This is a genomic window from Streptomyces sp. VNUA24 (genome assembly GCF_029167005.1).
GTDB lineage: Bacteria > Actinomycetota > Actinomycetes > Streptomycetales > Streptomycetaceae > Streptomyces > Streptomyces scabiei.
The window spans coordinates 346,029-461,371 of the sequence record NZ_CP119143.1 but is presented as its reverse complement, the minus strand read 5'-3'; the positions used below and the strand labels follow the sequence as shown (position 1 = coordinate 461,371).

The following is a 115,343-nucleotide window of genomic DNA, read 5'->3' as shown; positions in this document are numbered from 1 at the left end:
AACGTCCGCTGGAGCCAGCGGTCACGGCCGTCGTAGCGCGGAGTGAACGCCGAACGGCCGTGCAGGGTGGTCCGGTTGTCGACGAGGGCGAGGTCGCCGGGGCGCAGCAGCACCCCGGTGTACGTGCGGTGCGCCACCTCGGCCAGTTCGGCGAGGGCGGCCCGGCCCTCGGGGGTCACCGCTTTGGTGGCGGCCTCGTCGAAGCACCAGTCGGGGTCGTCCGGGTCGCCGGTGAGCACGGCGTGCGCGGTGCCCTCACCGGCCGGCCCGAACGAGGGCGGGGCCTCGGTGACGTACTCGGGCCTGCCGAGCGCCTCCCGGGAGCGGGGCGTCAGCAGCGGCAGGACACGCCGGGCACAGCTGGTGCGCAGTTCGGCCGTGCCCTCGTGGTCCAGGCGCAGGCACAGCAGCATGACGTGGTCGGGGCGGTGGGGGTGGAAGGCGTTCTCGGTGTGGAAGGTGAGTTCGACCGAGCCGACGTTGCCCTGGACCGTCTCCTGACCCGGCACCGGCACGACGTCCTGGACGAGGGCGCCGGACTTCTCCGCCGCGAACGCGGCCGGGTCGCCGAGCCCGGCCGCGAACAGCAGCAGGGTCGCCGCGGGCAGGGAGGGGGCGTGCTGCACCGACCCCCTCACCATCGGGGTCCGCGGCAGGTGCGCGGCACCGATGGGGAGCCTCCGCAGGACCAGGGCGCCGTCGGGGCCCGAGTGCCTGCGGAACTCCCGCACGGTGCGCCGTATCTCGGCGGGGACGTCCTCCCAGGCGTGCCGGGCGAGGGCCACCCAGGCCGGGTCGTCGACCCGGTCGCCCGCCCGGTCCAGCAGTTCCGCCGCCACATGCCCGAGCCGGGCCAGGGTGCGGCCGCCGTACCGCACCGTGCCGTCGGCGCTCGCCGGAGCGTACGGTGCCTGCGTCACGTCGACGCTGCTCACGTGCGTGTTCCCTTTCGTCCGTCGTGTCCGCGTCACTCGCCCATGGCCCGGACGAGGCTCTGGGGGCGCAGGTCGGTCCACTCGCGTTCGACGTACTCCAGGCAGGCGGTGCGGCTGTCCGGGCCGAAGACGGTGTTCCAGCCCTCGGGCACGGCGGTGAAGTCGGGCCACAGCGAGTGCTGGCCCTCGTCGTTGGTCAGAACCCGGTAGATGCCGTCGGGGTTCTCGAAGGGGTTGGTCATGACGGTAGATGTTCCTTCGGTCGATGAGTCGATGGGTCGGCGGGGAAGGGGTGCTGTGGAGGAGCCAGGGGGAGGGAGGGTGGGCGGGGCGGATGCCCTGGCCCGGGGGCGCTGTCCGTCCCTCCGTGCCTCCGCCGCTCCGTGCTTCCGTGCTTCCGTGCCGACAGGCCGTCACCGGCCGGTCGGCACGGTGCGTCTCACTTCGCGACGAACTCCCAGTAGCGGGAGATCGCGGTCTCGTCGATGTCCGGGATCGCGACCGCCAGGTCGCGCAGCCGTTGCAGCGTCCTGCCGTTCTCGAACCGCAGGGCGGGCTGCCGCGGGTCCGGAGCCGTCCTGACGTGCTCTTCGAGAGAGGCCTGGTAGGGCAGGATCGGCAGGTCCTGTCCCCGTTCGCTCGCGCTGCGCAGGCACCGCAGCCACACGGCGAGCGGGACCTCTTCGGACGTCGTCCCGTGCATCCGGTCGTACACCCTCATGAAGGCACCGGCTCCGACCCTGCGCGGGTGGTGGAGGTGGTGGACTCGCGCGATTCCGTTCCCGTTCCCGTTCCCGGTTTCGGTCGCGGCCCCGGCCAGGACCAGCTCCACGACGGCGTGGGCCAGGACATCGACCGGGAGGAGCGCTTCCTCCGCCTCGGGGCCTCCCGGATGGCAGCCGAGCGCGGCGCTGCTGGTGAGCAGGCGGGAGAACATGTCGTCCTGGCTGACGGCACCGGTGGAGGTGTGCGCCCAGATACGGCCGAGCCGGTGGACGGCTCCGGTGGCCCCCCGCTCGAAGGCCCGCTCCACCAGCCGGTCCGCGACCCATTTGCTCGCCGCGTACCCGCTCCCGAACGAATGTTTCTCACCCTCGGTCGGTGAGGTCTCGGTGACCAGCCGGGATTCCCGGCCCGGCCCGAAGACACCGAGGGTGGACAGGTGGTGGAACGCCTTCGGCCGTCCCTCGGCCGCCAGACGCAGCAGGGTGCGGGTGCCCTCCACGTTGGCCGACTTCAGCCGCGTGTACGGCGACAGATGATGCACGTGCGCACCGCTGTGCACGATCGTGTCGACCCGCTCGCCCAGCTCCGCCCACCGCCCGGGGGCGAGGCCGAGGTCCACGTCCGCCAGATCCCCCCGGACGACGTTCAGCCGAGGGTCGTCCGGCGTGAGCCCGAGGGCGATGCCGTAGCGCCGCACGGCCCTGGTCAGCCGCTCGGCCGCCTCGGCGTCGGTCCGCCCACGGACCAGGCAGTGCACCCGCGCGGATGTCCGGTGCAGCAACTCGGCCAGGAGGAAGGCTCCGACGAACCCCGTGGCCCCGGTCAGCAGGATCTCTTGGGGACCACCGGCATACGGCCCGGTGTGCGGGGCGCCGGACGGGCCGGCGGTGGAGGGGGCGCGGGTGAAGCGCAGGGCGGGGCTCAGCTCGGCCTCCGCGTCCGGCACCCACGACGCGGCCTGCGGACCGCTCTCCGCGAGGCGACGGGCCAGCCCCGCCGGGGTCGGTGCTTCGAGAAGCGTCGACAGGGTGAAGCGGACACCCAGCGCCTCACCGATCCGGCCGGCCAGACGGACGGCGAGCAGGGAGTGACCGCCCAGCGCGAAGAAGTCGTCGTCGGCGGAGACCTCGGGCACGTCCAGCACCTCGGCGAACAGCGCGCACAGCCGGACCTCGACGGGAGTGCGGGGTGTCCTGCCGGTGCCGGCGACGGCATCCGGCGGGGCGGGAAGCGACCTGCGGTCGAGCTTGCCGTTGGTGTTCAGCGGGATCTCGTCGACCTCGACGAGGGCGGACGGTACGAGATGGGCGGGCAGTGTGGCGGCGAGCCGGGTCCGCAGTGCGTCGAGGTCGAGAGCGACGGGCCCCGCCGGACGGGCGGTTCCCGCGGCGTGGGGGAGCGGGGGACGATCGCCCCGCCCGGACTCTGCCCCGTGTCGCCGGCGAGGCACGACGTAGGCGACCAACCGTCGGTCTCCCGGGCGGTCCTCGCGGGCGATCACCGCCGCTCGGGCGACATCGTCGAGCGCCGTCAGCGCGGCCTCGATCTCGCCGGGCTCGATCCGGTAGCCGCGGATCTTGACCTGTTCGTCGACGCGTCCGGCGTACTCCAGCACCCCGGCCCTGTTCCAGCGGGCCCGGTCGCCGACCCGGTACATCCGGGTGCCCGGCGGGCCGTACGGGTCGGCGACGAACCGCCCGGCGCTCTGTCCGGGCCGCCCGGAGTACCCGCGGGCCAGTCCGGCGCCCGCGAGATACAGCTCGCCCCACACCCCGTCGGGGACGGGCTGGAGATGCTCGTCGAGCACGTACACCCGTGCGTTGCCGAGGGGGCGGCCGATGGGCACCGGGCCCGCGTCGAGGGTGTCGCCCGGTTCGAGCCGGTGGACGACACAGCCGACGGTCGCCTCGGTCGGTCCGTACTCGTTGATCACCACGGCCTCGGGGTGCCTCTCGCGCCAGGCCCGCAACGCCGTGCCGTCGAGTGCCTCCCCGCCGATGACCAGGTTCCGGGCGTCGCTGACCTGGTCGGGCAGCGACTCCAGGAGCCGCAGATGGCTCGGGGTGACCTTGAGCAGGTCGGGGGTCGGGGTGTTCTCGTCCAGTTCGGCGAACCGCACCCGCCCGCCTGTCACCAGCGGGGTGAACAGGGTGGTCACCGGCATGTCGAAGGCGAGGGAGGTGTGCACCAGGGACTCGCCCGACGCGGCCGGGTACATCGCCACGGCCTCGCTCAAGTAGGCGGCCAGCGAACCGTGCTCGACGACCACTCCCTTCGGACGGCCCGTCGATCCGGAGGTGTAGATCAGGTAGGCGGCCTGGTGGGGGTGGACCGGCAGGCCCAGGTCTCTGTCGGGGAGATGGTCGGGGACGGCCGGGAGGCTCTCCTGGTCCAGCACGATCCGGGCGCCCGCGTCGGCGACCAGTGCGTCGATGCGCGCCCGGGGGTTGGCCGGGTCGATCGGCAGATAGGCCGCCCCGGACTTAAGGACCGCGAGCAGCGCCACGAGCACGTCCGGGCGGCGCGGGAGCACCACGGCGACGACGGTCTCCGGTCCGGCGCCGAGTGTGACCAGGTGCCGGGCGAGCCGGTTGGCGCGCCGGTTCACCTCGTCGTACGTCAGCCGCGTAGGGCCCCCGATGACGGCCACCGCGTCCGGGGTGCGCGCCACCTGGGCCTCGAACATCTCCGGCAGCGACATCCTCGGCAGCGGCCGCCCGGTGTCGTTGCGCCGGACCAGGACGTCCGTGTGCTCGGCGGGGGTGAGCAGGGGCAGGGCGTGCACGGGACGCGCCGGGTCGGCGGTGACCGCTTCCAGCAGCCGCAGCCAGCGGGTGGCGACGCTCTCGGCGGTGGCCCGGTCGAACAGGTCCGAGGCGTACTCGACCGATCCGGACCAGCCGCCCTCGCCGTTCTCCACCAGCGTCAGCGACAGGTCGAACTTGGCGTGGTCGCCGGGCGCGTCCCCGACGGTCACCGCGAGCCCGGGGAGCGTGGGTGGGGCGGGTTGCTGATTGACCGTCAGCATCACCTGGAACAGGGGGTGCCGGGAGCGTGAGCGCTCCGGGTTGAGGACCTCGACCAGCTGCTCGAACGGCACGTCGGTGTGGTCGTAGGCGGCCACGTCCACCGCGCGCACCCGGTCGAGCAGTTCCTCGAACGTGGGGTCGCCGGAGGTGTCGGCGCGCAGCACCAGGGTGTTGGCGAACAGCCCGACGAGGTCTTCGAGTGCGGTGTCCGGGCGGCCCTCGACCGGGGTGCCGATCACGATGTCGTCGCCGGCGCCCAGTCGGTGCAGCAGGGTGACGAGCGTGGCGTGCAGCACCATGAAGGCGCTGGCGCCCCGGTTCCGGCCGAGCGCGTCGACCCGCTCGCGCAGCGCGGCCGGCACCGCGAAGGGCACCGTGCCACCGCGGTGGGACGCGACGGCGGGCCGGGCCCGGTCGGTGGGTAGCTCGATCTGGTCGGGGATCCCGGCCAGCTCCTTCGTCCAGAAGTCGAGCCGCCGGGCGGGAAGTTCCCGCTCCCACAGGGCGTAGTCGGCGTACTGGAGAGGCAGCGGGGCCCAGTCGGGGGCCCGGCCGCTGAGGCGGGCGGCGTAGGCCGTGGAGAGGTCGCCGGCGAGCGTCCGCATGGACGAACCGTCGCCGGCGATGTGGTGCAGGAGCAGCAGCAGGACGTGCTCCCGCTCCCCGTCGGTGAACAGCGTCGCACGGACGGGGAGTTGGTGTTCCAGGGAGAACGGCGTCCGCGCGGCCTCCGCCACTCCCGCGTCGAACTCGGCCCGGTCGCAGGACCGGACGGCGAACTGCGGCGCCGTGCCGACGACGACCTGGTGCGGGCCCTCCGGACCCTCCGCGATCACCGTGCGCAGCACCTCGTGCCGCCGCACCAAGTCGCCGAAGGCGTCCCGCAGCGCGTCCTGGTCGAGCGGGCCGGTCATCCGCAGGACGACCGGGATGGTGTACGTCTGCGAGGGGCCGTCGAGCCGGTCGAGGAACCACATCCGCCGCTGCGCCGCCGACAGCGGAACCCGCTCGGGGCGTTCGCGCCGCACCGGCCCGGGCCGGGCGGACCCGGCACCCGAGGCCGTGACCAGCGCGGTGATCCCGGCGACCGTGGAGTGCTCGAAGACGTCCCGGAGGGACAGCTCCGCGCCGAACAGGGTCCGGATCCGGTTGACGAGGCGGGCGACCAGCAGGGAGTGGCCGCCGAGGCGGAAGAAGTCGTCGTCCGCCCCGGCCTCGGGGACGCCCAGGACCTCGGCGAAGACCTCCGCGATCTGCCGCTCGACGCCCTCGGCCGCGGGCGTGCGCGGCACACCGGCGGTGAGGTCGGGTGCGGGCAGCGCCTTGCGGGCGATCTTGCCGTTGGCGGTCAGCGGCAGGGTCTCCAGCACGACGAACGCGGCGGGGACCATGTAGTCGGGCAGGGCCCGCGCGGCCGCGGCGCGCAGGGCGGGCGGGTCCGCCGGGCGGTCCGGCTCCGGCACCACGTACGCGACGAGGCGCCTGTCGCCGGGGGTGTCCTCGCGGACGACCACGGCGGTGGCGTCGATGCCCGGCTGGGCCGTGAGGACGGCCTCCAGCTCGCCCAGTTCGATACGGAAGCCGCGGATCTTCACCTGGTCGTCCACGCGGCTGACGAACTCCAGCCGTCCGGACGCCGTCCAGCGGGCCAGGTCGCCGGTCCGGTACATCCGGGAGCCGGGCGGGCCGAAGGGGCTGGCGACGAAGCGTCCCGCGGTCAGGCCGGGGCGGCCGTGGTAGCCGCGGGTGACGAGGTCGCCCGCGACGTACAGCTCCCCGGCGGTGCCGACGGGCGCCGGGCGCAGGAGCGCGTCCAGCACGTACATCCGGGTGTTCCAGGCGGGGGTGCCGATGGTGACGACGCCGGGCGGCACGGGATCGCCGGGTTCGATACGGAACAGACTGCAGCCGACGGTGGTCTCGGTCGGGCCGTACTCGTTGAGGACGGTCACCCCGGGGTGGCGGGCGCGCCAGGCGTCCAGTACGTCGCCGAGCAGCGACTCGCCGCCGAGGACGAGCTGTCCGCCCGGCGAGTACTCCTCGGGCACCACGCCCAGCAGGTGCAGATGGCTGGGGGTGGCCTTGACGAAGTCGGGCCGGGTGACGGCCGCGTCCGGGTCCGGGCCGCTCGCGCTCCAGCGGACCAGTTCCACGGTGCCGCCGGAGACGAGCGGGCCGAACATGCCGGTGGCGGTGAGGTCGAAGGAGACCGGCGAGTGCACCAGGACGCGTCGGCGCAGACTCTCGTACACGTCGGTCGCCCAGGCCAGGTAGGCGACGAGTGAGCGGTGTTCGACGACGACCGCCTTGGGCCGCCCGGTGGACCCGGAGGTGAAGATGACGAACGCGGCGTGTTCGGGACGTCGGACCACACCTGTCAGCGGGCCGGAGGGCCGTTCCGCGATCCCGGGGTCGTCCGTCGGTACGACCGGGATGTCCGTCAACGAGACGACGACGTCGGTGAGTTCGGCCGTGGTCACCACGGCGGCCGGCGCGATGTCCGCCAGCATGAACGCGAGCCGGTCGGCCGGGTGGGCCGGGTCGAGCGGCAGATAGCCGGCGCCGGTCTTCAGGGCCGCCAGCAGGACCACCGGGATGTCCTCGGAGACCGGCATCAGGACGGCGACGTAACGCTCCGGACCGGCCCCCAGGTCGATCAGCCGGCGGGCCAACCGGTTCGCGCGGGCGTCGAGTTCGGCGTACGACAGGGTCGTCGCGCCGAACACGACCGCGGGTGCGTCCGGGGTGCGGGCCGCCTGGGCCTCGATCAGGTCGGTGAGCGTCCGCTCGGGCACCTCGTGGGCGGTGCTGTTCCACTCGGTGAGCAGCAGCCGCCGCTCGTCCGCGTCCACGACGTCGAACTCCCGCACCGGGCGCCCGGGTTCGGCGGTCATGGCGGTGAGCAGGCGGGTGAACCGCTCGGCGATACGGGCGGCCGAGTCGCGGTCGAACAGGTCGGTGGCGAACTCCAGCAGTCCGTCCACCCCGCCCTCGGGCCGCTCGGCCAGGAAGAACGACAGGTCGAACTTGGCCGCGGGAGACGCGACCGGCAGCACGCGTGCCGTGAGGCCGGGCAGGTCGACGGCGAGGTCGAGGGCCGCCTGCTGGTCGGCGTTGGCGAAGTTCAGGCCGGTCTGGAACAACGGGTGCCGTGCGGTGGAGCGCGCCGGATTGACCGCCTCCACGACCCGCTCGAACGGCACGTCCTGGTGGGCGTAGGCGGCCAGGTCGGCGGCCCTCACCCGGCGCAGCACCTCGGTGAAGGCGGGATCGCCGGTCAGGTCGATGCGCAGCACGAGGTTGTTGGCGAAGAAGCCGACCAGGGGAGTGAGGGCCTCGTCGGTGCGGTTCACGACCGGAGAACCGATCACGATGTCGTCGCCCGCGCCGAGCCGGTGCAGCAGGGTGACCAGGGCGGCGTGCACGACCATGAAGACGGTCGTGTGGTGCTCGCGGGCGAGCCCGGCCAGCGCCTCGTGGACCGCGGGTTCGACCGTGAAGGGCACGGTGTCGCCGCGATGGGTGGGGACGGCGGGCCGGGGCCGGTCGAAGGGCAGCTCCATCTGCTCGGGCAGCCCGGCGAGCGTGGTGCGCCAGTGGTCGAGCTGACGGGAGAGGACGCTGTCCGGGTCGTCGGCCGTCCCCAGCGCCTGCCGCTGCCATGCCGCGAAGTCGGCGTACTGCACGGGCAGTCGGCTCCACTCGGGCTCCTCGTCCCGGGTGCGTGCCGCGTAGGCGGTGGCGAGGTCGCGGGCGAGCGGGGCCATCGAGGCGCCGTCGCCCGCGATGTGGTGCAGGACGAGGAGGAGCACGTGCTCACCCGCGCCGAGAGTGAACAGGGTCGCGCGCAGCGGGGGTTCGGCGGTGAGGTCGAACGGGGTGCGGACGGCGTCGGCGATACGCGCGTCGAGCTCCTCCTCGGTGGCGCGGACGACGGCCGGCGACGGCCCGGACGACAGGACGACCTGGTGAGGTCCCTCCCCGTCCTCGGCGAAGACCGTACGCAGGGGCTCGTGCCGCTGAGCCAGATCGCCCAGGGCGGTGGTGAGGGCGGCCACGTCCAGATCGCCGCTCAGCCGCAGCGCGACCGGCAGGTTGTAGGTCGGTGACGGCCCCTCGAAATGGTGCAGGAACCACAGCCTTTCCTGCGCGTACGACAGCGGCAGGCGCCCCTCGCGCGGCTGGGCCGTGACACCGGAGCGGCGCGCGCCGCCCCCGGTGAGCCGGGACGCGAGCCTGGCCACCGTGGTCGCCTCGAACAGGACCGACAGGTCGAGGTCGGTGTCGAGGGCGGCGCGGATGCGGCTCGCCAGCCGGGTCACCAGCAGGGAGTGGCCGCCGAGCGCGAAGAAGTCGTCGTCGATCGAGACCTCGGGGACGCGGAGCACCTCGGCGTACAGCCCGCACAGGATCTCCTCCTGCGGGGTGCGCGGGCCGCGCCGGGCCGCGTGCGCGAGGTCGGGTGCGGGCAGCGCCCTGCGGTCGAGCTTGCCGTTCGGGGTGAGCGGCAGCACGTCCAGGACGACGATCCGGGCCGGGACCATGTACTCGGGCAGCCGGGCGGCGAGCCGGTCGCGCAGGTCCTCCACGTCGACCGGGGCCGCGGGGACCACGTAGCCGACGAGCCACTGCCCGTGCACGGCGGCGGCCGCCCGGGCGACGGCCGGATGATCGGCCATGGCGTCCTCGATCTCGCCGAGCTCGACACGGAACCCGCGCAGCTTGACCTGGTCGTCGGCGCGCCCGAGGTACTCCAGTGCGCCGTCCGCCGTCCAGCGCGCCACGTCCCCGGTGCGGTACATCCGGGACCCGGGCGGGCCGTAGGGGCTCGCGACGAACCGCCCGGCGGTCAGGCCGGGCCGGTCGAGGTAGCCGCGGGCCAGCTGCACACCCTCGACGTACAGCTCGCCGGGCGCGCCGGGGGCGACCGGGGCCAGCGCGGCGTCGAGGACGTACGCGCGGGTGTTGGCGACGGGCGGGCCGATCAGCACGGTCTCGGTGTCCGCCGGCGCGGCCCAGGCGGTGACGTCGACGGCGGCCTCGGTCGGCCCGTAGGCGTTCAGCAGCACGGCGCCGGAATCCTCGTGGAAGCGGCGGACCAGCTCGGCCGGCAGGGCCTCGTCGCCCGAGACCACCAGACGGACCGAGTTCGGCAGCCGGGTCTCGGCCAGATAGGCGCCGAGCATGGAGGCGCTGAGGTGGACGACCGCGACGGACTCCTCACGCATCAGCCGCTCCAGGTAGAGCGGGTCGCGGTGGCCGTCGGGCCGGGCCACGACCAGCGTGCCGCCGTACATGAGGGTCCAGAAGACCTCCCACACCGACACGTCGAAGCTGACCGGGGTGGACTGCAGCACCCGCTCGCCCGGGACGAGTCGGTGGTCGCGCTGCATCCACCACAGCCGGTTCGCCATGCCCGCGTACGTGTTGACCGTGCCCTTGGGACGGCCGGTGGAGCCCGAGGTGTAGATGACGTACGCCGCGTTGTCGCCGTGGGCCGCAACCCCCGGGTTCTCCTCGGGCCCCTCGACATCGGGGGCGATCCGCTCGAAGCCGTCCGCGTCCCGGTCGGAGACCAGCAGGCGGGCGCCGGAGTCGGCGAGGATGTACGCGATCCGGTCGGCCGGGTAGCCGGTGTCGATCGGCACGTACGCGGCGCCCGACTTGAGCACCGCCCACAGGGCCACCATCAGGTCGACCGAGCGCGGCAGCATCACGGCGACCCGTGACTCCGGTCCGACACCCCGCGCGCGCAGGGCATGGGCGAGCCGGTTCACCCGGGCGTTGAACTCCCCGTACGTGACGCTCTCGCCCTCGCACCGGACGGCCTCGGCGGCCGGGGTGCGCAGGGCGTGCGCCTCCAGCAGCGCGACCGCCGCGCCCTCGCCGTCGAACCGGACGGCGGTGTCGTTCCAGCCGTGCAGCACCAGGGCACGGTCCTCGGCGCCGAGGACGTCCACCTCGGACAGCCGCTGCGCCGGATCGGCGGTGACGTGCTCCAGGACGCGCACGAACCGGGTCGCGAAACTCTCGGCGGTACGGCGGTCGAACAGGTCGGTGGCGTACTCCAGACGGCACAACAGGCCGCCGCCCTCGTGCACATGGCAGTCGAAGTGCACGTCGAACTTGGCGGTGCCGCTGGTGACCGGCCCGGGGTCGGCGATGACGCCGGGCAGGTCGAACCGGGCCTCGGTGAGGTCCAGCCAGGCCAGCATGACCTGGAAGAAGGCATGGCGGGAGCGGGAGCGCTCCGGGTTCAGCTCCTCCACCAGGCGTTCGAAGGGGACGCCCTGGTGGGCGTAGGCGGCCAGTCCCGTCTCGCGGACGCGGACCAGCAGCTCCTCGAAGCTCGGGTCGCCGGAGGTGTCCATGCGGTAGACGAGGGTGTTGATGAACACGCCGACCACGTCGTCGAGGACCGAGTCGGGCCGGTCGGCGATCACACCGCCGAGCGGGATGTCCTCGCCCGCGCCGAGCCGGGTCAGCAGCAGCGACACGGCCGCCTGGAGGACCATGAACGGGGTCGTGCGGGTGCGGCCGGCCAGCTCCAGCATCCGCCGGTACAGCTCCGGCGCGACGGGGAACTCGACGTGGTCGCCGCGGTGGGTGGCCACCGCCGGGCGGGGCCGGTCCCGGGGGAAGGTGACCTCGGGCGGGAGCCCGTCCAGGTGCTGCTTCCAGTACGCGATCTGGCGGGGCAGGTCGGCGGCGAGCGTCTCGCGCTGCCAGATCGCGAAGTCCGGGTACTGGACGGTCAGTTCGGGGAACCCGGCTGCCGTGTCGCCGGTCCGGGCGCGGTAGCCGGCGGTGATGTCCTCGGCGAGGGGGCGCAGCGAGGCACCGTCCGCCGCGATGTGGTGCACGACCAGCAGCAGGACGTGCGCGTCGGGCCCGGTCTCGTACAGCGTCGTCCGCAGCGGCACGTCGCTCGTCAGGTCGAAGGGGCGGGCCGCGTCGGCGGCGAGGTCGGGTGCCGAGTCCTGGACGAACGCGGTGGCGTAGGGCGTCTCGGCCGGCAGGACGACCTGGTGGGGGCCGTCGGCGTCCTCCGGGTAGACCGTGCGCAGCGCCTCGTGCCGGGCTACGAGACCGGCCAGCGCGCCGGTGAGCGCGTCCCTGTCGAGGGCACCGGTCAGCCGGATCGCGAGGGGGATGTTGTACGTACCGGAGGAGCCCTGGAGGCGCTGCAGGAACCACATGCGTTCCTGCGCGAACGACAGCGGTACACGGCCGGGCCGCTCCTCGGCGGTGATGCGCTTGGCCTGCGGGGCGAGGCCGGTCAGCCGTGCGGCGACACCGGCGACGGTCGGGGCGGCGAACAGGTCGCGCAGCGACAGGTCGACACCGAACTCGTCGCGGACCCGGTGGGCCATCCGGATCATCAGGATGGAGGTGCCGCCGAGTGCGAAGAACTCGTCGTCGACGCCGACCCGTTCGACACCGAGGACCTCGGCGACGATGGCGCAGAGGGACGCCTCCTCGGGCGAGCGGGGTTCTCCGCCGCCACCTGCCGATGCCACTGACGTGGCGCCCGTGTCCGTTGGTGCGGCGCCCATGACGAGCAGCCGGTCCGCCTCGCCCACCTCGATCAACTCACCTGCCGGGGCGTCGAGTTCGGTGGCCGCGATGTCGATCAGGTCGGTGAGGAGGTCGGCGAGGCGGGGGACGGCCGTCGGGGCGAAGGCTCCGGTGAGGAAGGAGAACCGCAGCCGCAGCCGGTCGCCGGGGAAGACGGACAGGGTGACCGGGTAGTGGGTGCGCTCGACGAGGTGGGCGTGGGCGAGGCGCAGGCCGCCGGCCTCGATGCCGTCGTCCATAGGGTAGTTCTCGAAGGCGACCACCGTGTCGAACAGTGTGTCGAAGCCGGAGGCGCGGATCAGCTCCGCCAGGGAGGCGTGCTGGTGGGCGTGGAGGGACCGCTGCTCCTGCTGGAGCCGGGCCAGCAGTGCGGCGAGCGTCTCGTCCCGGTCGATCCGGACCCGGACCGGCAGGGTGTTGACGAACAGCCCGAGCATCGACTCGGCGCCGGGCAGCTCGGGCGGGCGCCCGGAGACGGTCGTACCGAACACGACGTCGTCCCGGCCGGTGAAGGCGCTCAGCAGCAGCCCCCACAGGCCCTGGACGACGGTGCTGAGGGTGAGCCGGTGTGCGCGGGCCGTCGAGGTCAGGGCGTCGGTGAGCGCCTCGGACAGCACCAGCTCGTGGACGTCGTGGCCCTCGGCGGTGCGATCGGCGCGGGCGAGCAGGGTGGGTGCCGTCAGGCCGGCGAGCCGCTCGCGCCACACCGCGGCCGAGGACGCGTGGTCCTGCCGGTCGAGCCAGGCAAGGTGGTCGCGGTAGGGGGCGGCCGGGGGCAGGTCGGTGCCACCGTACAGGGTGAACAGTTCACGCACGAGCAGTGGAAGGGACCAGCCGTCCAGCAGCAGGTGGTGGTGGGTCAGGACCAGCCGGCGGTCGCCGAGGGCGGTGAACCGCAACAGGGGCGGCCGCACGACGCTGAAACCGCGGGCGCGGTCACGGGCGAGGAACCCCTCCAGGTCGTCCTCGTCGCGCTCCTCCCAGGGGACCTTCACGTCTGCGGGGACGACCTGCACGGGGGCGCCCTGCGAGCGGCTGCGGAACGCGGACCGCAGCGTGGGGTGGCGGTGCAGCAGGGCGGTGGCGGCGGCCCGCATCCGAGCGGGGTCGAAGGCGGTGTCCGTCTCCAGGACGAGCTGGCCGACGTAGGGGTCGTCGGGTTCGTACAGGGCGAGGAAGAGCAGGCCCTCCTGGAGCGGGGAGAGCGGCAGGACGTCCGTGGCGCCGCGGAACCTGTCGAGTTCCTCCTGGGTGATGCGGACCAGGGGCACGTCGGAGACGGTCAGCCCGCCCCGGGTGTGTGGGGCGAGTTCGGCCAGGGCCCTCGTCCATGCCTCGGCGAGGGCGTGGACCTCGGTCTCGGTGAGGACGCCCGAGGGGTAGGTCCACTCGGCGGTCAGCTCGCCGTCGCGGACGTACGCGTCGATCTGGAGGGCGTGGGTGAGCGCGAGGTCGTCGTCTGCCAGCAGTTCCACGGCGGCCCCGCCGTCGGCGAGACGCCAGCCGCCGAGGTCGGTCGCGTCCAGCCGGCCCAGGTAGTTGAAGGAGATCTGCGGCGCCGGCAGTCCGGTGAGCCGGTCGCGCAGCAGGTCGTGGCCCCGCCCGCCGTGCGGGATCGCGCGCAGTTCCTCCTTGGTGCGTTTGATCAGACGGGCGTCTGCCTCGGTGCCGGGGCCCAGGCGCACCGGGTGGATACGGGTGAACCAGCCGACGGTGGTGGACAGGTCCGTCCCGTCGGGGAGGTGGTCGCGACCGTGACCTTCGAGGTCGACCAGGACCGGTCCCTCGCCCCGGTGGCGTTGTACGGCCGCCGAGAGCGCGGCGAGCAGGATGTCGTCCGGGGTGGCGCGATAGGCGGCGGGCAGGGCGCCCAGCACGGTGGCGGTGAGATCCGCCGGGACGGTGACGGTGACCGAGCCGGCGGTGCCGTGGACGTCCTGTGCGGGGTCGAGGGGGCGGGCGCCGAGCAAGGGTTCCCGGGCCGACAACAGGTCGGTCCACAGCGGGAGTTCGTCGACGGGAGCGGCGAGGTGTGCGGCCCAGCGGCGCAGGGAGGTGCCGGGCACGGACAGCTCGGCGCCGGCGAGCGCCTCGGCGAGATCGGTCAGCAGGATGCGCCAGGACACGCCGTCGACGACCAGGTGATGGAGGACGAGCAGCAGCCGGCCGGACGCGAACCACACCGCCCGGACCATCACACCGTCCTCCGGCGACAGCGCGCGCCGGGCGGCCTCCCGCCGGGCGGCCACGTCCTCGTCCCCGGCCCTGCTCAGGCAGTCCTCGGCCCGTACGGCACCCACCGGCAGGACGTGCCGGCCGTGGGTGCGCAGGGCGTCGTGACGGTCGAGCACCCGCTGCAGGGCCGCCGTCAGCCGGTCGTAGGACAGGCCGGGTTCGGTGGCCAGCAGGAGGGACTGGGCGTAGCCGCGTGTGGAGCCGCCGCGTCCGGCGAGGCGGCGGGCCATGGGGGTCTCGGGAAGCTCGCCGACCGGGTCGTCCTCGGCGAGCGGGGCCGAGAGGGCCGTCGACGCCGTCTCGGCGACGGTGGCCAGGCGTGCGACGGTCGGGTGGTCGAAGACGTCCTGCGGGGTCAGACGGAGGCCCTGGCGGCGAGCGCGGCCGACCAGCTGGATGGCGTGGATACTGTCCGCGCCGAGCGCGAACAGGTCGTCGTCCACGCCCAGTTCGGGCCGGCGGAGCAGTGCGGCGGCAAGGGTGTGCAGGGTGCGCTCGGCAGGTGTCGAGGGGGCGCGTCCGCTGGACGGGCGGGCTGGGGCGGGCAGGGCACGGCGGTCGACCTTGCCGTGCGGAGTGACCGGGATCGACGGCAGCACGAAGACGCTCACCGGCACTATGGGGGCCGGCAGTCGGCGTGCGAGATGGCTGCGGGGGTCGCCCTCCGGGGCGCCCGTGACGTAGCCGACGAGCTGCCGGGCGCCCGCCGTGGAGTCGTGGACGAGGACGACCGCCTGGGTCACGCCGGGCACCGACGCGAGAACGGCCTCCACCTCGGCGGGCTCCACCCGCTGCCCGTTGATCTTGACCTGGTCGTCGGCGCGCCCGGCGAACTCCAGAGCGCCGTCGGCCCGGCGTCGCACGAGGTCGCCGGTGCGGTACATACGGCCGCCGGCCTCGGGGCCGTAGGGGTCGGCGACGAACCGTTCGGCGGTGGCACCGGGCCGGTCGAGGTAGCCGCGCGCGAGCTGGACGCCCGCGAGGTACAGCTCGCCCGTGACACCGTCCGGTACCGGCCGCAGGGCCGGATCGAGCACATACGCACGGGAGTTGTGGGTGGGTACGCCGATGGTGACGGGCTCGCCGGGCGTGCAGGCGTGGGAGGTCGCGGTCACCGAGAACTCGGTGGGGCCGTAGGAGTTGTGCAACCGGGCGCCGCACTCGCGGTGGAAGCGGTCGGCGAGCCCGGCCGGCAGCGCCTCGCCGCCGCAGCTGACCATGCGCAGGGAGGGCGTGGGCACGTACTCGTCGAGGAAGGGGCCGAGCATGGCCGGGACGAAGTGGATGACCGTGACCTGCTCCTCGCGGACCAGCCGGGCCAGATAGGCCGGATCGCGGTGCCCGTCGGGGCGGGCGACCACGAGGGTCGCGCCACGCGTGAGGGTCCAGAACACCTCCCACACCGACACGTCGAACCCGACCGGAGTCTTGTGCACGACCCGGTCCGCCGGGGTGAGCCGGTACTCGTCCTGCATCCACGCGAGCATGTTGGCGATGCCGGCATGGGTGACCACGGTGCCCTTGGGGCGGCCGGTGGTGCCCGAGGTGTGGATGACGTACGCGGCGCCGTCCCCCCGCGGGACGACGCCGGGGTCGGTGTCGTTCTCGCTCTCGATCTCGCTCTCGCCGAGGGAGCGCATGCTGTCCTCGTCGAGCACGAGCGCGGCGCGGGAGTCGGCGATCAGGTACGCGATCCGGTCGTCCGGGTAGCCGGTGTCGACGGGTACGTAAGCGGCGCCGGTCTTCAGCACCGCCCACAGCGCGACGATCAGGTCGAGCGAGCGCGGCAGCTTCACCGCGACCCGCGACTCCGGTCCCACGCCCTTGGCGCGCAGCGCGTGGGCCAGGCGGTTCACGCGGGCGTCGAGTTCGCCGTACGTGAGCCGCTCCCCCTCGAAGACGACGGCCTCGGCGGCCGGGTCCTGGGCCTCGAAGAGTTCCACCAGGGAACGCGGGTCCGTCGTACGGGAGGTGTCGTTGCGGGCGTGGAAGCGCTCCCGCTCCGCGTCGTCGAGCAGGTCGAGGGCGCCGAGGGGCAGGTCGGGGTGCTCGGTGGCGGCGGCGAGGAGGCGGGTGTAGCGGTCGCGGTGGGCGGCGGCGGTCCCGGGGGTGAAGCGGCCGGGGTGGGCGTTGACGGTCAGCTCGATGCCGTCGTCGGCGCCCGGGTCGCCGAACGCGTGCAGGGCGAGGTCCCGGACGGGGCCGGAGGCGAGCTGGTGGGCCGTCGCCTCGGTGGGGCCGCAGGGCAGGTGGGCGGAGGCGAAGGAGAGGACGTTCACCGACGGGCCGCTCAGCGTGCCCGGGTGGGCCGTCGCCGCGAGGTCGCGGCGGAGTTCGTCGTGCGGGTAGCGCTGGTGGCGGGTGGCCTCGGCGAGGCGGGTGGCGACGCGTTCCAGGAGTGCGGTGAAGGTGGTGGAGCCGTCGAGGTGGATCCGCAGAGGGACGTCGTTGACGAGCATGGCGGGCGTGGCCAGCGCCCGCGGACTGAGCCGGGCGGCCATGAACACCCGGACGACCACGTCGTGGGCGCCGGTGACGCGGTGGGTGTGGGCGACCATGGCGGCGATCACCGGCAGGGACCAGCGGGACCTGCCCAGCTCGCGCACCCGTGCGGCGGTGGCCTCGTCCACATGGCCGGTCGCGGAGGGCAGGCTGGGCGCGAGTCCGGTGGCGCCGGAGGCGAGCGCGGGGGCAGTCTCGTCGGAGCCGGAGCCGGAGCCGGAGCCGGAGCCGGAGCCGGAGCCGGAGCCGGAGCCGGAGCCGGAGCCGGAGCCGGAGCCGGAGCCGGAGCCGGAGCCGGAGCCGGAACCCGACCCGTCGGAGCCGGAGTCCGACCCGTCGGAGTGGGAGCCGGAGCCGGTGACCGTGGCGCCGAGCTCGGTGGATACCGGCAGGTCGGCGAACTCCCGTTGCCAGTAGGCCCCGTCGCGTTCCCTGCGGGCGGATCCGAGGTAGGCGTCCTCCTCGTCCAGCACCTCGCGCAGGGTGCCGAAGCCGCTCGGCGACGGCTGTTCGCCCGCCGCCAGTGCCGTGTAGACCTCCAGCAGCCGACGGCAGTGCAGGACCTGTCCGTAGCCGTCGAGGAGGATGTGGTGGTAGCGGAAGTGCAGCCAGTACCGGTCGGGGCCGAGTCGCAGCAGGGTGTGCCGGAACAGCCGTTCGCCGGTGACCGGCACCGGCGTGGCGAGGTCGGTGCCGGTCCAGGCGCGGGCGGCGGCCTCCGGGTCGGCCGCGCCCCCGAAGTCGAGGTACGCCAACTCTCCCTGGACGGACGGGTCCACGGTCTGGCGGACCGTCTCCCCGTCCTCGTGGAAGCGGACCCTCAACGCCTCGGTCTCGTCCACGGTCCGCGCCACGGCCCGGGCCAGCAGGGCGCGATCCACGGGACCGGGCACGTCGTAGTAGACACCGCAGGTGTACAGGGGGCTGTCGGGGGCCAGACGCTGGGCGACCCACACCCCGTGCTGGGCCGCCGTCAGGGGCAGGGAAGAGGTCATCGTCAGACCTGCTTCTCGCTCGTGCCCGCCGACGCCGCCGGCTGCCCGCCCACCAGCTCGGACAGGGCCGCGCTGAGCGCGTCGACGGTGGGGTGGTCCCAGGTCAGCGCGTCGTCGACGGTGACCTCGAACTCGTCCTCGATGTCGGCCGTGATGGCCAGCGCCGTGAGGGAGTCCAGGCCGTACTCGGCCAGCGGCAGGGACGTGTCGATGTCCTGCGGCGAACGACGCAGGTACGTCGCCACACGCGCGGTCAGCCAGGTGTGCACGTCACGGTTGCCAGCGGTCATGAGAGGGATCTCTTTCTGGGCAGGTGGGTGGGGGAGAAGGGAGGGCGCAGCGCACGACGGGGTGCGCGCCCTGGGCGGGCGCGGCCTCCGCGGTCCACGGCACCCCGGCCGGACCGGGGTGCGAGAGGGGCCGGCCGTCGTCAGAGGGCGAGCGGCCTTCCGGTCAGACCGAAGGAGCGGCCGGTGTCCCGGCGGTCCAGGAGCTCCGCGAGGAGCGCTCCCTCGACCGGGGCGGGCAGCGGGCCGGGCCCGTACGGGCCGGACGTGGACCGGTGCAGGGCGGCGCGCAGCCAGGCCGGGTCGGCCAGGAAGCCGCCCGAGGGAGCGTGCCGCCAGACCTGGACGCAGACGGCCCGGGTCAGCAGGCGCACGTACCGGGTGACGAGGTCGTAGTGCTCGGGGCGGGCGTCGACGCCGAGTTCGACCGGCGACAGCCCCTCGCACACGGCGGCCAGGTCGGCCAGGTCGGTGCGGTCGTCACCGACCGCCGCGCGTAGATCCGCGTGCCCGGCCTCCCAGGACGTGTCGGCCAGGGCGTGCAGGGAGCCGGCGACGGGGTCCCGGCCCGCGGCGTGCAGGGCCAGCAGGTCGTAGCGCAGGGGCGGCAGGGCCTCCGCGAGGGCGAACAGGTCGTCGGGCGGTTCGGAGCCGGGGCCCGCCCAGGTGCGGCGGGCCAGCAGCGGGAGCTGGGGCAGCAGGCTCATCTGGCAGGCGGCGCGGGCGATGTGCCCGAAGCCGACGGGGGCGAGGTCGCGCAGCAGCTTCTGGAACAGCGCGGTCGGTCCCTCACGCAGGTAGAAGTGGGCGCCGAGGAGGTCCGCGAGCCGGTCCATGGCCCCCAGGAGCAGCCGGGACACCTCGAACTTGACCGCCGAGGCGTACACGCTCGCCGCACGGGGCACCAGGTGCAGCGCACGGGCACCGACCGCGCCCAGCGCCTCGGCCCGCAGCAGGTCGGCGAAGACACCGGCCAGCTCCGAGCGGACGTGCGGGATGTCGGTCGCGGCACCGCCGTACAGCCGGCGCCCCGTCAGATGGTCGACGGCGATGCGCAGTCCGGTGTCGAGGATGCCGGTGGCCATCGTGGGCAGGACCGTGCGGGTGATCTGCAGGGCCTTGAGCGCGGTCTCCAGGCCGGAACCGGCCGGGCCGAGGACCGCCGTGGCGGGCACGGGCAGGGCGTCGAAGCTCAGGCCGCCGAGCTGGACTCCCCGCATCCCCACGGTGCCGAAGCGCGGCAGGTCGGTCAGGCGCGCCCGGTCGGCGCCCGCCCGGTCGACGAGCACCAGGGAATGGCTGCGCGGACCCGGCCGGGGATCGGTGCGGGCGAGCACGACCATGGCCTCGGCGCGCCGGATGTTGGTGACGACCTCCTTGCGGCCGCTGAGCCGCAGCGAGCCGTCGGCCTCGGTGGTCGCGGCGAACTCCGTGCCCGCCATGTCGTTGCCGTGCGCCAGTTCGTGGAAGGCGACGGCGATCCGCCGGCCGTTCAGCAGCAGCCGGGCGGCGTGCTCACGCTGCCGTGCGTCGCCGGCCGTCCATACGGTGACCCCGGCGATGAGCGAGCCGGCGCCGTAACCGAGGCCGAGCGCGGGGTCGCGGCGGTAGAGCGCGCGCATGACCTCGGCCAGGTGGTCGGCCCGTTCCAGGCGGCCGCCCAGCTCGGGTGGGACGAACTCGGCGTTGAGGCCGTAGGAGTGCAGCAGGGACTCCCCGGCGGTGAGCGTCTCGGCGCGTTCGTCGGCGGCGAGGACGGCACGCGCACCGGTGGGATTGGCCGGGTCGGCGAGCGGGCCGAGCAGGTCCTCCAGTTCGTCGGCGCGCTTGGGGGCGAGGCCCGTCGTGGTGGTCATGCGGAACCTCCCAGCAGGCTGAACTCCGCTGCGGGGATGCGGAGGAGGACGTCGGCGAGGGTGTCGAAGACGTTCCCGCCGGACTCCGCGCCGTCCTGCCCGAGCAGGGCGGTCAGGCAGGACCGCAGCCACAGGTCGGCCGTGCCGAGCAGCCCTGTGCGCAGACATGGGTTCTCCAGCCACAGCAGCAGGCAGGCGGCCGCGGCGTAGGCGCGTTCGTATGCCTCGGCGAGACGGAACGCCGTGCTGGGGAGGCCGCCCGTCACCGGTACGAAGTCGGCCGACTCCGCTTCCAGCAGTGCCAGTTCCACCAGCACCCGGTCGATGAGCGGGCCGGTCCCCGGTGCCGCGTGTGCCCGTGCGCGGGCCGCCAGGTCCGGCAGGGCCTGCACGGCGCTGCACCCCGTCACGGACAGCAGGGTCAGCCGGGACGGGTCGAACGCGGGCAGGGGCGCGGTGAGGTCCGCGGCGGCGCTCAGCCCGTCGCCGTCGGTCCTGCGGCGGCTCAACTGGCGGGCCAGACGCGGCATCTGGTTGAGGAGGGCGGCGCGGTTGACGGCCGTACTGCCGTCGAAGATGCCGCAGATGCGGTGGTCGCGCTCCACCTTCGCGAAGCCGCCGCCCGGGGGAGAGGTGAGGAAGCCGCGTACGCCCAGCAGTTCGCCGAGCGAGCCGAGGGTCTCCTGGGTGACGGTCGGTACGTACGCCTTGGTGATCGCGGAGACCGCGCTCAGCTCCCCGGGCAGGGTGTGCACCGAGCGGGCGGAGAGCAGGCTCACCGCCTCGGCGGTCAGCGCGCGGGCGGCGGCCCGGCCGAGGATCCGGCGCACGTGCGGGACGTCGGCGAGACGGCGGCCGTACAGCTCGCGTCCGGCCGCGAAGTCCCGGGCCAGGCGCAGGGCGTGGTCGGCGGCGCCGAGTGAGAGCGCCGTGCAGGCGATGCGGGTGAGCTGGAGCGTCTTGAGGACCACGGGGATCGCGTCGCCCTCCTCTCCGACGAGCGCGTCGGCCGGGACGGGGGCGCCGTCCAGGGCGAAGCCGCTGATGTCCGCGCCCCGGATGCCATGGGTGGCGACCTTCGGCAGGTTCCGCCAGGCCCCTTCCGGGAGCCGTCCTCTGTCCACCAGGAAGAGGCTGAAGGCGCGTGGGCCGCCCGCCGGGTCGGTGCGCGCCAGGACGCAGGCCAGGCCGGCGCGGGTGGCGTTGTTGATGAGCCACTTCTCCCCGGTGAGCAGCCAGCCGCGGGGGGCACGGACTTCGGCACTGCCAGGTGTGCCGGCGACGCGATCGGGCCGGGTGCGACCGGCTGTGGCTGTGGCTGTGGCAGTGGCTGTGCTCGCGATGCCATCGGTTACGGCGAAGGCAGCGGCCTGCGCCGGCTCGTCCGCTGTCGCCGTGAGTTCGCCCGCCAGGAGGTCCGCGCCGTGGTCGCGTTCGGTCAGGCCCCAGCAGACCGGTTCGCCGGCGCGGACGCGTTCGGCGAGCCTGGCGGCCTGCTCCGGGCGGCCCGCCACCCATGTCGGTGCCGCCCCCAGGAGCGTCTTGCCGTGCGCGATGGCGACGGTCAGGTCCCGGCGGGCGACCGCACGCAGCAGCCCCACGGTCTCGGCGAGGTCGCCGCCCTCGTGCAGGACGTAGTGGGCACTCAGGCCGGCGGCGTCGAGGACACGGACGGCGCCCTCGGGGAACTCCTCCCGCTCGTCGAGCCCGGCGAGTGTCTCCGGGGAGAACGGGCCGTCCTCGTGGGCGGTGAGCAGGCACTCCAGATCGGCCGTGGTGGTCATCGCCCGCTCACCCGCCGCCGCTGTCCGGCCAGTGCGTCGGTGAGCAGCGGGTCCTCGCGGAGGTGGAGGGTGTCCAGCTCCCCGGCGAGGTGCAGCGCGCGCATCGCCCCGCGCTGCACCTTGCCGCTGGTGGTGCGCCGTACGCCGCCGGGCCGGACCAGGGCGACCGCCGCGACGGGGACGCCGAACTCCCGGACCACGGTCTGCTTCATGTCGACGGCGATCCTCCCCAGCCGCTCGGCTCCCCAGTGCGCGCGGATCTCGTGGACGACGACGACCGCCGGGGTGACGTCCGCCTCCCCGTCGTCCCCGACCATGAAGACGGCGCCGTGCAGGCCCTCCAACTCCTCGTGCTGGGAGCGGAGTTCGTATTCGATGTCCGAGGGGTGCAGATTGCGTCCGTGCAGGACCAGGACGTCCTTGCTGCGGCCGGTGATGTAGAGATCGTCGTCGAGCAGGGCTCCGAGGTCGCCGGTGCGCAGGAACGGCCCGCGTCCGTCGTCGGTGTGTGCCCGGAACGTGGCGTCGGTGGCGGGCTCGTTCTTCCAGTAGCCCGCGGTGACGCAGGGGCCGCTGAGCCATATCTCGCCGACGCGGCCCTCGGGCAGGGCTCGGCCGGTGCCGGGGTCGACGATCAGCACGTCGGACCCGGTCGGTGACCCGCAGCCGACGAGGGTCCGGGACGGCCGCGTGCCGGTGGCCGGCCTGAACTCCCGGTTCTCGAGCGCCGCCGCGTCGACCGTGGTCCGCAGCGGGGGCCGTCCGCCGGTGCCCGACACCATCAGGGTCGCCTCGGCGAGGCCGTACGCGGGCACGAGCGCTTCGGGCCGCAGTCCCGCCGCGGAGAACCGCTCGGTGAAGGCGGTGACCACGTCGTGGCGGACCGGTTCCGACCCGTCGGAGAACGTGACCCGGGACAGGTCGAGTGCGGCGAGCTGTTCGTCGGTGACGCGGCGGACGCACATCTCGTAGCCGAAGTCGGGCGCGGCGGTGAACCCGATGCCGCAGACGTCCAGCATCCGCAGCCAGTGGTACGGCCGGCGCAGGAACGACATGGGGTCCATCTGCACATAGCCGTTGCCGCTGAGGAGGCCGGGCAGCATCAGACCGATCAGGCCCATGTCGTGGTAGAGCGGGATCCAGCCGCCGTACGTGGTGTCGCCGTCGTTGCGGAACATGGCCGCCATCCGCTCGACGTTGGTGACGAGGTTCCCGTGGGTGACCATGACGCCCTTCGGGTCGCCGGTCGATCCGGAGGTGTACTGCAGCAGTGCCAGGGTGTCGGGCGACACCTCGGGGGCGACCCAGGCGTCCGGGTCCCCTTCACCGGTGTCGGTGGTGTGGCAGACCGCGCCGAGGATGCCCTCCTCGGCCACCCACTTCTCGACGTCCGGCAGATCGCCGCGCTGCGTCAGGACGACACGTACGCCGGCGTCCCGGGCGATGGCGGCGAGGCGGCGGCGTTCATGCCGGTAGCGGCCCGGCAAGGGGGCTGGCACGGCGACGACCCCGGCGTACACGCAGGCGGAGAAAGCCGTGGTGAATTCGATGCCCGGAGAGTAGAGGAGAAGGGCCCGATCTCCTGGCGAGAATCTCTCTCGGAGCCAGGAGGCGATGCGCCGGGAATGCAGATCGAGTTCGGAGCGATTGCGTACCGTGCTTGCGAAGTCGGTGAAGTCGGAAACGTATGTCACGGCGGGCCGCTGCGGATTACGCGCTGCCTGTTCCGTCAGCTCGGTAAGTAATTCTCGCACGACAGGAACCGTACGTGATCATGCTTCTCGAACCCGTAGTGAAATCTTCAAGTGCACCTAAAGCATGGCCATCGAACGGGCAAGAAACCTTGACGCTTCCCTGGTCGACTGGGTCCGGAGGGGGGCGTAGAACGGTTCCGTGCATGTGTCAGCCATGTCGGCCGTCGTCATCGACGATCTTCACAAGAAATATCGGACAAACCGCGCGTTATGCGGTGTTGAACTGGAGGTGCGGACGGGTGAGATAAGGGGCCTGCTGGGGCCGAACGGGGCCGGTAAAACCACGCTGGTGAAGATCCTCACGACACTCCTCGAACCGGATCACGGATTCGTCCTGGTGAATGGATGGAATGTGGCGGAGGAGCCGGAAAAGGTACGTGCGACCATCGGTCTCGCCGGGCAGTATGCGACGGTGGACGGGCTGCTCACCGGATTCGAGAATCTGTACCTCCTCGCGAAACTGCGTGGAGTGGGCCGGCGCACGGCCCGCCGCGTGGCCGACGATCTGCTGTCCCGGTTCCGGCTCGCCGACGTGGCGGGACGCCCGGCCGGCACCTACTCCGGCGGGATGCGGCGCCGCCTCGATCTGGCCGCCGCCCTGGTCGGCTCGCCACCCCTGGTCGTCCTGGACGAGCCCACCACCGGCCTCGACCCCGAGAGCAGGCTGGACACCTGGGAGGCGGTCGCCGAACTCGCGGCGGACGGCACCACCATCCTGCTGACGACCCAGTACCTGGAGGAGGCGGACCGGCTCGCCGACCGGATCACCGTCATCGACCGGGGACAGGTCGTCGCCGAGGGCACCAGCGACGCACTCAAGGCGTCCGCCGGCCACCGGCTCGTCATGTGCGTCGCCGAGGACCACCAACTCGACGCCGCGACCCGCGCCGCCGCCCGGGCGACCGGTACGACACCGACGGTGGACCGCCGCGCCCGGCGGGTGGAGGCGGCCGCCGCCGACGGCCGGGCCGCCCTCGCCCGCGCCCTCACCGCACTGGAGGGCGAGGACGTCGAGGTGCTGGAGATCGGCCTTGGCCGCTGCACCCTCGACGACGTGTTCCTCGGCCTGACCGGACACGCCCGCCGGACGGCCGCCCGATGAACGCCCCCGCCCGCGTACCGCACACCCCCCTGCCCCCGCACCGGACCGGCCGCGCCCCGGACCCGGCCGCCCCCGGCGCCGTCCCGGCCGCCGCCCGCAGGAGCCCGGTGCTCCGTGTCGTCGCCGAGAGCACCGACCTCGCCCTGCGCAACCTCCTCCATCTGCGGCGCAGTCCCGGCCTGCTCATCTCCTGCCTCGTCGAACCGGTCGTATACGCCCTGCTCATCGGCTACGTCTTCGGCAACAGCCTCGGCGGCCCGGCGTACCGCTCGTACATGATGGGCGGGCTGATCGCCCAGACGGTGGCCTTCACCACCACCTTCACCACCGTCGGACTCTCCAGGGACCTGGAGAGTGGGACGGTCGACCGCTTCCGCACGCTGCCGATCTCCCGGGTGGCCCTGCTGCTGGGCCGGACCGCCTCCGACCTCGCCACCTGTCTGGCGAGCCTCGCCGTCACCACCGGCTGCGGCCTGCTGATGGGCTGGCGCGCGCACACCGGGCCCGTCGAGGTCGCGGCCGGGGTGCTGCTGGTGCTGCTGTTCTCCTTCGCGATGTCGTGGATCGGCGTGTTCGTCGCCCTCATCGCCCCGAACGTCCAGGTCGCCGGCAGCATCGGGCTGATCTGGCTGTTCCCCGCCACGTTCATCTCGTCCGGATTCGTCTCCGGCTCGACCCTGCCGGGGCCGCTGTCCACGGTCGCCGCCTGGAACCCGATCACCTCGCTCGCCAACGCCCTGCGCCGACTGTTCGGCAACACGCCCCCGCCGGGCTTCCGCGTGCCGCACGACTGGCCCGCCCAGCACCCCGCGCTCTACACCGCGGGCTGCTCACTGCTGCTCATCGCCCTCTTCGTCGCCCTGTCGACCTGGCGCTACCGCACCCGCACGGACCACTGACCCGCGGCCCACGACTCGCCGACCGCGGCCGCACACACCCGCGGACCAGCATCCCTGCGACGCGGACCACACCCCGCCCTCGCCCCCCGACCGCGGCCGGGACCACGCCACGACCCCGCGGTTCGTCAGCCCCCACAGGAGCCCCCATGCCCGTCCCCGCCCTGCGCCTCGGCCTCAACCTCGGCTACTGGGTCGGCGGCAACGACGCCTCCAACCTCTCCCTCGCCTCCCTCGCCGAGGATCTCGGCTACTCGGCGGTATGGGTCTCGGAGGCCTACGGCTCCGACGCCGTCACCGTCATGTCCTGGATCGCCGCCCGCACCACCCGCATCGACGTCGGCAGCGCGGTCCTGCAGATCCCCGCCCGCTCACCCGCGATGACGGCCATGACCGCCGCCACCCTCGACACCCTCTCCGGCGGACGGCTCAGGCTCGGGCTCGGAGTGTCCGGCCCGCAGGTCTCCGAGGGCTGGCACGGCGTCAGGTTCGCCTCACCACTGGGCCGCACCCGCGAATACGTCTCCCTCGTGCGCCGGGCGCTGCGCCGGGAGCCGCTCGCCCACGCGGGCCGGCACTTCACCCTGCCGCTGCCGGACGGCCCCGGCAAGGCGCTCGCCCTGACCATCCGGCCACCGCGCGACCAGATACCGGTCTACCTCGCAGCCCTGGGCCCCAAGAACCTGGAGCTCACCGGGGAGATCGCCGACGGCTGGCTCCCGGTGTTCTTCTCCCCGGCCCACGCCGCCCGGCAACTGGTGCCCCTGAAGGCCGGCCTGGCCAAGGCGGGACGCACCCTCGAAGGCTTCGACATCGCGCCCGGCGTCCCCCTGGTCACCGGCCCCGACTGGCGGACCTGCGCCCGCCGGGTACGGGGGTACGCCGCGCTCTACCTCGGTGGCATGGGCGGACGGGAGGACAACCACTACACCCGGCTGGCCGAGCGCATGGGCTTCGGGGACGGGGCCCGTGCCGTCCAGGAACGGTTCCTGGCCGGCGACTACCCCGGCGCCATGGCCGCCGTGCCCCTCGCCTTCCTCGACGCCACCTCGCTGCTCGGACCCCGGGAGCGCATCGCCGAGCGGATGACGGCGTTCGCCGAGGCCGGAGCCACCACGCTCAACCTGATGCCCGTGGGCCCGGGGCTGCCCGGACCGGACCGCGCCGCCGGAGCGCTGCGCGTCGCCGTGGAGGCCGCGGAACTCGCCGGCCTGCTCACGACCCCCTGGACCCCCGACGGCCCCGGCTCACCGCGCCGCCCGTCCGCCGCACCCGACGCACAGATTTCCCGAGGAGAGACCCGTACCCATGACCACGCATGACACGATCAAGCTGATCTGCCTGCCGTACGCCGGGGCGGGCGCCTCGTTCTACCGGCCCTGGACGGCCCTCGCCGGGGACGCGCTGGAGATCGTGCCCCTGCAACTGCCGGGCCGTGAGCGGCTGATCGACGAGGAGCCGTACCGGGACGTCCACCGAGCCGTCGACGGGCTCCTGGGCCGGCTGAGGGAGGGGTTCGGCGACGACGGCGGACAGCGGGTCGCCGTCTTCGGACACAGCCTCGGTGCCGTCCTCGCCTACGAACTAGCCCACCGGCTGGTCGACGAGCCGGGCGTCGAGCTGCTGCACGCCTTCGTCAGCGGATCGCCGGAGCCGAACCAGGGGCGCGAGCTGCGGGCCACCGGTCTGTCCGACGAGGAATTCCTCGCCCGGGTGGGCGAGTTCGCCGGCTACCACCACCCCGCCCTGGACGACCCGGAGATGCGGGAGATGATCCTCCCCGCGCTGCGCGCGGACGTCGAGATGCACGAGAACTACACGCCCTCCACCGGCCTTCCGCTGCAAGCGCCCCTGACGGTCGTCCGGGGCGAGGACGACGACCTGGTCGGCTACGACGACGCCGAGTCCTGGAGCAAGGTGGCCGGCCGCGACTTCGAGCACGTCGAGGTGCCCGGGGGCCACATGTACCTCACCGACGCCGCGCCCGCACTCGTCCGGCTGATCGTCTCGACCGTGCTGTAGCGCTCCGCCCGCCCCCGCCAACCAGCCTGATTCTGCAAGGAGTTACCGATGCGTCTGCACGGCAAGTCCGTCCTCGTCACCGGCGCCGCCCGCGGACTCGGCAGGGCCGCCGCCCTCGCCTGTGCCACCGAGGGCGCCGACCTCGTCCTGCTGGACATCTGCGCCGACCTGCCCGGTGTGCCCTATCCCCTGGGCACACCGGGGCAGTTGGAGCACACGGCCGCCCTGTGCCGTCGCGCGGGCGCGGCCGTCCTCACCACCGAGGCCGACATCCGCGACCTGCGGGCCGTGCGGGAGGCGGTGACCCGCGCCGAGGACCGCTTCGGCCGTATCGACGTCGTCGTCAACAACGCGGGCATCGCCGCCCCCTCGGGCAAGCCGGTCCACGAGATCGGCGAGGAGGAGTGGTCGTTGATGATCGACGTGGACCTCTCCGGGGCCTGGCGGGTGATCCGCGAGGCCGGCAAGGCGATGAGCGCCCGCCGCGCCGGCAGCATCGTCAACGTCGCCTCCACCGCGGGCCTCGTCGGCTACCGGCACTTCGCCGGGTACGTCGCCGCCAAGCACGCCGTCGTCGGACTGACCAAGGCGGCCGCGCTCGACTACGCGCCCACGAAGGTGCGCGTGAACGCGGTGTGCCCGGGATCGGTGCGCGACGACGCGCAGGCCGAGGGCCGGATGCTCGCAGAGATCGCCAGGGCGCTCGACGTGCCGGTGCACGAACACGAGAAGACCTTCGTCGAGGCGCAGCCGATGAACGCGCTGATCGAGCCCGAGGACGTCGCCGCCGCGGTGGTCTTCCTCGCCTCGGACGAGTCCCGCCAGATCACCGGCTCGGTCCTGACCGTGGACGGCGGCTTCAGCATCCGCTGAGCCCCACGCCCCGCATCCGTCCTTCGAGGAGATCTCCCGGGCACCTTCGGCGTCCCGGCCCCTCAACTCCCCGCGTCAACAAGGAGTACGACCGTGTCAGGCACCTTCCCCCTCGCGGCCCGCTGTCACGCGGTCCGTGTCCGCTTCGACCGCTCGCCGTTTCCGTCGGCCCCTCCGGGACTGTGGACCGAGGACGTGCCCGTGCCGGCGGCCGACCCGCTCGCCGAGCGCCGCCGGGCCGCCGAACTCGCCCGCCCGACCACGGGACTGCGCCGGGTGCTGCTGCGGTACGCCGACGGCGCCTGCGATCTGGTGGTGGTGGCCGCGCGGGACCAGTGGGACCGCGCCGCTCTCGGGCTGCTGGCCGCCGGTGAGCCCGCGGAACGGCAGGCGGGCGGGCCCTCCGGGACTGTCGGGCCCTGGAGGGCTGGCGGGTCCCGGGAATCCGGCGGGTCCCGGGGGCCTGATGGCTCCGTCGGCGAGGAAGGGGGCCGTTCCGCCGCCCCGGCACGCTCATCCGCCCCGGTGCCCGCACTCACCACGGCACCCCCGCCCGCCTGGGGCCTGGCTGACGAGGGCCCCGCCCTCCCGCACCTCGTCGCCCTCGACGACGGCGGTGACGAGGCAAGCTGGCTCGCCGCCCTGGCGCTGACCCTGCGCCGGCACGACCCGGAGACGACCCCGGTCATCGGCACCGACCACGGCACGTTCACGGTGCCGGAGGCCGCCACGCTCGGTGAGTTGAAACCCGTGCCCGCGGACGGACCCGTCCTCGCCGGGCTGCTCTTCGACGCCGCCGAACTCCCCGGCACGTACGTGCCCTGCCTCGCCCCGCCGTTCCCGCTCACGATGTCGGTCTTCAGGGACGCCGACGGCTGGCGGCTGCGCTGCGACCCCACCGGTGGTCATGTGTCCGGCGAGATCGCCGCGCAGTTCGCCCGGTACCTGGCCCGGGTGCACCGCATGATCCTCACCGACCCGGGGACCGCGGTCGGCGACGTCGACCTGCTCGACGAGGCCGAACGCGTCCGTGTGGCGGCACTCGGCCGCCCGACTCGCACGCTGGTCACCACGCCGGTCACCGTGCCCGAGGCGTTCGCGCGGATCGCGGGGGCGACACCCGAGCGCATCGCCGTGACCGAAGGAGCGGTCGGTCTCACCTACGGCGACCTGGACGAGCGGGCGACCCGGCTGGCCGACGGCCTGCACGAGCGCGGCGTCACGGCCGGCGACCGCGTGGGCGTCTGCCTGGAACGCACCGCCGAACTCGTCGTCACCCTGCTCGCCGTACTGAAGGCGGGCGCGACCTACGTTCCCGTCGACCCGGCCTACCCGGCGGACCGCATCGCCCATACGGCACGGGACGCGGGGCTGCGGGTGGTGGTCACCCGGCTACCGGAATTCCCGGACGTCGAGGGCTGCGATCCGGTCACTCCGGACGAACTGCTCGACACGGCCCGGCAGTTCACCGCCGCCCCGGCCCCGCCGACGGATGCCGGGCCCGATGCCGCCGCCTATGTCATCTACACCTCCGGCTCCACCGGCCGCCCCAAGGGTGTCGAGGTGCCGCACCGCAACGTGATCGCCCTGATCGACGCGACCCGCGAGGAGTACGGCTTCGGCGCCGACGACGTCTGGACCTGGTTCCACTCCAGCGCCTTCGACTTCTCGGTGTGGGAGATCTGGGGGTGCCTGCTGACCGGCGGGCGGCTGGTCGTGGTGCCGTACTTCGTCTCCCGCGAACCCGACCGCTTCCGCGATCTGCTCGTGGCCGAGAACGTCACGGTGCTCAGCCAGACCCCGTCCGCCTTCGCCCAGCTGCTGGACGTCGACCACACCCGGGTCCCGGTCCGCCTGGTCGTCTTCGGCGGCGAGCCGCTGGACACGCGCATGATGCTGCCCTGGCTCGACCGGCACCCCGAATCGGTCTGCCGGACGGTGAACATGTTCGGCATCACGGAGACGACGGTCCACGTCACCGAGCAGACCCTCACCCGGCGACTGGCACTCGCCGCCACCCGCTCCGTGGGCCGGGCACTGCCCGGCTGGCACCTGTACGTGACCGACCCGGCCGGACGGCTCCAGCCGCCCGGCGTGGCGGGGGAGATCCGCGTCGGCGGCGCCGGGGTCGCGCTCGGCTACCTCGGCCAGGAGGAACTGACGGCCCGGCGTTTCGTCCCGGACCCGTACACCGGCGGCACCCTGTACCGCAGCGGCGACCTCGGGCGCCTGCGCCCGGACGGCCGCCTCGAACACCTCGGCCGCCTCGACAGCCAGGTCAAGATCCGCGGCTTCCGGATCGAGCTGGACGAGATCCGCTCGGTGCTGCTGGAAGACCCGGACGTCCGGGCGGCAGCCGTGGTGGTGCGGCGCGACGACCCGGACGACGCGGCCACCGCCAGGATCGACGCCTACGTGGTCCTCTCGGCCGGCGATCCGGCGACGCTCCGCAAGCGGGCCGCGGGCATCCTCCCCGACCACATGCTCCCCAGCACGGTCACCGCCCTGGACACGCTGCCGCTGACGGCCAACGGCAAACTCGACACGGCCCGACTCCCCGCACCCACAGCGCCCGCCGCACCGGACCGGGGGACCGAGCCCGTCACGGACGAGGACGACCTCACGCGCCGGCTGCGGCAGATCTGGGGCGAGGTGCTCGGCACGCCTGTCGGCCCCGACGACGACTTCTTCGAACTGGGCGGCAACTCCCTGTTCGCGGTCCGTATCGCGGCCGCCATGCGCGCACAGGGCCTGCCGTCGCTGAGGATGCGGGAGTTGTACCGCCGTCCGACCATCCGGGGCACGGTCAACAGCCTCGCCACCGCGGACGGCTGAAGCGCCGGCGGTACGTGTGGGCCGGCGGCCGGTGTTCACCCGACCAGTCCGTCGCGCCGTTCTACAGTCGCCGCATGAGATGTGGAACAGGACTGGCGATAGCTGGAGTTGCGGCCCTGGCCTGGGGCGAATGGTTGAACTGGCGCTGGTCCCGCACCCTCGTGGGGAGCAGGGAGCACAGCGGGGACGGGACAGAGGCCGTGGTCGTCCTGGGCTACCGGAATCCGGGACCGACGGTGAACTCCGTCAACCGCTGGCGCGTTCGTGCCGGAATCCGCTCCGTCGCCGCCGACGGCGGGCGATCCACCGTCGTGATCTTCAGCGGCGGTGCGACCGGCAGCTCCGCCGCGGAGGCGGAGTTGATGGCCGACTACGCGCAGTCGGTGCTGGGGTTCGACGGCACCGTGCTTATCGAGGACCGGAGCACCACGACATGGGAGAACATCACGAACGTGATCCCGCTGCTCGAGGACGTCGACCGCATCAAGATCGTCTCTCAGCCGGCTCACGCGCTCAAGGCCCGTGCGTACCTGGGGCGGCAGCGCCCCGATCTCGCGGCGAGGCTCGTCCGAGCGGAGGACTACCGCCTCGGCGAGTGGACGATGGGTAAACCGCTGCTGGCTCTGTACGGGTTTCGGACACTCCGCCGCCTCACGGCCGATGAGCGGAAGGGCTCCGTGTAGGTGGCCGCTGTCGCTTCGGCCTGCACGCGTCGAGGGAGCGGGGGATCGGGCCGCCCGGTGTTCTCGCTCCGGGCGGCCTGTCCGTGTGGTGTCGGCGATCAACGCTGGAAGCTGCCGAACAGGGCGCTCGACCCGGCCTGGAACTCGTCCGGCCGAGGGGATCTGACGGCACGGCACGGTGGTCGGTGGGACCGTTAGGGGCGGAAGGAAGGAGGGGGAGCCGGACGGCTGGCTGCGGCTGGAGGGCTGCGGGCACCGCGGTGTCAGTGTCCGGCCGTAGGGTGTGGGGTGTGGCCCGTTATGGGCCTCGCTCGTAGCTGTGTACCACCGCACCGGCCTCGCACCGTCGCCCGGAAAGCCCGTCAGAGAGCAGATCCCGCTGTGTTCCAGGACACCCCCATCTTCAGCCGCCTCGTCGACGAGCGTGGCGACATCCCCGCCCAAGTGCGTGGCGAAGCCGAACGCATACGCCGTGACCTGGAACGGGTGATGCACCGGACGTCCGGCCCCTTCCCGGGCGCAGCCCCGAACTTCCCCGGTCCGAAGCCTCCTTCCGCCGGTCTGTAGGGCGGGGGAGACGGCATACGGCCACGCCGTGGCTCTCCGGTCACGTCCCATCGATGCGCCCTATGGGGCGACTTGAGAAGAACCGCGCGGTCTCACCGTCCGCCCGGCCGGCCCTGCTGTCAGAGCGCTGTGTCATGATGCGGGCGCGTCCCAGGGGGCGGGCGCGCGGTCCACGAAAGCCAGGGGGCAGGGGATGGGAGCGGGGAGGGAGCCGGACGGCTCGTCCAGGTCCGACGAGGAGTGGGACCAGTTCCTGCGCGAGTCGGTGGCGGGTGCCGCCGACTCGCCCAAGGAGCCCTCGGCGCGGGCCCGTGACGTGGCGAATCGGCTGCGCGCGGAGCCTGCGCGGCAGCCGGAGGGCTGGCGCACCTACACGCCCGCGCAACCGAAGCGACGTACACGCTGGTACGTGGTCGGACTGCTGGCCTCGCTGGTGCTGCTCGTCGTGGCGCTCGCCCCGGGGCGGATGGTGGACCTGTTCGCCGGCGACGGCGCAGACTCCTCGCCGGAGGCGGCCGAGAGCGCCCGCCCTACTCAGGCACCCCCGACGGAGATGGCTCAACGCCCCACCCTGGACAGGCCGTTCCGTGGCTCGCCGGCGGCCGCCTGGGCGAGCGGAGCGGCGGGGATCACCGTGCCCAAGGCAAAGGCGGTCGGCTGGATGAGCGTGGCCGAGGTCGAACGAGCCCTGGCCCGCAGCCGCGACTTCCTCGTCGAATCCAGCCTGGACCGGGGCGTCTTGAGGGGCGAGCGCCCCAAGGCGGCCATCGCGCTGATCAACCCGCACCAGAAGGATGTCCAAGATCTTCTGAACACCGCTTTCCGGTCCCCGAGCGAGGACAACGACCCCCTCCTCCTCTTCAGCCGGTTCCAGTCCTCCCGGACCCGCCTGGTCGGCGACGTCGTGAAGACCAGGGGCCGGCTCAGCTACCGGGAGGGTGAGCGCGGCGCACTCCAGGTCACCGCCGATGTCACCTTCGTCTACCCGGTCACCCGCGCTCGCCCGAGCGGCGACGACGAGATCGTCCGCACGATCGTCCGGCGCGAACTGGTCGTGAGCTGGGACGACCCTGACAAGGTGATCACGAAGCCGGGCACGTTCTCGATCGTCTCGTACAAGTACGACGTGACCAACGGGGGCTGCGGCGCCGCCACGGGCTACTTCACCCCACCCTTCGGCTCGGACCGCCGTACGGACGAGACCGGCACGGAGGTGGACCCGTACGACCGGAGCGTGCCCGTCGGGAGCGCCGGGTCCCCGGAGGAGGAGTGCGGGGAGGCGACGCGGTCCTAGCTGGGCGTTCCTGGCGGGTGTTCCGTTGAGGCTGCCCGCACGGCCGTCGTGAGCGTTGAGACCCTACGCCTTCTGGATCTTGAGACGACGAGCAGCCCGTGGCAGGCTCATGCCGCATGATCGACGAGTTCGCGAAGGACCATCTGCACGGGCGACTGCGGCGGGACCGCCAGGCGCTGCTCTGGAAACTCGACGGCTTGTCCGCATACGACGCCCGTCGGCCTTTGACGTCGACCGGAACCAATCTCCTCGGCCTGGTCAAACACGTGGCCACCGTCGAGGCCAGGTACTTCGGCGAGGTCTTCGACCGTCCTTCGCCGGAACCGCTGCCGCCCTGGCAGGACTCCGACGGCAGCGATCTGTGGGCGGCCGAGGACGAGACCCGCGAGCAGATCGTCGGGTTCTACCGGCGCACGTGGGCCCGGTCGGACGCGACGATCAACGCGCTTCCCCTCGACGCCCCCGGCCATGTGCCGTGGTGGCCGGAGCCTCACGCCGATACGAACCTGTTCGCCGTCATGGTTCACGTCCTCGGCGAGTCCGTCCGCCATACCGGGCAGGCCGACATCCTGCGCGAAGGCCTCGACGGCCGGACCGGGTTGCGTGCCGAACACGAGGAGCCGATCGACGCGGAAGCCCGTGCAGCCCACTGCGCGAAGATCGAGCTGGCCGCCAGGGCGGCCGCAGCGGACGACGCCCGGAGGCAGCCGCGCGTGACGTGACGTTCGTCGTGGCCAGGGCGCGTCCCCGTGCCGGCAGGTGACTGGAGGCGTACGGGCCGAGGCCACCCACGTCGATGACAACCTGCTCGACCGTGAGCACGAGTCCGTGCTCACGGTCGGGGCAGAACGCCGGGATCAGGCTGCGACGAGCTCCTGCTCGCGGTCCGGCGTCTTGACCTTGGGCTTCCTGTTCGGCAGCGAGAGCCGGACGACCTTGCGCCACGCGGAGAACACCTGCTTGGGCAGCGGCCCGGTGACGTACTCCAGCTCGTACTTCTCGAACAGCGCACGCACCTTCACCGCGACCTCGGCGTACCGGTTGCTCGGCAGGTCCGGGAACAGGTGGTGCTCGATCTGGTGCGACAGGTTGCCCGTCATGAAGTGCATGGCCTTGCTGCCGCTGATGTTCGCCGAGCCCATCATCTGGCGCAGGTACCACTGGCCGCGCGTCTCACCCTTGATCGACCGGCGCTCGAAGACCTGCACGCCCTCGGGGAAGTGCCCGCACATGATCACCGAGTGGGACCAGATGTTGCGGACCAGGTTCGCGGTGAACGTGGCGGCGAGCGTGGGGAGGAAGGACGGGCCCGACAGCAGCGGGTGGATCACGTAGTCCTTGAGCACCTGCTTGCGGATCTTGCGGCCCACGGCCCTGGCCCGTGCGCGGAACTCCGGATCCTTGCGGCGGCGCTTGCGCAGGTTCTTGCCGAGCTCCAGGTCGTACGCGGCGATGCCGTACTCGAAGAAGCAGGCGTTGATGAAGTTCCACAGCGGCTGGCCGAGGTGGAACGGGTACCACCTCTGGTCCTCGTCGACGCGCATGATGCCGTAGCCGAGATCGTTGTCCTTGCCGATCACGTTGGTGTACGTGTGGTGCAGCTCGTTGTGCGAGTGCTTCCACTGCTCGGACGGCGAGACGTGGTCCCACTCCCAGGTGGTGGAGTGGATCTTCGGGTCCCGCATCCAGTCCCACTGGCCGTGCAGGATGTTGTGGCCGATCTCCATGTTGTCCATGATCTTCGCCACGGACAGGCCGGCGGTGCCGATCAGCCACGCGGGCGGGAAGATCGAGAACAGCAGCACACCCCGGCTGACCAGCTCCAGCTTGCGCTGCGCCGAGATGACCTTGCGGATGTAGGCGGCGTCCTTCTCACCACGGCTGGCGATCACCTCGTCGCGGATCGCGTCCAGCTCGCGACCGAGTTCCTCGATCTGCTCCGCGGTCAGGTGGGCGGTGGGGTCGATGGCGGTCAAGGTGCTCCTACCGTTCGATGTCGCAGGGGCCCGCCGCGGCGGACACACAGGTCTGGATGAGGACGCCCGGCTCGGCCTCGGTGATCTCGCCGGTGCGCAGGTCGCGGACGGCGCCCGCCTTGAGCGGTGTGACGCAGCCGAAGCAGATGCCCATACGGCACCCGGACGGCATGAGCACACCGGCCTCCTCGCCGACGTCCAGCAGCGGCGTGACGCCGTCCGCGTCGACGGTCCTGCCGGTGGTACTGAACGTGACCGCGCCACCGCCCCCGTCGTCGGCCACGACGACGCCGGGACGGAAGCGTTCGGTGTGCAGACGCTCACGGAGGCCGTGCTCGGCCCAGTGCTCCTCGGCGGCGTCGAGCAGGCCCGCGGGCCCGCAGGCCCAGGTCTCGCGCTCGGCCCAGTCGGGCACCAGCTCGTCGAGGCGGCCGATGTCGAGCATGCCGTCCGTGTCGGTGTGCAGCTCGGTGAGACGCAGCTTCTTCTCCGCGACCAGCTCGTGCAGCTCGCTGCGGAAGATCACGTCGTGCGGCCGCGGCGCGGAGTGGACCATGACGACGTCGTCGAACTCGGTGTCGCGCAGCATGCCCATCGCCGGCGTGATGCCGCTGCCCGCCGTCAGGTAGAGCACCTTGGCCGGCTTGGCCTCGGGCAGCACGAAGTCACCGGTCGCCTGGTCGAGCTGGATCAGCGTGCCCGGCTTCGCCTTGCGGACCAGGTGGTTGCTGACCTTGCCGTCCGGGATCGCCTTCACGGTGATCGTGACGCGGCCGTCCCGGCGGTCTGTCGGTGAGGTGAGCGAGTAGGCACGCCACAGGCGCACCCCGTCGACGTCGACGCCGATCCGCACGTACTGACCGGCCGTGTGGCCGCGCCAGCCCCGTCCCGGTCTGATCACGATGGTCGCGGCGTCACCCGTCTCGGGGTGCACGGCCTCGATGCGCCCACGCAGGTCGCCGCCCGCACGCAGCGGGCTGACCAGGTCCAGGTAGTCCGACGGCAGCAGCGGCGTCGTGACCATCTCCAGCAGTTTCCACGCCCCACTGCGGAGGGTTGCACTCGTCATGACTCCAGCTTGATGCGCCACAGGGTGTAAAGTCCTGTCCGCAGGATGTGAATCTGGTCGGCCGAATTGTTCGCAGGGAACAAAAACGTGAGTCATGCAGTCCGGAGGGCCAGCGAACTGGCCCTGGATGAGACGACGGTCACCGCACTCAGGGCCGCGCTGAGGACCACCGCCGACGAGGTCGTCCAGGCGATCATCGACGAGGTCCCTCCCTACGCCAACGCCCTGTCGGGCCGCATGGGCGGCACCATCCGCCGGGCCGTCCGCACCGCCCTGGGGCACTACCTGGACCTCGCGAGCGGGAACGCCACGGGTGGCGATGCCGGTGACGCGGCCTACGAGCTGGGCCGCGGCGAGGTGCGCGACGGCCGTTCGATGGACGCCCTGCTCAGCGCCTACCGCGTCGGCGCCCGGGTGGCCTGGCGCGGCCTGGCAGCCGGTGCCGTACCTGCCGGTCTGCCGGCCGCCGAGGTCGCCAAGTTCGCCGAGCTGACCTTCGCCTACATCGACGAGCTCTCCGCCGCGAGCGCCGCGGGCCATGCCGACGAACTGGCGGCCCGGGGCCGGGCTCATGAGCGCCACCTGGAACAACTGGTCCGCGACCTCCTCGCGGACGCGAGCCCCGACGTGCTGCTGGCCTCGGCGCAACGGGCAGCATGGCAGCCTCCGGGCTCGCTGACTGCGGTCCTGCTGCCCGCCGCCCAGGCCCGGCCCGCCTGGCGCATGCTCGACCCAAGCACCCTCGTCCTGGACGATCTGCCGGACGCCCTCGGCGTGCTGCTCGTCCCCGATGCCGACCGCGCGCATCTCCTGAGGCAGCTCACCGACCGCAGCGCCGTGGTCGGCCCGGCCCGGCCGTGGACGCGTGCGTCGGCCTCGTACGCACGAGCCGCCCGCGCGCGCTCCCTCTCCTCCGACATCCGCGACACCGAGGAGCATCTGCCCGAGCTGGTGCTGAGCGCCGACGCGGACGCTTTCGCGGACCTGCGTGTCCGCGCCCTCGCCCCGCTGCGGGCCCTGCCTGTCGCGACCGCCCGGCGGCTGGAGGAGACGCTGCGGGCGTGGTTGCTGCACCATGGCAGACGGGACGAGGTGGCGGCGGAGTTGTTCGTCCACCCCCAGACCGTCCGGTACCGGATGGCGCAGCTGCGGGAGCTGTTTCCGGATCTCGCATCGCCCCACCGGGTCCTCGAACTGACGCTGGCGGTCGGTCTACGGGACAGCTGAGACGTTCCGCCTCTGCTGCCCCGGCGTCGCCAAAAGGCAGTTGAGAGGGTGCCCCTGATGGGGAAGGGTCTGTGGTCATGGAGTTCTTCTGCTACCACCGCGATCGTCCCGGCTCCCTCGCCCTACGCGAGAAGCTGGTGGAGGAACACTGGTCCTACATGGACCGGTACGCGAAGGAGCTGATCGCTCGCGGTCCGACCTTCGCCGATGACGGGGAAACACCGACGGGCAGCGTACACATCGTCGACCTGCCCGATCCGGCCGCCGCCCGCGCGTTCGCCTTCGACGAGCCCGGCTACCAGGCCGGCGCGTACCGGGACGTGCTGATCCGCAGGTGGCGCAACGTGCTGGGGCGCACCATGTGGGACTTCCCCGGTGGCCGTACCGGCGGCAACCGTTACCTGGTGATCGGCCTCGGCGAGGGCCCGGCAGCCGACCTCACCCCGCCGCCCGATCAGGAGGAACTCATCGCGTACGGGCCCCTGCTGTCCGACGACGGAGACACCTGGCTGGGTACGGGGGTGCTGCTCAGGGCCCCGGACGCGGACACGGCACGAGCCGTCCTGACCGCGGACCGGTATGCGGACATCGAGGTCCACGACTGGGAGTTCGGCGGGCGCCGATGACCCCTGCCGCGCGAGGGCGTCACTCGCCGGGTCAGTAGTCCCTGACCCGGCATGCTCTCGAACGACTCCGGTCCCCGGCGAGGTGATGTCGCCGGGGACCGGATCCTGGTAGCGGGGGCGGGATTTGAACCACGCGACCTCTGGGTTATGAGCCCAGCGAGCTACCGAGCTGCTCCACCCCGCGTCGGTCTGACCAACGTACGGCATATCGACGAGTCGGGCACCGGATTTTGTGCCGCGGCTGTATGTTCCGGGTCCGCGCCGGCAGCACCTGTGGTCGGCCGTGGCCAGTCCCCAGGAGGCCCCCACACGTCCGGCAGCGACCGCATCACCTCGGCGTCGAAGAACGACCACAGACCGATGTCCTTGCCCCACGGGCCCTGCCGCGGAGAGCGGGTGCCAGGATGTCCGGGTGGTCAGCGCTGAGGAGTGGATTCGCATCCGTCGCGGCCTGCGGTTCGGACAACGGTTCCGGGGGACGGTGACGGCGGTCCCGAGGCCGGGCGCGATCGGCGTTTTCGTCGACATCGGTCTTCCGGTCGACGGGTTCGTCGATGTTCAGCTGCTGCCGGCGGACGCAGAACGCTGGCCGGACCAAGGAACCGAGGCCGAGTTCGAGGTCTGGTGGGCCGATCAGCGAGAGCAAGTGGGACTCAAGCCGGTTGACCCGCAGTTCCTGCGTGACAACTTCGCCCACTGGCAGGCGGACAGGAGGCCCGGCTGGCCGGAGGACGTGCCGGTGGAAAAGGCATGGGTCGATGCGACGGCGACGTGTCTACGCGGAACGGGCGTGATCGAGGAGACGCTGCGCTCAGCAGGCTGGTGGCCGGGACGACACGTCTCGACGGACCACTGGCGCAAGACGCTCGAGAAGACCGGCCTGATCCGCATGCACGATGCCGCTGAAGCCTTCTTGGCGGAGTTCGGCGGCCTGGACGTCCAGATCAGCGGCCGCGGGATCACCTGTGCCAAGACCCCCTTCACCTTCGATCCGGACAACCTGATCGGCGAGGAAGACCGCTTCGCCGACTGGAGTCACACCATCGGACGCGCCCTCTTCCCCCTCGGCGAACTCGACGAAGGCAGGTTCTTCCTCGGCATCGACGAGAACAGCGAGATCTACCTGGTCGAGACCTGGCTGGCTACGTTCGGCCATGCCCAGGACGCGCTGGAGAAGCTCATCCTGGGCATCGCCCCGGAGCGCATCGAGACGGGCGACTGAACAGCCCCAGCGGGGACCGAACTTCCTGAATCCGCAGTCTCGGCAAGACCTCCTGCCGACGAAGCGACCGAACATACAGCGACGTGGGAGGGGCCTCCAGAACCCGGCGCAGATCACCGGGACCCGGCCGCAGCCTGGACCGCGGCGAAGCTCGCCGCGGAAGCGGGCCTGTCCCGGGCGGCGTTCGCGCGCCGCTTCTCCGCGCTGATCGGTCAACCGCCCCTTGGCCACCTGGTACGGACTAGCCCCCGGCGCATACCGACGGGGGAGCTGAACCGGTGCCGGGGCAGCCGTGGCCGACGAGGACGTCGGTCGTGAAGACGATCGAGCCGCCGTCGTCGACCAGCGGCCCTCGAAGGGCCCTTGCTCGAAACCGATCCGCGGATGGCCGGCCGGCGACGGTCCGGGCGCCGACCGGCTACTCCGCCGTCACGATGCGCTCGACCGCGGCCGTGATGAGTTGTTCGCGCTCCGCCTCCGTGAAGACGTCCGGGAGGGTGAGCTGTTCGACGATCAGCCAGTTCAGCGTCAGCATCAGCAGCTTGACCGCCGTGGTGTCGCCGGGCAGACCGGACGTCTCGTGATAGGCGACGTTGGCATCCACGTCGGCCCGGACTCGCTCCGTGAGGACCTTGCGCAGTTCGGGGCGGCGAGTGGCTTCGAGGCGCAGCTCCAGCAGCGCCAGGTAGCCGGTGCGGAAGGAGGCGATGCGGCCGACGAGTTCGCGCATCAGCTCCGCGTAGGTCTCCCGGTCGCGACCGGCCGCCTGCTGGCGGGCGATCGTGGCCTCGTCGGGCTGGAGTCGCTCGTAGACCCGGGCGCCGGCCTGGGTGAACAGGTCGTCGCGGCTGGAGAAGTAGTTGGACGCCGTACCGGCGGGAACGGCCGCCTCGGCGTCCACGGCCCGGAAGGTCAGGCCGCGTGCGCCCTCCCGGGCCAGCACCTCGATCGCCGCGTCGACGAGGGCCGCGCGCCGCTGGTCGTTCCGCCTCACCATTGACATCACTCCAGGTGTAGTACTACGTTCAAATCACTTCAGTCATAGTACTACGGATGAGGATGAGGAAATATCTTGCGGAAGCTCGTGTACTACGTGGGTGTCTCGCTCGACGGCCGGATCGCCGGCCCCGGCGGCGAATTCGACTTCTTTCCGCAGGGCGACGAGCAGCAGGCCGCCGCCTATGCGACATGGACCAACGCGCTGTACCCGGAGACCGTCCCCACCGCCTACCGCGCGGCCGTCGGCGTCGCCGACGCGCCCAACCGGCGTTTCGACACCGTCGTCATGGGCCTCGGCAGCTACCGCCCAGCCCTCGACAACGGGATCACCAGCCCGTACACGCACCTGCGCCAGTACGTGGTGTCCAGCACTCTCAAGCCGGACACCGACCCAGCCGTCACCGTCGTGCCGAGCGACCCGCTCGCCCTCGTCCGCGCGCTCAAGGGCGAGGTCGGCACCGACCTGGACGTCTGGCTCTGCGGGGGCGGCCGACTCGCCGGCACCCTGCTGCCCGAGATCGACGAGCTGCTGATCAAGACGTATCCGGTCATCGCGGGTAGCGGGATCCCGGTGGTCGACGGCGCCTTCGACCCCACGGTCTTCGACGTCGCCGAGCGCACCGCCTTCCCCAACGGGGTCACCCTCACCCGCCTCACCCGCCGCTAGACCATGGCGCGTTCGCCGGTCGGTCACACGCGAGGCCGGTTCAACAGCCGGGAGAGCACGATCGCGCTCTCGGTCCGTTCGACAGGAGCGGTGGCGCGCACGCGTTGGATGGCCTGTTCCAGATGAGGGATGTCCCGGGCGAGCATGTGGACGACGGCGTCGGCCGCGCCGGAGACGGTGCAGGCTTCGACGACCTCGGGGATGTGCTCCAGTGCCTGGCGCAGTTCGGCGGGGGTGGGATTGCCGCTGCAGTAGACCTCGACGAAGGCCTCGGTGTGCCAGGCCAATGCCTGAGGATCGATGAGGGCGGTGTAACCGCGGATCGCGCCGGTGGCTTCCAGCCGGTCCAGACGCCGCTTGGCGGCGGGCGCGGACAGCCCGGCCGCCTTCCCGATCTCGGCGTACGTGGCCCGTGCGTTGTGCAGCACGCAACGGATGATCGCTCCATCGATGGCGTCCATGACCTCGCTCCAGACGTCAGAATGCGCGGTGCGACGGCGCAAGAATCAGCCGTGAGCCCGCGAGTATTGCAAGAAAGTGATGGAGGGCAACAGTAAATGGCGATTGTTTGCACCGCCCGCCGAACATAGTCTCCGGCATGTCCTGATGTCACGTGCCGGGAGCGGTGTGGAGATGACAGCAAGTCTGAGCGACGTGGAAGCCTCGGCACTGGCCGCGGTGGACGAGGCGGCCATCGGCCGGTCGCTGCTGGAACTGCTCGCTGTTCCGAGCGTGACGGGGAGCGCCGCGGAGTCCGAACTCCAGCACGTCCTCGCCCGACGTCTGGAGCGGTTGGACCTCGACGTGGACCTGTGGTCCATGAACCTGCCCGAGCTCCGCGCCCACCCCCGCTTTCCCGGCAGCGAGGCCCCGCGCACGGAGGCGTGGGGCCTGGTGGGCGGCACGCGGCCCCAGGGTGACGGGCCGACCCTGATCCTCCAGGGGCACGTCGACGTCGTACCCCCGGGGGACCTGGCGCAATGGGACGGCGACCCGTTCCGCCCCCGGACCACCGGGGACGTGGTGCGCGCGCGAGGAGCGTGCGACATGAAGGCGGGCATGGTGGCGATACTCGCCGCCCTGGCCGCGATACGACAGGCGGGCGCAAGGCTGCGCGGCCAGGTGGCCGCGCACTTCGTGGTCAGCGAGGAGGACGGAGGACTCGGAGCGTTCGGCACCCTCCAGCGCGGCCACACCGGTGACGCCTGCATCATCACCGAACCGACCAGCGGCGCGCTCATGACCGCGAACGCCGGCGCCCTGACCTTTCGCATCGAGGTACCCGGCCGGGCCACCCACGGCAGCACCCGGTACGTGGGAGTGAGCGCCATCGACGCCTACCTGCCCATCCACCGCGCACTCGCCCACCTGGAAGCCCGCCGCAACACCGACGCCGATCCGCTCATGTCCGCGTACCCGGTCCCCTACCCGCTGTCCGTCGGCACCGTCCATTCCGGCGACTGGGCCAGCAGCGTGCCCGACCTGCTGGTGGCCGAAGGAAGACTGGGCGTCCGGCTGGGCGAGGACCCGGACCGGGCACGCACCGAACTGGAGGCGTGCGTGGCCGAAGCCTGCGCAGCCGACCCCTGGCTGCGCACCCACCCCGCCACGGTGACGTGGCCCGGCGGACAGTTCGCCAGCGGACGGCTGCCGGCCGGACATCCGCTCGCGACCCTGGTCGGCGACGCGCACGCCGACGTCACCAGCGGCCCACGACCTTCGGAGCGAGGCGCCCCTTACGGCAGTGACCTGCGGCTCTACTCCGGCGCGGGCATTCCCACGCTGCAGTACGGCCCCGGCGACGTACGCGTCGCCCACGGTCCCCAGGAACAGGTCCGCGTGAGCGAAATCGTCACCGTCACCCGGGCACTGGTGCTCGCCACCCTGCGCTCGGTCGGTACGAAGCAGTAGCCGCGAGCCACCCTCATCCCCTCCCCGGGGCCGCTACCGCTGCTCGGCTCATCGGCAGGGACACGGGCAGCACACACGGAAGGGGCCGACCGCGAAGGCGATGCGCGAGCGGGCGGACCGGTCGTTCACCGGCTCTTCTTGTTGAACCATCCGAGCGACTGGATGACGGACGCGCCGATGAACAGAATGCCGAGCGGCACGATCGTGAACCAGGTGGCATCTGCCTTCGCGGCCGCGAGCAGCGCGATGGCGCCGACGGCCAGCGCCAGGAGCACGAGCATGCCCAGAAGGACACGGGTCTTGGAAACCAACGGTGGACTCTCCCCAGTTCAGCTGTGCTCAACGGCCAGGACAGGATGCGCTCCCCGTGCCCGTCGAACCGCCGGCGACAGTCGTCGGGTAGGGAAGAGGCAGGCTCCCCGCCGTGACAGCACGCCCCCTGCGGGAAGCCATGAGGCGAGTCTCCCAACGCGGCCTTCCCCAGACGCCAGTAGAACTACGTAATCGCATACGTAGGCTCTCCGGCAGGGGCCGGTGCGGAACTCGGCGTTCGGAGAGCCCACCAGGAGGCTCGTCCACGAGGCCGATCACGCCGCCCTCGCGGTGCGTGGGCCCCGTCCCGTTCCCCGGCCGATTCCCCGGTCAAGCGGGACAGGAGGCGAGCGAGGTCGCCGTGCCCCAACGGATCATGAGATAGCCCGAACCGCCGATCTCCGCCACGGCGTAGCGCCTGTACGGCCAGCCGGAACCCGCGTTCTGCCGCTGCTTCACCAGGGCACGGCACGCCTCACCCGCGGCCATGTCGGCCCAGGTCTCGACCTGCCTCTGATTCCACCTCAGGTAGTCCGACCACACGTACATGGCCGAATGCGCGGGATCGAAGCCCACTTTGATCTCCTCGTGGCCGAGGACCTGACCGGTGCCGAGCGCCGGTCGCATCTCGTTGCTGCGCTCGATGACCTTCTTGGCGGCGCGGTCCGCAACCCGGATCTCGTCGCCGTCGGTACTCGGGATCATCGCCTCCCCGAGACCGCTCTCGTCCGGTGCCCATTCCGACTCCGCCCCCGACTCCGCCCCCGACTCCGCCTCTGCCTCCGCGTCGGCGCCGTCGCTCCGCGCTGTGCCGTCCTCCGCGGCCGACCGACACCGTTCGTCGGCGACGAAGTCCTCCTGCCACGTCACCTGCGCATCGCGGCCCGCCTCCTCGCGCACCGTGACGTACGTGCGATACGGCAGATCCGGATGGACGTGGAGAACCGCATCGCGCAACGACAGACACATCGCCCTGGCGATCTCCGTCTCCGCGATCAACGTTCCGTGCGCGTCCGTTTCCAGGCTGTACGAGAAGTAGACCTCCCGGCGTGCCTCATGGAACGTCACGCTCCCCGGCGAGAGCCGGACCTCGCTCAACTCCCCTGACAGGACACTCTGGTCGTGCAGGACGGAGCGCGCCACGTCGTGTTCGCCCTGCCCCTGAGCCGTACGAGCTTCCGCCCAGCTCACCGCACTCGCCGCGCCGTCGCTCACGGCCTTGCCCCGCTCCGCCGCGGTATCCGCCTCATCGGATTTCACGGCCTGCGACCCGGCCCCGGCGGACGCCGAAGGCGAAGCCGATGCCCCGGACTTCCCGTCCCCGGTGGTGTCGGGCACCAGGGCCGTCACTCCGCCGACCAGACCGCCGAGCACCGCCGCCGCCACGACCACGGCGCCCACCCGCCGCCGCGCCGATCGACCCGGCGCCGCCGCCTGCCATGCCGGGTCCTCTCCGGCCGGCACATCCCAGACCTGGGCGACCACGTCCCCGGCCTGGGTCGGCAGCGCGTGTACGCCCACGACCTGGGTTGCCTGGGAAGCCAGCAACGCCGCGCACGACTGGGCCACTTCGGCGGCCGTGGGACGGTCCTCCGGCTCCTTCGACAGCGCCTTCTCCAGAATCCGGCGCAAGGACGCGGTGACGCCGTCCAGGTCAGGTTCCCCCGACATCACGCGGAAGGCGACCACGTCGGGTGGGCCGGCGCCGAAGGGCAGCCTTCCGGTCGCCGCGTAGGCCACGAGCGCTCCCCACGCGAACACGTCCCCCGCCGGGCCCGCGGTGCCCTGCCGGTACTGCTCGGGGCTGATCCAGCCCGGTGTGCCGGTCATGACTCCGGTACGGGTGACATTCGTGGTGTCGGACGCGTGCGCGATCCCGAAGTCCAGAACGCGCGGTCCGGTGGGCGTGAGGATGACGTTCTGAGGCTTCACATCGCGGTGCACCACCCCGACGGCGTGGATGGCGGACAGTGCCTGTGCGGTGGCCGCCGCGAGCGCGTACAAGCTCCCTTCCGACAGCGGTCCGCGTTCGCGCACATGCTGGTCCAGGGTCGGGCCGGCGACGTAGGCGGTGGCCAGCCACGGGGTCGCCGCATCGGTGTCGGCTGCGAGCAAGGGGATCACATAGGGGCCGGTGACACGGGCCGACAGCGCCACCTCACGTGCGAAACGAGCCCTGAACTCCGGCTCCTGCGCCTGCTCGGGATGGATCACCTTGACCGCCACACGCGTTCCGTCGGAGGTGACTCCGGCGTGCACGGTGCCCATGCCGCCGGAGCCGAGACGGCCGATGACGCGGTAGGGGCCGATGCGGGAGGGATCGCCGGGACGGGCCGGTTGGACTCTTCCACCGGAGCCGATAGCGCTCACACGTATTTCCTTGTACTGAGGGACGGTTCGGAACAGGCCGACCGGAGGTGACGGACCGACAGGAGGTGGCAGGCCGACAGGAGGTGGCAGACCGACAGGGTGCGGCATCCGTCGGAAGACCGACGTCCCGCGGGTGGACGATGTGTCGAGTGCGCACAGGAACGGCTTTGCGAGCCTCCGGTCGCAGCACACACCGGCCGGCCCGTGCGCGCCCGCTGCCGCTGCCGCTGTCGCTGTCGCTGCCGCTTCAGGCTCTCGTCCAGGATCGGCCAGTCGCCCAAGATGTCGGCATTCATCGCATCATCATCGCTGATCCCGTAGCTCGTCATGGTGTGAACGGCACCAATACACGCGCCCGTTGCAGGGATCTGGCAATCGGGAACCGATTTCCCGCAGGCCCGAAAAAAGGTGAGGCGCACGAGTTCCCCTCGCACGCGCGGCGATCCGGGCCCCGTGGCTCCGGGACGACGTCGCGCGATCTCTCGCCCCGCACATCGCCACCGGAAACGACGAAGGGCAAGGAGCAGCCTCCTTACCCTTCTCAACGTATAGCGCACCGGGGGCCTTGCGGCAAGGCCCCCGTGATGCCGCAAAATCGTCGGCCGAAGCCACAAGCTGCGGAAATGAGGGCACTGACGTGCGTGTGTGGGCGACGTACCGGGGACGCGATGACGTCGGACCGACGGTGGGACCCGAGCGGCCGTCGAGACCGTGCGCGCGGGCGAAGGGATCGCACGGTGCGGTGGGACGACGGGACACGACTGCCGAGGAGGCACGCCGATGAACGGGCCGTACGTGTGGAATCTTCACGAGGTCGACGAGAAGCAGATCGAGGCCGTCGGCGGCAAGGGAGCGAACCTCGGCGGGCTGTCACGGATCGAGGGTGTCCGCGTACCGGCCGGATTCTGTGTGACGACGGACGCCTTCCGCCAGGTCCTGGCGCAGGTGCCGTCGGTGGACGATCTCCTCGATCAGCTGTCACGTCTGGACGCGGAGGACACGGAGGTGACCCGCACGGTGAGCGCGGAGATCCGCCGGGTCATCGAAGGGATCGTCGTTCCGGACGAGTTGGCGCGTGCGATCGCCGCCGCGCTCGCCGAGCTGGGCGAGGGGACCGCCTGCGCCGTTCGCTCCAGCGCGACGGCGGAGGACCTTCCGACGGCGTCCTTCGCCGGCCAACAGGACACGTATCTGAACGTCGTGGGGCCGACGGAGGTTCTCCGGCACATCAGCAGGTGCTGGGCCTCGCTGTTCACCGAGCGTGCCGTGGTGTACCGCCGGCGCAACGGCATCGACCACCGCCGGGTGCACATGGCCGTGGTCGTGCAGCAGATGGTCTTCCCCGAGGCGTCCGGCATCCTGTTCACGGCCGACCCCGTCACCGGCAACCGCAAGGTGGCCACGGTGGACGCGGGTTTCGGCCTCGGCGAGGCACTGGTCTCCGGCCTGGTGAACCCGGACGTCTCCGAGGTGCGCGACGGCGAGGTCGTGGCGAGGACGATCGCCGCCAAACCCCTGGCCCTGCACGCGCTGCCGGGCGGCGGTACGCATGAGGTGGCCGTCGACCCGCAGCGGCAGGAGCAGCCGGCGCTCACGGATACGCAGGCGGTGCGGCTCGTCGGAATCGGACGGCGGATCGAGGCGCACTTCGGACGCCCGCAGGACATCGAATGGTGCCTGGTCGACGGCGACTTCAGGATCGTCCAGAGCAGGCCGATCACGACGCTGTTCCCGGTTCCCGTCCGAGGGACCGACGACCGGGAGACAGGTGTCCGAGAGACAGGCGACCGGGAGACAGGCGACCGGGAGACGGGCGACCGGGAGACGGGCGAGCAGGACAACCACGTCTATGTCTCCGTGGGTCATGGACAGATGATGACGGACCCCATGAAGCCCCTGGGGCTGTCCATGTGGCGGCTGACGGCCATGGTCCCGATGCACGAGGCAGGGGGACGGCTGTTCGTCGACGTCACCCCGCGGCTGGCCTCGCCCGCGAGCCGTGCCGGTCTCCTGGACGTCATCGGGCGGGGCGATCCGCTCACCAGGGACGCGCTGGAGACCGTCCTCGAACGCGACGACTTCGTGGCATCGCTCCCGGACACGGCACCGGGCCGACCGCCCGTCGGCGGCGAGTTCGACCCGACCGAGACCGACCCGTCCGTCGTCGCCGAACTGATCGGCCGCAGCCGGGCGTCCGTCGCCGCACTGGAGCGTGACATCCGCACGAAGAGCGGACCGGAGCTGTTCGACTTCCTGGCAGAGGCATTCGAGGAGCACAAACGCGTCCTGAGCGACCCGCTGAACATCCGGGCGATCATGGTGGCGATGGAGGGCACCTGGTGGCTCAACGACCGGTTGCAGGAGTGGCTGGGCGAGAAGAACGCGGCTGACACGCTCACGCTGTCCGCCCCCGACAACATCACGTCGGAGATGGGCCTGGCGCTGCTCGACGTCGCGGACGTGATCCGCCCGCATCCGGAAGTGGTGGCGTTCCTCCAGGGCGTCCGGGACGAGGACTTCCTCGACGAGCTGGGCCGACTGCCGGGCGGGGCCGAGGCGCGCGACGCCATCGAGGCGTACCTCGACCGGTACGGCATGCGCTGCGTCGGCGAGATCGACATCACGCGACCGCGCTGGCGCGAACGCCCCACCACGCTCGTGCCCGTGATCCTCGATCACGTGAGGAACATGGAGCCCGGTGCCGCCGAGCGGCGCTTCGAGGAGGGCCGGCGGAAAGCGCTGGAGAAGGCGGCCGAGGTGGTGTCACGTCTGCGGGCACTGCCGGACGGTGACCGCAGGGCCGACGAGACGCAGCGGATGATCGACCAGGTCCGCGCCTTCATCGGCTACCGCGAATACCCCAAGTACGGCATCATCAGCCGCTACTTCCTCTACAAGCAGGCCCTGATGAGGGAGGCCGCACGTCTCGTCCGGGCCGGTGTGCTCGCCGCGGAGGAGGACGTCTTCTCCCTCACGTTCCAGGAGTTCCACCAGGTCTCGCGCTCGCACCAGGTGGACGACGAGCTCATCCGGCAGCGCAAGGACGCGTTCCGGTCGTACCACGCGCTGACACCGCCTCGCGTCCTCACCTCGGACGGCGAGGCCCTCACCGGCGCGTACCGACGCGACGACGTACCGCCCGGCGCCCTGGCCGGCCTCCCGGTCTCGGCCGGGGTCGTCGAGGGAAGGGCCCGCGTGGTCCTCGACATGGCGGAGGCCGATCTCGAGACGGGCGACATCCTGATCACCACCTACACCGACCCCAGCTGGTCGCCCCTGTTCGTCGGGATCGCGGGCCTGGTGACGGAGGTGGGTGGGCTGATGACCCACGGCGCGGTGATCGCCCGGGAGTACGGACTGCCGGCCGTCGTGGGCGTGGAACAGGCCACCCGGCTGATCCGGAACGGACAGCGCATCCGCGTCCACGCGACCGACGGATACGTCGAGATCCTGCCCTGACCGACCAGACGCCTCCGCGGTGATCGACAGCTCGGGTGATGCAAGGCGGCATCATGCACCCTCAGAGCACATCGTCGGTCCCCACCGCCTCGCTGCCGACCCGGCCGGACCGGGCCAGCGGATCCGGAGTGGGGCGCCATGGGCGGCAGATGATCAGGAAGGTGAGCGTCGCGGTCAGTGCGAGGGTGAGTACCGACAGGGCCATGGGCAGGGCGGTGCCTTGGCCGCCGAGGCCGGTGAGGGTCGGGGCGACGGATCCCATGAGGAACTGGGTGGTGCCCAGCAGCGCCGACGCGCTGCCCGCCGCGTGCGGGGCGCGCTGGAGGGACAGGGCCGTGGTGGTCGGCAGGATCATGCCGACCGGGCAGGCGGTGAGGAAGAGCGCGAGGGCGATCCAGGGCAGGCCCGCGTGGGTGATGGTGATCAGGAGGACCAAGGCGATGCCCGCGGCGCCGAGCACGGCAAGTCCCGTTGCCAGGATGCGCTGCGAGGGAAAGCGGCCGAGCAGCACTGTGCCGTTCAGCTGTCCGGTGACGACCAGACCGATCGAGTTGAGGGCGAACAGCAGGCTGTACGTCTGCGGGGAGGCGCCGTAGACCTCCTGGAGCGTGAAGGAGGAGCCGGCGATGTAGGCGAACAGGGCGGCGAAGCCGAGGCTGCCGGTGAGCAGGTAGCCCGTGAAGTGGCTGTCTGCGACGAGGCCGCGCATGGTGCTCAGGGTGTCGGAGAGTCCCCCGTCACGCCGTCGGTGGGCCGGCAGGGTCTCGGTCAGCAGGGTCGCGGTGGCGGTCAGGACGACCAGGCCCAGCACGGTGAGGGCGAGGAAGACGCCGCGCCAGGAGGTCAGGCGCAGCAGTTGGGCTCCGAGCACGGGGGCGAGGATCGGCGCGGTGCCGGAGACGAGCATCAATGACGAGAGCAGGCGGGCGGCGCCGAGACCGTCGTACAGGTCACGGACCACGGCCCGGGCGATGACGATGCCGGCGGCGCCCGCCAGCCCCTGGACCAAACGCATGCCGATGAGCACCGTCGCGTTCGGCGCGACGGCGCACAGGGCGCCGGCCACGACGTACACGCTCAGGCCGAGCAGCAAGGGGCGCCGTCTGCCGAGGGTGTCGCTGAGGGGGCCGAGGATCAGCTGACCCAGGGCGATCCCGATCATGAAAGCGGTCAGGGTGAGCTGGGTGACCGCCTGGGAGACGTGCAGGTCTCCGCTGACCTGGGGGAGGGCCGGCAGGTACAGGTCGATGGTGAGCGGGCCGAGCGCGGTCAGGGAGCCCAGGATCAGGACCAGGGGCACGCGGTGTGGGCGGGGTGCCGCGGATGGTGGTCGCATCACGGCGGCCGATGCGGCCGATGCGACCGATGCGGCGGATCTGTTCGGGACGGGGAGGGACATGATGTCGATTCCAAGCTGTGGGGTACGGCCGCTGCTGCCGTTCGCGACCGGGCCGGGGCCTCGCGGCCGGCGTGGACGGAGTCCATGACGTGCTCTCGGCCGCCGCGGCGACGGTCTTGGCGGTCGTGGTGGTCGCCGAGGTGGCCGGCGGCGCTGTGCTCGCCCGGCTCAGGGGGGCGACGATTTTGATCGTGCTGGGCCCAGCTGTGGTCGGCGACTTGCCGACGGGCGGTTGATCAACAAGCGGGGGTCATGAGCTGAGGGCCGGACGGGCCGCGCGAAATGTCCTTGGTCCGCGCGGCGCGTGCGTGCGGTGCACCTCGGCGGCGTTCAGTCGCCGACCGGGAAGAGCGACCGGTTGGCGATGTCGATGATGAACGGGCCGACGTGGGCCGGGTACTTGTCGACGATCGCCTTCTTGTAGGCGTCGCCGTCGTCGCCGAGCAGTTCACGGGCGTCGCTGAGGTAGCGGCGGACGTCTGCGTAGACCTCCGGGCCGGTGGGCAGGCCGTGGCCCGCGAGGATCGTGTCGTAGCCGGACTCGGCGGCCAGCGCGTCGACGGCCTGCTGCCAGCCGGTGATGTCGTTGTTGCCGAGGTAGAGGTGGACGTCGTGGTAGACGAGGTCCTGGGCGATCAGGACGCCCTGGTCGGGCAGTTTGACGAGGAGTTCGTCGGCGGCCTCACCGCCGGAGACGGCCTCGAAGACGAAGGGGACGCCGTCGACGACCTCGGTGCCCGGGACGATGTCCACGGACGGGGTGAAGTCTCCGAGGGGGATGACCTGTCCGGTGGGCAGTGTGCTGTCGCCGCGGGCGATGATCTGCCGGCGCACCTGGGGCAGGGCGTGTACGGGGACGCCGAAGCGGGCGGCGCCGTTGTAGTGGTCCGGGTGGGCGTGGGTGACGATGAGCCGGTCGATCGGCTTGCCGAGGCCTCTGGCGTAGGCGACGGCCTCGTCGGCGTAGACGGGGAGCAGTTGGGCGTCGATCGCGAGGATCCGGGCCGGGGTCTCGATCAACTGGGTGGTGGTGTGGAAGGTGTCCGCCGGCGACATGTAGCTGTGGAGGCGCACCGGGCCCTTGTCGAGGACCGTGACCGTGCCGTGCATAGGGATGCTCCTTGAGGTGGAGGCGGCTTCGCGTCGCCTTGACGTCCTCTACTTTCGTTGCGAAACCGCAGGCGGGCGAGATCCGCCGAAGACGCGGCATGGTAATTCGAGGACATCTGGAGATCGCGGTGCTTCCCGTGGGCCTTGCTGACGACGATGGCTCCGTGGATGGCGCCCTCCTTCGGCTCGCCGTCCACTCGCCAGAGATGCGGGGGCCCCGGGCTTCGAGTCATCGGTCTCGCCACCCGGTACGGGCGCCGTCGTCGGCGGCGGGACGGCCGCCTGAACTCGTGTATCGGGAAGGGCACGCCTCCGTCCTCGTTTCACCATGCCGTGTCCCCCTTCCACCTTGTGGGCCACGAGGGCGTGGGAAAGGCTGGAGATCGTTCCGGACAGGCGTGCTGGGCAACCCCGGTTCGGGGGTCGGCCGCCGTCTTGGTTTGCCGCGGCTCGGCAACAGCCGGGAGGGCTGAACGCCCCCCTCGCACCATCACCCGTACCTGAGGACGCATCAAATGAATCCGACCGTCGTACTCGTCCACGGCGCGATGCACACGCCGTGGATCTTCGACCCGCTGCGTGAGCGGCTTGCCGCCCGCGGTATCGCCTCCCGTGCCGTGCAACTGCCCAGCAGCAACGCCGACAGTGCCGCAGCCCAAGGGCTGACCGAGGACGTGGCCGTGGTCCGTGCCGAGATCGCGGCCGCCGACGGGCCCGTCGTGCTCGCCGCGCACTCCTACGGCGGAGTGCCCGCCACCTGGGCCGCCGCGATGGAGGACCGGGTCGCCGAACTCGTCTACATCGCCGCCTTCGCGCTGGAGCCCGGGGTCTCGATGATGGACTGGATGGGCGGTGACTTTCCGCCCACCTGGAGCACTTCTCCCGATGGTCTCGCCGTCAGGGCCGGGGACGCGGAGCAGTCCATCTTCAGCGGGGTCGACCCGGTCCTGACGGCCGAAGCCGTCAAGCGGCTCCAGTGGCAGGGCATGCGCGCCTTCACCGAGAAGCTGGGTGCCGCGCCGACGGCCGTTCCCTTGGCGTACGTCGTGGCCACCGAGGACCCGTCCCTCCCGCCGCCCGTGCAGGAACAGTGGGCCGCGCGCGCCGCCCACCGCCTGCGCCTCCCCTCGGGACACTCCCCGCACCTCTCGCACGCCGACCAGGTGGCCGAGCTTCTCGCGGAAGCGGTCGCACGCGTCGAACGGTGAACAGAACCGACGCACGCAGGATCGGTCCCATGCCGCGTCAGCCCGGGCCTGCATGGCTGCAGGCCCGGGCTGAGATGCCGTCGAGACCGTACCGATGGAAGCGGGGAGAGGGACGGCCTTCCGCGTTGCTAGCGTCCCGGGAGGGCACGCCAGGGGATCCCGGTCCGGATCTTGTAGGCGTTGCCGTGGCCGATCACCGTGGCGTCGGTTCCTGCCCGTCGGTCAGTGATCGAGGAGGGCGATGCGGATGGCTCGTTCGACGTGGGCGGCGGCGTTGGCGTGGCCTTCGGCGTTGGGGTGGACGAGGGTGACACGCTTGTTGATGGGGGCGCAGGTCAGGAGGGTGCCGGCCAGCTTGGCGGGCCAGTAGTCCGCAGCGTCGCCGCAGATTCCCTCGACCCACTTGTCACCCGCGGGCTGGCAGGCGTCGTGGCCCACGCTCGACGAGTAGACGTCGACGTAGCGGTCGCCGAAGAACGAAGTGACCCGCTCGATCGAGCTGTTCAGCGGCTTGAGGACGGTGTCACGGAGCCAGTCGACATCGGCGTGCTTGATCGCGGCCAGCTCGGTGAGGGAGAGACGGTTGCAGGCGGTGCCTTCCTCCGGCAGGACGGCCGGATAGCCGACGGTGATCACTTTGGCGTTGGGCGCGGCCTCGTGCACCTTCGCCAGCATCTGGATGTACTCGTCCTGGACCCTGGCGAGCTTGTCCTGGATGCTCTCCTCCCCCTCGGGGGGACTGGTGTAGTACTCGCGGCAGGACTCGCCGGGCGTCGCGCCCAGTTCGAGGCACTTGAGGAGCATGCCGCCGAAGGGCAGGCTGTTGCCGCCGACTCCGATGGTGACGACGTCGGTCGTGTCGTTCAGCTTCGCTCGCTGGATCTGCGTGTCCACCGCGGGCCAGCCTCCGGTGGGAGGCTGGACCGGGCTGATCGGCGACTGCCTGTTCTCGGCGATGTCGGCGATGGTGGCATTGCCGCAGCTGACGTTGGTCAGGTGGACGTACTTGCCCGGCGGGAACTCGTCGAGCTCCCGCTCGACCACTCCCGGGTAGGCGTCGCTGGTGCGGTCACAGCCGTCCCGCGACGCGTCGCCGAGCGGGGGCTGCGGGTCTCCGACGAACACGCCGGCGGTGTACGAGTCACCCAGCGCGGCCCACTCGTACTGCTCGGCCGCACCGGCCGCGCCCGTGGGCACGAGCGCGGACACGGCCAGCGTGAGCCCCACGGCCAGCGCTCTCGCTCGCAGGCGGGAGGCGGTGGGCCGTACGGCTCCGCCAGGACGGGTCGGCAGAGTCGTCGAGACGAGGGCTGCCAGCCTGCCCCTAGACGTCGAACGCATTCACGGTCTCCCATCACTCAAAGCAGTCATTCGACTACGCTCCGAAGTTAGGTGAGGCCATGTGATCGCCGGACGGATGTGCCAGGTAAACCACCCGTGCGTAGTGTGCTGAGGTTCCCGGCCGAGGGTGAGTGCGCCGGGTGGCCGCCCCTCGGCGGCGAGCCGGCGTGCTGCAGGCGACTGACCGTGTCGGCAGGGGTCGGCGGAGCAGTAGCCGGTCATGGACGAGCCGGGACTGCGCCTCTGAAGCGGTGCGGCAGTCTTTCTCTCCTGCGTACGGGCCTCCTTTCGGGCACAACGACCAGGAGTGCTCGCGTGGTGGAGTGCTGCCTCGCGTCACGTGGATGAGCATGGGCAAAACCAGTCATCTTCCCGTGCCAAGGGGATGCGATGCCCGACCACGCCGACCGTGCCGACCAGGCCGCTCGTGTCCGCCCCGAGCATGCCGCGCCGAGCAGGACGCTGTGGCGACAGCCGTCGGAGCAGTGGCTGCTCAGCGGCATCTACGGGCTGGTGCTGGCCAGTGCCATGGTGGCCGCGCTGGACGCGGCAGGGGAGGAGGCCGATCCCGGTTCGGACGCGCTGTGGGTGCTGATCACGGCAGTGGCGTCCGGTGCCGCCCATGGGTACGCGCACGTCATCGCCCAGCGTGCGTCCGTCGAAGGGGTAGCCGTCACCAGCAGACTGCGGTCGGTCCTCGCGGAGTGGCCCCTGGTCGCCGCCGTGCTGCCCACGGTGGGGATGCTGCTCGCCGCGGTGGCCGGGTGGTGGGCAGAGGCCACCGCGGTGGACGCGGCCCTGCTGTTCAACACCGTGGCCTTGTTCGGCCTGGGTGCCTGGGCCGCCCGCAGGGCTGGGCGGGGATGGCCGTCCTCGTGTCGGGCGGGCGGCCTCGATATGGTGATCGGCTTGCTGATCATCATGGTGAACGCCTTGATCCATTAGCTGCCGTGGGGGTGCCATGCAGGCGAGAAACGGCTGGGCCGACGGACGGACGTCCCCGGTGCGGATACTGGGGCGTTGATCTCGCGAGGGGGGAGTGGTCGTGACCTGGTCCACCGGGCTGCTGGGATTCGCTGCCGGGCTTCTCATATCGGTGGCCACCGCCCCCGTGGGCGTCTCCGGTGCCGTATTCCTCCTGCCCGTACAGGTCAGTGTCCTGGGGGTGCCGAGTCCCGCCGTGACTCCGACGAACCTGCTGTTCAACGTCGTGGCCGGGCCGGGGGCCCTGCTCCGGTACGGCAGGACCGGGCGCCTGGGCGGGCCACTGACCCGGCTGCTGATCGCGGGCACGGTGCCCGGTGTGGTCATCGGGGCGGTGATCCGCGTCTTCGCCGTGCCAGGGCCGCGCGTCTTCCGCCTCTTCATCGCCGCCCTGCTGCTCCCCCTGGGGCTGTGGCTGTGGTGCCGCACGCTGCGCCCGGCCGCACGGCGGGACATCGGACAGCCCACGCGCCGCGCCACCGCCACCCTGGCCCTCGTCGTCGGAGTCGCCGGCGGAATCTACGGCATCGGAGGCGGCTCTCTCCTCGGCCCGATTCTGGTCGGCCGCGGAATGCCCGTCGCCACTGTCGCACCCGCGGCACTGGCCTCGACCTTCGTCACCTCCGTGGTCGGTGCGGCCACCTACGCTCTGCTCTCGCTGACCACCACGGGTGACGTCGCCCCCGACTGGCTGCTGGGCCTGTCCTGTGGGACAGGCGGCCTGATCGGCGGCTACCTGGGCGCCCACCTGCAGCCCCACCTGCCCGAAACCGCGCTCCGCCTCCTGCTGGGAGCCCTGGCCGTCGCCATCGGCACCCTCTATGCCGTCCAACTCCTGACCTGAATGCGGCCGTTCAGCAGACCCCGACGGCCGGGACCACGAGCAGCGCATCGGTACCGGCCAGCCGTTTCAGGAATCCGCGACCACCCGTACGGTCTTCAGTCGCCGGTCGGCTGGGTCGGGGAGGAACATCCCCGCGTTCACCCCGCTGACCAAGTACTCCAGCACCGGTTCGGTGAGGAGTTCGCTGGGCAGGACGACGGGAATGCCCGGCGGATAAGGCGTGATCATCTCGGCCGCGACCCTGCCGACGGCCTCGGACGCGGGGATCTCGGCGTGCGGAGCGAAGTAGGCGTCGCGGGGGAGGCGTGCCTGCTCCATCCGTAGATCGGCCGGGGGCGGGACACGTACCTGCGGGGCGCCGTGGAGGTCGTCGGCGTGGTCGGCCAGATCCCGCAGGGCTGTGAGAAGGCGCGCCGTGGTCTGTTCGTCGTCGGCGTGGGTGAGTTGCGCGCTGATACGACGGTGGTCGAAGAGATGGGTGTCGAGGTGGTGGTGCTCCCGTAGCCAGTCGGCCGCCCGGTAGCCGGTGGTCCCGAGGCCGCTGATGTCCATGACCAGCGGGAGCGGGTCGAAGTCGGCGGCGAGACCCGGGCCGCAGAAGTCACGGGCGTCGTTGACGTGAAGGCCGTCGATCGACTCGACGGCCGTGCGGGTCTCTGCCGCCAGTTTCCGTGCCCGGCCGATGAGTTCATGACCGTGCTGCATCATCTGGCGTCGCCACGCGTCGATGCCCGCATAGATCAGGACACTCGGGCTGGTCGTGCCGAGAAGGTCGGCGCGCGAGGCCAGTTCGGCGGGATCGATGAGATCGCCCTGGAGATGGAACACCGAGCCCTGTTCCAGGCCGCTGCCCATCTTGTGGATGCTGGTGACGCAGATGTCGCCGCCCGCGTCCATGGCCCAGGCCGGCAGGTCGTCGTGGAAGGGCAGATGGGCGCCCCACGCCTCGTCCACGATGAGGGGCTTGCCGTGCCGATGGCAGACGTCGGCGATGCCCTGGAGTTCTGCTGCGGCACCGTACGGCGTGGGACTGGTGACCAGGGCTCCGTCGGCGTCCGGATGTTCCGTGAACGCCTTGTCGTAGGCGGCGGTGGAGGGCGGGTGCGCGATGTGGCGGACGGGGTCCCACTGGGGTTCCACCCACACGGGATCGACACCGGAGAGAATGAGGCCCGCCACGACCGACTTGTGCGCGTCACGTCCGACGAGCAGCCGATGCCCCGGGCAGGTCACCGCCAGCATCGCGGCCTTCACGGACAGGGAACTGCCGCAGGTCGAGAAGAAGGTGTGCTCCGCGTGCACCGCATCGGCCATCAGTTTCTCGGCGCGTTCCAGCACCTTGCCGCGGGCGAGCCGGTCGTCCAGGCCCCCACTGGCCAGGACATCCCCGTAGAAGACGGCGTCACCCAGGACCGCGCGAGCACGTGGATCCGCGCCGCGTGCCTGTTTGTGTCCCGGGGGCGTGAATCCGGACTCGCCCGCGTCCCGGTACCGGGCAAGCGCCTCAAGAACCGGGGCCTCAGCATGGTTCATACCCATGCCGACGGGGTTCCCGCCTGGCCGCGCCGCATGCCGACGGGGGCGCGGACCACCCCCCTGACCTTCGGCCGCGGACGGCACGGCACGGCAGGGACGATATTCAGCCGTACACCATGTGCTTCGGACGGATCGGCCGGGGAACCCGCCCATCCGAAGCCGTCGCGCGAGCGGCCCGAGCGAGGTGTCGTAGATGTCCCGACCGCGGCAGCCGGAGCAGCGGCACTGCACAACGCCGAGATCATGGCCGGTCACGCTCGGACCAGGAGCGGTCACGCCCAGAGGACCGACAAGGGAGCAAGGGCGGTGGCGAGGGCGGGAGGACACCGCCGGATCAGCGGCTCCGGCACCCGTGACTCGGTGGCCGTCCGACACAGGAGAGGAGAGGCGCATGCCTGCCGGATCCAATGCCAAGCGCGAACGTCAGTATGAACATATCAAGAAGAGCGCCGAGGACCGTGGTGAATCGTCCGAGCGCGCCAAGGAGATCGCGGCACGCACGGTCAACAAGGAACGGGCCAGGTCAGGAGAGTCGAAAACCTCCAGCAAGGTATCGACGCGTGACCGGAAGTCGTCCTACGAACGCGGCGGCCAGCGCTCGCACAGCGGATCGCAGGGGCCTACCAAGGACCAGCTGTACGAAGAGGCCAAGAAGCGCAACATCAACGGCCGCTCCTCGATGACCAAGAAGGAGCTGGAGAACGCGCTGGGTCGCTGACGCGAGGTGCAACGACGCCCGAGTTCCCCCACCGGTCACCGGCCGGCCCCGTGGCCGGCCGGTGACCGGGCGCCCCTTGGCTCGGTGCCACCGCGGCGCGGGGTCACCGACACCGCCGATCGACCATCGAACTGAACCGGAGCACACGCCCAGCCGACCTCAGGCACCCGGTTGGGAAGGCCAGCGGCTCGGGTGCGGCAGTCCGCCCCTCGCGTCGGCCGAGCCATGAACGGCATCGACAGAGCCCTGAACGGCATCGACAGAGCCGTGAACCTGGGACCGAATCGAAAGCGCCCTGACGCGACCGCGACTGTGGATGCGTGTGCGGCCGGGGTGGGGAGGTAAGGCCGGTCGGCGGTCACCAGGTGACGACGCCGCTTGGCGCGAACGCCGCCGTCTCCCCCGAGGCGCACACGCAGGCTCTGGCTGTTGGCTGTTGGCTGTTGGCTGTTGGCTGTTGGCTGTTGGGCAGGGCGTTCCGCAGGCAACAGACCTCGGGCACCCGGCACCACAGCCGAGGGACGCGGACCTCGACTCGGCCGCGCCCGCACCGGGCATCCGGGAGCCCTCAGGGAGAACTCGGACAGAACGCGCGCCACCCCATGGACGTTGTCGGCCCTGGTGCGAGCGGTGACGGCCACCCCAGCCACGTGGGCGAGGCGGTGATCAGGATCTCCAACGCCAGGAGCTTGTCGTGGACGCCGGGCCACTGGTGCGCCTGATTTTCGAGCCTCCTGAAGATCTTCCGGCCGTCACCCGACCCCGGCACAATCATCCGTATGACGATCACCACGATGGCGCCGTCCACGCGCAACACCCCCGTCACCGTCGCCCTGGGACTCCTCACGGGCGGTGTGATCGGGGCGTCGCTGGCCGCTCTCGTCGTGGGCACCATCATCGAGAACGTGCCGCTCTTCGTCGCAGGGCTGGTCCTGCCCGCGGTCTACGGTCTGCTCTTCTTCCTCGTCGGCGCGCCGCGGCGTGCCCGGGAGGCGACGGTCGCTCCCCGCACCGCTCTCGCGTCGGTCGAGAGCCTGGAGGCGGTCGGGGGCGAGGCGACGAGCGACGTGGCGGTGCGCTTCGATCTGACGGTCGCGCCGGACGACGTACCGGCGTACCGCGTCGCGTTCACGCAGAACATCAACCTCGTCGACCTGGCCGACTACAGGCCGGGCGGCGTCGTGGTGGTCCAGTACCCGCCGGACCGGCCGTGGAGGGTGAGGATCGTGAAGCGGCCGACGCCGGAGTGGGAGGAGCGGGCGGCCGGGGCCCGCGTCGACTCGGCGCCCGGCCCGGCCCTCGTGAGCGAAACCCCCGAGAGCGCTGCCGTCGGCTTCGTCACGCTGCTCGCCGTGCTGCTCGCCGCGGCCGGTGTGGTCCTGCTGTTCCGTGCCGACTTGTTCGACCGGAGCGCCTCCACGCAAGCGCCCCCCGCCGCAGGGCCGTCGGTGTCTTCGTCCACCTCTTCCTCTTCCTCCTCCTCGTCGACCACGGTGGTGTCTTCGGCGTCCGGCACGGTCACGCTCGGCCCGGACCAGTCGTTCCTCGACAAGGGGACACTGCGCCGGGCCGTCGACTCGCTCGCCAAGGGCACGGACACGCGCACGGCGCTCACCGTCGTCGTACAGGATCGGCTGCTGTCGGTGGTGTACGCGCCCACCGGCGCGCAGACCCCGACGTTCGACCTCGACTCCCTGCCCTACGACCGCTTCCCCTCCTTGGTCGAGGAGGCGAGGACCGGGCTGGGTGCCGGTTCCCCGCAGACCTGGCAGCTCACCGTCGAGCGCCTCACGGGTTCCCTCACCATCAGGGTCGGTGTGACGGGCGCCGAAGGGACGGCCTCGCTGGAGGCGGACGCGCGGGGCAAGGTGGTGCGGCGCACCCCGGCGCACTGACGGACGCGGCATCGGCCGCGTCTCGTGGCTCGCCTGGCCGTCGCGGGCGGCGGTGAGGGAGGGAGGAGGGGAAGGCACATGGCTCTGCAGGAATATCTGGTGCTGTGGTGTGGGGTGTTCGGCACGGTGGCGCTGGTCGGGTACGCCCGGTCGCTGGCCGGAATGACCCGGGCCCAGCGGGCGGTGAGGGTCATGGGACGGATGGAGCGGGTGCGGGAGCCCCGGCACGGAAGCTCGCAGCGCGACGGGATCCCCGTGGTCGTCTCTTTCCAGGACCCTTCCACCGGGGAGGAGTTCACCGTGACGAACGACGATGACCACGGGGACAGGATCACGGAGGCCTGGCCAGGCAGGGAGATCGGAGTCCGCTATCCGCCCGGGAGGCCCCACGCCTTCCGGTTCGTCGGGGACCTCCGGGCCGGCCGACGCGGGCTCGGGTGGCCGAACTTCGCGGTCTTCCTGGTCTACGTCGGCCTGGTGGTCTTCGCCGCGATCGACCGGGCCTGGCCGTGGGCACTGATCGGCTTCGGTGTGCCCTGGACCGTGTCCGGAGTCTGGTATCTGCCGCAGAGCGCACGCGCGGTGAACCGCCGTATCGCCGCGCTGACCTCCCGGCCCCCTGTCCGGGGCCGGGTCATCGCGGTGCTCACGGACACCAGCACCGACGAGGACGGCCACACCAGCACCAGCCACACCCCGGTCATCACCTTCACGACCCAGGAGGACATCACCGTCACCGCCTACTGCACCGAGGGGTTGCCCGACCCGGCGAACTCCCGCGGCCGCGGCGTCACCATCCACTACACGCCCGACGACCCCGCCGTGTTCACCCCCGACCTCGCGGCGGAACACCGATCCCGCTCACTCGACACCGTCTGCGGTGTCGTGGCGCTCCTGCTGGGCGTGGCGGCGGTCGGCGTCGGTGCGGTGCTGCTGTGACGCCCGGTGAGCGGGGTGCGCGCACCGACTGTGTTCCGAACCGCGGGCGCCCGCGTCTTCAGCGAGGGAAGCCCCGGCCGGCAGGTGATGGTGCGCGAAGTAGCCCCGCCGTAGCATCGCATCGCGCCCTGAACCGCGACACGGCACAGGGCGCGGTCCCGGTCATCGCGGTGCCGCGCACGGCACGGCACCCACAGCTCGCACGGAACGGACAGGCATGCGCATCGTCATCATCGGCGGAAGCGGGCACATCGGCACCTTCCTCGTGCCCCGGCTGGTGCGGGCCGGCCACGAAGTGATCAACATCAGCCGTGGCACCCGCACCGCCTACGCCGACGCTCCCGAGTGGCGTCAGGTACGGCAGGTCGTGGCGGACCGGGAACACGAGGACCGCGAGGGCGTCTTCGGCGACCGGGTGGCGGCGCTGAACCCGGATGCCGTCGTCGACCTGGTCTGCTTCACTCTGGAGTCGGCCACCGCGCTGGTGGAGCGGCTGCGCGGAGAAGTCGGTCACCTCCTGCACTGCGGCACCCTGTGGCGCTACGGCCCCAGCGACAAGCTGCCGATCTCCGAGACCACCGGTACACCTCCGGTGGGGGAGTACGGCATCCAGAAGGACCTGATCGCCCGGATGCTGAAGGCGGAGACCGCGTCCGGCGGCCTGGTGACGACGTCCCTGCACCCCGGGCACATCGTCGGTCCCGGCTGGGACCCGGTGAATCCCCTGGGGAACAACGACCCCGGCGTCTGGTACACCCTGTCGGCCGGTCAGCCGTTGCGGATTCCCGGCATCGGGGCCGAGCCGATGCACCATGTCCACGCCGACGACGTCGCCCAGTCCTTCGAGCGAGCCATCGAGCACCGGGAGGCGGCGGCCGGGGAGGACTTCAACGTCGTCGCCCCCACCGCACTGACCGTCCGCGGGTACGCCCGTATCGCGGCCGGCTGGTTCGGGCAGACCGCGTCACTGGAACCGGTGACGTGGGAGGAGTTCCGCCGGGGCACGAGTCAGGAGAACGCCGACAGGAGCTGGGACCACCTCTACCGCGGCCACTGCCTCACCATCGAGAAGGCCAGGACCCTCATCGGCTACGCGCCACGCTACGAACCGGAAGCCGCAGTTCTGGAATCGGTGCGGTGGCTGATCGACCACGGTGAACTGGAGGTGGCCCGCCCTCTCGTCGCCTGAGGGGAGGGCGCGCGGGAGGGCCGGCTCCGCGCAGCGGCACTGGCGTGGGCGTGGGGTGAGGGAGACCTCGGGACGGTCACGGGTCCCGGCACGGCCCGGGAGAGGCAGATGGCTCGAGAGGCGGCGATCCCCTCAAACCGGCGATCCCCTGAAGGGGGCGATCCCCTGAAGGCGGCGATCTCCACAGAACCTGATCCCCACCTCGCACGATCGCCCCCTCCCCATGGATTCCCGCCCGGGCGCCCCGACGACGAGCCGTCGAGGGCGGAGAACACGAGCACGCCGTCGTTCGGCCACCGCCGAAGCCGAGACTCGCGCACCCCGGGGCGTACAAGGCACGCCCGCTGCCGTCACTCGTGCCGGTGATCACCAGCGGGGCACCCTCCGCTCTCCGCCCCACACGGCCAACCTGTAGGCATGCGTCAGCCGTTCGTCCTCACCGCCGCTCTGGCCGCCCTTCTGCTCGCCGGGGGCTGCGTCGCCCTCCCGGCCGGCACCCCGCCCCCTGCACCCCGTCCGCACGCGGCTGCCGCGCGTACAGCCCCGCCGCTGCCGTCCCCAAGCGAGCCCTCCGCCCGCAGTGCTCTCATCGCCTCCGCCCCGACCCTCGTCAAGACCGTGAGGACGAAGCGCCCCGACGTCCCCCGGCCCGCCGCACAACGGCGGTCCTCCCTCAGCGACACCAGCCCGCAGCGACCCGCCGCTCCTCGGCCATCGGCGCGGCCGCGCACGGCAGTCCGTCCCGCGCCGGCCAGGCCCGCACCGCCTTCCGCGAACCGACACCGGACCGTCCGGCCGCGCACCGCACCGCCCGAGCCCACGTACGACATGCGCACCGTGTGCAACCTCGCGCACCAGGCCGCCGCCCCCTCGGGAGCAGGAACCCTCTGCGACACCTACCTGCGCTGATCACCTCACCCAGTCCGACGCCGGCCATCCCCGATCACCGCAGCTCCGCGTCGGCCGCCACGGGTGGCGATGTGCTGACTGCCTGTCATACGGCCGTATGCGCGGCGGGAGAGTACGTGACCGCGTGATGCGGCCCGTCCAGGGCCAGTGCCGGGCCGGGCCGGGCGGAGGCTTCGCCGACGCCGGTCGGCTCACGAGTTGCCCGGCCGGGGTGAGAAGGCGCAGACGCGGTCGGGGGCTCCCGGCACCTGGCCTCTCCGGCGGATTCGGCTCCGGGAATCGCCAGGGTCGCAGCGATGCAGCGATGCGCCCTCCGCGACCGGCTCATGCGGTACGGCGGCCTCGGCGCGCCGGTGTGCCACCGCGCGTGAGCCGTCGTCGTACGCGCGGATGCCTGCCCCACCCACGGGCGGGGCTTGGCCCACGGAGCACACCCAGGGCGGTGGCCCGGCGCGGGCCGCTTGTCGCGGGTGCCCGGCGCAGGCCGAAGCCGGCCCTTCCGAGCGCCACCGCCTCCCTGAGCCACAGGTGAACGTCACAGTCGGAAAGGGTTTTCGCCCGTGGGAGACGAAACGTACCTTGGGCTGCTGATCAGCTTGTAGTTCTTGCGTGGGCGAAAGAGGCTTCACCGATGGGGCGTCCCGAACTCCCGGTCGACCCGGCCGCCGGTCCGGTGCAGCGGCTCGCGCATGATCTCCGGGAGCTGCGCCGTTCGACGGGTGGCGTGTCGTACCGGGCCATGGCGGAGAAGGCCGGCTTCTCGGTGACGACGCTGGCGAAGGCCGCGAGCGGCGAGCGACTGCCGTCGCTGGCCGTGCTCCAGGCGTATGTCCGGGCATGCGGCGCGGACCCCGACGCCTGGGAGGCGCGGTGGGCGGAGGCCGAGACGCTGGCAGGGGAGGAGCGGCAGGAGGACGCCGACACCACCCCGCCCTATCGCGGCCTGGCGCGCTTCGAGGCGGACGACCGTGAGCTGTTCTTCGGCCGGGACCGGCTCATCGACGAGCTGAGCGAGCTGGCGTGCGGGTCCCCCTTCGCCGTGGTGTTCGGGGCCTCCGGCAGCGGCAAATCCTCCCTGTTGCGGGCCGGTCTGATTCCGCTGCTGCAGGAGAAGGCCGCGCAGCAGGGACGTAAGGCGGTGCTCCGGATCCTCACTCCAGGAGACCGGCCCGCCACCACCTATGGTCATCTGCTGACACCGGAGGCCGACGATCCCGAGTGCTGGGTGGTGGTGGATCAGTTCGAGGAGGTCTTCACCCTCTGCCGCGAGCGCGCCGAACGGGACCGCTTCCTCGACCTCCTGCTCGCCGCGCGCGACCCGGGCAGCCGGCTGCGCGTGCTCATCGCCGTACGGTCCGACTTCTACGCACGGTGCGCCGAGCACCCGCGGCTGGCGGAGGCACTGCACGGCAGCGGCCTCCTGGTCGGGCCCATGACCGCGGACGGGCTCCGTGAGGCGGTGATCGGTCCCGCGCAGGCGGCCGGGCTCATCGTGGAGCGGACACTGACCGCCCGGCTCGTCGAGGACGTGCTCGACGAGCCGGGCGGGCTGCCGATGCTGTCCCACGCGCTGCTGGAGACCTGGCGGCGGCGGAAGGGACGGATGCTGACCCTGGCCGCGTACGAAGCATCCGGCGGGGTGCGCGGCGCGATCGCCGCCAGCGCCGAGGAAGCGTACGGCGAACTCTCGCCGACGCAGGCGCACGCCGCCCGGCATCTGCTCCTGCGGATGGTCGAGCCCGGCCAGGGCAACGCCGACACCCGCCGCCCGCTCAGCTGGGAGGAAGTGGCCGGGTGGGAGGACCCCGACGCGCGGGCCGTCGCCGGGAGGCTGGCCCGGGCCCGGCTGCTGACCACCGACGACGACGGGGTGCAGCTCGCCCACGAGGCGCTCATCACCGGCTGGCCGAGGCTGCGCGAGTGGATCGACGCGGACCGGGAGCGGCTGCGCCACCACCGACAGCTGACCGACGCCGCCCGCACCTGGCTGGAGCACGACCGCGACCCGGGCACGCTCTACCGGGGCACCCGCCTGGCGCGGGCCGAGGAACTGTTCGCGGACGACGACGGCGGCCACGACGGTCTGACGTCGGAGGAGACGGCCTTCCTGGTCGCCGCGGCGCAGCAGCGTGCGGCGGAGGAACGGGCCGCCACCCGGGCCCGCCGCCGCAGCCGCACGCTCACGGTCTCGCTCTGCGCCCTGCTGGCGGTGGCCGTCGTCGTCGGTCTGACCGCCGTACGGCTGCGCCAGGACAGCGAGAAGCAGACCACCGACACGGCGGCCCGCCGGGTGGCCGCGGTCGCCGAAGCGCTGCGCACCACCGACCCGCGCATCGCGATGCTGCTCGGTGTCGCGGCGTGGCGCACGTCCCCGCTGCCGGAGTCCCGCCGCGCCCTCCTCGGCGCACTGGCCCAGCGCGAACTGGGCACCTTCACCGATCCGGCGCCCGGCTCCACTCCCGAGCGGATGCTGGACGACTCCGGGCGCTCGCTGCTCAGCGTCGAGGGGGGAACCTGGCGGACATGGGATGTCGATACGCACCGGCGTATCGCCTCCGGGCCGGCACCTCGGGGAACGCTGCTGGGCGCAACTCCCGGCGGCCGGGTGCTCGCCATCCTGGGCGCCGAAGGGGTCCGCCGACTGTGGGACACCCGCGCGAGGCGCTGGATCGGAGCCCCCGTGCCGCCCGCGGACGTCGTGAGGTTCGGAGCCGGTGGCCGGCATTACCTGGTGTCGATTTCGGCTGACGCCCGGGCCGAGCTCCGCTCCCTGACGGACGGCCGTCCGGTCTTCCGGACCCCCTCGGCAGGCCGGGGGGAGCGGCTCGCCGACGTGGCGGCCGACGACGGCCGGCTGCTGGCCGTCTGCCCGATCGGCAAGGCCCCGCAGGTCTGGGACACCGTCGCACGCACCACCCGGTCCGGTGCCTGGACGAGTGCTCGTGGCGTCTGCGGCGACCGCACGTCCCTCTCGCTGGCCGACGGCCGCCTCCTCGCCCTCAGCGGCGACCGGGCGCGGGTCTGGGACACCGAGTCGGGGCGTCGGCTCGCCGACCTCAGGGATCCTGGCGCCTTCCGTGCCGTCATGAGTCCGGACGGCTCGTTCCTGGCGACCGGCGGTGGCCAGGAGGTCAGAGTGTGGCGTCTGTCCACGCCCACCGCACCCGTTTTCCGGCACTCCCTGAACAACGAGTCGCTGTCCGATCTCGGCTGGGACCCCTCGCGGCCGCTGCTGAGGTACCTCGAAGGCGGCACGGTCCACACCCTCGACCTCACCACCACCCTCACCCGTGCCTGGCGCACCAGACCGCTCACCGACATACGGATCAGCCCCGACGGCAGGACGCTCGCCACCGTCGAGCGCATCGGTGACCGCTACGTCTTCCAGCTCCGGAACACGCGCGACGGCAGGGTGCTGCGCACCTTGCCGCCCTCGGCACGTCCCGTCCCGGTCAACCGAGAGCTGGCCAACTCCATCGACCTCACGCACCCTCTGCTGGCCTTCAGCCCCGACAGCCGCGCGCTCGCGTACGGGGTCTCCGACCCCGGTGTGGAGACGGCTCCCCAGCGTCTGACCGTCTGGGATCTGACCGCCGGGCGTACGAAGGGCACGGTGGACGTGGCCACGACGGCGGCCGCCGCGCCCACGGACGCGATCGCCCTGGGACCGGGCGGCCGAACGCTCCTCACCGCACGGGGAACCCTGGACGGCATCGTCAACGAGAAGTGGGACACCACGCGGCAGCGGAGGACGGCGCTCCTGCCCGGCCCGGGCGGCGGTCACCCGGCCGTCAGCCCGGACGGCGGGCTCCTCGTGACCGACAACCGCCTGGTCCGAGGGGGCCGGTCCCACGCCCAGGACCTCGTCCAGCACGACGACATCGGAGCGATCGCCTTCGCCCCCGACGGCTCCACCATGGCGGCCGGCGACGCGACAGGGCGGGTGGCCCTCTGGGACGGTGACCTCCGGCACCGAGCGGGGATCCTCAGGAACGTCTTTCCGGGGCCCGTCGATCAGTCCTCCGACCTGGCCGAGACGATCACGGCTCTCGCGTTCAGTCCGGACGGTCGCACGCTCGCCGTGGGCGGAGACGGGGGCACCGTCCAGCTCTGGGACGTCGCGACCCAACAACCCCTCGGCCCCTCCCTGCCCACCCCTGGTGAGAGCATCGACACGCTCGCCTTCAGCCCGGACAGCACCATGCTGTATGCGGGCAGCCCGCACGTCCCGCTCCAGCGCTACGTCGTGGATCCTGACCGAGCGGTGTCCCTCGTCTGCTCCCGTGCAGGGAACACGGAGCTGACCCGTGCGCAGTGGCGGACCCATATTCCGGACCGGCCCTATCGGCGGGTCTGTCCCTGATCCTCGTCGGCCGCGGATCAGGGAAGCAGCCGGGCGGTCCCGCAGTCCTGACGCACGCTGCCGTGCCCGTGCCTGTGCCCGTGCCCGTACGCGTGCCCGGGTCGCCGCCGGCAGGCCGGCCTGGGCGTCCGCCAGATGTTCCTCATGACGTCGATACCGAGCCGGGCCGGTCCATGCCGGAGTCGCGCTACGTGGCGGGGTCCGCGCCCCCGTCGCTCGCGCGGACTCGCACGCGTTCGCCTACGGGACGCCAGAGCGGGCTCGGTTATCGCGCATATCGGTACGAACAACGCAGAATTCGATGCTCCGGAGTTGTACGCGGCGGTGGAGGGGGCCTGCCAAACAACCTTCCGGCTGTGAGCGTGAGCAAGATCGCTGCACGTCGAACCACCGGAGCACCTCATGCCCACCAGCGTCCTCATCACGGTCGCCCTCTCCGTCCTTCTCGGGATTCTGGTGATCTTTCTTCCGCTCGGGGGCGCCGACGCATCGGCATCGACGACGGCGGACCGTACGAAGACGGCCGAGACGGCCGAGACGGCCGAGACGGCCGAGACGGCCGACGGTCAGAGAAACGCTGACTTCCCACAGGTCCACTGGGACCTCAACCGGGGCTCGGGCGCCTATCTGGCCATGCTGGACCACCTGCGGAACCTCGCGGAGACCTCCGCACAGGGCCTCAGGGGTTTCGCCGGCATCGTGATCAGCTGTGACAACGACACCCCAACGGTGCATGCGGTCGTACGGCTCAGCGACTTCCGCGTCGTGCGGTTCTTCTCCGACACCCCGTCCGACATCGTCCTGAAGCTCACCTCCGACGTCGCCCACGGGGACGACGCCACCGATGACGACGGGTTCCTCGGCAAGGAGGGCTACGACACCCTCGCCCGCGTCGCGAACCAGCCGCTGACCTCCGTCAATCTGAGCCGGTCCAGCCTCGAGAACAGCCTCGGGGATCTCGGCTTTCGCGGCATCGACCGCACCGCTCAGGCACGCGGCATGCTGCGGTACCTCATCGCCATCAGCGAGGCCTCCCGCTTGAGCCCCATCGCCCAGTGCATCGCGAGCGGCCTGGACAACCGGTCCGACGTCTTCCTGACCGTGCAGCAGGTGGGCCTGATGCGCAACCGGGACAGATGCTGACGGCAGGCGTATCGGCAGTTGGCGGGGTCACGATGGGTCGGCGAACAGGGCGGGAAGGGCGACGGGGCGTGGCGAACGCGGATCAGACCGGACGGGGCGGTGCCGTCGGTGCGGGTGCGGCGGTGGGCCGGTTGGGGACGGTACGGGCCGTGCTGTGGCTGGTCGCCGCGGTCCTGGCGGTGCGGCAGGTCGCCGTCGCGCTGGGCACACCGAAGGGTGAGCGGCTCACGGACCTGACCCGGTTCACGGGCACCCCGTTCAGCGGCCTCGTCCTCGTGCCCTCGACCTCTGCGGGCGAACAGGCTCTGGGTTGGGGCTGGACCTTCGGCACGCTGTTGCTGGTGGTCTGTCTGGGTCTGGTCGCCGCCCGTGCTCTGCCCGGGCCCGTCACCCGCCGCACCGCTCTGCTGGCGGCTCCGGTGGCGATCACCTTGCTGATGCTGTCGCTGCCGGTGCGCAACACGCTGTATCTGGGTCAGACCAGTGTCCTGCCGGTCCTGCTGGTCCTGGTGGGCTGTTTCCTGGTGCGGGGCGAGCGCGCGGGCGGTGTCTGTGTGGGGCTCGCCGCGGCGTTCCAGCCGACGGTGCTGCTGTTCGTGGTGCTGCTGTGGTTCACCGACCGCCGGCGCGCCGCGGTGAGCACCGGGATCACGTTCGCCGCCGCCACGGCACTGGCCTGGGTGGCGCTGCCGCACGACTCCTACACCTACTGGGTGCACCATCTGGCCGGTGTCGGTCTCGGCGGCCGGGCTGACGACCTCGCCAACCAGTCCCTGCACGGCGCCCTGCTCCGCTTCGGCCTCACCGGCCCGGCGGAGATCGCCCTCTTCCTCACGCTGGCCGCCGCGGTCGCCGTCCTGGGCATGCGGCGGGCCGTCCACTACGCCCGCGACGGGCAGCTCCTGCTCGCCGTCGCGATCACCGGCTGCGTCGTGGTCGCCGTCTCACCGACGTCCTGGCAGCACCAGCTGCTGTGGGTGCTGCTGAGCGTGGTCGGCCGGGTCGGCACCAAGCAGTCCTCACGCTACGCATGGCCGGTCGCGGTCGTCCTGGTGATGACACTGCCCGCGAAGATGATGGTGCCGAACGCGGCCGTCCTGCAGCCGCTGCGCGACAACGTGGTCCTGCTGGCGGCGCTGGCCGCCGCGCTGGTGGTGCCGTTCCTGTCCCGGACCTCGCAGTACTACCGCACCCCGGTTCCCACCCGGTACGCCCCGAAGCCGCGGACGCGTTTCCGCTGGGCTCCGCTGCTGCGGCGGGTGGCCACCCGGCCGAACCTGCTGCTGGAGCTGCTGCTGATCCGGGTCACGTATGCGGCTTATCAGCGCACGCGGCTGGAGGCCACGGGCAGCCGGGCCGCCGCGGAGGAGCACGCCGGGCAGATCCTCGCGGTGGAGAAGGTGCTGTTCCTGGATGTCGAGCACTGGTTCAACCACACGGTCGTCCAGATCGGCTGGCTGCGGGGTTTCTTCGACTTCTACTACACCTCGTTCCACTTCGTGGTCCCGCTGACGGTCCTCGGCCTCCTGTACTGGCGGCGTCCGGCGGACTACCGCTGGGCCCGCACGGCGATCGGTTTCACCACGGTGCTGGCGCTGGTGGGGTTCTTCTTCTATCCGCTGGCGCCGCCGCGGCTGATGCCCGGTCTCGGGATCATCGACACGATCCATGGTGTCCAGGACTTCTCCCGTCCGGACTACGGCAGGCTGACGGAGGTGGCCAACCAGTACGCGGCGATGCCGTCGCTGCATTTCGGGTGGTCGTTGTGGTGCGGGCTGACGATCGCGATCGTCGCGCCGAGGGTGTGGATGAAGGTGCTGGGTCTGCTGCATCCCTTCTTCACGGTCCTGGCGATCGTGGCGACGGGCAATCACTGGGTCCTCGACGCGGCCGGCGGCGCGGTCGTGGTCGGCGCGGGCTTCGCCCTCACCTACCTCCTGACAGGGCCGCGAACAGCGCTGGGCAAGGACGACAGGAAGGCGGACGAGGGGGTCCCGCGGACCGCTGTAAGCGGCCCGCCCGATCCCGTCCGCGGTTGACCGTCGGCCGGGTTGGGTGCGGTGGTGTTGTGGTGGTGTCGTCCATCAGGCTCCTTGGCCGCTACTACGGGGGCCGCTGGTCCAGGTCGGCTGTGACGGCGTCCGAGCGGGATGCCAGCCTTCTAGGTACCCCTGGGTGCACCGGGGCGAGCGGTGGGCTTACGGGCTCCACCACCCGGAGCGCCCTGGACCGCCGTCACTCGTCATCCGGTTCGAACCGTCGGTTTCAGCCGCCCGCCACGGGCTTGGAGCCGATGGCCGCGCAGGCCGCCTTCTTCGTCGCGTAGCCGTCCGCGGGATAGATGACCGGCCCACCGAGTTTCTTGCGGCCGTCGGTGGCGGAGGACTCGCCGTGGTCGGGCTGCGCGTTGGGGTGGTAGCAGGCAGCGAACCGGGTCGGCTTGGGGTACTGGGGCGTGGTGCCCGGTGCGGACTGGTTCCACAGTCGGTCCCAGGCCACGGCGCAGGAACGCGTCGCGTCCTGCGGGTCGAAATCCTTCATGTCTTTGAGCGGCAGCTGGCTCAGGTCCGCCTCCGGCGACAGCGTGCGCGCACAGAAGACATCGCGCCCGCCCTCGCTCCAAGGCCCGAGAGTGGCTACGGCAGCAGTGGTGGCACCGCCCAGGAGGACGGCCGTGACCGCACCCACCAGGAACAGATGCCGGCGCCTGCCTGCACCGGTCGTGCCGCGCGGCTGCTCGGTACGTCGCAGGATGTCGCCCAGGACGGCCTGGCCGTCGGCGGATGCCGCCCAGCCATCGGTGTCGACGTCGGAGGGTCGCAGGGCTCGGATGGCGGCGAGGTCGGGGCCCCGGCCGTGCTGGGTGCGGGTCGGCTTCATGCTGACTCCCTGTGGGTGAGGCGGGGCTGGGGAAGGGCGCCTTGGGTCTTCTGCGCGTGGACCGCAGGGGGCAGCGCTGCCCTGAACCGTTTGCGTGCTCGGTGCAGGCGCACAGCGAAGGCGGGGGCCGTACAGCCCAGGACGACGGCCGCCTGCCTGGCCGTCAGGCCGTACCAGGCACTCAGCACGAGTACCTCCCGGTCCTGCTCCGACAACGCCGACAGCGCGGCGGCCACTTCGGCACGTGCCCCTATGGTGTCCGCGATCTCCGAGGTCTCCGGTCGGTCGGCCATCACCGCCAGACGCGCGGTCAACGCGTGGTGCCGCCGGTCGGACCGCACACGGTTGGCGAGCAGCCGCCGGGCCGAGGCGAGTAGCCACGGCAAGGCATCGTCGGGCACGGACCCGGACTTGCGCCAGGCCAGCACGAAGGTCTCCGACAGGATGTCCTGAGCTGTCTCCCTGTCCGTACGGTGCAGCAGATACGCCAGGACCCGATCGGCATGAGCCGTATACAGAGCTTCCAGGTCCCGGTGCCCTGCCGGGTCACCGTACTCCCCAGCGGTCGTTCGTCGTCGTCTCACAGGGCCTCCATGTTCCGTCCCTCAGTGGCCGTCAATGGGGAGATGTACGGCCGGGCCGGATCTCTTACAGCCTCTCCGCACCCAGCCCCGTCGCGGGGCTGTAACCGGGCACTTCCGGCCGCCACTCCTCACGCCGTGCACGCCATCGGCGAACGCGTCTTCGCCGCGCTCACGCACGGCAGCCGGAACGGACAGCCGTAGGTGATAGTTGCAGCGCAGAGCCGATGCGGCCCGCGCCGTGCTGTGGGCCGTTTCAAGCCGGCCAGCCGCCTTGGGTGGCAGTGGACGTGGCGAATTCGGTGAAGGTCCGTGGTGGGCGGCGGAGGGCGCGCTGGACGCCGTCGGAGACGTACGCGTCAGTGCCCTTTCTGAGCGGTTCGATGACGTCCGCGAAGGCTTCGGCGTCCGGCAACGGCAACCCCTGCTGAACGAGTTCGGCGACATAGTCCTCGACGCGGAGCGGTGTGTAGCGGATTGCGCGGCCGGTGGCCTCGGAGATCGTGGCGGCTGCCTCGGCCAGTGTCACTGCCTGGGGGCCGGACAGCTCGTAGGTGTGCCCCACGTGGTGGTCCTGGGTCAGTGCGGCGACCGCCACCGCGGCGATGTCCTCGGCATCGACGAAGCTGGCTGCTCCGTCACCGGCGGGCAGCCGCAGCTCACCGGCGCGGACGGCATCGGCGAAGAAGCCCTCGCTGAAGTTCTGCGCGAACCAGCCCGGCCTGCTGATCGTCCACTCCAGACCGCTTTCGCGTACGGCGGCCTCGCTGTCGAGGAGCCCCGGGAGGATGCCGCTGCTGTCCTGTGCGTAGTCCGGGTCGTCGATGCCGCGTCCCGAGGCCAGTACGACCCGCCGTACCCCGTGCCGCACTGCCCGCTCGATGAAGGGGCGGACGAGCATCGTGCCGTCCAACTGCACGATGTACATGGCCCGCACGTCCTGCAGAGCGGCATTCCAGGTGCCGCTGTCGGTCCAGTCGAAGGGGTGCTCGCCGTTGCGGGCCGCCGCGCGAACCGCCAGCCCCTTGGCGCGCAGTTGCCTGACGACGCGGCGGCCGGACTTCCCCGTCGCGCCGGTGACAAGGATGGGATGTTCAGACATGACCCCAGTGAACCGGCCGAAGTGGAGACGATCCATGGTCGGGAAGCTCTGCTTGATGTCCAGGCGTCTACGCTGTCGGCATGGATGCGGTGTCGGAGCTGTTGGCAGAGGTACGGGCGCGTGGCGCCGTCTTCCGGCAGACGATCATGCGACCGCCCTGGGCTCTGCGCATGGCCAGCGGCGCCCCACTCACGCTGGCCACCATGGTGCGCGGCCGAGGTTGGATCGTTCCCGAGCAGCATGAGCCGGTGCCCATCGGGGTCGGCGACATCGCCGTCATCCGGGGCGACGCTCCCTACACGGTGGCCGACGACCCCGCGAGCACGCCCTCACAGGTGGTGACCAGCGCGGACTACTGCCCGACGGCCGAGGGCCTCGAGCACTTCTCCGGGTACGCCCGAACCTGCGGAACACCGGCTGAGGGGGCCGTCGTTCTGGTCAGCGGAGCCTTCGAGCGCCGGGGAGAACTCAGCGAACGACTCCTGGGGGCCCTGCCTCCCGTGCTGGTGGTGCCGGTCAGTCACAGCCTCTTCCCCTCAGTGGAGTCGGTGGCCGAGGAGATCGCCCAGGACCGGCCGGGGCAGCAGCTCGTGCTGGACCGGCTGCTGGACCTGATGCTGGTCTCCGCGCTGCGCGGCTGGTTCGACAGCCCGGACACCGATGCCCCGGCCTGGTGCCGCGCACTGGGTGACCCGGTCGTGGGTACCGCGCTGCGGCTGCTGCACGGCGCACCCTCCCATCCGTGGACGGTGGCGGACCTTGCGACCAGGGTGGGGGTGTCGCGGGCAGCGCTCGCCCGGCGGTTCACCGCCCTGGTCGGCGAACCGCCGATGACTTATCTCGCCGACTGGCGGATCACCTTGGCCGCGGATCTACTGCGGGAGACCGACCATACGGTGGGCACGATCGCACGCAAGGTCGGTTACGCCAACGCCTTCGCCCTGAGCGTGGCCTTCAAGAGGCTGCGCGGTACACGTCCCAGCGACCACCGGAACTCACAACCACCCCAGTGGCGGGCCGGATGAGCCCTGCTCCATGCCCCGTCCGGTGCGCTGGAACTCGGGACTCGGCGCCGGAGCACGGTCATGGCGTTCAGACCCCTTTGGTGGGGCGACTGAGCGGATCCGGCACGGTCTTGAGGAGCCGTCACGGCAGGTCACTGGTGGAGCGTCTTCCCCGCTCTGGACGACGTGCTCGGTCTGGATCTGCCCTGCCGGCAGTCCGGGGCGTGGACGGTGAGGGACGGCCGCACGTTAGAGTGCGGTTCTTCGGCGGGTTGGGGGCATGGCATGTGGCAGCGGGGGATGTGGGCGGCCGTGTTCGGCGCGGCCCTGATGGTCCTCGTCGGCTGCGGTTCCGAGACCGCCGACCCCGCTGAGGAGGCGACAGGCTCGACCGCGGCCTCCGCCTGGACACTGGCCGCTCCGATGCGCATCGACGGCGTCCGTACCGCCGACGGCGGCCGGTCTCTGGTCGTCGACTCCGAAGTGCCCGACGGGGCACGCGCGTGTGTGCGCCGCCTGCGCGGTGAGCTGGATACCGTCGAGCACGGCACGGTATACGTGAAGGTCACGTACGAGAGCCGTTCCCAGGACCAGGACTCGGGCTGCACCGGCACGCAGCGAGTCAGAGCGACGGTGAGGCTGAGCGAGCCTCTGGGCGCCCGCAAGGTCATGGTGAACAGCATGGACGTGTACACCCCCGTCGGTGCCACGCCACCCGCCCTGCGGCGGTGCGGTGAGAACGGCTGCGACCCCACGCCGCCGCGCTGCACCTCGTCCTCGTACCGGCAGGCGGTCAACGACACGGACATCCCCGAGCACACGAGCTGGGAGGAACGCGGCTGCGACGGCACGTGGCTGGTGCTGGACCTGTCGACCCGGATGGGGCCGGCGTGCGGTGAAGCCGGTGACGGATGCTCCTCCTCTGTCTCCCAGCGCTGGTTCTACCGGGCGGCGTCCTCGGGCTGGCGGCCGGTCGCCACGAACGGCGACGCGGGGTGCGCCGGGATCCACGAACTCCAGCCGGATGTGCCCGAGCACCTCTGTGCGTCGCTGCCGCGGCTCGCCCGCGACTGATCCCCCGAGCCTGCGGCTCGATTCACCGACCCGGCGCGAGTTGCCGCCCCGAAGCAGGGCAGGCGGCTCGTGTGACCAAGTCCCGCCCACCACCTGAGCACTCTCTGGGCGGTTGCCACGCCGATCAGGGCACGCCCCTCCACCGCGTAGGAACCACGGTTGCCGTGTCTGTCTGTCCGGCCTTCCGGAAGGTAGCTTGGTGGGAGAAAGCCCCTTAAGGAGGGCGATTCGATGCCGTGGTTGTTCTGGCTGGTCGCCGCCGCGGTGCTGGGCGCCGCGGAGTTCTTCACCCTGACCCTGGTCTTCGGGTTGCTGGCGGGCGCCGCGTTGGTCGCCGCCGTGGTCGCCGGTGTGGGCATCGGCCTTCTCGGTCAGCTCGTGGCCCTCGCGGCGGCCTCGGCGGCGGGTCTCCTGATCATGCGTCCTGTCGTGCTGCGGCACATGGCACAGCAGCCGCTCGTGCGGGACGGCACCGACGCGCTGATCGGCAAGCGGGCGGAGGTGATGCAGGAGGTCACCGCGACCCGTGGCCTGATCAGGCTCTCCGGCGAGGACTGGTCCGCCCGCGCCCTCGACGAAAGCCTTGTCATCCCGGTGGGAGCGCTGGTGGACGTCATGGAGATCGAAGGGGCCACGGCCATCGTCTACCCCCGCGAACTCCTTCCGTGAGCGGCTGAACACACAGCAACGGAGGCACTGTGGATCCCGTCGTCATCCCCCTCCTCGTCGCGGCCCTCGTCGTCGTCTTCCTCGTGGCTTCCAGCGTGCGGATCGTCCCGCAGGCGCGTCGCTACAACATCGAGCGGTTCGGACGGTACCGGCGGACACTGCAGCCCGGCCTGAACCTGGTCGTGCCGGTGGCGGACCGCATCAACACCAAGCTCGACGTGCGCGAGCAGGTCTATTCGTCCGACCCCAGGCCGGTGATCACCGAGGACAACCTCGTGGTGAACATCGACACCGTGCTCTACTACCAGATCACCGATCCGCGGGCGGCGGCCTACGAGGTCGCCGACTACCTCCAGGCGATCGATCAGCTCACCGTGACCACGCTCCGCAACGTCATCGGCAGCATGGACCTGGAGGAGACGCTCACCTCGCGCGAGGAGATCAACTCCCGGCTCCGCGCCGTCCTCGACGACGCCACCGGCAAGTGGGGCATCCGGGTCAACCGCGTCGAGATCAAGGCCATCGATCCGCCGGCCACCATCAAGGAGGCGATGGAGAAGCAGATGCGGGCCGAGCGTGACAAGCGGGCGGCCATCCTGCATGCCGAGGGGGAGCGGCAGGCCAAGATCCTCACCGCCGAGGGCACGAAGCAGAAGGACATCCTGGAGGCCCAGGGTGCGCAACAGGCCATGATCCTGCGGGCGGACGGTGAGGCCAAGGCGGTGGAACTCGTCTTCCAGGCCGTCCATCGCAACAACGCCGACCCGAAGGTGCTGGCCTACAAGTACCTGGAGACGCTCCCGCACCTGGCCAGCAGCGACAACAACACGTTCTGGGTGATCCCGGGGGAGCTGACCGAGGCGGTCCGCACCGTCACCCGAGCCTTCGGTGACGAGTCGACGACGGTCACACCGACCCCCGGGCAGCCCGAGAAAGCGGCTCCTGCCGACGATCGCGACATCCCGGACGACATCCGGGCTCCACAGCTGGAGGCGGGCTCCCTGGTGTCCCTAGACGCCGCTGCCGCGGCGGACGAGGCCGGGAAGCAGGCCGCCGCGGCGGTCAGCGACGCCAAGGCGGAGGCCGAGGCGGCGAAGCCGGCCCAGGCGCCCCGCCGGGCATGGACATCTGACGATTGAGCCGCCTGGAGGGGCGGACACGGGCAAGGTAGGCGGCGAGGGGAGCACACGACCGAGGTCTCGATGCCGGGCACCAGCAGGTGTCCGGCATCCGGACTGCGGAGCTGGGTCGAGCTCGCGTCACGGGGTTGACCGTGGGGTGTGCATGCGCATGTCCTTGGAGCCGCCACGCGCTTTCCGGCTTTCCTGTGCACCGTCCCGCTCGTGGCGTACGCGGCCACGCCGGCGTACGCGGCACGAACGCCGCCAGGAGCCTCACTGAGGTGGACGCGTTGGTCGGCTTGCGGGTGCCGTGGGTAACACCGGTATGCAGTCGGACGGTTGGCTGTCCGGGCCCGCCGCCTGACCGGGCGGTGCCGTTCCGCCGGTCGGCGGGGTGGTGCCTGCCGGTCGGCGGGGGCGCTACCGAAGCCTGCCGGGTGGTCTGCCTCGGGGAGGCACCGAAGGAGGGCTTGCCATGCTCGCTCTCAGGGGACGCGGTATCGGACGTGAGCTGTGCGGAGTCCGGGTGACGGGTCATGATCCCTAGGCTGGAGAATGGGCCGATCATGGACTACCCGGCACAAGGCTGCCGTGCCCCTGCCGACTGGTGGGTGCTACCCCGCCGTGTGGCTGGAGCTGCCGCTCGCCGGGCCGCAGGAGTCGTACGTGGCTTTAGGGTCGATTCGGCAGGGGCCGGACGGATGAACGAAGGTGAGGCGGAGCGCGTGATCCGGGTAGTGGTGGTCGACGACGAGGCACTGGTCCGCTCGGGCTTCGAACTCATTCTGGGCGCGTCCGAGGACATCGAGGTCGTCGCGACCGCGGGCGGCGGCCACGCGGTGGAGACCGTACGGCGGGAGCGGCCGGACGTCGTGCTGCTGGACATCCGGATGCCGGACGTCGACGGGCTCACCGTGCTGCGCGAGCTGCGGACGATGCCGGACGCCCCGGTCGTGGCGATGCTGACCACGTTCGACGCCGACGAGTACATCCTGACCGCGCTGCACTCCGGCGCGGCCGGGTTCCTGCTCAAGGACACCGAGCCGGACCAGCTGGCCCACCTGGTCCGCACCCTGGCCGCGGGCGGCGTGGTGCTGTCGCCCAAGGCCTCGCGGACCCTGCTGCACAGTCACTCCGGTACCGAGGCGGCGGTCGACGAGGAGGCGGCCCGGGTCCGCCTGCTCACCGCGCGGGAGCGTGACGTCCTCGTTCTGGTCGCCGAGGGATTGTCGAACGCGGACATCGGGGCGCGCGTCCATCTGGGGGCGGGCACGGTCAAGGACCACGTCAGCGCGATCCTCGGCAAGCTGCGGGTGGCAGGCCGGGTGCAGGCCGCGCTCCTGGCGCAGCGGGCCGGTCTGCTCGACGAGCGCACCCGGTCGGGGGCCGGCCGGTGAGCCGTGCACGTGCCGTGTGGCAGCGGGTTCCCGCGCCCGTCGTCGACATCGTTCTGGTGGTGGCGGCGGCCGTGGACGTACGGGTGGTGAGCATGTGGGGGCACACGCGCCTGGAGATGGTGCTGGCCGCCGTCGGCTGCGTCGCGTTGGCGTTCCGGCGCCGGTTCCCGCTCGGCGTGTTCCTGCTCACCCTGCCCATCGCGCTGATGCAGGAGGTCGCCGTGGCGGTGCTCGCGGCGCTGTTCACCCTGTCCGAGCGCTCCCGCAACCGCCGTCTCCTCGCGGTCTGCGTCGTCCTGGCCGCCGTCGCGAGCAGTGCTCCCTGGCCCCTGGCCGCGGCGGACCGGACCATGACCCTGGTCTTCTTCGTGTACTGCCTGGCGACCAGCGTCGCCCCGGTCCTGTTCGGCCAGCTTCTCCAGGCGCAACGGGACCTGGCGCGGCGGCTGGTCGAGGTCGAGGAGGCCAGGGAGCACGAGCGCACCCTGCACGCCCAGGCCGTGCTCGCCCGCGAACGCGCCCAGCTCGCCCGCGAGATGCACGACGTGGTCTCCCACCAGGTCAGCCTGATCGCCGTACGCGCCGGGGCGTTGCAGGTCGCCACCAAGGACGCGGATGCCAAGGAGGCCGCCCGCACGATCCGTTCGCTGAGCGTCACCACCCTCGACGAGCTGCGCACCATGGTCACGCTGCTGCGTGCCTCCGGCGGCAGGACCACCGATCTGACTCCGCAGCCCACCCTGGCCGACCTGCGCAAACTGGTGGCGTCCAGCGGCACGCACACGGAGCTGACGGGTGAGCTGCCGCCCACCGTGGGCACACCCGCCCAACGCGCCCTCTACCGCACGGTCCAGGAAGCCCTGACCAACGTCCGTAAGCACGCGCCCGGTGCCGACGCCCGTGTCGAGCTGTGGCAGGACGGCGACGGCATCGGGGTGACCGTCACCAACAGCCCTCCCACACGCCCCTCCCTCTCGTTGCCCGGTTCGCAGCAGGGCCTGGTCGGTCTGCGGGAACGGGCCGACATCCTGCACGGCACCCTGGACGCGGGACCGACCGCGCAGGGCGGTTACCGGGTGCGGCTGAGGGTGCCCCTCAACACGGACTGACATGCTGTTCCGTCGGCTTGCGGCTTGCGGCTTGCGGTCCGGGAGGCGAGCAGGCCCCAGCCGAGCAGCAGGACGGTGTTGATCCCGAAGGCCACGCACGCGATGCCTGCGGAGCCCCACCGGCCGAGACCGGCCCCCACAGCAGCACCGTCGTGGGCAACGCCGCCACCACCGGCGGCCGTTCGGCGCGTGCGGGGGCCGGTGGTTGTCCGGCCGGGAGTGGGGCGACGGCCGACCGGACAACCGGGTGTGCCAGGGGTCATCGGGCGGGGGTCAGGAGCTGAGTGGCCGCCAGTTGCGCGTACAGCGGGTCCTCGGTCACCAGTTCCTTGTGGGTGCCGACGGCGCGGACCCGTCCGGCGTCCATGACGACGATCCGGTCGGCGCCGGTCACCGTCGACAGGCGGTGGGCCACCACCAGCACGGTGGTCTCGCGGGCCACCTCCGCGACGACGTCCCGCAGCGCGAGCTCGTTGACGGCGTCGAGCTGCGAGGTCGCCTCGTCCAGGAGCAGCAGCCGGGGCCGCCGCAGCAGGGCGCGGGCGATGGCGATGCGCTGCCGCTCGCCGCCCGACAGCTTCGAACCGCGGTGTCCGACCGGGGTGTCGAGGCCGTGGGGCAGGCGTTCGACGAGGGCATCGAGCCTCGTGCGGGCCAGGACCTCACGGATGTCGTCGTCCGTCGCGGCGGGCGCCGCGAAGACCAGGTTCTCCCGCAGGGTGCCGGCCAGCACCGGGGCGTCCTGCTCCACGTACCCGATGGCGGACCGCAGTTCGGCCAAAGGCCAGTCCCGGACGTCCTTGCCGTCGACGAGGATCCGGCCGCCGGTGGCCTCGTGGAACCGTTCGATGAGCGCGAACACCGTCGACTTGCCCGCACCGGAGGGACCGACGAAGGCCGTCATCCCGCTGCCCGGCACCTCGAAGCTCACCTGCTGGTGAACATGCGGGAGGCCGGAACGGTAGCGGAAGGACACGTCCTCGAAGCGGACCGACGCCGGACCGGACGCCGCCGCCCCCTGCTGGGGCAGGCCGACCGGTTCACGGTCGGCCGGCTCGGTCGCCAGGTGGTTCACCTGCGTGATCCGGGAGATCGCGGCCGCTCCCTCCTGGTAGGAGGACACGGCGTCGACCAGCCGCGAGACCGGTTCGATCAGGTAGAAGAGGTACAGCAGGAAGGCGATGAGGGTGGAGACGGGAATCTCGCCGGACGCGACCCGCGCCCCGCCGACCCCGAGCACCGCCAAGAACGCGAGCTGGACGGCGAGTTCGTCGGCCGAGCCGGCCACGGCCTCCCATTTCGCGCTCTTCACACCGTGCCGCCACGCCCGCCGCGCCGCCGCGTCCACCCGGGCGGTCTCCCGCGCCTCGGCACCGGACGCCTTCACCGTGCGGAAGGCCCCGAAGGCCCGCTCCAGCGCGACGGAGATCTCCCCGACCGCCTCCTGCGAACGTTCGGTGGCCCGCGCGATCCTCGGCATCACCAGCATCGTGGCCCCGCCGACCAGCACGACCACACCGAGCGTCACGCCCAGCAGCACGATGTCCAGGAACGCCATCATCACGACCGCCGCGACGAAGGCGACCGCGCCCGTGGCCGCGGAGACGACCGCCTGCGTGCTGACCGCCCGCAGCAGGGTCGTGTCCGAGGTGACACGGGACATCAGATCGCCCGGCGGGATCCGCTCCCACTCCGCGATCCGCAGCCGCAACAGCCGCCCCACGACGGTGCGCCGGGCGGCCAGCACCACCGACTCCGCCGTCCGCTCCAGCACATACGCGCCGAACGCCTCCACGGCGGTGCCGAGCACCACCAGGACGGTGAGCGCGATCAGGATCCCGGCGACGGTGCCACCGGACGCCAGCCGGTCCACCAGCGCCTTGGTGGCCAACGGCTGCAACAGCCCTCCGGCGGCGCCGACCAGGGCGCACAGCAGACCGAGGGCGACGGCCCAGCGGTGCGGGCGGACATACGTGTACAGCGCTCTGACCGTCTCCCGGGCAGACAGGGACGTCGTCTCATCCGTCGTCGGGGCGGATGCGGTGTTCACAGCTTTCCTTCCTTCTGCGGTCCGTCCGGCACCGCGACAGGGTGTGGCGGGCCGAGCGTGATCGTGCGGCGGCTCAGCGGACGAGTCCGGCGGTGCCCGAGGAGAGGGCGCGTACCAGCGCTTCGGGTACCTCGGGGCGTACGACGAGCAGGACGAGGGCGCCCGCTCCCAGCACCAGGCCGAGGAACTCCAGGAAGTCGCCCCTGCGAGGGACCACGTCACGCCCCGGTTCGTCGGACGGTGGGGCGAGGGGGGTGTCGGGCTCCTTGCGCCGCGCACGATGTGTCATGCCTCCAGCCTGCGAGCCGGTCCGCCCCGCGCCCATCCGGCAACCGTCGGGTCCACCCCCGCCGAGTGGCTGGACAAGGCCGCCGACCGGTCGCACGGGCGGGGGCAGATCATCGCCGTCCGACGATCCGTGGTTGCGGTCCCAGTCGTGGTGGAGTCATGACGAAATGGGCTTCGACCTGGGCGAAGACGATCTGTCGTTCGGGTTGCAGGTGGAGGGCGTCCGGCGGTTCGGCTCCGTCGCAGCCCTCGGTGCCGACAGCGCCGTACGGGTCGTGTTCGGCCGACACCGGGGCGTCGAGGCTGCTGTCGGAGAGCTCGAGGAGGGCGACAAGTGTGGAGTCCAGGGACTCGGCGTAGTCGCGGGCGCGGCGGACGGCGTCGTGGACGGCGGTGAGGCGTGCCGTGCGGTGGACGGGTGAGTCGGGGCGCAGGGCCCACCAGGGACCGTCGACGCCGGTGAGGTCGAGTTCGGCGAGGCGGGTGGTGAGTTCGCCGAGGGCGGTGAAGTCGGTGAGTTCGGCGGTGGTGCGGATGTGGCCGTGGTAGGCGCGGACGCGTTCGCGGCGGCCCCGTTCGGTGAGTTGAGGGGTGATGGCCGGCGTGCCGGTCTCCAGGCGTTCGACGACGTCGCCGTAGCTTCTGACGAGGTCGAGTGCGGCGGTGTTCCGGCGGGCGAGGTCGCCGAGGGTGCCGCCTCGATCGTTGCCGCGGGCGGTGACGGTGATGCCGATACGGGCGAGGTCGGGGTCGACTTCGAGGGGGGCTTCACCGCGTACGGCCACGCGGGGTGCGGTGGGGGTGCCGTAGGGGCGGGATGGTTGTCCGGTCATGTCGTCAGCAGGTTCCGCCGCCGCCGCTGACGAGGCGGAGGGTGACGCCCGGGCCGGCCGTGGGTGTGCCGTGGAGCCCTGCCTGCCAGGTCCGGCCGAGGGGGTCTCCGCCGAGCAGAGTCGCGATGCTCGGGTAGTACGCGCGGCCCATGTTGCTCGCGCCGTTCTTCCACTTGAGGACGAGTTCGTCGTCGTACGCCGCATGCATGGAGGGGTAGCGCTCAAGCGTGATCTTGGCGGTGAACCCTCCGACAAGAGGATTCGCCTCGGTGCGGTTGAGTGGGGCGAGGCACGAGCCCTTGGCGCTTCGGACGGCCCTTGTCGCGTTGGTGATCTTGCCGGGCAGTTCCCCGTGGAGCGCCGACTCGGCGAGTTCGATACGGACGGGGAGGGTTGCGTCGGAGGCGTAGTCACCTTGTCGGGTGCGGACACCGATGGTGCCCTCCATGGCCCGGCCTGCGAAGGCGGCCTGCAGGATGGCGTTCTCGTCGATGTCCGCGACCGGTTTGATCTTGGTGACGGTGCCCTGGGAGAGCGTCGCGAGGTAGATCGTGTTCGCGTAGGCGGTACGGCCGTCCTCGGCGTCCGCCTTCAGTTGCTTGGTGACGGCGGCGGCGAGCGGCAGATCGCCGCCGCGGGTGGAGAACTTCGATCCGTCGCGCTTGATGGCTCCGTAGCGCTGTGTGCCGGACGGGTCGCCCGGCAGTCGGATCGGCTTCGTTCCCGGGAACAGTTTCGTGCAGTGCACGATGCCGTTTCGCTCTGTGGCGGCCGCGCAGATTCCGGCGAGAGCCCTCGGCGTGGTGCTGTTCCGGTCCGGGGTCATGGCCGCCTGGCTGGTGCCGCATCCGGTGAGTACCAGGGCGGCGAGGGCGCCGGCCGTCGCCGGACGCCTGCCACGGAAGCGTGGAGTGATCGTGTTCATGGCGATGAGACTGCCGGGCTGTACCTGAAGTGGTTCTGAGGGACGTCTTCAGGATTTTTTCAGCTCGGATGGCGGAAACTGAGCGGATGCGCCTGCTTCTGGTCGAGGACGAGCAACGACTCGCCGACGTCATCAAGTCCGGACTGGTGGACAGGGGTTTCGCCGTGGACGTGGTCGGTGACGGCAGCGAGGCCGTCTGGATGGCCGGGGAGCACCGGTACGACGCGATCGTGCTGGACGTGATGCTGCCGGGCCTCAACGGCTTCGCCGTGTGCCGGAAGTTGCGCGAAGCCGGCGACTGGACACCGATCATGATGCTGACCGCGATGGACGGTGAACTCGACGAGGTCCAGTCGCTGGACAGCGGCGCGGACGACTACCTGGCCAAACCGTTCTCCTTCGCGGTGCTGCTGGCGCGGCTGCGGGCCCTCGTCCGCCGGGGTGCTCAGGAACGGCCCGCCGTCATCGAGGTGGGCGATCTGCAGGTGGACCCGGCGGCGGCCTGCGCCCGGCGCGGCGGCGTGCACATCGCGCTCACCCCCAAGGAGTTCGCGGTGCTGCACCTGCTGGCCCGCCGCGCCGGCCAGGTGGTCACCAAGACGGAACTGCTCCAGCACGCCTGGGACTTCGCCTTCGAGGGCGATCCCAACATCGTCGAGGTCTACGTCAGTGCCCTGCGCCGCAAGATCGACGCACCCTTCGCGGTCCGCACCCTGACGACCGTGCGAGGCAGCGGCTATCTTCTGGAGCTTCCGTGAACCGGCTGTCGGTGCGGTTGCGGGTCACCCTGGCCGCGACCGTCATCGTCGCCACGGTACTGACCGCGGCCTCCCTCGTGCTGGTCCTCACGATGCACGACAGTCTGGAAGGCGGCGTCGCCGACGAGGCCACTCGGAAGGTCAGGGCCAGTGCCGCCGCACTCAAGGAGGAACCGCTCCTCGACGCCGCTCCACCCGGCGAGGACGGCGGCGCGTCGCCGACGCCGCCGCAGAGCGGGCACGGCGCCGGCACGGGTGGGGAGAAGGTGGTGATGGCCGACGGCTACGCGACCGCCAGCAAGGTCGTGGACACCGTCGACGGCCCGGTGACGGTGAGGGCCCGGGTCTCCCTGGCCCCTGTCCGCGACGCCCTCGACACGCTCGAGCAGCTGCTCCTGGTGGGTGTCCCGGCGCTGGTGGTGCTGATGGCCGTCATGACATGGCAGTTGATGGGCAGGGTGCTGGCCCCCGTGGAATCGATCAGGGCCACCTTCGCCGACATCACCGCCAAGAACCTCCACCGGCGGGTGCCCGAGCCCGTCACCCGCGACGAGGTGGCACGCCTGGCCCGGACCATGAACGTCACCCTGGGCCAGCTGGAGTCCGCGGTGGACCGGCACAAGCAGTTCGTCGCCGACGCCGCCCACGAACTGCGCAACCCGGTCGCCACGCTGAGCGCCCGGCTCGAACTCGGGATGACGCAGGCACCCGACCTCGTCACCGAGGCCCTGACCGACGTGGCCCGCATCAAGGAATTGACCGGTGATCTGTTGCTCCTCGCCCGGCTCGACGGCGGCGAACCACTGATGGGGACCGACGTCGATCTGGCTCAGGTGGCGGCCGAGGCCGCGGCACGCCCGGCCCCGGTGAAGATCACGCTGGAGCTGGAGTCCGACGTCATCGTGACCGGAACCCGCTCCCACCTGGAACGCATGGTCGCCAATCTCGTCGCCAACGCGGTCCGCCACGCCGCCTCCCGGATCACCATCAGGGTCACGGCCGACGGACTGGACGTCATCGACGACGGCCCGGGCATCCCGGCAGCCTCCCGCGAGCGGGTGTTCCAGCGCTTCCACCGACTGGACGAGGCCCGGGCCCGCGACGCGGGCGGATCCGGACTCGGCCTGGCCATCGCCCGCGACATCGCCACCGCCCACGGAGGCACCCTGACGGTCCAGGACACACCCCACGGCGCGCACCTGTCCTTCCGCATCACCGACGCCGGACGGACCGAACACGTTCACCCGTGAACCTGCGGCTCGGCCGCGGCGTGCCGGGGCCCGGGTCACGGCGGAGACGTCCCGTGCGGGCGCGCGACTGCCGTGGACGACTCTCCCCGGGTGGCGCGGCCGGCGCGGACGAGCGCCAGGTAGACGACCGAGGTGACGACCATGCCGGGAATCCAGGACAGGTCGGCGTCATCGAGTTGTCGCGCGACGGGACCGACGTACCAGGCGTTGCTCATGGCCGGAATGCCGGACACCACGCCGGTCAGGAAGGCGATGAGGACCTTGAGGTTGACTCCGTAGTGGGTCCACGTGGCCGGGTCGCTCCAATACCTTCCGCTGCGGGTGTACATGCCGGGGACGTCGTACGCTCCGTGCTGGACGAGGTAGAAGTCCACGAGGTTCACCGCTCCCCAGGGAATGAGCAGCAAGAGCAGGAACGACAGGAACGCCGTCAGGTTGCCGGTGAAGTCCTGTGACGCCGTGACGGCCAGGCCCACGCCGATGACGAGGGTCGGCAGCATCATCGCCGCACGGGTCCTGAACGAGTTCGGGATCTTGACGAAGGTCGACAGGCCGGTGATCAAGTTCAGCATCCCGCCGTAGAGGTTCAGCATGTTCGTCACGGCCAGGCCCAGGGCGGTCACCACCAGGACGACGGCCGCGAGCGCGCCCCCACCGAGCGCCGCACCGGCGCTCTGGAAGACGTCCGCGGCCGCGAACCTCGCCGCGAGCAGCACACCGATGACGCAGCAGAAGGTGGACGACAGGAACACCCCGGCCGCCGTCCACCAGAACACCGCCCGGCCCGACGCGTCGCTCGGCAGGTAGCGCGAGTAGTCCGAGACGGCCGTCGCGGGTAGCGCGAGTAGTCCGAGACGGCCGTCGCGTAGGTGAGCGCGAACGTCACGGCGACCCCGGTGCCGGCGAGGAACGACGTGAGCGACACCGGACCGGACGTCACCGCCACGCCGTCCCCTCGGACGAGCGTGTAGGCGCTGACGACGATCAGGCTGACGGTGAGCGGCCACGTCGCACAGCGGGCGACGACGTGGATGGCCCGGTTGCCCATCAGTGCGGGGACCACGCTCAGCGCGGCGACCAGTGACGTGGCCAGGGGCAGCGGGATCCTGCCGTCCGAGGCCACCTTGAGCGCGATTCCGCCCGCGAGCGAGACGGAGACCGTGAACCCGACGTACATGACGGACCCCACCACGACGGGCACCAGGGCACCGAGGTAGCCGAACTGGCCCCGGCTCTGGATCAGTTGGGGAATCCCCAGCCTGGCACCCTGGATCGAGTGCAGGGCCATGAGGACGGTCCCGACCAGGTTGCCGATGACGGCGGCGAGCAGGGCCGGCGGGATGCTGCGGCAGACCGAGTAGATGATCGCGCCGAAGATGGCGTTGCCGACGTTCAGGTTGGAGGCGAACCACACGTGGAAGAGGTCGCGGGGGCGCCCTCGTCGGTGGGACTCGGGCACCGGATCGACATGGTGCAGTTCGATCCCCGTGTCAGAGGCGGGTGTTCCGGTCATGGGCTCATTCCTTTCCCTCGCCACCCTGCCCGGTCGTGGGGTGCCGGTGAACCGACCGGGCCGAGGCCGCGCGGGATCGCGCCCGCTCCTCGAGCACCTGGGTGAACCGGGCGAGGAAGTAATCGGCGGCCGCTGTGTCGAAGCAGAGGGGCGGCTTGATCTTCAGGACGTTGAGCGCGACTCCGGTGGGCTGGATGACGACACCGAGATCGAGCATGCGGTCGCATATCTGGTTTGCGGCGGCGGGCGCCGGCTCCTTGTGGCCGCCCGGTACGACGATGTCGACCCCGCGGTAGAGGCCCTCTCCATAGACGGCGCCGATCTCTGGGAAGCGCGCCGCCAGGGTGTTGAGCTCGCCGCCGAGGTACGCGCCGACCGTGCGCGCGTTCTCCGGCAGGCGTTCGTCACGCAGGACGTCGAGGACCGCCGTACCGATCCGGCACGCAACCGGGCCACCGCCGGTGGAGGAGAAGAACCCGGCTCGTCGGCCGAACTCCGCCGCGATCTCGGCCCGGCACGCCACGACACCGAGAGGATGGCCGTTGCCGGTCGCCTTCGCCGCGGCGACGATGTCGGGGGTCGCGCCCTGGCCTTCGAACGCCCAGAACGCCGGACCGGTCCGCCCCATCCCGACCTGGATCTCGTCGGCGATGCACACCCCGCCCGCCTCGCGCACGGCGGCGTAGGCCCCGGCCAGGTATCCCGGAGGCGGAACGATTCCTCCCTGGCTGCCCAGCAGGGGCTCGGCCACGAACGCGGCCACGCCACCGCCCGGGCCCGCCTCGGCGCAGGCTCGCCGCACGGACTCCACATACGGCTCCGCGCGGGCACCGTGGCGTCCCCGGTACGGGTCGGGCGTCTCGGCGACGTGGACGTGATCGTCGAGCTCCTCGCGCCAGCGCGGGCGGTCATGGGGAAGCGTGTCCAGGGCGAACACGTCCGAGGTCCAGCCGTGGTAGGCGCCTTCGACGACGACCACCGAGCGACGCCCGGTGTGGACCCGGGCGAGTTGGACGGCGAGATCGACGGCCTCGCTGCCCGAGTTCACGAAGAAGAAGGTGTGCAGTTCCTCGGGCAGGGTGGCGGCGAGCCGTTCCGCGTACTCGCCCATGGCGTCGTACAGGAAGCGGGAGTTGGTGTTGAGCAACGCCATCTGCCGAGCCGCCGCCGAGGTGAGCGCGGGGTGCGAGTGCCCGACGACCGCGACGTTGTTGATCATGTCGAGGTACCGTCGGCCCGCGCTGTCGTAGAGCCAGTGCCGCCGCCCCCGGACCATCCGCACGGGAGGGTCGAAGTACGTCGACTGGGCGCCGGCCACGTACTTCGCCCGCCGCTCGTGCACGCGCTCGACGGTCTCTTTCCGCTCCGCCCGGACGGGCGTCCCGACGAGCGGCGACGGGTCCGCACAGAGCGTCAGCAGGGCCGCACGGTCCCGGACCCTGCCGTGGCCCGGCAGGTCGGGTGAGAGCCCGAGCTGGACGTGGACGTGGGCAGGCAGCGGGCCGATGGGCGGCGCTACCACCGCGACCTCGGCACCACGGCGCACGGTGTGCCCGACGGGGAAGTGCGTGACCACTCCGGCGAGCCTGACGAAGAACGTCGTGGTCTCGACGCGGCATTGCAACACGACGGCTCGATCGTCGGCCCGGACCACCGTGGCGTCGAACGGGGCGAAGACCTCCGTGCCGACGGGGACGAACAGATCAGCGCCCAGGTGCAGTGCGGCGGGGGCCAGGTCGCTCTGGTCCGGTCGGCCGAGGCGGACCTCGTCGAAGCGCCCGACGGCCGTCTCCGTGCCGGATCCGAGCAGTGGGAAGGCCCCGCCGTCCAGCCGGTCGCCCGCAGAGAACAGCTCCGACTCGACGCTCAGATCGACCGGCCGGAGCGGACCGAACTCCTGGCCGCGAAGGATCGGGCTCGGCGGCTGCCGGGCGACGAGATCGGCCAGGTCGGTCTCCGGCGCGCCGAAGCCGCAGGCCCGGCGCACCACCGCCGTCGCGAGCGCCGGGTCGGTCTCCAGCACGGCGCGCAACGCCCGCCAGTCCTCGGCGGCGACCTCGGCGACCCCCTCGTCGTCCGGATCCTGTTGCGACGCGACGGTCTGGAGCGCCGCGCAGAGTACGGCACGCGCACGCACCAGCGTCCAGAGCGCGTCCGCCTCCGCCTCGGACAAGGGCAGCCGGTCGAGGTACCCGGTGAGGACGGGCAGTACCGCTCCCAGCGGGTCCTCGGGAGTACGTGCGACGGCGGCCAGCATCGGCGTCGCGATCTCGGCGGCCCGCCACGTCCACACCAGGTCCCCGAAGTCGATGATCCCGGTCGGGACGAACTCTCCGTCGGCAGCGACGTCACCGACCACGTTGTGCTCGTGGATGTCGGTGTGCACGGCCTGTTCCGGCAACCGCCCGGCGATGTCGCCGACGGTGTCGTCCGCGGTGTCGGCAGCGATCGCGGTGTCGGCAGCGATGAGCTCGGCGACCGGAGCGAGCGCCCGCTCGATGAGGGCGTTCTCCGCGTCGGTGAAGCGGCCGGTGAGGTCCGACACGGTCTCGACCGCGTGGCGTGGATCCCATGAGGAGCGACGGTGCAGCCCGGGGTGGTCGAACCCGGCGAGTGCGGTGACCGATCTCGCGGCCAGTCGGCCGAGGCAGCGCAGTGCCCTCGGCGAGAGGTGCGCGGCGGAGCCCAGCGGTGTGCCCGGAACCCAGTCCAGCAGCCGTATGCGGAGCCCGTCGAGGTCGACCAGGTCATGGTCCCGCAGCGTCTGGACGGCTGCCGGTACGACGAGACCCGGATCCCGGGACCGGAAGTGACGGATCGCCAGGTGTTCGGCGTGGGCCGCCTCGGCACCGCCGTCGGCCGGGGTCACCCGCAGGACGTGTCGTCGCCCGTTCACGGCGTTCTCGACCAGCATGATCTGGTCCTGTGTGCTGCCCAGGTCGGTGAGCCGGCCGTCGATGCCCCACTCCTCGCGAAGGAGGCGGGCCGCGTCGTGCTCCGACAACGTCGGGCCGGTGCCGGGTGCGGGTGCGGGGGAGGAGGCGGCGGAGACGGTGACGTCGGCTGTGGCTTCCTCGGTGGACGGCCGTCGCGTCTCAGCCATGGTGGGCCGGCTCCGGACGCCAGTCCGGGTCGCTCCAGAGGCCGAGACGTGCCTCGGCGGCCGCCCCGAGACGGAACGCCGTCAGATCGTCGAACGGCCGGGCGACGATCTGCACCCCGGTCGGCACGCCGTTGCCGGCACGGCCCGAGGGCACGTTGAGGACCGGATGCCGGCTCGCGATGTTGAAAAGCTGGGTCAGGCACTGGCCCACGAGGTTGGCGAACCGCACGCCCTCGGCAAGCTCGACGGACTCCGCGGAGGTGGCGTCCGCCGGATAGCCGGTGGTGGCCATGGTCGGGCAGATGAGGGCATCGTGGTCGCGGAATATCCCGGCGAGTACGGCATGCATACGGCCTTCCTCCTCGACGGTCCGCAGGGTGCCGAGACTCTTCAGGGCCGCCTCGCACGCCTCGACGACGTCGAGGACGTTCCGGGACCACCTCGGGTCGTCGGCCGGCGCGCACTCCCGTACGGACGGCCCGAGGAGGAGGCCGTAGTGCGCCATGGCGGTGGCCATGATCGACTGGCGGGTGATCGGGATCTCCACCTGGGTCACCTCGGCCCCGGCATCCCGCAGGGCGCTCGCGAAGCGCTCGATGTTGGCCACGGCCTCGGGGACGACGGGGAAGTCACCGATGGTGACCGCGAGCGCGACCTTCAGTCCCGCACACGATCCGAAGGTCGTGGGGAGCGGTGGAGCAGCGGGGACCGAGGTGTGGTCGACGGGGTCCGGTCCGGCGATGACGTTCTGGAAGAGAGCACAGTCGGTGACCGTGCGGGCCATCGGCCCGTCCTGGCAGTAGGTGTCGAGACTGGTCGGCGGCAGCGACGGCACCCGCCCGTAAGGGGGCCGGAACCCGACGACGCCGCACAGGGCCGACGGCACCCGGATGGAGCCCGCGATGTCGGAGCCGGTGGCCAGGGGGGCGAGTCCGGCTGCCAGTGCCGCACCCGAGCCGCCCGACGAACCGCCGGGGCTGTAGTCGAGGTTCCACGGATTGCGTGTGACGCCCCACAGCTCGGAGTGGGTGGTCACGGCGATCGAGAACTCCGGTGTCGTGGTCCGCAGGTGCAGGACCGCACCGGCGTCGATCAGCCGCTGGACCATCGGCTGCGTGCGCGTCGCGACGGTGCCCTCGGTCAGTAGGGAGCCGAGCCGATGGGACCGGCCGGCGATCGGCATCTCCTCCTTCACCGCGACCGGGACACCTTCGAGCGCTCGGGGCGCCGAACCCTTCCCCGCGTACCTGGCCTCGGCCGCCCGCGCGACCTCGTGGGCCTCGTCGAACATCTCCTCGGCGACCGCGTTGACCTCGCTGGTCTTGGAGACCCGCTCGATCAACGACTCCAGGACTTCCACCGGGGACAGCTCGCGCCGCCGAAACGCCCCCAGCATGTCCTCGGCCGACAAATAGTTCAGGTCCATTCTTCGCTCCTCTTGGCAATGGGCAGTGCGGGCAATGGGCAGTGCGGGCGATAGGCGGCGGGCAAAAGGCCGTGCGGGCAAGAGGCCGTACGGGCCTGCAAAGGGCTAATGCGTGAAAAGTGACGCGGGGTCGCCTGTCGGGCTCAGCCCGCGCTCCTCCTGGATGGAGTTGCCGCCGTCCACCACGAACAGCTGTCCCGTGACGTAGGAGGACTCCGGCGAGGCCAGGAACGCCACCAGAGCGGCCACCTCCTCGGGACGCCCGGCGCGACCCACCGGCGTTGCCGCCCCGAGGGCGTCGACGTGCTCGTCCAGCCCTCCGGTCGCGATCCAGCCGGGGGCGACGGCGTTGACCGTGACGCCCCGCGAGGCCGTGTCCATGGCTGCCGAGCGGGTGAGGCCGATCAGGGCGGCCTTGGCCGTGTGATAGGCGATGTCGCCCTTGTACGCCATCACCGGACCGGAGAGCGACGACATGTTCACCACCCGGCCGTATCCGCGGTCGAGCATCGGCCGGAGGGCGGCGCGGGTCATGTGGAAGGCGGTGTCGAGATTGCGCGCCAGGGCGGAACGCCACTGCTCGTCCGAGGCGGTGGCGACGCTGGACGGGTCCTCGGGCTCGGCCACCGAGACCATGCCGGCGTTGTTGACCAGAACGTCGATCCGCCCGAAGGCGTCCAGTGCCTCGGCCACCACCGACTCCGCGAACCGGGCATCGGTGAGATCGCCCGCGACCCCACGGACGGGGCAGCGGCCCGCCAGCTCGGCCACCCGCTCGTGGATGCGTGCGGTGGTCGAGGTGATCACCAGTGAGAAGTCGTCGGCCAACCGCTCGGCGCATGCGAAGCCGATGCCGGACGTGCTGCCGACCCCGGTGATGATCGCGACGGGCCGGCCGTCGGCGTTGGTCGGGTTCATGTGGTGATCAACCTCGGATTCCTGGATGCTCGATGCCGTGAATGAGTTGGACGTTCGTCACAGTAGGGATGTCGAAGCGCTCTGGCAATGGCTTGTTGAGCTGCCTACTCGTGAGTCGATATAAGTTGTACGTTCGTACCAGTCATGGTCGAGTGGTAGGCTGCGGCAGCCTCACCGCTCAGGCGGGCTGCTCCGCGATTGCTACCGTGCGGCCACTGCGCCATGCATTGCCGTCGTGCTACGCCCGACGGTCACCCACAGGGGAAGGGGACGAGGAAAGACATGAGCCGGCCCGGCGGATCCGCCCAGCAACGAGACACCCCCGTACTGACCGAGCGCGGCGGGGTCCGCAAGGCGGCCATCCTCGAAGCAGCCCTGCGGGTCATCGGGGACAAGGGACTGGCCGGACTGTCCATGCGTGCCATCGCGACGGAAGCGGGACTGCCGCTCGGAGCTCTCGGCTACTACTTCAAGACCAAGGACGATCTGATCCTCGAGGCGTTCGAGTTGCACACCCGCCGGGAGGCGGACCGGGTCCTCGCGGCTTTCGCGGGTGTGGTGGACGGCGACCACGCCGACGACGTCGCCGAGCACCTCACGGCGTTCATCCAGCACGGACTGACCGAGGCGCGAACGAGGCTGGTCGCGGAGTACGAGTTCCTGATCGAAGCAACCCGTAGGCCGGATCTCGCGCGGGTCTCGCGGGCCTGGCGCCAGGCGCTGCAGATCCAGGTCGGTCACGTCGCGACCCGGCTCGGCTCGGACGATCCCGAGACGGACGCGGAGATCATTCTCTCGGTCGTCGCGGGTCTGGAGATCGACCACCTCTCCGCACCGCTCGACCCGTCGACAACGCAGGCGATCCGCACCGCGCTCCGCCGCACGATCACCAGGCTCGGACTCCACGGCCACGCCACGCGGCCGTAGATCCCGCCGGGCGGTCCAGGCGTACGACATCTTCGGCGGCGTCGACGACGGGTTCGTGCCGAGCGGCGGACATCGGGAGGCGGCAGCTGGTGCCGGGCGTTGCCGCGGTCGTCCTCGTGGGGCTGGGCGTCAGAGCCGCGGTACGTCCCCCGTCCCGTACCTGTGTCGCCCGCCGATTCGGGTCCGAAGCTCCCTTAGGCTCGCTTCGCCACATGTGACCTTGGACGGGCGGAGGGCGGGAGGCGCGTATCAACCGCGAGCGGCTGATCAGAACGCTGACGTTCTGGCTGCGTCCTTCGTTCGTGCTGCGTGTCATCGGCCGGTTCCAGAGGATCGCGGGATTCGACCGCGCGATGGCTCTGGCCTCGGGTGCGCTGACCGCGCTGATCCCGCTGGCGGTGGTGAGCGGTGCCGTCTTCGGCAGTGAGTCCGCGGACCGGATCATCAACCGTTACGGCCTCACCGGTGAAGGCGCCGAGGCGGTCCGGGCGGTCTTCTCCGCCGACACCGCGAGTGCCGGCGTCGGTGTTTTCGGGACGGTGTTTCTGGCGATCTCGGTGCTGAGCTTTTCCCGGACCATGCAGCGGTTGTTCGAGCAGACCTGGGAGCTGAAGCCGCTCGGTGTGCGCAACACGCGCAACGGCCTGTGGTGGATCTGCGTGCTCAGCTTCTACACCGCGGTGATCGGTTGGCTCTACGTGGCTCTGGGCGGGGGACGGCTGGGGCTGGCAGCCGCGGTGTGCGAGGTACCGGTCACCACCGCCTTCCTCACCTTCAGCGGCCGCATCCTCTCCGCGAAGCGGCTCGCCGGGGCGGCCCTGCTCCCGTTCGCGGTCTGCGCCGCTGTCCTGACCGCGGCCTATTCGGTGCTCGCGACGGTCTACCTGCCGCGCCTGTTCAATTCCTACGCCTCGCGCTACGGCGCGGCCGGCGCGGCATTCGGGATGGCCTCGGTCCTCTTCGGTGCCATGCTCGTCCTCGTCCTGTCGTCGGCGCTGGGGCGGGAGGTACGAGAGGAACTCCTCCGGATCCGGCAGGGCCTGCGTCCCTCCCAGGACGAGGTCCGCCGCCAGTGGGACGGCATCGTCGAGCAGACCCGGTCGCGCTGGCGCACCGTGCGCAGACAACCCTCACGGAGCCAGCCCGAGGACTCCCACCCACGCTGAGTCCACATCTTCGCGCACCCGGTCAGGACCAGGTTCGCGTCCCGCATGTCGCGGTGTGCTCGCTCACGGACGCGGCCGATATGCCTGCGATGCCCGCAGCGCCGATGAGTTTCGGGGGCGGGGCCGGTCTGCACAGGTATGGAGACGCACACACTCGAGACAGCCGGCGCGGACCTCGTCCATGACGTTCGCGGGCCGCTGCCGACCACCGATGGACGCCCGCCGTTGTTCATGATCGGGCAGCCCATGGACGCTACCGGCTTCGCCGCGCTCGCCGCGCGCCTGCCCGAGCGGACCGTGGTCACCTATGACCCGCGCGGCCTCGGTCGCAGCACGCGTAAGGACGGGCGGGTCGACCACACGCCGCAGACCCAGGCCGACGACGTGCACGCCGTCATCGAGGCGCTCGGGGCCGGGCCGGTCGAGATGTTCGCCAGCAGCGGGGGAGCCGTCACCGCGCTCGCGGTCGTGGCGACGTATCCCGCAGACATCACCACCCTGGTCGCGCACGAGCCGCCGCTCATCACCCTCACGCCCGACGGCCCGGCGGCCGTGCGGGCGCGGGCCGGAGTGCGCGAGGCCTACGAGAAGCGGGGATGGGGGGCCGGGATGGCTGCGTTCGTGGCGATGACGTCGTGGAAGGGAGAGTTCACCGACGCGTACTTCGCACAGCCGGAGGCCGATCCTGCCGAGTTCGGGATGCCCACGGAGGACGACGGCTCACGCGACGATCCCTTGCTGTCGGACCGGTCATGGGCGGTCAGCAGCTATCGGCCGGATGCCGACGCGATCGCCGCCGCGCCGACCCGTGTCGTGATCGCGGTGGGCGAGGAATCCAAGGACGCGCTGACCCACCGCACCTCCGTCGCGACCGCTGAACTGCTCGGACAGCAGGTGAGCGTGTTCCCGAGCCATCACGGAGGGTTCCTGGACGGCGAGTTCGGATATGCGGGGAAGCCGGACGAGTTCGCGCATCGACTGCGCCAGGTCCTGGACGGCGCCACACAGGCCGACCGCTAGGAGCAAGCCGGCGTACCCATCGGCGGGAGGCAACTCGGCAGGTCCCTGGGAACGTTGCCGTGGAGCCTCGGGTGTGTACCGGCGGCGAAGACGTCTGCATCCGTTCAACCAGGACACGTTCGCTCGACTACCTAAGGGCGTTGGCGGCCGACGGCCCTAATCGGGGTCGAGGACAGCCTGGATGGCCGGGGCCAGTCCTCTTTCGATCTCGTCCGGCGTCAGGGTGGTCACTGCCGGGAGGCGCAGCAGGTAGCGGGTGAGCCCGAGGCCGAGGAGTTGCGCGGAGACCAGGCCCGCGCGCTGCGCGGCGACTTCCGGGCCCAGGGCGGCGGCGAGCGTCGGGGCGACCTGCGCCGCGAAGATCTCGTGCATCCGCGCCGCCGCCTGTTCGTTGGTGACCGCCGACCGCATCAGGACGAGCAGAGCGTCGTCGGCCGGGTCGCCCTCCCAGCGTTCGATGAAGTGCCGCACCAGGGCTTGGGCGAGCTTGTCCGCCGGGATGCCCGTCAGATCGGGCAGGCGCAGGTCGATGGCGAGTGTCGCGTCGAAGAGCTGGGCCTTGTTTCCGAAGTAGCGCATGACCATCGACGGGTCGATGCCGGCGTCGGAGGCCACGGCCCGGATGGTGGTGCGTTCGTAGCCCTGGGCTGCGAAGCGTTCGCGCGCGGCGCGCAGGATCGCGGCCTTGGTGCGGTCCGAACGCCGATCGGTCCCGGTGATCTTGGCGGCTTGCGTCATGTCAACGACTGTAGGCCAACGCATGTTGACTTTCCAGTGCACAGCCGCGCATCATGTCAACGAACGTTGGCCAACAAGTGTTGGCAAACAGTTGTTGACGCGTCCTGGAGGAGAGACGACATGAACGCCACCACACTCCCCGACCGCACGGAGGTCGCCATCGTGGGCGGCGGCCCGACCGGGCTCGCGCTCGCCGTCACGCTCGCTTCGGCCGGCATCGACTTCGTCGTCCTGGACCGGCTGGCCGAGGGAGCGAACACCTCGCGTGCCGCCGTCGTCCACGCCCGCACCCTGGAGGTCCTGGACGAGCTGGGAGCCTCCGAGGAACTGATCGCGCGAGGCGTCCAGGTCACTCGGTTCGCCGTCCGCGACGGCGCCCGCAGACTGCTGACCGTGCCGTTCGACCGGCTGGCCACGCCCCACCCGTACACGCTCATGGTCCCGCAGTACGAGACCGAGAACGTGCTGCTGGACCGGCTCCGCGCGCTCGGCGGAGACGTGCACCGACCCTACGAAGTGGCCTCCGTCGTCCAGGACGAGGACGGGGTGACCCTCACCATGACGTCCGGCCGGACGCTGCGCGCCGCGTACGCCGTCGGCGCCGACGGCATGCACAGCACCGTGCGCGAAGCGGCGGGCATCGCCTTCACCGGCAGCGCCTACGCCGAGTCCTTCGTCCTCGCCGACGTGGTGATGGACTGGGCCCCGGGCCCCGCCGAGGTCTCGCTCACCTTCGGCACCGCGGGCCTCGCCGTCGTCGCCCCGCTCCCCGGCGGCCACTACCGGGTCGTCGCCACCGTGGACGATGCTCCCGCCACACCGGACCTCGACTTCGTGCAGCAGATGCTCGACGAACGCGCCCCCGGCCAGGCCCAGGTCACCGACCTCGCATGGTCGTCACGGTTCCGGGTGCACCACCGGGTCGCCGAACACTACCGGGCGGGGCGCCTGCTGCTGGCCGGCGACGCCGCCCACGTACACAGCCCGGCCGGCGGGCAGGGAATGAACACCGGCATCCAGGACGGCCACGCTCTCGGCCGGGCCTTCGCCGACGGCAAGCTCGACGGCTACGAGGCGCAGCGCCGTCCCGTCGCCCAGAGGGTGGTCGCCTTCACCCACCGGATGACCCGCCTCGCCACCACACGCAACCCGATGGCCCGGGGGGCACGCAACACCGTGCTCCCGCTGCTCGGCCGCACGTCCCTGCCGAAGAAGCTCGCCACCGAGCTCGCCGAGCTCAACTACCGTTAGGGAGAATGCTGTTCGGGGACCACTCAGGCCACTCGGTGCGGGCATGGGCCTCGCCACGACACCCGCCACCGCGGCGATCACCGACGCCTTGCCGCCACGCCTACCGAGCGTGGGAGCCGTTGTGAACGACCTGTCATGCGAACTCGGCGGCGCGCTGGGCATCGTCGTGCTCGGCACCCTCAAGAGTGCTCGGTACCGCGACGAACTCGACACCGGCGGGCTCCCCGGCCCGGTCGCGCACGCGGCACGCTCCTCCCTCGCCGCCGCCGACCACATTGGCCGCACCACGGGCAACACCGCACTGATCGAACGAGCCCGAGATGCCTTCGCATCCGGCATGCATCTCGCACTCATCAGCGGCGCCGTGACGCAGCCCGGGACACGCAGCCCGGGACACGGCACAGGTGACGGCGTGGCGGCGGCCGATCGCCGGACACATCCACCACGACGGACGGCGCGCGAGACCACGATCCGTCCCGCGCGCCGCACCGGGAAGGGAACCGACATGACTCCGCTGCACGGCAGGCGCGAGGGGCACGACGGGCGCGACAGGCACGACAAGACCGCGCACCAACCCGGCCCTGAGCGGTTGCCGGAGTCCCTCCAAGCCCTCACACGGCCCCTCGCTCTCCTCGGCACACGCGGCATCGGGCTCATCTTCACGGCCCTGGCCGCGGGCCCGGCCGACATCCACCTCACTCACGAGCGTGTCCCCGGCACCCCGAGACCTGCCGTCTACACGTTCGCCCCCACGGCCAGGCGCTCCTCATTCCCCCGGCCGCTCTGACCGTATGAGGGTCGTAAGCGCCGGCGTGCTCCGTCGATCCCCGCCATGGTCGAGCAGGAGCTCGCCGACCTCATCCTGACGCATTACGCGCGCTGCAGCCGCTCGTTGATGCCCATGCACAGCGGGTAGAAGAGGCGGCATGACGGAAGTGGTAGAGGCTGGTCTGTGGGGGTTGGTGGCGGGTTCGGCACTGTTGCTCGGTGCCGCGCTGGGTTATGGGCTGCGGGTGCCACAGAAGGTGATCGCGACGGTGATGGCCTTCGGCGCCGGGGTGCTGATCTCAGCGGTCTCCTTCGAACTGGTGGGGGAGGCGTACGAGCAGGCGGGGCTTGCTCCGGCGACCGTCGGCACCCTGATCGGCGCCCTCGCCTACACCGGGGGCAACGTGTGGCTGGCCCGCAGGGGCGCGCGTCACCGCAAGCGCTCCGGTCACGAGCGGACCAAAGCGCAGCCCTCGGAGGCCGAGCAGGGCGGATCCGGGACGGCGCTCGCGCTCGGCGCTCTGCTCGACGGGGTGCCGGAGTCGGCGGTCATCGGGGTGAGTCTGCTGGACGGCGGTGCGGTGAGCCTGGTGACCGTGGCTGCGGTGTTCATCAGCAACGTCCCTGAAGGGCTGTCCAGTTCGGCGGGTATGAAGAAGGCCGGCCGTGGACGGGGGTATGTCTTCGGTGTCTGGGCGGCGATCGCCGCGGCCGGCACGGTGGCGGCCGTCCTCGGCTACACGGTGGTCGGGTCCTTCTCTCCCGCCGTGATCGCCGCGGTGACCGCGGTGGCCGCCGGGGCGATCCTCGCCATGATCGCGGACACGATGATCCCCGAGGCGTTCGAGGACGCTCACCTGGCCATCGGCCTGATCACGGTGAGCGGCTTCCTGGTCTCCTTCGCCCTCTCCCACACCTGACCGCCGGGAGCCGGACAACGCTGCCAGGGCGCTGCGTGCGGCGGTCGTGCACAATTCGACCTCGCTGAACACCTTGCACTCGACCGTCACCGACGCCATGGGCCACGACTTGAACGCCCCACTCACGGCCACTTCCAGGTCAGCGCCACCAACCGACGCACTATCGCCACCGGCCGGCTGCTGCGCACAACCCTGGACGGCAGCAGCGCCCAGCCCATTTCAGAGGGCAAGGGAGTTCCTGCGGTGTACAACCTTCACTCGACGTGGCTCGTCTCCCGTCACGTCACACACGTTCCGCTCAGGAGGCACAGTGCCCCGCCGCACTCTCACCGTCGCGATCGCCGTCACCACGCTCGCGACCCCCTTCGCACTCTTCGCCACCTCCGGCACGGCGTCGGCCGTGCCCGTGCCGCCCCGCACACCGATGACCGACTTCAACCACGACGGACACGCCGACCTCGCGGTCGCGGCGCCCTTCGGCACCGTCGGCGGTGTGGAGAAGGCCGGTTACGTCTCGGTCGTGTACGGCACCGCCTCCGGGCCCGGAACGGCCGGCCACCAGATGATCAGCCGGGCCACTCCCGGCGTCCCCGGCGACCTCCAGGGCACCTTCGCCTTCGGTGCCCAGACCCTCCCCGGTGACCTCGACGGCGACTCGTACACCGATCTGCTCGTGGCGGGCGGCGGCGACAGCGGCGAGCCGACCGTGCTCTGGGGCTCCAAGGATGGTCTTACGGGCCAGAACACCGTTCTGCCGTACCGGTACTCCAAGTTCGCCCTCGGTGACTTCAACGGCGACGGCAGGCGCGACCTCGTCGTGAACTCCGACCCGAGCGACGACCCGGACGTCTCCGGGATGACGATCCAGTACGGCCCGTTCACCCGCGACGGCAAGACGCGCACCCAGGACAGCATCACCACGGATGACGGCTCCTCGGGTCTGCGTTCCTTCATCACCGGTGACCTCACGGGCGACGGTGTCGACGACATCGTCACCACGCACGGCTTCGAGGAGATGCAGCACGAGGCCCGCTTCTGGAAGGGGTCGAGGACCGGCGTCGGCCATACCTCCAAGGCCCTCGGCACGGCGTACAGCGGCACCGTCGGCGATGTCGACGGCGACGGCTACGGCGACCTGATCACCCGCGACATCGGTGCCGTCAGCGAGGTCATCGACGACGCCCCGGGCAGCATCACCATCCAGTACGGCGGCTCCACCGGACCGAGCAACACACGCAAGAAGGTCATCACCCAGGCCACCGCGGGGGTTCCCGGGGCGAGCGAGGCGCACGACGCCTTCGGCGCCTCCCTCAGCGCCGGTGACGTGAACGGCGACGGCAAGGCGGAGGTCGCGGTCGGCGTCCCCGGCAAGAGCCTCGACGCCGCCACCGGTACCGGCGCGGTGATCCTGCTCAAGGGCGCGTCCAAGTCCGCCGGTGGCATGACCGGCAAGGGCGCGCTCGCCTACAACCAGTCCACTGCGGGCGTCCCGGGCGTCTCCGAGTCGGGCGATGACTTCGGCCGCCGGGTGAGCCTCTCCGACCTGAACAAGGACGGCAAGGCGGACCTGACGGCGACGGCCCCCGGCGAGGGTGGTGCCTTCGCCGACTCGGGTGCCCTGTGGAACCTCTACGGCTCCGCGAGCGGCCTGTCCACGACCGGCGCCGGCACGCTCAGCCCCGTGAAGCTCGGTGCCCCCGAGAAGAACGCCAAGTTCGGCCACACGCTCGGCGGCTGACCCCCTCGGCACCACAGGAGCGTAGAAGCGGCCGTCACCCTCGGGCTGCAGGAGCTGAGGAGTCGGTCGGCGGCTCTTTTGCACGGTCAGGCATGTTGCTGATCTCTGAGTCTTCGTCACGGTCGCCGGTGGTCTTGGGCCGGGACTGTGCCCGCGCTGGTCAGGGTGTGGGCTGGGGTTCGGCGGGGAGGCCGGGTCTGGCCGCGGCGCTGAGCAGGCGGGTGAGGGCCGGACGGGCTTGGATCGCGCTGTCGGTGTATGCCGTGACCAGCGCACTGATGTCGGCGGGCAGGGTGGTGTCGTCGCGGGCGACGGCCAGGACGTGCATGCCCGCGGCGTGCGCCGACCGGATGCCGTTCGGGGAGTCCTCCACGGCCAGGCATTCGCCGGTGGGGATGCCGAGTGCGACGGCGGCCCGCTGGTAGGCGTCGGGGGCGGGTTTGGGCCGTGTGACGTCCTCGCCGCAGATCACGGTGTGCAGCAGGCCGGTCAGCCCGGTTCGGTCCAGGGCGGCGTGGACGAAACGCCGGGGGCTCGCGGTGGCCACCGCGACCGGCCCGTACCGCGTGGCTTCCAGGACCAGGTCGACGGCTCCGGGCAGCGCGCGCACGTGTCCGGCCTCCACTTCGATGATCATCGAGTCCGTGCATACGGTGGTGACCTCGTCGGGAGTCGCGGTGCCGTCGCCGAGGCCGGCGACGTAGTCGGCCCAGGCGCCGTTGCCGTGCAGCGCGGCCGTGTCCTCGGCCCGCCAGCGATGCCCGTGGTGGACGGTGAAGGCGGCGCATGCCTTGGGCCACAGGTGGCGGGTGTCCACCAGGGTGTCGTCGAGGTCGAACACGGTCGCCCGGATGACGGCGGTCATCCGCTCACCCAGGTGGCGACGCCGTCCGGACCCGGCTGCTGCACGGCGTGGGCGATCTGCTCGATGGAGACGAGGGCGAGGCGGTGGGTGTCGGCGAACACGCGCAGTTCTTCGAAGGGCGCGACGGATCCGTCGTCCTGGCACACCTCGCTGATCACCCCGACCGGACTCAGGCCCGCCAGCCGCAGAAGGTCGACGGTGGCCTCGGTGTGCCCACGTCGCTCGCCGATCCCGCCCGGCCGGGCCCGCAGCGGGAACATGTGCCCCGGGCGCGTCAGCTGCCCGGGGAGCGTACGGGGGTCGGCCAGCGCGCGTGCGGTGCGGGCCCGGTCCGCGGCGCTGATTCCCGAGCCGGTGCCGGCCGCGTCCACGGACACGGTGAATGAGGTCGCCTCGTCGGGGGCGCTCCCCGCGGCCGGAGGGACCATCAACGGCAGACACAGCCGGTCGGCGGTCTCCGGCGCCATCGGCGCACAGATCAGGCCGCTCGTGAAGCGCACGAAGAAACCGATGGCCTCGGCGGTGGCGAACTCGGCCGCCATGACGAGATCGCCCTCGTTCTCGCGGTCCTCGTCGTCGACCACGATCACCGGACGCCCCGCCCGCAGATCGTCCAGTGCCAGAGCGACCAGGTCCAGTGTCCGGGATACCGATGCTGACGTCACAGTGTTCAGTCCTTGCCTGAGGAGGATCTTCCCGGAAGGCATCGGCTGCAGACCGAACGGACTTGAGCGGTTCTCACGCTGCGGGGGCCTGCGGACAAATGAACGAATCGTTCAGGCGTTCATGAGCGTCGCGCTGAGGTGCGGTCGACACACGCCGCGGTGTGCGCAGTCCCGATCAGCGATGCTCTCTGCCCGCAGAGACGTGCCACCCCGTAGGCCGGTCGCGGCATCCGGCCGTCGACTCCGGCACAGCCCGGCCCGGCAGCCGGGGATCGTTGACGAACGCGGGTTCCCGGGTGGGAGCGATCACTCGGCGTGTTGGTGCTGACGGGCAGCGAGGATTGCGACGTCGTCCTCGTACGCGCCGTTGGCAAGGCGTGCCAGGACCGTGTCCAGCAGGTCGTTGAGAGGTGCGTCGGCGGGCAGGCTCAGGCCCTGGAATTCCTTTACGGAGTCGTCGATGTCGGTGCCGCGTCGTTCGACCAGTCCGTCGGTGTAGAGCACCAGTGTGGTTCCTGGGGCCATGGTGGCGGTGAGGGGTTCGTACCCGCCAAGCCCGGTGCCGATGGGCGGGCCGGCCGGCAGCCAGAGGATGTCGATGCTGCCGTCCGGGCGCAGCACGGCGGGCGGCAGGTGTCCTGCGCTGGCCGCGGTGCAGGTGCCGCTCTGCGGGTCCATGACTGCGAGGAGGCAGGTGGCGAGGCGGTCGAGCCCGAGCTGTGCGACCTGGCGGTCGAATTCTTCGAGGATCTCCTCGACGCCCGTGACGTTGGTGGCGATGGTGCGCAGCAGGGAGCGGTACTGGCTCATGGTGACGGCGGCCTGGAAGCCGTGGCCCATCACGTCGCCCATGACCAGCAGGGTCCGCGCATCGGGCAAGGGGATCGAGTCGTACCAGTCTCCGCCGACCAGGACGCTGCGGCCGGAGGGAAGGTAGCGGGCAGCTACCTCCACGCCCGGGTGAGGAGCGCGGGGTTCGGCCAGCAGGGCCCGCTGGAGTTCCAGTGCCATGGTGTGCTCGTAGCTGTAGCGGCGCGCGCTGTCGACGGACAGGGCTGCCCGGCCGGCCAGCGCCTGGATTGTCGTGAGGTCGTCGTCGCTGAAGGGCTGTGAAGTGCCGGCCCTGCCCATCAGGATGACGCCCACCGGGCGGCCTGCGGTGATCAGAGGAACGATGAGCAGCGAGTGGATGCCGGCCGCGCGGAAGATCCTGGTGCGCTCAGGGTCCACGGTCACCTTCTGGAACAGGTCGTCCGAGGCCAGATTGCCCAGCCATGGCCGCCCGACGTCCATGCAATGGCGCGTGGCGACACCGCGAGGGATGTCGATGTAGGGGCCTGGTCCGCCCATCTGGTGCAGCAGCCACTCCATCCCCGCGGGCGCGGTACCTCTCACTTTGCGCAGCCGCACGAAGCCGGGCGGAGGCGGGGGAGCGCCGGTGAAGTCCTCTTCCAGGATGCCCACTGCGGCCATGTCCGCCAGCGAGGGGGCCATGAAGTCGGCCAGTTCCTGGCACGTGGTCTCGATGTCGAGGGTGGTGCCGACCCGCGTGGCCGCAGCATCCAGCAGGGCGAGCCGTAGGTGAGCGGTCTCCAGATCGTCCACGTAGCTGCGCAGACTGCTGATCTCCACGCCGACCCCGCACAGGCCCGCATCCTGCCCGGGCAGTTCCATGCGGTGGTAGACCGCCCGCCACAACCGTTGCCCCAGCGGAGAAGAGACACCGGTCGTTCCTGAGATGGTCGTCTCGCGGGGCTGCCCGTCCGCGAGGACCTCGGCCAGAACATCGTCCGAGCGCTGCAGGTCCGGCAGCACCTCCCCGAGCGTGCGCCCCAGGAACGCGGACGCGGGCAGTCCGCTGACCTCGGCCCATGCCGGATTGACGTACAGATGACGCAACTGCGCATCGAGGACGACGATGGCAGCCATGGTCCCCTCGACCAGCTGATGCCCAGGAAGGCCCTCGCCTTCGAGGAAGTGCCACTGCGGCATGGACCCGTCACCGTTCACAGTTGTGCCTCTCGCTGGGGTCAACGAGATTCATCCATACCCGATTGATCCGCCTATGTCCCGTCAGGCCGGGTCCCATCATCGGCTGAGCTTGTCCTTGAGTCCTTGTCAGCGGATCCTTCGATGAGCGGCTGGTCGTACCAGGAGAACGCCGCGATCCGCCAGCCCTCCGGGGTGCGGACGAATTGGATGGCCTTGGTCCCGCCGCCCTCGAACGGCTCCCCGTCCAGGATGCCGGCCTTCCGGTACTCGCCGAAGCGCGACGCGATGTCGCCCGCGATCTCGGTTCGCTCGGAGGTCTCCCACTCCGAGAACTCGACCAACCGGCCGTCGGCGAGCAGGCGTTCGCGCGGCTCGATGAACTCGTCCACGGTGTAGACCGTGTACTTCGGCCCGGTCAGCACGATCACACCACCCGGAATGACCAGCCGACGGATCCGGGCCACGTCCGCGGCCTTGCCGCCGCGGTTGTCGAAGGCTCCGAAGAACTCGGCGGCGATCGCGTCAATCTCGATCTTGGACATGGCGCGACGGTAACACCGCTACGGGGCAACGGACATGGCGTCGAGGCAACTTCGACTCAGGGCACCCACGAGATCATGCGACTTTGCGATCTCGCCGCACGGCTTGAAGATCAAGCTAACGGACGCGTTCCCGAAGCACTTCCCGGGCGGCCCGGGCGCCGGAGGCCAGGGCTCCCTGGACCGAGCCCGTCGCCCGGTGATCGCCGCACACGTGACGTCCCGGCCCCACCCGGGTGGTCCGGCTCAGCGGCAGCGGTGGCGTCATGACCGGCAGCGCGTCGACGATCGTGCGGACGGTGAGGAGGTCCCATCCTGCGGTGTCCGTCCCGTACGCCTCGGCCAGCGCGGCGCGCACGATCGCTTCGCGTCCGTCGGTGTCCTCGCCGAGCACGGAGGTCCCCACGAGGGCGTAGCCGTCGGGGGCATGTGCGGGCACCACCTCGCTCAGGACACATGTGTTCAAGAACCGGCGGCCTTCGTCGACGAGGAGAGTCGGCTCGGACAGCGGCGACCGCTGTGCGACGTGGTAATACGTCGTCACCACACGGCAGTCGGGCACTTTCAGTCCAGCGAGCAGCCGTCCCGCGGGGCCGGGGCCGGTGGCGACCACGACCGCCCGCGCCGGCAGTTCCTGTCCGGTGTCCGTCACGGCGCCGTCGTCGCTGAGGGCGTTTACGGCGGTCTCCAGGCGGACCATGCTCGCCGGCAGCTCGGCGGCGAGCGCCGCGGGGACGGCCCCGATCCCGGCGCCCGGCAGACACAGGGTGCCGCGGAGCATGCTGCGCCAGACGAGGTGGAAGAAGCGGCTGGAGGTCTCCAGCTCGTCCTCCAGGAAGACCCCTGACAGAAACGGCCGGAAGAAGCGTTCGACGAACTCCGCGGAGAATCCGGCGTCGGCCAGGGCGGTGCGGGTGGTCCGCTCCCGCGCCGCTTTCACCCGGCTGACCGGGCTGAACAGGTCGCGGGCCGTGAGCAGGCCGAGCGCCGCGAGGTCACGGGGACCCGCGAGCCGTCCCGGCAGCAGCGTCGACCAGGCGTGCGGACGCCGGGTGGGGTCCTGGAAACGCAGGGTGCCCTGCCCGGCGGTGTGCACCAGGACGCCGGCCGTGAACGGCCGCAGCCGCAGTTCGCTCAGCACCAGCCGGCGGCGTACCTGCGGATAGGAGGTGTTGAACACCTGGAAACCCCGGTCCACGATGAACCCGTCGACCCGGTCGGAGCGCATCCGGCCGCCCACGGCGTCGGACGCCTCCACGACCTGGACGTCCAACCCGGCCGCCAGGAGGTCCCGCGTGCAGGCCAACCCGGCGACACCTGCGCCGATGACCAGGACGTCGGGAATGTTCGGGGACGTGGGCACAGAAGCCTCCTTCAGGAGTCCGGCGGCGCCGAGGCGGCAGCCGTGTACGGATACCGAGCTTCTTCCCTCCGCACGCCCCTCCCGGATGCGCCGGTCACCCCATCGGCCCCGCGGAAGCGCATGCCGGCATGGGGCTCGCCGCGCAGACCTGGGCGAATTGCGATGCTGGAGGGGCGTGATTCCGCTCCATCCGGTGACGGCGCGTGCGGATGCGCGCGGACGGGCAAGCGGGGCAGCCCTGTACGTTCGCGAGTGCGGCGCCAGACGCGAAGAGTTCACGGGCCCGGTCGACGGAACCGATGCCCTCGTGCTCAGGGAACGCCTCAAGGGTCGCCTCGCTACCCAAGGACATGGGGATCGTGACGAACCTCGGCGCCGCGGTCTCGTCCGCGTGTGCGTCTGCGAAACAGAACACCATGACGGCTACCGTCACCGCCGACTGGCGAGCCCGCACGTCATGGACCGATGCCTTGTGACCTGGCCGTATGCACGATGCGGCGACACCCGCGACGAGGGCATTGCCGTCTGCTTCCAGCGTTTGTCACTGTCGAACACGGCTTCGCCGATGACGAACGCTGGAAGCAACTGACGGGAAAGACACGCCCCATCCGCCATCACGCACCAACTGCTGAGACCCACTCTGGTCGTGCGTGTCCTTGAATCCGTTTCATGGCTGAGCCAGACGGTCCGCCGTGTCCGGCTGGGTTGCCGCCCAGGCTGCGGCGACCAAGGGGCGGTGTACGTCGGCCCGTCGGATGCAGACGCCGATGGTGAGGCGAGCTGGTAGGGATGGGGCGGTCACCTGCCGGAGTCTCGCGCGGAGCCCGCTGTGTTGTAGGACAAGATCGGGGATGACGCCCGTGCCGTAGCCCAGGGCGACCAGAGTGAGCAGCGCTTCATGGCCGTCGGCTTCGGCGGCGATGTTCGGATGCATGCTCAGGTCTCGGAACCACTGGTCCGCGGCAGCGCGCACGAGTCCCTGCCGCGGCAGGACGAAGGGCTCCTCAGCGGCGGTGAACTCCTCGTGGACGAGTGTCGACCTGGCCTGGACGAGGACCAGTGGGGTCTGTGTGATCTGCCGGGCGAGCACGGTGGCGGGTATCCGGGCGGGGAGGGCTGCGACAGCGAGGTCTGCCTCGCCTTGATCAAGCAGGGCAAGGGCGGCCGCGGCGTCGCCGGTGCGTAAGGAGATGCTCACGCGCGGGTGCGCGGCGCGCAGGGGCGTGAGCAGTTCGGGCAGGAGGGTGTGGCATGCGGTGACGGAGGCGAACACCCGGAGGTGTCCGTCGAGTTCGTCGTCCGCGGTGTCGTCGCTGCGATATCGGGCCCATAGGTCCAGGGCTTCGGCCGCGTATTGACGGAAGGCGCGGCCCTGCGTGGTCAGGCATACCCCGTGAGGACCGCGGTCGAGGAGGCGGTGCCCGGTGGCGGCCTCGAGCCGCTGCACGGTGCGGGACAGCGTGGCAGGGCTGACGTGGCAGTCGGCCGCGGTGCGGGTGAAGCTGAGCGTCTCTGCCAGGTGGAGGAAGAGCCGGTACTGGTCGTGGTCCTGCACCTTTCACCTTTCGCAATGCCATGGTGCGTAAGTTGCCGTTGCCGCAAGCCCTGTGGGGAGCCTACAAACAGGACATGCCACGAAGCGACACCGCACCTTCCCGTCCCGCCTGGTACTTCTCGGAATATGCGCCGGTCGGCATCGACCTGGGCAGCAGAGCCGCAGTCGCTGCCTATGACCGCAACCAGGGCACCGACCCGCAGGCTGACGACATGCTGCTGGACCGCCTGGGCGTCACCGAAGGCACCCAGCTGATCGATCTCGCATGCGGCACGGGCTCACTGGCGGTCCAAGCCGCACGGCGCGGGGCTGTCGCGCACGGTGTGGACGTCTCCGAGGAAATGCTGGCCTTCGCCAAGGCGCGGGCTGATCGTTTCGCTGTTGCACCGCAATGGCACCACGCCGGCTTTCTCGACTACACCCATCAGGGCCCTCTCGCCGACGTGGTGACCACGAAGTCGGCCCTTCACCAGCTTCCGGACTTCTGGAAGCAGCAGGCCCTGATCAACGCAGCCGGGATGCTTCGCCCCGGCGGGTCCTTCTACTTGTGGGACGTGATCTTCAGTTTCGAGCCCTCCGGCGCAGAGACACACCTGCGGCAGTGGATCAACACCGCGAGCCGCCCGGACGGCGAAGGCTTCACCAAGGCCGACTTCGAGGCCCACGTCCGAGAGGAGTTCTCCACCTACACCTGGATCGTCGAGGGCATGCTGCGACGAGCCGGGTTCGACATCGTCTCCCGCGCCTTACCCCGTGCTACTCACGCCGAGTTCTGCTGCCGCCGCCGGTAGCCGCTCAGACGAGCCCTCGTTCGACAGGCCCGAGATTCGAGCATCGGCCGACGCTCGTTGTGGACGTCCTCGGTCTGGTCAGAGGTCTGTGAAGAGACCTGCGATGAGACCTGCGAAGGGGTCTGTGAAGAGGTCTGCGGGCAGCATAGCGGCAACTCTTGCTGAGCTGACACCTTCCCGACCTGGCGCCTCGTCAGGCCGCATCCAGGGCTCCCGCCAAGCCCGACGGTGACCGAAGGCGCGCCAGACCTGTGGGCCGCCCCGCAGGGCCTGCCGCGCTGAACGCATGGGTCCGTCACGTGGACTCGCGTACCACCAGCTCGGTCGGCAGCGTGACCTGTCGCCGTGGCGCGCCGTGCCGGGTGATGTCGGTGAGGATGCGGGCCATCGTGCGACCGAGTTCCTCGACGGGCTGGCGCACCGTGGTCAGCGGTGGGTTGGTGTGGCGGGCGAGGACGGAGTCCTCGAATCCGGCGACGGCGACATCGCGCGGCACCTGCCGCTTCTGCCGCTTCAGTTCGGTGAGGGCGCCGACGGCCATGAGGTCCGAGGCGGCGAAGACCGCGTCGAGGTCAGGGACGCGTTCAAGAAGCGAACGCATCGCGCGAACGCCGCTCTCCTCGGTGAAGTCACCTTCCTCGACGAGCAGCTCGCTCGCGGAAAGGTTCGCCTCGCGGTGCGCGGTGTGCCACCCGGCGAGCCGGTTGCGGCTGACGTCCATGTCCAAGGGGCCCGTGATGGTGGCCACGCGCCGCCGGCCGCGTTCGAGCAGGTGCCGGACCGCCGCGGCGGCGCCTCCGGCGTTGTCGGCGTTCACGTAACTCAGCTGTTCGCCGGCGTCGCGGCGGCCCGCGAGCACGGTGGGCAGGCCCATCTCCTCGAGCATGCCGGGCAGTCGGTCCGTGGAGTGCACGGAGACCAGGAGCACGCCGTCCACACGGCGGGTCGCCACCGATTCGGTCAGCTGATCGCGTTCGGCCTGGTCGCGGACGAGCATCAGCTGCAACTGGGTGCGGCTGTCGGCGAGGGCGCCGCTGACGCCGCGGATGAGCGCGGCGAAGAAGGGCTCCGATCCCAGCCGGCTCTCGGACTCCGGGATCACCAGGGCCACGGCGTCGGTGCGGTTGGTGACCAGTCCCCGGGCGACCGAGTTGGGCACGTAGTTGAGTTCCTTGATCGCCGCGAGGACCCGGGCGCGGGCGTCGGCGCTGACGAGATCGGAGCCGTTCACGACACGGGAGACGGTGGTGCGGCCCACACCGGCGCGGGCGGCGACCGTTTTGATCGTTGGGCGGCGGTTGCCGGACATGTGCTTCCCCCTCGGCGTCGCGCGGCGGTGCCTGCCGCGGAGGTGACCTGCGGCAATTCTTGCAGACCTGGCCCTCGGCACGGCACCCCGGACGCCGCGCCGCCGACCGCACAAGCCGCGGCCCCGGGACGAGTTGCGTTCAAGTCATTGACAGACCCGCCCCGCTCCGACGAGTCTTCGATGCGCGGTGGGAACGTGCCCACTCCGAATTGGGCACGTTCCCACCACGATCTGTCAGAGCCGCTGTCCGGCATCGCTGTAGCCATCGCAGAACTCGTCACTCCGATGTGCCGGCGCCGCCGCTGGGAGGAGATCCATGGGCACTTTCGGTTGGTCGCACAGAAGGGCGGTGGCGACGGTCGCGGCCGTCGGCGCGCTGACACTCGTCGTCGGCTGCAGCGGCAGCGACGACTCGGTCACGGGTGGGGGCAAGAAGGACGGCAAGGTCACCATCACCATGGGCCTGTTCGGGGTGATGGGCATCAAGGAGACGGGCCTCCTCGAGCAGTACGAGAAGGAGAACCCCGGGGTCGACATCAAGGCCGAGATCGCCGGTGACGAACAGACCTACTACACCGCGTTGCAGACCAGGCTCGCCGCCGGCAAGGGCCTGAAGGACATCCAGGGCATCGAGATCGGGCGTGCCAAGGAGATCACCGAGACACAGGCATCCAAGTTCGCCGACTTCGCCGGGACGTCGGGCACCGACCACTTCCTGCCGTGGAAGGAGTCCCAGATCAGCACCGCGGACGGCAAGGTCCTGGGCCTGGGCACCGACATCGGCCCGATGGCCGTCTGCTACCGCAAGGACTACTTCGAGAAGGCGGGCCTGCCCACCGACCGCGACGAGGTCGCGGCGCTCTGGGCGGGCGACTGGAAGAAGTACGTCGAGGTCGGCCGCACCTTCAAGAAGGACTTCAAGGGTGACAAGGTCGCCTACATGGACGCGGCCAGCGGCCTGTTCAACGCCATGGTCTACGGCTACCCCGAGCAGTACTACGACGAGAAGGGCGAGTTGATCTACGACTCCAACCCGGCCGTCAAGGAGGCGTGGAACCTGGCCGCGGACGCCGCGGAGGACGGTCTGACGGCCAAGCTGCGCCAGTTCCAGCCCGGTTGGGACCCCGGCCTCGCCAACGGCACCTTCGCCACGGCCGTGTGCCCCGCCTGGATGCTCAGCCACATCAGCGAGAAGGCCGGTGCGGCCAACAAGGGCAAGTGGGACGTGGCCAAGGCACCCAAGGGCGCCAACTGGGGCGGGTCCTTCCTCGGCGTGATCGAGCAGAGCCCGGTGAAGGAGGAGGCCCAGAAGCTCGTCGCCTGGCTGACCGCGCCGGAGCAGCAGGCCCACATCTTCAAGGAGATCGGCAACATCCCCTCCTCACGTGAGGCACTGGAGAGCGCCGACGTGAAGAACGCCAAGTCGGCGTACTTCAGTGACGCGCCGATCGGCGAGATCTTCGGTGCCGCCGCCCAGGAGATACCGGACAAGCAGGTCCTCGGCCGCAAGGACGGCACGATCAAGGACACCTTCTCCCAGGGCCTGACCCTGATCGAGCAGCAGGGCACCGCGCGGGACAAGGCGTGGAAGACCACCAGGGAGCGCATCGAGAAGGCGGTCGGCTGACCCCCGTCCGTCCGGCCGCGGCCGTCCGGGCCCGCCTTTCGGCGGCGGGCCCGGACGGCAGGCTCACCCATCCGCTCTCAGGAAGGATCCTCCGGTGGCCACCTCCACCACCACGGCCCCCGCCGGGCACTCCCCGGACAAGCGCCCGGCCCGGCGGCGCGGCGCGCTCCTGCACCGCCTCGATCTCAAGGGCGCCCCGTACGCGTTCGTCGCGCCGTTCTTCGTGGTCTTCGCCGCGTTCAGTTTCTACCCCCTGATCTACACGTCGTGGATCTCGCTGCACGACGTGGAACTCGCCACCCTCGACGTCATGCAGTGGGTGGCGTTCGACAACTACGTGGAACTGTGGGGCGATTCCCGGTTCTGGAACGCGCTGCAGAACACGATCACCATCGGTGTCATCTCCACGGTGCCGCAACTGCTGATGGCCCTGGGGCTGGCGCACCTGCTCAACTACCGCATGCGCGCCTCGCTGTTCTTCCGGGTCGCCTCCCTGGTCCCCTACGCCACCTCGGTCGCGGCCGCCGCCCTCGTCTTCACGATGCTGTTCGAGCGTGACTTCGGCATGATCAACTGGGCGCTCGGCGCGGTGGGGATCGACCCCCTGGACTGGGAGGGCGGCAAGTGGCCCGCCCAGATCGCGATCTCCACCATCGTCATCTGGCGCTGGACCGGCTACAACGCGCTGCTGTACCTGGCCGCCATGCAGGCCATCCCCGCCGACCGGTACGAGGCGGCCTCCCTGGACGGCGCCTCCCGCTGGAAGCAGTTCACCCACGTCACGGTGCCCGGGATCCGCTCCACCATCGTCTTCACCATCGTGCTCTCCACCATCGGCGCCACCCAGCTGTTCGGTGAACCGCTGATCTTCGGCCAGGGTCCGAACGGCATCACCGGCGGCGCGGACAACCAGTACCAGACGCTGGGCCTGCTGCTGTACGAGGAGGGCTGGAAGAACTACCAGATGGGCCGCTCGGCCACCGTCGCCTGGGCGATGTTCCTGCTGCTCGTCCTCGTCTTCCTCGTGCAGCGCCTCGTCAAGCGCCTGCGCTCCGGCACGTCCTGACCTGGAGTCACCATGACCACTCAGAGTCTCCCGGCCCGGACCGGCAGCGCGGTCCGCACCTCCCGGAAGCCGGCCGGCCGCGGCGGCCGGCTGCTGCGCCAGCGAGCGGGCCGCCAGCACCACGCCGGCCCGCTGGCCTATGTGCTGCTCGCCGTGATGGCGCTGCTGTCGATCTTCCCGTTGTACTGGACGATGGTGGCGGCCTCCACCGACAACACCCGGGTCAGCCAGACACCGCCGCCCTTCCTGCCCGGGCCGAACCTGTTCAGCAACCTCGCCCGGGCCTGGGACGAGGCGGCGATGGGCAAGGCCATGGTCAACAGCCTCATCGTGGCCGGGGTGATCGCCCTGTCCACGGTCATGTTCGCCACGCTCGCCGGGTTCGCCTTCGCCAAGCTGCGGTTCAAGGGCCGCAACGCGCTGCTCATGCTGGTGATCGGCACGATGCTGGTGCCGCCGCAGCTCGGTGTCGTACCGCTGTTCATGATGATGGCGGAGCTGGGCTGGTCCCAGCAGTTGCCCGCCGTCATCTTCCCGACGCTGGTGAGCGCGGTGGGCGTGTTCTTCATGCGGCAGTACCTGTCGGAGGCGCTGCCGGACGAACTCGTCGAGGCCGGACGCGTGGACGGGGCGCACTCGCTGCGGATCTTCTGGAGCATCGTGCTGCCGGTCGCCCGGCCCGCGATGGCCGTCCTGTTCATGATCACGTTCGTGCACGCCTGGAACGACTTCTTCTGGCCGTTCGTGGTCCTCGACATGACCAACCCGACAGTCCCCGTCGCCCTCACCCAGCTCAGCGCGGGCTACGTCCGCGACCAGTCACTGATCATGGCCGGCGCGCTGCTGGGCACCCTGCCGCTGCTGGCGATGTTCATCGTCTTCGGCCGGCAGATCGTCAGCGGCATCATGGCGGGCGCCGTGAAGGGCTGACCCGCCCCCCGCGCCGCCGAACAGCCGAGTCCCGCCCCCTCGCCCGGCCGGCGCGCCCCGGAACCCACCGCGCCGGGTGCCATCCACCGCACCCGCGCACACCACCATCCCCCCTCGAAAGGACTTACGTGGTCACCGCAGCACAGCAGAGCCGGTCCGCCCCGGACGCCGCACGCACCTTCCCCCGGGGTTTCCTCTGGGGCTCCGCGACCGCCTCCTACCAGATCGAGGGGGCCGCCGCGGAGGACGGCCGTACGCCGTCCATCTGGGACACCTACGCCCGCACCCCCGGCCGGGTCCGCAACGGCGACACCGGTGACATCGCCACCGACCACTACCACCGCTGGAACGAGGACGTCGCCCTGATGGCCGAACTCGGTCTGGGCGCCTACCGCTTCTCCCTCGCCTGGCCCCGGATCCAGCCCACCGGCCGAGGCCCGGCCGTGCAGAAGGGCCTGGACTTCTACCGACGGCTGGTCGACGCGCTGCTGGAGAAGAACATCCAGCCCGTCGCGACCCTGTACCACTGGGACCTGCCCCAGGAACTGGAGGACGCGGGCGGCTGGCCCGAACGGGCCACGGCGGAGAGGTTCGCCGAGTACGCGGCCCTCGCGGCGGACGCCCTCGGCGACCGGGTGAAGACCTGGACCACGCTCAACGAACCCTGGTGCAGCTCCTTCCTGGGCTACGGCTCGGGCGTGCACGCCCCCGGCCGCACCGACCCGGTCGCCGCCCTGCGCGCC

General features: G+C 71.3%; 82 protein-coding genes, 1 tRNA gene and 3 pseudogenes (2 of these 86 cut by a window edge). 48 read left to right on the top strand and 38 right to left on the bottom strand.

From position 1 onward, the window contains the following. From PYR72_RS01840 to PYR72_RS01810, 7 genes are all read right to left on the bottom strand, one after another. Positions 1-935: the 5' portion of a TauD/TfdA family dioxygenase gene (locus tag PYR72_RS01840; RefSeq protein ID WP_275453505.1), read on the bottom strand. 67 nt of this gene lie to the left of the window's left edge; 935 of the gene's 1,002 nt are visible here — the first part of the coding sequence; the start codon lies at positions 933-935; the stop codon falls past the left edge of the window. 32 nt (positions 936-967) lie between these two features. Then, complete coding sequence (locus PYR72_RS01835; RefSeq protein ID WP_275453504.1) at positions 968-1,177, bottom strand: MbtH family protein; 210 nt, start codon at positions 1,175-1,177, stop codon at positions 968-970. 197 nt (positions 1,178-1,374) lie between these two features. After that, positions 1,375-18,000, bottom strand: coding sequence for a non-ribosomal peptide synthetase (locus PYR72_RS01830; RefSeq protein WP_275453503.1), 16,626 nt, complete (start codon positions 17,998-18,000; stop codon positions 1,375-1,377). Positions 18,001-18,002: 2 nt separating this feature from the next. Next, entirely contained in the window at positions 18,003-18,290 is a 288-nt protein-coding gene (locus PYR72_RS01825) for an acyl carrier protein (protein WP_275453502.1), read from the bottom strand. Between the two features lie 140 nt (positions 18,291-18,430). Next, complete coding sequence (locus tag PYR72_RS01820; protein ID WP_275453501.1) at positions 18,431-20,143, bottom strand: acyl-CoA dehydrogenase; 1,713 nt, start codon at positions 20,141-20,143, stop codon at positions 18,431-18,433. Then, the gene (locus tag PYR72_RS01815; protein WP_275453500.1) at positions 20,140-21,927 is read right to left on the bottom strand and encodes an acyl-CoA dehydrogenase; all 1,788 of its coding nucleotides are present in this window, start codon (positions 21,925-21,927) and stop codon (positions 20,140-20,142) included. The genes PYR72_RS01820 and PYR72_RS01815 overlap by 4 nt, the downstream gene beginning before the upstream one ends. Further along, the gene (locus tag PYR72_RS01810) at positions 21,924-23,681 is read right to left on the bottom strand and encodes a fatty acyl-AMP ligase (RefSeq protein ID WP_275453499.1); all 1,758 of its coding nucleotides are present in this window, start codon (positions 23,679-23,681) and stop codon (positions 21,924-21,926) included. The genes PYR72_RS01815 and PYR72_RS01810 overlap by 4 nt, the downstream gene beginning before the upstream one ends. Before the next feature lie 154 nt (positions 23,682-23,835). Between PYR72_RS01810 and PYR72_RS01805 the strand changes: the two genes are divergently transcribed. The 10 genes from PYR72_RS01805 to PYR72_RS01760 all read left to right on the top strand — a co-directional run bounded on the left by PYR72_RS01805 (position 23,836) and on the right by PYR72_RS01760 (position 34,675). Beyond that, the gene (locus PYR72_RS01805) at positions 23,836-24,783 is read left to right on the top strand and encodes an ABC transporter ATP-binding protein (protein WP_275460315.1); all 948 of its coding nucleotides are present in this window, start codon (positions 23,836-23,838) and stop codon (positions 24,781-24,783) included. Beyond that, the gene (locus PYR72_RS01800) at positions 24,780-25,682 is read left to right on the top strand and encodes an ABC transporter permease (protein ID WP_275453498.1); all 903 of its coding nucleotides are present in this window, start codon (positions 24,780-24,782) and stop codon (positions 25,680-25,682) included. The genes PYR72_RS01805 and PYR72_RS01800 overlap by 4 nt, the downstream gene beginning before the upstream one ends. Before the next feature lie 146 nt (positions 25,683-25,828). Then, positions 25,829-27,001, top strand: coding sequence for an LLM class F420-dependent oxidoreductase (locus tag PYR72_RS01795; RefSeq protein ID WP_275453497.1), 1,173 nt, complete (start codon positions 25,829-25,831; stop codon positions 26,999-27,001). After that, positions 26,988-27,701, top strand: coding sequence for an alpha/beta fold hydrolase (locus tag PYR72_RS01790; RefSeq protein WP_275453496.1), 714 nt, complete (start codon positions 26,988-26,990; stop codon positions 27,699-27,701). Before PYR72_RS01795 ends, PYR72_RS01790 begins: the two co-directional genes overlap by 14 nt. Before the next feature lie 48 nt (positions 27,702-27,749). Next, positions 27,750-28,574, top strand: coding sequence for an SDR family oxidoreductase (locus PYR72_RS01785; RefSeq protein ID WP_275453495.1), 825 nt, complete (start codon positions 27,750-27,752; stop codon positions 28,572-28,574). Between the two features lie 93 nt (positions 28,575-28,667). After that, on the top strand, positions 28,668-31,409 hold the full coding sequence (locus PYR72_RS01780; protein ID WP_275453494.1) for a non-ribosomal peptide synthetase: 2,742 nt from the start codon (positions 28,668-28,670) through the stop codon (positions 31,407-31,409). A 74-nt stretch (positions 31,410-31,483) separates the two neighbouring features. Then, the gene (locus PYR72_RS01775; RefSeq protein WP_275453493.1) at positions 31,484-32,092 is read left to right on the top strand and encodes a YdcF family protein; all 609 of its coding nucleotides are present in this window, start codon (positions 31,484-31,486) and stop codon (positions 32,090-32,092) included. A 381-nt stretch (positions 32,093-32,473) separates the two neighbouring features. Next, the gene (locus tag PYR72_RS01770) at positions 32,474-32,659 is read left to right on the top strand and encodes a hypothetical protein (RefSeq protein ID WP_275453492.1); all 186 of its coding nucleotides are present in this window, start codon (positions 32,474-32,476) and stop codon (positions 32,657-32,659) included. A 193-nt stretch (positions 32,660-32,852) separates the two neighbouring features. Then, the gene (locus tag PYR72_RS01765) at positions 32,853-33,953 is read left to right on the top strand and encodes a hypothetical protein (protein ID WP_275453491.1); all 1,101 of its coding nucleotides are present in this window, start codon (positions 32,853-32,855) and stop codon (positions 33,951-33,953) included. 116 nt (positions 33,954-34,069) lie between these two features. Next, positions 34,070-34,675 (top strand): DinB family protein, encoded by a 606-nt coding sequence (locus PYR72_RS01760; protein ID WP_275453490.1) that lies wholly within the window; start codon positions 34,070-34,072, stop codon positions 34,673-34,675. 135 nt (positions 34,676-34,810) lie between these two features. On the opposite strand, the gene PYR72_RS01755 is transcribed toward PYR72_RS01760, so the two are convergent. After that, entirely contained in the window at positions 34,811-35,929 is a 1,119-nt protein-coding gene (locus PYR72_RS01755; RefSeq protein WP_275453489.1) for an acyl-CoA desaturase, read from the bottom strand. 7 nt (positions 35,930-35,936) lie between these two features. Beyond that, a complete protein-coding gene (locus PYR72_RS01750) occupies positions 35,937-36,998 on the bottom strand; it encodes a ferredoxin reductase (protein WP_275453488.1) in 1,062 nt (353 codons plus the stop codon). 87 nt (positions 36,999-37,085) lie between these two features. Between PYR72_RS01750 and PYR72_RS01745 the strand changes: the two genes are divergently transcribed. Together PYR72_RS01745 and PYR72_RS01740 are read left to right on the top strand one after the other, a co-directional pair. Further along, entirely contained in the window at positions 37,086-38,225 is a 1,140-nt protein-coding gene (locus PYR72_RS01745; RefSeq protein ID WP_275453487.1) for a helix-turn-helix domain-containing protein, read from the top strand. Positions 38,226-38,302: 77 nt separating this feature from the next. Beyond that, entirely contained in the window at positions 38,303-38,851 is a 549-nt protein-coding gene (locus tag PYR72_RS01740) for a YciI family protein (protein ID WP_275453486.1), read from the top strand. A 106-nt stretch (positions 38,852-38,957) separates the two neighbouring features. On the opposite strand, the gene PYR72_RS01735 is transcribed toward PYR72_RS01740, so the two are convergent. Continuing rightward, positions 38,958-39,035 (bottom strand) — tRNA-Met (locus PYR72_RS01735). 228 nt (positions 39,036-39,263) lie between these two features. Between PYR72_RS01735 and PYR72_RS01730 the strand changes: the two genes are divergently transcribed. After that, a complete protein-coding gene (locus PYR72_RS01730; RefSeq protein ID WP_275453485.1) occupies positions 39,264-40,073 on the top strand; it encodes an SUKH-3 domain-containing protein in 810 nt (269 codons plus the stop codon). A 108-nt stretch (positions 40,074-40,181) separates the two neighbouring features. After that, positions 40,182-40,307: pseudogene (locus PYR72_RS01725) on the top strand (AraC family transcriptional regulator); the annotation flags it as partial. Positions 40,308-40,491: 184 nt separating this feature from the next. Here PYR72_RS01725 and PYR72_RS01720 read toward each other — a convergent pair. Continuing rightward, positions 40,492-41,070, bottom strand: coding sequence for a TetR/AcrR family transcriptional regulator (locus tag PYR72_RS01720; protein WP_275453484.1), 579 nt, complete (start codon positions 41,068-41,070; stop codon positions 40,492-40,494). Positions 41,071-41,145: 75 nt separating this feature from the next. Between PYR72_RS01720 and PYR72_RS01715 the strand changes: the two genes are divergently transcribed. After that, positions 41,146-41,739: a dihydrofolate reductase family protein gene (locus PYR72_RS01715; RefSeq protein WP_275453483.1), complete on the top strand. Its 594-nt coding sequence runs from the start codon at positions 41,146-41,148 to the stop codon at positions 41,737-41,739. Positions 41,740-41,762: 23 nt separating this feature from the next. Here the strand turns inward: PYR72_RS01715 and PYR72_RS01710 are convergent, their stop codons facing one another. Then, positions 41,763-42,200, bottom strand: a complete 438-nt coding sequence (locus tag PYR72_RS01710) for an Lrp/AsnC family transcriptional regulator (protein ID WP_275453482.1) — start codon at positions 42,198-42,200, stop codon at positions 41,763-41,765. Positions 42,201-42,372: 172 nt separating this feature from the next. Between PYR72_RS01710 and PYR72_RS01705 the strand changes: the two genes are divergently transcribed. Beyond that, entirely contained in the window at positions 42,373-43,650 is a 1,278-nt protein-coding gene (locus tag PYR72_RS01705; protein WP_275453481.1) for an ArgE/DapE family deacylase, read from the top strand. Positions 43,651-43,775: 125 nt separating this feature from the next. On the opposite strand, the gene PYR72_RS01700 is transcribed toward PYR72_RS01705, so the two are convergent. After that, on the bottom strand, positions 43,776-43,961 hold the full coding sequence (locus tag PYR72_RS01700) for a hypothetical protein (protein ID WP_012998255.1): 186 nt from the start codon (positions 43,959-43,961) through the stop codon (positions 43,776-43,778). A gap of 331 nt (positions 43,962-44,292) precedes the next feature. Further along, positions 44,293-46,332 carry a serine/threonine-protein kinase gene (locus PYR72_RS01695; RefSeq protein ID WP_275453480.1) on the bottom strand — a complete coding sequence of 680 codons (2,040 nt, stop codon included), beginning with the start codon at positions 46,330-46,332 and terminating at the stop codon, positions 44,293-44,295. Between the two features lie 780 nt (positions 46,333-47,112). Between PYR72_RS01695 and rph the strand changes: the two genes are divergently transcribed. Further along, on the top strand, positions 47,113-49,791 hold the full coding sequence (gene rph / locus PYR72_RS01690) for a rifamycin-inactivating phosphotransferase (RefSeq protein ID WP_275453479.1): 2,679 nt from the start codon (positions 47,113-47,115) through the stop codon (positions 49,789-49,791). 61 nt (positions 49,792-49,852) lie between these two features. On the opposite strand, the gene PYR72_RS01685 is transcribed toward rph, so the two are convergent. Continuing rightward, entirely contained in the window at positions 49,853-51,091 is a 1,239-nt protein-coding gene (locus tag PYR72_RS01685) for a multidrug effflux MFS transporter (protein WP_275453478.1), read from the bottom strand. Between the two features lie 188 nt (positions 51,092-51,279). On the opposite strand from PYR72_RS01685, the gene PYR72_RS01680 reads away from it, so the two are divergent. Then, positions 51,280-51,426 carry a hypothetical protein gene (locus tag PYR72_RS01680; RefSeq protein WP_275453477.1) on the top strand — a complete coding sequence of 49 codons (147 nt, stop codon included), beginning with the start codon at positions 51,280-51,282 and terminating at the stop codon, positions 51,424-51,426. A gap of 94 nt (positions 51,427-51,520) precedes the next feature. Here PYR72_RS01680 and PYR72_RS01675 read toward each other — a convergent pair whose 3' ends face one another. Beyond that, positions 51,521-52,300 carry an MBL fold metallo-hydrolase gene (locus PYR72_RS01675; protein ID WP_275453476.1) on the bottom strand — a complete coding sequence of 260 codons (780 nt, stop codon included), beginning with the start codon at positions 52,298-52,300 and terminating at the stop codon, positions 51,521-51,523. Between the two features lie 515 nt (positions 52,301-52,815). On the opposite strand from PYR72_RS01675, the gene PYR72_RS01670 reads away from it, so the two are divergent. Continuing rightward, entirely contained in the window at positions 52,816-53,508 is a 693-nt protein-coding gene (locus PYR72_RS01670; protein WP_275453475.1) for an alpha/beta hydrolase, read from the top strand. Positions 53,509-53,730: 222 nt separating this feature from the next. Here PYR72_RS01670 and PYR72_RS01665 read toward each other — a convergent pair whose 3' ends face one another. After that, the gene (locus PYR72_RS01665; RefSeq protein ID WP_275453474.1) at positions 53,731-54,849 is read right to left on the bottom strand and encodes an SGNH/GDSL hydrolase family protein; all 1,119 of its coding nucleotides are present in this window, start codon (positions 54,847-54,849) and stop codon (positions 53,731-53,733) included. 390 nt (positions 54,850-55,239) lie between these two features. Between PYR72_RS01665 and PYR72_RS01660 the strand changes: the two genes are divergently transcribed. Then, positions 55,240-55,794 (top strand): hypothetical protein, encoded by a 555-nt coding sequence (locus tag PYR72_RS01660; RefSeq protein ID WP_275453473.1) that lies wholly within the window; start codon positions 55,240-55,242, stop codon positions 55,792-55,794. Positions 55,795-55,894: 100 nt separating this feature from the next. Further along, on the top strand, positions 55,895-56,677 hold the full coding sequence (locus PYR72_RS01655) for a sulfite exporter TauE/SafE family protein (RefSeq protein WP_275453472.1): 783 nt from the start codon (positions 55,895-55,897) through the stop codon (positions 56,675-56,677). A gap of 66 nt (positions 56,678-56,743) precedes the next feature. Here PYR72_RS01655 and PYR72_RS01650 read toward each other — a convergent pair whose 3' ends face one another. After that, a complete protein-coding gene (locus PYR72_RS01650; protein WP_275453471.1) occupies positions 56,744-58,216 on the bottom strand; it encodes an ornithine decarboxylase in 1,473 nt (490 codons plus the stop codon). 388 nt (positions 58,217-58,604) lie between these two features. Here PYR72_RS01650 and PYR72_RS01645 point away from each other — a divergent pair, with 388 nt between their 5' ends. From PYR72_RS01645 to PYR72_RS01615, 7 genes are all read left to right on the top strand, one after another. After that, positions 58,605-58,931 carry a plasmid stabilization protein gene (locus tag PYR72_RS01645; RefSeq protein WP_275453470.1) on the top strand — a complete coding sequence of 109 codons (327 nt, stop codon included), beginning with the start codon at positions 58,605-58,607 and terminating at the stop codon, positions 58,929-58,931. Between the two features lie 779 nt (positions 58,932-59,710). Further along, positions 59,711-60,826, top strand: a complete 1,116-nt coding sequence (locus PYR72_RS01640) for a hypothetical protein (RefSeq protein WP_275453469.1) — start codon at positions 59,711-59,713, stop codon at positions 60,824-60,826. A gap of 78 nt (positions 60,827-60,904) precedes the next feature. Further along, a complete protein-coding gene (locus tag PYR72_RS01635; RefSeq protein WP_275453468.1) occupies positions 60,905-61,765 on the top strand; it encodes a DUF3592 domain-containing protein in 861 nt (286 codons plus the stop codon). Positions 61,766-61,982: 217 nt separating this feature from the next. Beyond that, positions 61,983-62,954: an NAD(P)-dependent oxidoreductase gene (locus PYR72_RS01630; protein ID WP_275453467.1), complete on the top strand. Its 972-nt coding sequence runs from the start codon at positions 61,983-61,985 to the stop codon at positions 62,952-62,954. Between the two features lie 1,540 nt (positions 62,955-64,494). Continuing rightward, positions 64,495-68,226 carry a helix-turn-helix domain-containing protein gene (locus tag PYR72_RS01625; RefSeq protein WP_275453466.1) on the top strand — a complete coding sequence of 1,244 codons (3,732 nt, stop codon included), beginning with the start codon at positions 64,495-64,497 and terminating at the stop codon, positions 68,224-68,226. A 402-nt stretch (positions 68,227-68,628) separates the two neighbouring features. Continuing rightward, positions 68,629-69,369: a ribosome-inactivating family protein gene (locus PYR72_RS01620; protein WP_275453465.1), complete on the top strand. Its 741-nt coding sequence runs from the start codon at positions 68,629-68,631 to the stop codon at positions 69,367-69,369. Positions 69,370-69,401: 32 nt separating this feature from the next. Further along, positions 69,402-71,408: a bifunctional glycosyltransferase 87/phosphatase PAP2 family protein gene (locus PYR72_RS01615; protein WP_275453464.1), complete on the top strand. Its 2,007-nt coding sequence runs from the start codon at positions 69,402-69,404 to the stop codon at positions 71,406-71,408. Between the two features lie 226 nt (positions 71,409-71,634). Here the strand turns inward: PYR72_RS01615 and PYR72_RS01610 are convergent, their stop codons facing one another. The 3 genes from PYR72_RS01610 to PYR72_RS01600 form a co-directional block, all read right to left on the bottom strand. Next, a complete protein-coding gene (locus PYR72_RS01610) occupies positions 71,635-72,249 on the bottom strand; it encodes a hypothetical protein (protein WP_275453463.1) in 615 nt (204 codons plus the stop codon). Next, complete coding sequence (locus PYR72_RS01605; protein ID WP_275453462.1) at positions 72,246-72,833, bottom strand: sigma-70 family RNA polymerase sigma factor; 588 nt, start codon at positions 72,831-72,833, stop codon at positions 72,246-72,248. Before PYR72_RS01605 ends, PYR72_RS01610 begins: the two co-directional genes overlap by 4 nt. A gap of 253 nt (positions 72,834-73,086) precedes the next feature. Next, positions 73,087-73,932 carry an NAD(P)H-binding protein gene (locus tag PYR72_RS01600; RefSeq protein ID WP_275453461.1) on the bottom strand — a complete coding sequence of 282 codons (846 nt, stop codon included), beginning with the start codon at positions 73,930-73,932 and terminating at the stop codon, positions 73,087-73,089. Between the two features lie 80 nt (positions 73,933-74,012). Between PYR72_RS01600 and PYR72_RS01595 the strand changes: the two genes are divergently transcribed. From PYR72_RS01595 to PYR72_RS01570, 6 genes are all read left to right on the top strand, one after another. Next, a complete protein-coding gene (locus tag PYR72_RS01595; protein ID WP_275453460.1) occupies positions 74,013-74,957 on the top strand; it encodes an AraC family transcriptional regulator in 945 nt (314 codons plus the stop codon). A 264-nt stretch (positions 74,958-75,221) separates the two neighbouring features. Then, on the top strand, positions 75,222-76,010 hold the full coding sequence (locus PYR72_RS01590; protein WP_275453459.1) for a hypothetical protein: 789 nt from the start codon (positions 75,222-75,224) through the stop codon (positions 76,008-76,010). 231 nt (positions 76,011-76,241) lie between these two features. Further along, the gene (locus PYR72_RS01585) at positions 76,242-76,679 is read left to right on the top strand and encodes an NfeD family protein (protein WP_275453458.1); all 438 of its coding nucleotides are present in this window, start codon (positions 76,242-76,244) and stop codon (positions 76,677-76,679) included. Positions 76,680-76,708: 29 nt separating this feature from the next. After that, positions 76,709-77,818, top strand: a complete 1,110-nt coding sequence (locus PYR72_RS01580) for an SPFH domain-containing protein (RefSeq protein WP_275453457.1) — start codon at positions 76,709-76,711, stop codon at positions 77,816-77,818. 683 nt (positions 77,819-78,501) lie between these two features. Further along, entirely contained in the window at positions 78,502-79,197 is a 696-nt protein-coding gene (locus tag PYR72_RS01575; protein WP_275453456.1) for a response regulator transcription factor, read from the top strand. Continuing rightward, the gene (locus tag PYR72_RS01570; protein WP_275453455.1) at positions 79,194-80,306 is read left to right on the top strand and encodes a histidine kinase; all 1,113 of its coding nucleotides are present in this window, start codon (positions 79,194-79,196) and stop codon (positions 80,304-80,306) included. Before PYR72_RS01575 ends, PYR72_RS01570 begins: the two co-directional genes overlap by 4 nt. A 259-nt stretch (positions 80,307-80,565) precedes the next feature. Here PYR72_RS01570 and PYR72_RS01565 read toward each other — a convergent pair whose 3' ends face one another. The 4 genes from PYR72_RS01565 to PYR72_RS01550 all read right to left on the bottom strand — a co-directional run bounded on the left by PYR72_RS01565 (position 80,566) and on the right by PYR72_RS01550 (position 84,402). Then, complete coding sequence (locus PYR72_RS01565) at positions 80,566-82,356, bottom strand: ABC transporter ATP-binding protein (RefSeq protein ID WP_275453454.1); 1,791 nt, start codon at positions 82,354-82,356, stop codon at positions 80,566-80,568. A gap of 73 nt (positions 82,357-82,429) precedes the next feature. Continuing rightward, positions 82,430-82,645, bottom strand: coding sequence for a hypothetical protein (locus tag PYR72_RS01560; RefSeq protein WP_275453453.1), 216 nt, complete (start codon positions 82,643-82,645; stop codon positions 82,430-82,432). A 109-nt stretch (positions 82,646-82,754) separates the two neighbouring features. Beyond that, entirely contained in the window at positions 82,755-83,477 is a 723-nt protein-coding gene (locus PYR72_RS01555) for an SIMPL domain-containing protein (protein WP_275453452.1), read from the bottom strand. A gap of 4 nt (positions 83,478-83,481) precedes the next feature. Further along, positions 83,482-84,402, bottom strand: a complete 921-nt coding sequence (locus tag PYR72_RS01550) for a hypothetical protein (protein ID WP_275453451.1) — start codon at positions 84,400-84,402, stop codon at positions 83,482-83,484. A gap of 86 nt (positions 84,403-84,488) precedes the next feature. Between PYR72_RS01550 and PYR72_RS01545 the strand changes: the two genes are divergently transcribed. Next, positions 84,489-85,160 carry a response regulator transcription factor gene (locus PYR72_RS01545; RefSeq protein ID WP_275453450.1) on the top strand — a complete coding sequence of 224 codons (672 nt, stop codon included), beginning with the start codon at positions 84,489-84,491 and terminating at the stop codon, positions 85,158-85,160. Then, positions 85,157-86,410 carry an ATP-binding protein gene (locus PYR72_RS01540; RefSeq protein ID WP_275453449.1) on the top strand — a complete coding sequence of 418 codons (1,254 nt, stop codon included), beginning with the start codon at positions 85,157-85,159 and terminating at the stop codon, positions 86,408-86,410. Before PYR72_RS01545 ends, PYR72_RS01540 begins: the two co-directional genes overlap by 4 nt. A gap of 35 nt (positions 86,411-86,445) precedes the next feature. On the opposite strand, the gene PYR72_RS01535 is transcribed toward PYR72_RS01540, so the two are convergent. The 5 genes and pseudogenes from PYR72_RS01535 to PYR72_RS01515 form a co-directional block, all read right to left on the bottom strand. Further along, positions 86,446-87,417 (bottom strand): cytosine permease, encoded by a 972-nt coding sequence (locus tag PYR72_RS01535; RefSeq protein WP_275453448.1) that lies wholly within the window; start codon positions 87,415-87,417, stop codon positions 86,446-86,448. Then, positions 87,309-87,923 (bottom strand): annotated as a pseudogene (locus tag PYR72_RS01530) (cytosine permease); the annotation flags it as partial. The pseudogene PYR72_RS01530 and the gene PYR72_RS01535, both read right to left, overlap by 109 nt. A gap of 4 nt (positions 87,924-87,927) precedes the next feature. Beyond that, entirely contained in the window at positions 87,928-91,026 is a 3,099-nt protein-coding gene (locus PYR72_RS01525; RefSeq protein ID WP_275453447.1) for an aminotransferase, read from the bottom strand. Next, a complete protein-coding gene (locus PYR72_RS01520; RefSeq protein WP_275453446.1) occupies positions 91,019-92,452 on the bottom strand; it encodes an amidase in 1,434 nt (477 codons plus the stop codon). The genes PYR72_RS01525 and PYR72_RS01520 overlap by 8 nt, the downstream gene beginning before the upstream one ends. Before the next feature lie 105 nt (positions 92,453-92,557). After that, on the bottom strand, positions 92,558-93,370 hold the full coding sequence (locus PYR72_RS01515; RefSeq protein ID WP_275453445.1) for an SDR family NAD(P)-dependent oxidoreductase: 813 nt from the start codon (positions 93,368-93,370) through the stop codon (positions 92,558-92,560). Positions 93,371-93,652: 282 nt separating this feature from the next. Here PYR72_RS01515 and PYR72_RS01510 point away from each other — a divergent pair, with 282 nt between their 5' ends. The 3 genes from PYR72_RS01510 (at position 93,653) to PYR72_RS01500 (ending at position 96,483) form a co-directional block, all read left to right on the top strand. Then, positions 93,653-94,297: a TetR/AcrR family transcriptional regulator gene (locus PYR72_RS01510; RefSeq protein WP_275453444.1), complete on the top strand. Its 645-nt coding sequence runs from the start codon at positions 93,653-93,655 to the stop codon at positions 94,295-94,297. Positions 94,298-94,599: 302 nt separating this feature from the next. Beyond that, complete coding sequence (locus PYR72_RS01505) at positions 94,600-95,463, top strand: hypothetical protein (RefSeq protein ID WP_275453443.1); 864 nt, start codon at positions 94,600-94,602, stop codon at positions 95,461-95,463. 138 nt (positions 95,464-95,601) lie between these two features. Next, positions 95,602-96,483, top strand: a complete 882-nt coding sequence (locus tag PYR72_RS01500; protein ID WP_275453442.1) for an alpha/beta hydrolase — start codon at positions 95,602-95,604, stop codon at positions 96,481-96,483. A 156-nt stretch (positions 96,484-96,639) separates the two neighbouring features. Here the strand turns inward: PYR72_RS01500 and PYR72_RS01495 are convergent, their stop codons facing one another. Continuing rightward, entirely contained in the window at positions 96,640-97,221 is a 582-nt protein-coding gene (locus tag PYR72_RS01495; RefSeq protein WP_275453441.1) for a TetR family transcriptional regulator, read from the bottom strand. A 120-nt stretch (positions 97,222-97,341) separates the two neighbouring features. Between PYR72_RS01495 and PYR72_RS01490 the strand changes: the two genes are divergently transcribed. The 4 genes from PYR72_RS01490 to PYR72_RS01475 all read left to right on the top strand — a co-directional run bounded on the left by PYR72_RS01490 (position 97,342) and on the right by PYR72_RS01475 (position 101,898). Beyond that, a complete protein-coding gene (locus PYR72_RS01490; protein WP_275453440.1) occupies positions 97,342-98,472 on the top strand; it encodes an FAD-dependent monooxygenase in 1,131 nt (376 codons plus the stop codon). A gap of 121 nt (positions 98,473-98,593) precedes the next feature. Then, on the top strand, positions 98,594-99,259 hold the full coding sequence (locus PYR72_RS01485) for a hypothetical protein (protein ID WP_275453439.1): 666 nt from the start codon (positions 98,594-98,596) through the stop codon (positions 99,257-99,259). Positions 99,260-99,398: 139 nt separating this feature from the next. Then, positions 99,399-100,160, top strand: a complete 762-nt coding sequence (locus PYR72_RS01480) for a ZIP family zinc transporter (RefSeq protein ID WP_275453438.1) — start codon at positions 99,399-99,401, stop codon at positions 100,158-100,160. A gap of 310 nt (positions 100,161-100,470) precedes the next feature. Further along, a complete protein-coding gene (locus PYR72_RS01475) occupies positions 100,471-101,898 on the top strand; it encodes an FG-GAP-like repeat-containing protein (RefSeq protein ID WP_275453437.1) in 1,428 nt (475 codons plus the stop codon). 160 nt (positions 101,899-102,058) lie between these two features. Here PYR72_RS01475 and PYR72_RS01470 read toward each other — a convergent pair whose 3' ends face one another. The 6 genes and pseudogenes from PYR72_RS01470 to ilvY form a co-directional block, all read right to left on the bottom strand. After that, positions 102,059-102,763 carry an HAD family phosphatase gene (locus PYR72_RS01470; protein WP_275453436.1) on the bottom strand — a complete coding sequence of 235 codons (705 nt, stop codon included), beginning with the start codon at positions 102,761-102,763 and terminating at the stop codon, positions 102,059-102,061. Continuing rightward, complete coding sequence (gene ribB / locus PYR72_RS01465; protein ID WP_275453435.1) at positions 102,760-103,428, bottom strand: 3,4-dihydroxy-2-butanone-4-phosphate synthase; 669 nt, start codon at positions 103,426-103,428, stop codon at positions 102,760-102,762. The genes PYR72_RS01470 and ribB overlap by 4 nt, the downstream gene beginning before the upstream one ends. A gap of 306 nt (positions 103,429-103,734) precedes the next feature. Next, positions 103,735-105,420 (bottom strand): SpoIIE family protein phosphatase, encoded by a 1,686-nt coding sequence (locus PYR72_RS01460; RefSeq protein WP_275453434.1) that lies wholly within the window; start codon positions 105,418-105,420, stop codon positions 103,735-103,737. Between the two features lie 146 nt (positions 105,421-105,566). Next, positions 105,567-105,962 (bottom strand): annotated as a pseudogene (locus PYR72_RS01455) (DUF4440 domain-containing protein); the annotation flags it as partial. A gap of 115 nt (positions 105,963-106,077) precedes the next feature. Continuing rightward, positions 106,078-107,322, bottom strand: coding sequence for an NAD(P)/FAD-dependent oxidoreductase (locus tag PYR72_RS01450; protein ID WP_275453433.1), 1,245 nt, complete (start codon positions 107,320-107,322; stop codon positions 106,078-106,080). Positions 107,323-107,989: 667 nt separating this feature from the next. Then, positions 107,990-108,877, bottom strand: coding sequence for an HTH-type transcriptional activator IlvY (gene ilvY, locus PYR72_RS01445; RefSeq protein WP_275453432.1), 888 nt, complete (start codon positions 108,875-108,877; stop codon positions 107,990-107,992). A 74-nt stretch (positions 108,878-108,951) separates the two neighbouring features. On the opposite strand from ilvY, the gene PYR72_RS01440 reads away from it, so the two are divergent. Continuing rightward, entirely contained in the window at positions 108,952-109,668 is a 717-nt protein-coding gene (locus PYR72_RS01440; protein ID WP_275453431.1) for a class I SAM-dependent methyltransferase, read from the top strand. A gap of 295 nt (positions 109,669-109,963) precedes the next feature. Here PYR72_RS01440 and PYR72_RS01435 read toward each other — a convergent pair whose 3' ends face one another. Next, entirely contained in the window at positions 109,964-110,977 is a 1,014-nt protein-coding gene (locus PYR72_RS01435) for a LacI family DNA-binding transcriptional regulator (RefSeq protein ID WP_275453430.1), read from the bottom strand. Positions 110,978-111,293: 316 nt separating this feature from the next. On the opposite strand from PYR72_RS01435, the gene PYR72_RS01430 reads away from it, so the two are divergent. From PYR72_RS01430 to PYR72_RS01415, 4 genes are all read left to right on the top strand, one after another. Continuing rightward, positions 111,294-112,604 (top strand): extracellular solute-binding protein, encoded by a 1,311-nt coding sequence (locus PYR72_RS01430; RefSeq protein WP_275453429.1) that lies wholly within the window; start codon positions 111,294-111,296, stop codon positions 112,602-112,604. A 94-nt stretch (positions 112,605-112,698) separates the two neighbouring features. Then, positions 112,699-113,670 carry a sugar ABC transporter permease gene (locus PYR72_RS01425; RefSeq protein ID WP_275453428.1) on the top strand — a complete coding sequence of 324 codons (972 nt, stop codon included), beginning with the start codon at positions 112,699-112,701 and terminating at the stop codon, positions 113,668-113,670. Positions 113,671-113,682: 12 nt separating this feature from the next. Continuing rightward, a complete protein-coding gene (locus PYR72_RS01420) occupies positions 113,683-114,600 on the top strand; it encodes a carbohydrate ABC transporter permease (RefSeq protein ID WP_107467778.1) in 918 nt (305 codons plus the stop codon). A gap of 128 nt (positions 114,601-114,728) precedes the next feature. Next, positions 114,729-115,343, top strand: partial view of a GH1 family beta-glucosidase gene (locus tag PYR72_RS01415; protein WP_275453427.1) — the 5' portion only. The gene runs 825 nt beyond the window's last position; 615 of the gene's 1,440 nt are visible here — the first part of the coding sequence; it begins with the start codon at positions 114,729-114,731; the stop codon falls past the right edge of the window.

What these genes read in the sequence shown, in the direction of transcription:
- PYR72_RS01490 (WP_275453440.1), top strand. Translation starts at nt 97,342, where the DNA reads ATGAACGCCACCACACTCCCCGACCGCACGGAGGTCGCCATCGTGGGC.
- PYR72_RS01800 (WP_275453498.1), top strand. Translation starts at nt 24,780, where the DNA reads ATGAACGCCCCCGCCCGCGTACCGCACACCCCCCTGCCCCCGCACCGG.
- PYR72_RS01610 (WP_275453463.1), bottom strand. Translation starts at nt 72,249, where the DNA reads ATGAAGCCGACCCGCACCCAGCACGGCCGGGGCCCCGACCTCGCCGCC.
- PYR72_RS01430 (WP_275453429.1), top strand. Translation starts at nt 111,294, where the DNA reads ATGGGCACTTTCGGTTGGTCGCACAGAAGGGCGGTGGCGACGGTCGCG.
- PYR72_RS01520 (WP_275453446.1), bottom strand. Translation starts at nt 92,452, where the DNA reads ATGGACCTGAACTATTTGTCGGCCGAGGACATGCTGGGGGCGTTTCGG.
- PYR72_RS01665 (WP_275453474.1), bottom strand. Translation starts at nt 54,849, where the DNA reads ATGCGTTCGACGTCTAGGGGCAGGCTGGCAGCCCTCGTCTCGACGACT.
- PYR72_RS01615 (WP_275453464.1), top strand. Translation starts at nt 69,402, where the DNA reads ATGGGTCGGCGAACAGGGCGGGAAGGGCGACGGGGCGTGGCGAACGCG.
- PYR72_RS01620 (WP_275453465.1), top strand. Translation starts at nt 68,629, where the DNA reads ATGCCCACCAGCGTCCTCATCACGGTCGCCCTCTCCGTCCTTCTCGGG.
- PYR72_RS01760 (WP_275453490.1), top strand. Translation starts at nt 34,070, where the DNA reads ATGATCGACGAGTTCGCGAAGGACCATCTGCACGGGCGACTGCGGCGG.
- PYR72_RS01830 (WP_275453503.1), bottom strand. Translation starts at nt 18,000, where the DNA reads ATGACCTCTTCCCTGCCCCTGACGGCGGCCCAGCACGGGGTGTGGGTC.
- PYR72_RS01645 (WP_275453470.1), top strand. Translation starts at nt 58,605, where the DNA reads ATGCCTGCCGGATCCAATGCCAAGCGCGAACGTCAGTATGAACATATC.
- PYR72_RS01660 (WP_275453473.1), top strand. Translation starts at nt 55,240, where the DNA reads ATGCCCGACCACGCCGACCGTGCCGACCAGGCCGCTCGTGTCCGCCCC.
- PYR72_RS01600 (WP_275453461.1), bottom strand. Translation starts at nt 73,932, where the DNA reads ATGTCTGAACATCCCATCCTTGTCACCGGCGCGACGGGGAAGTCCGGC.
- PYR72_RS01555 (WP_275453452.1), bottom strand. Translation starts at nt 83,477, where the DNA reads ATGACCGGACAACCATCCCGCCCCTACGGCACCCCCACCGCACCCCGC.
- PYR72_RS01510 (WP_275453444.1), top strand. Translation starts at nt 93,653, where the DNA reads ATGAGCCGGCCCGGCGGATCCGCCCAGCAACGAGACACCCCCGTACTG.
- PYR72_RS01480 (WP_275453438.1), top strand. Translation starts at nt 99,399, where the DNA reads ATGACGGAAGTGGTAGAGGCTGGTCTGTGGGGGTTGGTGGCGGGTTCG.
- PYR72_RS01590 (WP_275453459.1), top strand. Translation starts at nt 75,222, where the DNA reads ATGTGGCAGCGGGGGATGTGGGCGGCCGTGTTCGGCGCGGCCCTGATG.
- PYR72_RS01640 (WP_275453469.1), top strand. Translation starts at nt 59,711, where the DNA reads ATGACGATCACCACGATGGCGCCGTCCACGCGCAACACCCCCGTCACC.
- PYR72_RS01795 (WP_275453497.1), top strand. Translation starts at nt 25,829, where the DNA reads ATGCCCGTCCCCGCCCTGCGCCTCGGCCTCAACCTCGGCTACTGGGTC.
- PYR72_RS01575 (WP_275453456.1), top strand. Translation starts at nt 78,502, where the DNA reads ATGAACGAAGGTGAGGCGGAGCGCGTGATCCGGGTAGTGGTGGTCGAC.
- PYR72_RS01650 (WP_275453471.1), bottom strand. Translation starts at nt 58,216, where the DNA reads ATGGGTATGAACCATGCTGAGGCCCCGGTTCTTGAGGCGCTTGCCCGG.
- PYR72_RS01420 (WP_107467778.1), top strand. Translation starts at nt 113,683, where the DNA reads ATGACCACTCAGAGTCTCCCGGCCCGGACCGGCAGCGCGGTCCGCACC.
- PYR72_RS01595 (WP_275453460.1), top strand. Translation starts at nt 74,013, where the DNA reads ATGGATGCGGTGTCGGAGCTGTTGGCAGAGGTACGGGCGCGTGGCGCC.
- PYR72_RS01675 (WP_275453476.1), bottom strand. Translation starts at nt 52,300, where the DNA reads ATGCACGGCACGGTCACGGTCCTCGACAAGGGCCCGGTGCGCCTCCAC.
- PYR72_RS01630 (WP_275453467.1), top strand. Translation starts at nt 61,983, where the DNA reads ATGCGCATCGTCATCATCGGCGGAAGCGGGCACATCGGCACCTTCCTC.
- PYR72_RS01545 (WP_275453450.1), top strand. Translation starts at nt 84,489, where the DNA reads ATGCGCCTGCTTCTGGTCGAGGACGAGCAACGACTCGCCGACGTCATC.
- PYR72_RS01740 (WP_275453486.1), top strand. Translation starts at nt 38,303, where the DNA reads ATGGAGTTCTTCTGCTACCACCGCGATCGTCCCGGCTCCCTCGCCCTA.
- PYR72_RS01435 (WP_275453430.1), bottom strand. Translation starts at nt 110,977, where the DNA reads ATGTCCGGCAACCGCCGCCCAACGATCAAAACGGTCGCCGCCCGCGCC.
- PYR72_RS01635 (WP_275453468.1), top strand. Translation starts at nt 60,905, where the DNA reads ATGGCTCTGCAGGAATATCTGGTGCTGTGGTGTGGGGTGTTCGGCACG.
- PYR72_RS01790 (WP_275453496.1), top strand. Translation starts at nt 26,988, where the DNA reads ATGACCACGCATGACACGATCAAGCTGATCTGCCTGCCGTACGCCGGG.
- PYR72_RS01470 (WP_275453436.1), bottom strand. Translation starts at nt 102,763, where the DNA reads ATGACCGCCGTCATCCGGGCGACCGTGTTCGACCTCGACGACACCCTG.
- PYR72_RS01550 (WP_275453451.1), bottom strand. Translation starts at nt 84,402, where the DNA reads ATGAACACGATCACTCCACGCTTCCGTGGCAGGCGTCCGGCGACGGCC.
- PYR72_RS01775 (WP_275453493.1), top strand. Translation starts at nt 31,484, where the DNA reads ATGAGATGTGGAACAGGACTGGCGATAGCTGGAGTTGCGGCCCTGGCC.
- PYR72_RS01525 (WP_275453447.1), bottom strand. Translation starts at nt 91,026, where the DNA reads ATGGCTGAGACGCGACGGCCGTCCACCGAGGAAGCCACAGCCGACGTC.
- PYR72_RS01815 (WP_275453500.1), bottom strand. Translation starts at nt 21,927, where the DNA reads ATGACCACCACGGCCGATCTGGAGTGCCTGCTCACCGCCCACGAGGAC.
- PYR72_RS01820 (WP_275453501.1), bottom strand. Translation starts at nt 20,143, where the DNA reads ATGACCACCACGACGGGCCTCGCCCCCAAGCGCGCCGACGAACTGGAG.
- rph (WP_275453479.1), top strand. Translation starts at nt 47,113, where the DNA reads ATGAACGGGCCGTACGTGTGGAATCTTCACGAGGTCGACGAGAAGCAG.
- PYR72_RS01825 (WP_275453502.1), bottom strand. Translation starts at nt 18,290, where the DNA reads ATGACCGCTGGCAACCGTGACGTGCACACCTGGCTGACCGCGCGTGTG.
- PYR72_RS01785 (WP_275453495.1), top strand. Translation starts at nt 27,750, where the DNA reads ATGCGTCTGCACGGCAAGTCCGTCCTCGTCACCGGCGCCGCCCGCGGA.
- PYR72_RS01765 (WP_275453491.1), top strand. Translation starts at nt 32,853, where the DNA reads ATGGGAGCGGGGAGGGAGCCGGACGGCTCGTCCAGGTCCGACGAGGAG.
- PYR72_RS01670 (WP_275453475.1), top strand. Translation starts at nt 52,816, where the DNA reads ATGAATCCGACCGTCGTACTCGTCCACGGCGCGATGCACACGCCGTGG.
- PYR72_RS01460 (WP_275453434.1), bottom strand. Translation starts at nt 105,420, where the DNA reads ATGCCGCAGTGGCACTTCCTCGAAGGCGAGGGCCTTCCTGGGCATCAG.
- PYR72_RS01750 (WP_275453488.1), bottom strand. Translation starts at nt 36,998, where the DNA reads ATGACGAGTGCAACCCTCCGCAGTGGGGCGTGGAAACTGCTGGAGATG.
- PYR72_RS01515 (WP_275453445.1), bottom strand. Translation starts at nt 93,370, where the DNA reads ATGAACCCGACCAACGCCGACGGCCGGCCCGTCGCGATCATCACCGGG.
- PYR72_RS01835 (WP_275453504.1), bottom strand. Translation starts at nt 1,177, where the DNA reads ATGACCAACCCCTTCGAGAACCCCGACGGCATCTACCGGGTTCTGACC.
- PYR72_RS01625 (WP_275453466.1), top strand. Translation starts at nt 64,495, where the DNA reads ATGGGGCGTCCCGAACTCCCGGTCGACCCGGCCGCCGGTCCGGTGCAG.
- PYR72_RS01495 (WP_275453441.1), bottom strand. Translation starts at nt 97,221, where the DNA reads ATGACGCAAGCCGCCAAGATCACCGGGACCGATCGGCGTTCGGACCGC.
- PYR72_RS01585 (WP_275453458.1), top strand. Translation starts at nt 76,242, where the DNA reads ATGCCGTGGTTGTTCTGGCTGGTCGCCGCCGCGGTGCTGGGCGCCGCG.
- PYR72_RS01720 (WP_275453484.1), bottom strand. Translation starts at nt 41,070, where the DNA reads ATGGTGAGGCGGAACGACCAGCGGCGCGCGGCCCTCGTCGACGCGGCG.
- PYR72_RS01560 (WP_275453453.1), bottom strand. Translation starts at nt 82,645, where the DNA reads ATGACACATCGTGCGCGGCGCAAGGAGCCCGACACCCCCCTCGCCCCA.
- PYR72_RS01440 (WP_275453431.1), top strand. Translation starts at nt 108,952, where the DNA reads ATGCCACGAAGCGACACCGCACCTTCCCGTCCCGCCTGGTACTTCTCG.
- PYR72_RS01500 (WP_275453442.1), top strand. Translation starts at nt 95,602, where the DNA reads ATGGAGACGCACACACTCGAGACAGCCGGCGCGGACCTCGTCCATGAC.
- PYR72_RS01705 (WP_275453481.1), top strand. Translation starts at nt 42,373, where the DNA reads ATGACAGCAAGTCTGAGCGACGTGGAAGCCTCGGCACTGGCCGCGGTG.
- PYR72_RS01805 (WP_275460315.1), top strand. Translation starts at nt 23,836, where the DNA reads ATGTCGGCCGTCGTCATCGACGATCTTCACAAGAAATATCGGACAAAC.
- PYR72_RS01710 (WP_275453482.1), bottom strand. Translation starts at nt 42,200, where the DNA reads ATGGACGCCATCGATGGAGCGATCATCCGTTGCGTGCTGCACAACGCA.